Below are 115343 nucleotides of genomic sequence, written 5' to 3'. Positions count from 1 at the left end.
TGCTGTTGCCCGCGCTGCGCAAATCCGCTGGCAGCGGCCGATGCGGACCGGCTTTGCGGGCGCTGCGTTGCCCGCCCGCCTGCGTTCGATCAGGTGTATGCGCCTTTTCTGTACCAGGAAGGCATGCGCCATCTGATCACCGGCCTGAAATTCGGTTCCCGCCATGCCCATGCGCGTTTGCTCGGGCAGCTGCTGGCCGAGCATGTCGGCCGGCATGCGTTGATGCCCGATTGCATCATGCCGGTGCCTTTGCACAGGGCGCGCTACCGAAAGCGCGGATTCAATCAAGCGATCGAGATCGCCCGGCTGATCGCTTCCGAAACCGGGACTCCGCTCGATCTCTACAGTTGCCGGCGGCGGCGCGCTACCCCGCATCAGGCCGGCCTGACTTCCAAACAGCGGCAGAGAAACATCAAAAGTGCGTTTGAACTGATTGTGCCGGTTCATTACCGGCATGTGGCGATTCTCGACGACGTAATGACGACCGGTTCCACCGTGCAGGAGATGGCTTTGCTGCTCAAGCGGCAAGGGGTCGAACGCGTCGATGTCTGGGTTTGCGCCCGCGCCTGATGTGTTATGATCAAATCCACGAAAAACACGAAAAACACGAAAAACACGAAAAACACGAAAAACACGAAAAACACGAAAACACGAAAAACACGAAAAACACGAAAAACACGAAAGGCGCGAAAGGCGCGAAAGGCGCGAAAGGCGCGAAAGGCGCGAAAGGCGCGAAAGGCGCGAAAGGCGCGAAAGGCGCGAAAGGCGCGAAAGGCGCGAAAGGCGCGAAAGGCGCGAAAGGCGCGAAAGAGTGTCGTGCTTAGGGGCGGAAAATGTATGGCTGCTTTTTTGAGCCGGTCTATCAAGAGCGCAGGGAATATCCGAGAGCGCCTGGTTTGCCGATCGGCTTGAGCCGCTATCCGAAAGCGACGGTTGAATGGATCAAGCTATGAAATCTTTCGTGCCTTTCGTGTTTTTCGTGGACAATGCACGGTATCAATGATGAGGTATTTACGGCGGCTGAGGCAATGAATCGGATGATGACGCGCGATTTTTCCCGATTGAACGGGCCGATATTCGATGTATTGGTTTGCGGCGGCGGCATTTACGGCGCCTGGACCGCGTATGATGCGGCCCTGCGCGGCTTGAAAGTCGTCTTGATCGACCGGGGCGACTGGGCGAACGCGACGTCCAGCGCTTCGAGTAAGCTGGTGCACGGCGGCCTTCGCTATCTCGAAAATTTCGATTTCAAGCTGGTGCGCAAAACGCTGGCCGAACGGCAGATGCTGCTGGCCGCGGCGCCGCATCGGGTGCGGCCGTTGCGTTTCGGCGTGCCGGTTTACCGGGGCGGCCGGCTGGACCGCTTTCGGTTGGCGGTCGGCCTGACGCTGTATGACGGGTTGGCCGGCGCGATCGGCGGGGGCCAGGGTTTTCGTTATTACGGCGGACGCAGGTTTTCCGGGCGCTTTCCGTTTTTGCGCGCCGACGGTTTGAAAGCCGGATTTACCTATCTCGACGCCCAGACCGACGATGCGCGGCTGGTGCTGGAGTTGGTGGCCGGTGCGCAAAGCGCCGGCGCGGTCTGTGTCAATTACTGCGAAGCGGGCGATTTTCTGGAGCGGGACGGCAAACTTTCCGCCACGGTCGTGACCGACCGGACGACAGGCGAAAGCATGGCCGTGCAGGCGCGGCACTTCGTGAATACGGCCGGGCAATGGGCCTTCCGGCTGCAGCAAGGCCGGCAAAACTACCGCCTGAGCAAGGGCGTGCATCTGGTGCTGCCGAACCTGTTGGGCAATGAGGCCTTATTGCTGACCGCAAAGGCCGACGGCCGGGTATTCTTCATGATTCCCTGGTACGGACGGACGCTGGTCGGCACGACCGATACCGACTATGCGGGCGATGTCGACGCCGTAAAAGTCGAAGCGGAGGACATCGATTACCTGTTGAACGAAGTGAACCATTTCGCTCGCAATACGCATTGGGCGAAAGACGACATCATCGGCGCTTTCGCGGGACTGCGGGTCCTGAAGGCAAGCGATGCGTCCTCCCCGTCGGCGGTCAGCCGCGACTGGGAACTGCAGGCGGCGCCGAACGGGCTGTTGACCTCGATCGGCGGCAAATTGACGTCGGCCAGAAGCGACGCGGCAGAGATCGTCGACCGGCTTTGCGGTGACTTGGGTAAACCGGTACGCTGCGCGACTTTCGGCAAGCCGCTGCCCTGGGCGCCAGAGGGGGATTTTCCGGCTTGGTCCGCAGCGATGATCCGGCGCGCCGTTGCACTGGGCATCGACCGCGAAAGCGCCGACTGGCTGCTGTTCCGGTACGGCAGCCGCGTCCCGGAAATCTTCGACCAGTGCGGGAAACGGCCCGGCTCGGCGGCGCGGATCGTTGCGGACGCGCCTTTTATCGTTGCCGATTTGCTGGTCTGCGCACGCACCGAAATGGTCGTGCGTCTCGAAGATCTGCTCCGGCGCAGGCTGCCTCTGCTGATTCTGGCGAAACTGGCGCCGAAAGAGGTCAGGCGGATTGCGGAAACGATTGCGCCGGTTCTGGGCTGGGATCAGGAAAGGATCGAGGCGGAACTCAAAGCCATTTGCGTTTCTTGAAGAATAGCAGCAGTACGCCCGAGATGGCGATAAACACCGCCCACAATACCGGATAGCCCCATTTCCATTTCAGTTCGGGCATGTATTCGAAATTCATTCCGTACACGCCGGCGATGAAAGTCAACGGAATGAACAGCGTCGCGAACACGGTGAGCACTTTCATCGTCTCGTTCATTTTGTTGCTGATGCTGGACAGGTAGATATCGAGCATTCCGGAAATCAGGTCGCGGTAGGATTCCAGCGCCTCGATGATCCGGAGCGCATGATCGTAGACATCGGTGAAATAATGTTGGGTACGTTCGTGCAAGAGCGGCGATTCGCTGCGGTGAATCGCCGTCAGCAGTTCCCGGAGCGGGGAGATCGATCGGCGCAGATAAATCAATTCGCGTTTGATTTTTTGAATCGTCGCCAGGGTGCAGTGGGTCGGATTGGTCAGGAGCTCGTCTTCGACCGTTTCGATCAGTTCGTCGAAAGCATCCTGCAGCGCGAAGTATTCGTCGATGACCGTATCCATGATTACGTAAGCCAGATAGTCGCCTTTCTGGGTGCGTATGTGGCTTTGCGGTACGTTCAGCCGGTTGATGATCGGGTCCAGGATCGTGTCGGACTTTTCCTTGAAGGTGAAGACGATATTGTTCAACAGCAGCAGGCTGATCTGCTCGTACTCGACCGAGGCATCGCCGTTCTGCAGCGCGATCGCCTTGAGTACGATATACAAATAATGCTCGAATTCCTCGAATTTGGGCCGCTGGTGCGTATTCAGAATGTCTTCGAGCACCAGAGGATGAATATTGAAATGCCGGCCGATTGTCTCGACGACCGAGACATCCTGCAGGCCGTTCACGATGATCCAGGTGACCGTTTCGGGCGTGTCGTACTGCGGGATCTCGTCCGTTGCGGCGAGTGTGCGTATTTCAAGTAGCGAGGCGTTGTAATTGATTACCGTAATGCTCCGGATGTGATCGTGCACTTCGCCGACATGCACGAGCGAGCCGGGCGGCATGCCCGATTTTTCGGAAGCGTAGCTTAACGATTCGATCATGCGCGTCAAAGCGGGGCGGACAAAACCGGAAACAGACCTTTCAAGCCGCTCGCCATGAACTCGATCGCCAGCGCCGACAGGATCAGGCCCATCAGCCGGGTAAAGACATTGATGCCGGTTTGCCCCAGGTGCCGGGTCAGCCAGGGAATGAAACGGATGACGGCCCACAAGATCAGCACGACCGCGAGAATGTCGAGGCTGATCAGCAAATAGTGTTCGATGCCGTTACCCATTTGCGCATACAGGATCACCGCGCTGATCGCGCCGGGGCCGGCCAACAGCGGCATCGACACCGGCACGATCGCGAGCGAGCGGTGGTTTTCGAGCGCTTCGGCTTCCTGGCGGTTATGCACCGTTTCGCTGGTTCTCGCCTGCAGCATCGAGAGCGCCATCAGCATCAGCAAAATGCCGCCGCTGATTTTAAAGGAATTGATGCTGATCCCGAAAAAATGCAGCAGATCCTCGCCGACGAACAGCGCGGCCAGCAGGATCGCCGCGACCGCCAGCGCGGCGGTGCCGGCGATCGAATTCAGTTCGTTCCGGTCGCCGCGCGCCGTCAGGCCGGCAATGATCGGCATGACGCCGACCGGATCGACCACCGCCAGCAGCGCAATGAAGATTTTGATATAGTCGCTATAGTCGAGCATCGTTTATCTTCCCCCGGGCGGCTTGCGGTGCAGGATCGTAAATGGAAACGGGATGACGCTTCCCGTCTAGGCCGTTTCCGGCAGTTTGACCGCGGGATGGGGTATTCTGTGTTTGAATACCAGTTTGCTCAGCGCCGGCAGAATCACGAACGTACAGGTCATGATCCAGAAGATTCCGATCGTGATCACCAGGCCCATGCTCGCGATGCCCTGATGCGGCGAAAACGCCAGCCCCGCGAAGCTCGACGCGGTGGTCAGCGCGCCGTAGAACATCGCCCGCGCGGTGCTCGACTGGTAGATGTTCTGCTCTTCCGACAGCGAGTGATGCAGTTTTTCGACCATGTGAATGCCGTTGTCGACGCCGAGGCCCAGGAGCAGCGGCAGCGCGATGATATTGGCGAAATTGATCGGCGTGCCGGTCAGCACCGTGCTGGCCATCGTAAACAGCCCGGCCAGAATCAGCGGCGTCATCACCAACACCGTATCGATCACGTTGCGGCGGATCGCCATCAAGAGCAGGGTGATCGTGATCAGCGCGATGATGATCGCTTCCTGGAAGGCGTTGATCACTTCCTTCATCGACTCCCAGTACATGATCGGCAGATCGGTGGTTTCCGGCGCGATTGCCTGCACGTCGGTGATGAATTTCGCCATGTTGTCGAGATTGTTCAGATCGTATCTGGGAATGATCTGAATCCGGTACAGCCCGCTCTTGCTGAGCCATCTTTCCCTGATGTCCGGCGGCACGTCGGCGAGCGTGACCTCGCTCGCGTTCAGGCTCGCGTAGAGTTCGTTCATCACTTTCGGCAGCGTGCCGAGCAGCGTGATCTGCACCTGTTCGATGAACTGGTCGCGGCTGGTGATCTGTCTTGCGTCCAGCTCGATCAAAATGTCGCTCAATTCCTTTCTCAGCGTGGTCAGCGACTCGACTTCCTTGGCGTTGGTTTTTTGAGGCAGCACCGTGTCGATGGCCCGGATCAGTTTTCCGATGCCGTTTTCCGGAGCGCGATCGGGCTGCAGCTCGGGGAATCGCTGCGGCTGGGCGCCAAGTATCAGAGCGATTTCCTCGATGATCGCCAGTTTGTCTTCCTGGTTTTCCGGCACGAAATCGAACAGGCTGATCGATTTATCGACCGTATCCACTTTCGCGAGCTGCCGCTGCAGCGCCTTGGTTTTGTCCGCATCGGGCGCGAGGATGGTCAGGGTCATCGGCGAAGTGTCCTTGTCCTTCATCAGATCTTTGAACGCGATCACCGACTCGGTTTTGGGATCGCGCAGGTTCAGCGGATTGAAATCGGTTTCGACCTGAAAGACCAGCACGATCGACAACAAGGTCAGCAATCCGGTCACGATCGCAATCGGTTTGGCATAATGCAGGGTCAGATTGGCCAGCCTCTCGGCCAGTCTGGCCAGTGCCGGATGCGTATTCATGGTGTCGGCGGGAACCGAAACCGGCACGAATTTGAGCAGCAGCGGCAGAACGGTCAGCGTGATCAACAGGCAGATGAACAGGCTGGTCCCGGCCAGGAGGCCAAGTTCGGACACGCCTTTGTAATCGGTCGGTATGAAAGCGTACAGCCCGATCGCGGTGGTGCCGGCGCACAACAGCAGCGACGGGCTGGTGCTGAGCAGGGTGCTGCGGATCGCACGGACCTTGTCGATGTGGTGGCTCAGGTTGTCCCGGTAGCGCAGGCAGAAATGGATCGCATATTCGACGCCGAGGCCGATGTTCGAAACCGCGAACGCGACCGAAATCAGGTTCAACTGCTTCACCGAAAGGGCGGCGAAACCGCCGCAAAACACCATGCCGAGTGCCAGAGTGAACAGGGTCGCCAAGGTCAGGGCCAGCGAGCGGTAAGCGGTCAATAAAATAGCGAAGACCAGCACTACCGAAAAAATGCTGGCGTTGAAGGTGCCGGTACTCATGCCGAGGAGTTCGTCGTCTTCGAGGCCGACTTCGCCGGTCACCCAGACTTTGACTTTCGGCAGGTTCGGTTCCTGAATCGATTCGGCCGCTTTCCGGATCGCTTCGATCGCGTTTTCGGCGGGCCGTATCGACGTGTAATCGAATTTGGGCAGCACGTTGATGAAACCTTTGTTCGCGCTTGCCTGGGTGATTTTCTGTTCGGCGATCAGGTTTTCCCAAGACAACAGGCTGTCTTCGCCGTTGACGCGTTTATGCAGGGCGGTGTTGATTTTGTCGATCAGCGAGGTCAGATCGATCGGTACGGACTGGTCCTTGTTCGCGGAGGTCAGCGCCTCTTCGAGAATCGAGAAAAAACCGGTCAGGTTCGGCTCTTTCGAGATGCGGCCGATAAAAGGCTGGGCCTGCGACAGGCTGTCCGACAGGGTTTGCAGGTCGTCCTGCCCGAGATAGAGCAGGCCGTTGCGGTGAAAATAGTCGTTGTCGTTCGGCACGTATACCGAATCGAAATGGGTTTTGTCCGCGCTCAGCAAGCGGCCCAGGCGCTTGGTCGCCGATTTGGTCAGTTCGGGCACGTCCGATTCGACGACCAGCAACAGCGTATGCATATCCTGGGAGAAGTTTTGTTCGAACTTGCGGCGGTTTTGTTGAAACGGCGCATCGGGCGCGATCAGTTCCGCGGTATCGGTATTGATGCTCAAATTGTTGGCGGTGTATTGCACGACCAGGCCGACCAGCAGGCAGATGATCAGAAAAGTTTTGAACGGATTGCCGAGGATACGGTTGCCGACAGCGGAGATGATTTTCTGTAGGTTGCTTGTAGAAGACATTCAGCGGGTGTCCTTATTCCGAGCGCTTATGGATGGGTGACGAGATTGGACGCAGCGAACGAGTCCGATTGCGATTCAACCAACTGATCGTTTTGCAGCCGTATGAACAGGGCGGCGAGATGTTCGGCATTGGCGGTTTTGAGTCCCTGCGCCTCGCCGAGGCACAAGAGGGCCGTGGACCAGGCGTCGGCGACGGTCGGATCGGGATGGGCGACCGTCACCGAAACCAGGTCGTGCGTGACGGGCCGGCCGGTGCGCGCGTCCAGGATATGGCCGTAGCGCCGGCCGTCGGCGTCGAAATAGTGTCGGTAAGTCCCCGAGGTCATGATCGCGAGCGGCGACGCTTTCGGCATCGCCAGAATCTTGTGCAGCGTGTGCTCGCCGGGCAGGGGTTTTTCGAGGGCGATGCGCCAGGCCGTCTGATCGGGCTTCTGGCCGCGGGTTTTCAGTTCGCCGCCGATTTCGACCATGTAGTCGCCGATCCCGTGTTTTTCGAGCACGCGGCTCAGGCTTTCCACGCTGTAGCCCTGCGCGATGGAAGACAGGTCTGTCTGCAGTGTCGCCTGTTTCTTGCCCAGATGGGTATCGTCGACAACGGTCAGTTTCTCCATGCCGATCTGTTTTAACGTGTCGGCTATCGCTTTGTCATCCGGAACGGCCGGCGTTTCGCCGTTGAACCCCCACAACGTGAATAACGGTTTGATCGTCAGGTCGTAGCAGCCTTGCGAAGCTTTATGGACCGTTTCCGCGATTTTCACCAATTGCACGATTTCGGGGCCGACTTCCTGGCTATCCGTCGTGGCATGGCGATTGAACGATTCGATGACCGAATCGGGGCGGTAATTGGAAAGAAGTTTATCGAGGGAGGCGAATTCATCGGCGACCGCTTTCTTGACCGCCTGGGCATCGACCGGGGCGGGAGACCAGTAACTGATATGATAGCTGGTGCCTTGCGCGAAGCCTTTCAACTGCTGCACGGGCGGCGGTTGCGTGCAGCCTGCGGCCGCGATGAACAGAAAGGCCGTGATGATGCCGGGCCAACCCGGCGGAAAACGCCGACGGCGCGGCTTGCGTGAGGAAGCACTGAATCGAGCGGGAAATGAAGGTGCTGCAAAATCTCTCGGGGCGTAATCGCGGCATGGTGCTGGTCTGATCATTCGGCAGATATTAATACGAAATAGAGTTGGATACGAGCTTTGGACGGACGCAAAACGGGGCCGGTTTATCGCAAAAAGCGGGGGTGAGTCGGTTTCATTCGAGTCCTCGCATTTGGCCGTGGGGTTTATTATAATCCGAACGGTCTTGGGGGATTTTAAAAATTGGCGTTCGGACAGGCGCAACGCCCATCGAACGATTGTCTACAGACTTGTATGATGGCGGGAAGCCATGCCCATCCTTTCCAATCTCCGCGGCCTTCGGAAGGTCACTCCGAAAAACTCGAAAACGAGTTTTTATCTTTTATGAATATATGAATAATCTGTTTTTGATTGCGATCGCCGTTTTGCTCGTTGCCCTGAACGGTTTTTTCGTGGCGGCCGAGTTCGGGTTGGTCAGGCTGCGCCCGACGCGCATCCGCGCGATTGCGAAAACCCAGGGCTGGCGCGGACGCATGCTCGCGAAAGTTCATGCGCATCTGGATGCGTATTTGTCCGCCTGCCAGCTCGGCATTACGCTCGCCTCGCTCGGCCTCGGCTGGATCGGCGAGCCGGCATTCGCCGATCTAATTTTGCCGGTATTGAGCCTGATGGATCTGCATTCGCCGGAGATGGTACACAGCATCGCTTTCCTGATCGCCTTTTCGGTCATTTCCGTTCTGCATATCGTTGTCGGAGAGCTGGCGCCCAAATCGCTTGCGATCCGCAGCCCGGAAAAGACCGGCCTGATCAGCGCCGCGCCGCTCTATGGATTCTACGTGCTGATGTACCCGGCGATCCGGCTGTTGAACTGCAGTGCGAATCTGACTCTGCGGCTATTCGGAATCAAACAGCGTGACGGGCACGATCCCCATTACACCGCCGAAGAGCTGAAGCTGATCCTCCGAAGCAACCGCAAGGGCGGCACGTTTACCCGGGAAGAATGGAGAGTGCTCGCGAATACGCTCGATTTCGGCGAATTGCAGGTTTCCGACCTGATGCGTCCTCTGCATGAAATGGCGGCGCTCCATGCGAAGAAAAGTTTGAACGAAAATTTGCGGTCCGTCTGTCAAAAGCGTTTTAGCCGTTATCCTTATTTCGACCGGAACGGCGTGGACGTGCTGGGATTGATTCATTTGAAGGATTTATTTTTCGCGCAGCAGCAAGGCAGGCCGATCGACGATCTTCGCCCGTTCCTGCGCCCTGTTCATTATGTTTCCGCGCATACGCCGGCGCTTGAACTGTTCCGCCATTTTCGCGCCGGCGCCGCACACTTCGCCATTGTCGGCCGGAAAAACCGGATGCCGCAGGGTTTCATTACGCTGGACAATTTATTGAGCGCAATGGTCGGCGAGATTCGCGACGAATTCCGCCCCAACATTGCAGAATGGACCCGGCTCGATGACGGTACGATCGTGGCGAAAGGCAGTCTGGCGATTTTTTCGCTGGAACGGATTCTGGGTATCGATATCGAAAACGAAGAACTCGAACTCGAAAACGAGGTGTCGGTCGCCGGTTTGATTCTGGCCAAACTCGGCGACATACCGGTCGAGGGGCAGCAGATCGAATTCAGTCAGTTCGATGTCGTGATCGACAAGATGCAGAACTCGCGAATCGAGCAAATCCGTATTTTTCCGACCAACACGGAAAGTCTTGAGCTCCCTCCGGAATGAGGCCGTCGTCCGATGTTAAACGAATTGCTGCCCGACAAGCCGACCCGCTTCCTGATACCCGGCATTTTGCTGGTCGGCCTGTTGTGGTTGAGTTACCTGGTGCTGCGCGAGTTCTTGCAGACGATCGCCTGGGCTTTGATCGTCGCCTATGTGATGTGGCCGGCCTACCTCAGGCTCAGGGGCAGGTTGGGGTGTCGGAACACGTTGAGCGCCGCGGTGATGTCGTGCATTATTTCCGCAGTGATCCTGCTGGTGCTGTACGGGCTGGTCGATGTCTTGCAGGAGGAGCTCAGGACCATGTATCAGGTGGTCGCGAACAACCTGCAGAATCCGTCTTACCGGATGCCCTCGCTTCTGGCCGAGATTCCGTGGGTCGGTCCTCACCTGCAGGAGGAGCTGGATCAGTTTATCGGTGACCGCGCCGGGATGGCCGCGCAGGTTTCCAAATGGGTGCAGCAGTGGCTCGGCGACGCGGCCCGGTTCATCGGCGGGATCGGCCAGTATGTGCTGAAGCTTTCGGTGATGCTGGTCATGCTGTTTTTTTGCTTCCGCGACGGGGAAACCGCTGTCGAGCAGCTGCAGCAGGGGCTGGTCCGATTTCTGGGCAAATACCAGCACGTGTATCTCGGCGCCGCCGGTTATACGACCCGCGCGGTCGTCTATGGCTTGGTGCTGGCCGCCCTGGCGCAAGGTATCGTGGCGGGCTTCGGCTACGCCTTCGCCGGGGTCAGGGCGCCGGTCATGTTCGGCGCGGTCACCGCGTTGCTGGCGCTGGTGCCGATGGGCGCGACGCTGGTCTGGGCGCCGCTGGGATTGGGCTTGATCGCCACCGACCATCTCTGGCAGGGGCTCGGGCTGATCATGTGGGGCGTGCTGGTCGTCAGCACGGTCGATAATGTGATCCGCCCTTTGGTGATCAGCGGCGCCAGCCGCGTGCCGTTCCTGATCGTGATGTTCGGGGTTCTGGGCGGGTTGTCCGCCTTCGGCCCGATCGGGCTGTTTTTGGGGCCGGTGATTCTGGCGGTGCTGCTGGCGGTCTGGCAGGCCTGGATCCAGCAACAGCGGTTGGAAGAATAGCGCGGCGCGGTTTACGCGCGCTACGGTAAAATACGGTCCATATTCCGAATATTGCCGTATTTGCAGGAAATCCGCCGGATCGTCGGCGATTCTTAACTTCACTTAAGGCGATAAAGATGGGAATCAGCGTTACCAAATTGTTAATCGTACTGGGCATTGCGGTGGTCTTGTTCGGCACCAGGCGCCTCAGAAACGCCGGGGCCGACATCGGCGCGGCCATACGGAATTTTCGTTCGGCGATCAAGGAGGGCGAAAGCGAGACGCACGAAAGCGAACAGGATTCGTCTGTCGAAGGCGAAGCGGCCGGGCGTAAAAAAGAAGACTGAAATACGGATTAAGAGCTAAAGGTTGTTATGCTGTGAAAGCAGCCTATATAAAATCCCCCTATCCCCCCTTTTTCAAAGGGGGGAGCGGCATTCCTTTTTCAAAGGCGGAAAGCGGCATGCTCAAAGGGGCGAGGGCAGGAGTCGCTTCAACCGTGGCCAAAACGACATCTTCCTTTGAAAAAAAGGGGCCCCAGTGCTTCACTCATTTCGCAAACGGGAAGACGACATCCCCCCTTTGAAAAAGAGGGTAGGGGGGATTTGCTCTGCAAATAGTGGGTGGGGACAGTGCTTAATTCGCATTGAAGTCTTCTTCCCCAAAGGCCGCCCTGGCTGCGTTGATAGTATGGCTCCGCTGCGGTTAACCGAACGGCAAGGCTACCTTTCCTGGCAAATCGGCCGTGGCGCCGGCTTGAACGATCCGGCGCCGCGGGGACGGTTACTCTATGAAATAATGCCCGTTGATCAGGAAATGGGCGCCGATACTCGCGAAAAATCCCAAAACGATCGCCGGCGTCCACTTTAAATGGCTGGTGAACGTGTACAGGCCTTTGGTTTGCCCCATCAGCCCGACGCCGGCGGCCGAGCCGACCGCCAGCATGCTGCCGCCGACCCCGGCGGTCAAGGTGACCAGCAGCCATTGCCCCTGCGAAATATCCGGCGCCATGGTCAGCACCGCAAGCATGATCGTGCCGTTGTCGACGAACGCGGAAGCGAAGCCGACCAGAATGTTCGCGATGGTCGGGTCCATGCCGGTGTACAGATACTGCGAAGTCAGTTCCAGATAACCGATAAAGCTGAGTCCGCCGACCGCCACCATCACGCCGTAGAAAAACAGCAGGGTATCCCATTCGAGATTGGCGACCTTGGTAAATACGTCGAAAGGTTCGTTCAGTTGTTCTTCCCGGTCATGCTCCCATTTTTCCATCCGGTGCATGATCTTCATCGGGCCGAAATAATCGATATAGCCTTCCTTGACTACGGTCAGGTCTTTGACCGCCAGATCTCTTTCGGCTTGCATTTCGAGCTGGTATTCTTCAGTGTCTTTTTGAGAATGAATGAGGCCAGCAGGGATTTTTTGCAGGTAATAGCTGAAGAATTTCAGATAAGTCAGACCCATCATCATGCCGGCGGTCGGCGGTAGGTGCAGGAAGTTCTCGAAGCAGGCCGAAGTCATGATCGTCAGGATGAACAGGACGATGATCGCGATACCGCCGCGCTTCATCGGTTGCGACTCTTCGATCGGAACGGGACAGGCCTCCGGGATCCAGAAATACATCAGCGCGGCCGGCACGATGAAATTGACCAGCGCCGGGATCAGCAGCGAAAAGAAGTCCGCAAAAGGTACGACGCCTCTCTGCCAGACCAGCAGCGTCGTGATGTCCCCGAAAGGGCTGAACGAGCCGCCGGCATTCGTCGCCACGACCACATTCACGCAGGACAGCGAGACGAAACGCCGGTTGTCCTTACCCATCGCCAAAATGACCGACCCCATCAGGAGCGCCGTGGTCAGGTTATTACAGGCGGAAGAAATGAAAAATGAAAGAAAGCCGGTAATCCAGAACAATTGCCGGTAGTTGAAGCCTTTATTCAACAGCCAGACCCGCAGGCGTTCGAATACGCCGCGGTCTTCCATCGCATTCAGGTAGCTCATCGACACTAGAATGAACAAAAACAGTTCGGCGTACGCTTCCAGCGTGGTGCGGAAAGCGGCCCCGGCCTGTGCGGTCATATCGCCGTGTGCATAGATGCCGGCGATGATCACCCAGATCAGACTGGCCGCAAACACCATCGGTTTCGATTTGCGCAGATCGGTGATCTCTTCGAGCATCGCAAGGATGTAGGCGATCACAAACAGCAATACAACCAAATAGCCGCCCCAATGATGAGTCAAGTTCAATGATTGGTCGGCGCTGGTTTCGCCCGTCTGGTCGATTGCAAACGAGAGAGTGGGCAGGAGCAGTCCGAACACGGTTAGGATGGCTTTGCAAAGCGGCGGAAGACGCGTTGCGGCTTTGGTTCTGCGGTTCCGGCAGCAATGGTTGAGTAAGTAAGAATAGGAGAGAAGAGCGAAAGAAAACAAGCAGAACACAATGTAAGAATCCATAACCCGATAAGTATAATCGACAGAAATACTGGGTTTATTATATAAAATTGCGGCTTGTGCGTCATGTGATTAACCGCGCCCGCCAAGGCTTCGCGTTCCCCCGCGGGGTTAAAGCGGAGGCTGCGTGATCCGTTTCATCTTTGGTTTTTTATGGTTGGTGAAACAAACTGAATTTTCCGCGCAGTTTTACGGCGAGAATAGGGAACAGCAAAACCGAAACCATGCCGGCGCTGACCAGGATCGCCGCCCTGTCCGGCTGCATGAGCCCCGAGGAAACGCCGATTTCGCTGATGATCACGATCAGCGGGAGTCCCGTGGCCGAGTAAAACGCGAAAGGCAGCCGCTCATCGGGAGTCAGTTCCTTCTTGTAAAGTACGAGCGGAACGCCGCGCACCAGGACCAGCAAGCCGGACAGCAACGCCACTTGCAACGGCGCCAACGGCGCGGACCATAAGGCGCTGACATCGAAATTCATGCCCGCGACGATAAAGAAGATGGGGATCAGAAAGCCGTAACCGATGGCGTCCAGTTTTTGCAGCAGCAATTCCCCTTGTTTCCCTTTAATGACGAGTCCTGCCACTATGCCGGCCGCAAAAGCGCCCATCACGATATTCAGGCCGAATTCGGCGGCGAGCGCGACGAACAGAATCTGCAGCAGTATGCAAATCCGCACCGGAAGCTGGCCGCTGCTTTGCATGGTGCGCTTCATCATTTCGATCAAGCGCATCGAACGCGCATTCAGGGCGAGATTCGCCGCGATAAAAGCGATAATGATGAACGTCACCATGAACAGCCCGTGCAGGAACGTGTCGTGCGTGGGAATCAGCAGCAGCGAAATGATCATCAACGGGCCGAATTCGCCGGCTGCGGCGGCGGCCACCATATAAGTGCCGAAGGCGGAATCCAGTTCTCCCCGGTCGCGCAGGATCGGGGCCAGGACTCCCAACGCGGTGGTGGACAAGGCGACCGCGGCGAGTAACGGCGGCGCTTGAATCAACCCGATCATGCTGAAAATGAACATGCAGGCCAGGGCCACGAACAGCGAAAGAAACCAGCCGCCGATCGCCAATACCGCAGGTCTGCCGCGGATCTTGTCAAAGTCGATCTCAAGCCCCACCATGAACAAAAGAAACGCCAGACCGAGTTCCGCCATCGTCGCGATCATGCCGTCCGGACTGGCCAGGTGGAGCATGTGAGGACCTATCAGGATCCCCAGCATGACTTCGAGAACCACGACGGGCAAGCGGAAGCCGGTGGGCAGTTCGGCCAGGAGCGGCGCGAGCATCGCGGCGAAGGCAATCAGCAGAAGTTCGGAAGGATAGGCTTCCATGGCGGCACTCCGGAAGAGGTTAATGACGATCGATGGGACCGAAGTTTAAAGGAGAAAGCAATCGGTGACCAATATTTTTTCGATATTTTTCCGCGTGCGAATTCGCCGGAAATGCCCGACTTCCGCACTTTTAGACGCCATGACTAGCGTAATTCAAGCCGTTTGCAAAAGGGCACGAGTTTGGCCTGCTCTTCATTATCGTGCTACCATCCCGATTGGCACAAACCACTGTTACAACGATCACCCGCTTGAAAGTTGCCTATTTATCAATAGTTTGGCTTTGATGTTGCGGCAATTTCCGGGAGGATGTGTACCAAAGGAGATTCTTCTTGATCCATAAAATACGAATCGGTCTGATCGGTTACGGTAAAACGGGTAAAGCCGTTGCCAATGTTTTTAGCTCGGATTCGCGTTTCGAACTGTGCTGGATTGCCCGGAGCACCGTCAGTGAAGGCGTTCAAACGCATCCGGACACTGCCGTTCCCATTTTCGGCATGGAGCGCCAATCGTTCGAGCGGCTGTTCGACAGTTATCCGGTCGATGCCATTGTGGATTTCTCTTCGGCGAAAGCCGTCCATCGGTACGGAGAACTGGTCCGTAAACGAGGCATGATGCTGGTGAGCGCGATTTCTTCCTATTCCGAAAGCGATCTGGCTTATATCCGCAGTCTGGCGCAGAGCGCGCGCGTCATGTGCTCTCCCAACATCACTCTGGGAATCAATCTCCTGATGATGGCGGCGAACCTGTTGCGCAAGGCCGCGCCTTTCGCGGATGTGGAAATCATCGAGCAGCATTTCAAGGAAAAACCCGAAGTTTCGGGTACGGCATTAAAGATTGCGGAAAATCTGGGTTTGCGGAAGAATCAAGTCACTTCATTGAGGCTCGGCGGGATTGTCGGCGAGCATGAAGTGATTTTCGGCTTCCCCCACCAGACCGTACGGTTGGCCCATTCGTCGATTAGGCGCGAGGCTTTCGGTGCGGGCGCCGCTTTCGCCCTTTCCCATTTATCCGTTTGCGGTAACGGATTTTACACCTTCGAAGATTTATTGCTGCGGGCGGCATACCGGTAGCTGCCGAAGCCGGACAACTTCCCGGAGAAGTCCGACAGCCTACAGGCGCAGGCAGTTTACAGTTTATAGCCGCCGAGCGGGCGGCGCCTTACTGGCCACCGTTTTGTCAACGGGATCGACAGTAGAAAGAAATGACCAAAAACAAAAAAAGCGAACCGCTGTATCTCGTACTGATCAGCGTGCACGGCCTGATTCGCGGCCGCGACCTGGAGTTGGGGCGCGATGCGGATACCGGCGGGCAAACCAAATATGTCGTCGAGCTGGCGGAAGCCCTGGCGAAACAGCCGGAAGTCGGGCGCGTCGATTTGGTGACCCGACGCATCATCGACAGCGAGGTTGCGCACGATTATGCGGAGGCGATCGAGCCCTTGGCGGACAATGCCCGGATCGTCCGCATCGCGGCGGGTCCCGAAGGCTATATCCGGAAAGAAGAGCTTTGGGACCATCTGGACTGTTTTGCCGACAATCTGCTCGGCTGGCTCCACAAGCAGCCCCGTCTGCCGGATATTCTGCACAGCCATTATGCGGATGCCGGCTATGTGGGCGTCCGGCTGGCGCATCTGACGGGGTTGCCGCTTGTTCATACCGGTCATTCCCTGGGGCGGGACAAGCGCCGCCGCCTCCTGGCCCAGGGGGCTTCGATGGCGGAAATCGAGCAGCGTTATCATATTTCCTGCCGTATCGGCGCCGAAGAAGACGCCTTGACCAACGCCGATCTGGTCATCACCAGCACGCAAAACGAAATCGTGGAACAGTACGAGCTTTACGACTGCTATACGCCGGAAAAAATGGTGATCATACCGCCCGGTATCGACCTCGAACAGTTTCATCCGCCGGCCTCCGCCGGCGAAGCAATCGCGTTTGCCAAGGTCCTGGAAAAGTTTTTGCACGCGCCGGAGAAGCCGATGATCCTGGCGCTGTCCCGGCCGGACGAACGGAAGAACATCGTCGGACTGTTGGAGGCCTTCGGCGAGTCGCCGCGTCTGCAGGAGGCGGCCAATCTCGTGATCATTGCCGGCAACCGCGGGGACATCCGGGAAATGAACGAAGGCGCGCAAGCGGTCTTGACCGAATTGCTGCTGGTGATGGACCGTTACGATCTGTACGGGCGCGTGGCGTTGCCGAAACATCACCATGCCGGCGAGGTCGCCGAGATCTATAGGCTCGCGGCCGCTTCGAAAGGGGTTTTCATCAATCCGGCCCTGACCGAGCCTTTCGGCCTGACGCTATTGGAAGCGGCTGCGAGCGGGCTACCGCTGGTCTCCACGGAAAACGGCGGGCCGGTCGACATCATCGGTAACTGCCGCAACGGCTTGCTGGTCGATCCCCTGGATAAATCGGCGATTGCCGAAGCCTTGTTGACGATTCTCAAGCATCCGAAAATCTGGAAGGCATTTTCCTCCAACGGCCTGCAAAACATTCGCCGGCGTTATGCCTGGAACACCCATGCCCAGACCTATTTGCGGCGCATCCAGCCTTTGACGGAGGGGAGGGACAGGCTGCCGAAAACCCCACCGGTCGCGATGGCCGGCCGCTTTCGGACGCGCGCCATTTTTACCGCACTCGACCGAACCCTGTTGGGCGATACGGAAGCCTTGGAACAGTTCATCAAGTTCGTCCAGGACAAACGCAAAAAATTCCTGTTCGGCATCGCCACCTGGCGGCGGCTGGATTCGGCGCTGGCGGTATTGAAAAAATACCGGATCCCGACGCCGGATATCCTGATCACCAGTCTCGGCACCGAAATCTATTACGCGCCGCAACTGATTGCCGACATCGCCTGGACGCATCACATCGACCATTTATGGACGCCCCAGGCCCTGCGCCGGATCATCGGCGAGCTCCCCGGCATCCCCGGCCTGGTGCCGGCCAAAGCCGAGCAAAGCCGCTTCAAGCTGTCTTACCACTACGACAGTGCCGCCGCACCGCCGATGGAAGACATTTTGATGGTGCTGCGTCAGCATGAAGTGTCGGTCAATCCCACGCTTTCGTTCGGCAAGTTTTTCGACCTGGTTCCGGCGAGGGCCTCCAAGGGCAACGCGCTGCGCTATATCGCCCGGCAATGGCAGATTCCTCTCGAACGGATTCTGGTGATGGGCGGCTCCGGAGCCGACGAAGACATGCTGCGCGGTAACACCCTCGGCGTCGTGGCCGCCAATGACAATCGCGCGGAGTTAGCGGCGCTCGGCGATCAGGAGCATGTTTATTTTGCCGAACACCCCTATGCTTTGGGGCTGCTCGAAGCGATCGAACATTATGACTTTTTTGGCCATTAGCCTGGGGATACGCAAGCTCATGCTTAAACGTCTCCTGATTTGCACCGACCTGGATCGGACTTTATTGCCGAACGGCCGCCAGCCGGAATCGCCCGGCGCCCGTGAGCGTTTCGCGTGCCTGGCGGCGCGGCCCGAAGTGATGCTGGCTTATGTCAGCGGCAGGCATCGGGCGTTGGTCGAAGAGGCGATCCGGGACTATGCGCTGCCGCTGCCCGACTGGGTCATCGGCGACGTCGGCACCACGATTTACCGTGTCCGGAGAGGAATATGGCGGCACTGGCCCGAATGGGAGCAGGATATCGGCAGCGATTGGCGCGGCCTGGAAGCGAAGGATTTGCGGCCTTTGTTCGCCGATCTGCCGGACTTGTGCCTGCAGGAAGAAGCCAAGCAGAACCGTTATAAACTCAGCTATTACCTGCCGCCCTACATAGACGCGGAGGCGCTACAGCAGGAAATGGGGCGGCGCCTGTGCGCAAGCAACCTGACGGCCGGCCTGATCCACAGCGTCGACGAACAAACGGGTACCGGTCTCCTGGATGTGTTGCCCGCGCGGGCGACCAAACTGCATGCGGTCGAATTTTTAATGCGGCATCAGGCTTTCGCCGTGGCCGATACGGTTTATGCCGGCGACAGCGGCAACGACCTGCCGGTGATCGTCAGCCCGATCCGCTCCGTCCTGGTCGCCAACGCCGCCGCCGACGTGGTCGAGAAGGCCGAAAGGCTGGCGGCGAAACAGGGATCGACGAACGCATTTTATCGGGCCCGGGGCGGATTCCTGGGTATGAACGGCAATTACAGCGCGGGGATCCTGGAGGGCGTCGCCCATTATCACCCTGACGCAGTGCTTTGGATGAAAGAAGACAATGAACGATAACCCGCCTATCCATGTTTTCGGCGAAGTGCTTTTCGACCATTTTCCCGACGGCAGCCGAGCCCTCGGCGGCGCGCCGTTCAACGTGGCCTGGCATCTGCAGGCACTCGGACAATCGCCCCGCTTCATCAGCCGCATCGGCGACGATCCGCCGGGGCGCGAAATCGCCGCCTCGATGGAAGCCTGGGGCATGAGCCGCGCGGACCTGCAAATCGACCGCGATCGTCCTACCGGCAGCGTCCGGGTGTCGATCAGGGACGGCGAACCGCATTATGAGATCGTTCCCGACGCCGCCTACGACTTTATCGCCGCCGGATCGCTCGCAGATAAAACCACAGAGGGCGTTTTGTATCACGGTTCGCTGGCCGTCCGGAACCCGGTCGCGCGGGCGGCGCTGCAGGCCGTCAAGGCCAGGCACCGGGGCAAAGTTTTCGTCGACGTCAATCTGCGGCCGCCCTGGTGGGACAGGGAAATTCTGCGGGCGTTGCTCGACGGCGCGGATTGGGTCAAACTCAACGAGGCCGAGCTGGCCGAACTGTGCCCCGAAAGCAGGGGCGGGCTGGAAGCGGCCATGGTGGCGTTTTACGAGCTGTTCGACCTGGAGACGCTGGTGGTGACCCGCGGCGGGAAAGGCGCGGTCGCCTGGGACAGGCGGGAGCGTTTCGTGGCCGTACAGCCTGCGGCCGGCACCGCCGTGGTGGATACGGTAGGCGCCGGCGACGCGTTCGTGGCGCTGCTTTTGTTGGGGTTGAACCGGCAATGGCCTTTGGAACTCACCCTGGAACGGGCGCAGTCCTTTGCCGGCGCGCTGGTCGGCAGGCGCGGGGCCACGGTTGCCGAGAAAGCGTTTTACCGCGCGTTCATCGACGAATGGAACTGAGACCATGTACGAACAAGTTTCCCACTCTCTCCTGAATGCCATCCTCGACGATTTGAAGCCTGAAATCAGGCGTCAGGATCTGCGGCATTTTTACACTCGCCTGGGCGCCAATTTTTACGCGATCTATTCGCTGTTTGACACGCTCTACGGGCACCGCGACGATTTCAAGACGCAAATGCTGCGGCTGGTGGAAACGATGGCCAAGGGCTACATCGACCGTTCCCCGGAACTGGAGCGCGTCGACATCGAGCGCGAATCGGACCACAACTGGTTCCTGTCCCAGAAATGGGTCGGCCTGGGGCTGTATACCAACGGATTTGCCGAAAACCTGAACGACCTGGCCGATAAAACGCCTTATTTTCAGGAGCTGGGCATCAACATGGTGCACATCATGCCGATTCTGATGTGCCCTCCCGGAAAGAGCGACGGCGGCTATGCGGTCAGCGACTTCCGCCGGATCGACGACCGCCTCGGCAACATGGAAGATTTCCGCCGCGTGGCGGAAGAATTCAGGAAACGCGATATCCTGCTGGTGCTGGACATCGTGCTCAACCATACGTCCGACGAGCACGCATGGGCCAAAAAAGCGGTCGCCGGAGAGCGTCGGTATCAGGATTATTATTTCGTTTTCGACAACCGGGAAATTCCCGACATGTTCGAACAGACCCTGCCGGAAATTTTTCCCGAAAGCGCGCCGGGCAATTTCACCTGGAACGCGGGCATGCAAAAGTGGGTGATGACCGTGTTCCACGACTACCAGTGGGACTTGAATTACAGCAATCCTGCGGTTTTCATCGAAATGCTCGACATTATTCTGTTCTGGGCCAATCAGGGCGTCGACATTCTGCGGCTGGACGCCGTCGCCTTCCTGTGGAAAAAAATCGGCACCACCTGCCAGAACGAACGCAACGCGCACCTGATTCTGCAGTTGATGAAGGACTGCTGCCAAGTGACCGCCCCCGGCGTATTGTTCATTGCCGAAGCGATCGTCGCGCCGGTCGAGGTGATCAAATATTTCGGCGAAGACGCGATCATCGCCAAGGAATGCGAAATCGCTTACAACGCCACCTTGATGGCGCTGCTCTGGGACGCGGTCGCCACCAAGAACGCCAAGCTGCTCTACCAAGGCGTGAAAAATCTGCCCGCCAAACTGGAACGGGCGACCTGGCTCAACTATGTGCGCTGCCATGACGACATCGGTTTCGGTTTCGACGATAACGACATCAGGGCCGCCGGCTACGAACCTTATGCCCACCGCCGGTTTCTGATCGATTATTTCAGCGGCCAGTTCGATCATTCGCCGGCGCGGGGGCTGGTGTTCATGCGCAACGACGAAACGGGGGACGCGCGCATTTGCGGCTCACTGGCGTCCCTGGCCGGGCTGGAATCGGCGCTGGAGAGCGGTGATCAGGCAATGGCGGCGTCCGCGATCGACAGAATCGTGTTGTTGCATAGCCTGATTCTGTCTTTCGGCGGCATTCCGCTGCTCTACAGCGGCGACGCCCTTGGCGTCGTCAACGACTACAGTTATCGCGACGACCCCAGCAAAAGCTCGGACAATCGGTGGATCCACCGCCCTAAAATCAACTGGCAGCGCGCCGAGCTGCGGAAAAAACAGGGGACGGTCGAGTACGCCATTTTCAACGCGATCAAAAAAATGATCGCCATACGCAAGGAAACGTCCGCTTTTGCGGATTTCAACAACCGGGAACTGCTGGACGTCAACAATCGGCATTTGCTCTGCTTTATCCGTTTCAACCACCAGCGTCCGTCGGAGCGGGTGCTGGTGGTCGCCAATTTCGATGCCCATCCCCAATATCTCGACCTCGAGACGATCAGCGGCAAAGGCGTAAATCTTTATGCCCGGTTCATCGATTTATACAGCGGCAGAAGTCCGGCCCAGTACGACCGCCGGATCGTGCTGCCCCCTTACCAGTTTTATTGGCTGACCGAAATATAGAAATCCGCCGGTAATCACCCTCGCCAAAATCGGCTTTTAACAAAGCTCTTTACGCTTTTTTTACGCGCCGAAAAATACAATTTGCGCGTCTTGCGAAACGGCTAAGGAATGGAGCGGTTTCGAAGGCTTTTCTTCAATCACCATCGGAGAGAGCATGTTGCTTTTCATTGTGCGCCTTTTGGGCCTGGCCTCCTTGTTATTTCCCGGGCTTGGATTCGCCCAGCCCGCGGCGGAAGCGGCGCCATCCTTTCATATCGACTTGACCCATCATTGGGCCGGTTATTTTTCCCTCGTCGTGATGGTCACCGCTTATGTCGCAGCCATGCTCGAAGACGTCATCGAATTGCGCAAATCCAAGCCGATGCTGTTGGCGGCAGCGCTCATCTGGTTCGTCATTTCTCTCGTCTACCAGCAACACGGCAGCAGTCTGCCCGCCCTGACCGCCTTTAAGAGCAACCTGCAAGCCTATATAGAGTTGCTTTTATTCATTATGGTCTCGATGACTTATCTGAACTCGATGGAGGATATGGGCATTTTTCACGCCCTGAAAGTTTGGCTGGTCAGTAAAAATTTAAGCTATCGGCAATTATTCTGGCTGACGGGAGGACTGGTATTCCTGCTGTCCAGCGTGGTCAACGGCCTGACCGCCGGGCTATTGATGGGAACCGTCGTGGTGGCGGTCGGCAAAAACAATCCCCGCTTCGCCTCGCTCGCCTGTTTGAACATTGTCGTTGCGACCAATGCGGGAGGAACGTTCAGCCCGCTCGGGGGCATTTCGACGCTGTTCGTCTGGCAGCACGGCATGTTGGGTTTTACCCAGTTTTTCAAGTTATTCCTTCCGTGCTTGGTAAATTTTCTGCTGCCGGCCGCGCTGATGCATTTCGCTTTGCCGAAAGACAAACCCTCCGCGGAAAATGCGGAGATTCATTTGCAGCGCGGGGCCAAGCGGGTCATTTTTTTGTTCGGGGTAACGATTGTTCTGGCGGTCAGTTTCGATACGGCGCTGGGTTTGCCGGCCGCGGCCGGCATGATGGCGGGTTTGACTTTGTTGCAGTTTTTTTATTATTTCCTGCAGAAATCTTATCATGTAAAAGGCCGGTACAATGTCGAGTTCGCCCTGTTTTTCAACGCGGATGGCGCCAATTCCCGGAGCGAGGACACGCGTTTCGATATTTTCGAAAAGGTCGGCCGGTTGGAATGGGACACTTTATTGTTTTTCTATGGAGCGATGATGGGCATCGGCGGTTTGGGCTTTATCGGTTATTTGGACACGATTTCACAAGTGCTCTACGGTCAGTTCAGCCCGACTTTGGCGAATATCATGGTCGGCCTGTCTTCGGCTTTCGTTGATAACGGTACGTTGATGTTTGCGGTACTGACCATGCATCCGGATATTCCTCAAGGCCAGTGGCTGCTGTTGACCTTGACGCTGGGCGTCGGCGGCAGTCTGCTGGCGATCGGTTCGGCGCCGGCCATCGGCCTGTTGGGGCAAGCCAAAGGATTGTACACTTTCAGCAGTCACCTGAAATGGTGCCCGGTCATCTTGCTGGGTTATTTCGCCAGTATCGGGGTGCACTTTCTGCTCAATGCCGGATCGTTCTGAACCGGCGGCTAGCCATCGAGCGGGAGTCAGGGTGCCAAGCCAGCATCGTCCAAGTCTGGAAAACGCAGCCGCTTTCGGCGCACCCGGCATGCAGCAAATACGGAGTTATGCCTGGGGTGTGGCCGCTCCCTTTCTCTGTACGCTGATCGATTGGCCGCTGCGGCATTGGGTGGGGCAGGCCGGCATTTTGATGACTTATCTGCTTGGGGTCTTCCTGGTTGCCAGCCGCTGCGGCCGCGGACCGTCTCTGATCGCCTCGCTGCTCACTGCGCCCTTGTTTGCGTTTTATTTTGCCCGGCCTATTTTTTCGTTTGCGATTCACGATCTGGAGAACATGATCGGCTTGACCGTGATGATCGTGGTGGCCAATGTCACCGGCAGCCTGCTGGAAAAATCCAAACTTCAGGCGGAACTGGCCTGGCAACGGGAAATCCGCGCCAGCGCCCTCTACCGTTTGAGCGGGGACCTTTTGGCTGCGCAGGATTACGAAAGTGTCGGCCGGATCGCGGTGGAGCACATTCACGATGAATTCGGCGCGGCCTCGGTGCTGTTAAGCGTGGATGCCGACAACCGCTTGCAACGTCCGTCGAGTTTGCCTCTGCCCATGTCTTTGACCGGCATCGACCTGGCCGAAGCGCAGCGGGTATTTGAAGCGCGACAATTCAAGCAGGACAACACGATCGCCTATTACCCCCTCAAAGGTTCGCGCGCCTGGCAGGGCGTTTTAATGATGCAGGCCGCCGAGCCGCTTGCTGAGCAATCTTCGGAGCGAGCCGCCTTTCTCGATACTTTTTGCCATCTGATCGCGCAAACGCTGGAACGTTTACAACTGGCCGCACAGGCCAAAGAAGCGACGCTGCAAGCCGAAACGGAAGCGATGCGCAATGCGCTGTTGAGTTCCATTTCGCACGATTTGCGCACCCCTTTGACGCGCATCATCGGTGCCGCCAATACCTTGATCGAGAACGATGCCGAGTTCGAACCTTCGGAGCGTCAGGATTTCAATCATATCGTTCTGGAAGAGGCGCAGCGCATGTCCGAGTTGACCGGCAAATTGCTGGACATGGCCAGGCTCAGCAGAGGTGAAATCATTCTGCACCGGGACTGGAACGCCATCGAAGAGATCGTCGGCAGTGCCTTGAACCGGCTGGACAAGCATTTGCAGGACCGGCCAGTCCGTACGGTGTTGCCGGACAATTTGCCGCTGCTGTGGATCGATGCGGTGTTGATCGAGCAGGTGCTGGCCAATCTGATCGAAAACGCGCTCAAATACAGCCCGGCGGGCAGCCCGATCGATATCTGCGGCCAAGTTCAGGACGGCTATTGCCGGTTGACCGTCGCGGATTACGGTCCGGGAATTGCCAAAGGGCAGGAAATGAAAATCTTCGAGAAATTTTACCGGGGCGCCGTCGAATCCGGTCAAAGCGGAGTCGGCCTCGGTTTGGCGCTGTGCAAGGCGATTGTCGAGGCGCACGGAGGCCGCATTAACGCCGGCAACCGTGCCGGCAAAGGCGCGGAGTTCGTTATCGCGTTGCCGCTGCGCGAGCCGCCTTCCTTTGTCGAATCTGAAGTGCATGGGAACCTGTCATGACGGCTGAACAGTTGATTCTGATCATCGAGGACGATCTGCAAACCCGGCGGTTCTTGAAATCCAGCCTCAATCACCGGGGATGGCGCACGGTGGACGCCGACTGCGCCAAAACCGGCCTTGCACTGCTGAACAGCGAAAATCCCGATCTGGTGATTCTCGACCTGGGCTTGCCGGACATGGACGGCATCGCGGTTACGCGGCGCCTCAGGCAGTTATCCGATTTGCCCATCCTGATTTTGTCGGCCCGGAGCCAGGAGCAGAACAAGATCATGGCGCTGGATGCCGGCGCGGACGACTACCTGACCAAACCCTTCGGCAGCGGCGAACTTCATGCGCGCCTGCAGGCTCTGCTGCGCCGCGTCTCCCGAAGTTTCGGCTCGACGGAGGTGTTCGAAACCGGCCGCTTGAAGGTGGATTTGGCCCGGCGCCAGGTCTTTTTGTCCGATCACGAAGTGCGCATCACCCCGATCGAATACCGGCTGCTCAGCATGCTGGTACGCCATGCGGGGGCGGTGGTGACGCATCGCCAATTACTCCAGGAAGTGTGGGGGCCGAACATATTCACGATCAACATTATTTGCGCATCTACATGGGCCAGTTGCGCCATAAGCTGGAAGCCAATCCGGCGCGGCCGCGGTATTTGCTGACCGAGATCGGCGTGGGTTACCGGCTTTCGGTCAATGAAGAAGTGAAACCTCGGTAGAATGACTCAGGATTGGGTCGATCATCACGTCTCCCTCTTGTTCCGCCGCCGGGCGCTTATCGTGATATTCCAAAGGGCACAAACCGCGGTAGGGTACGCTGTGCGTACCATTGGGGGTGAAAAGGTACGCACAGCGTAGCCTACAACTTCCGTTTCGGTTTTACGGTTCCATCGAGGTATGCGGTTGAATTGACTGATCGTCGGTTGATTTAGGCAAGTTGCCCAATCTTGCTGTGATACTTGGAATAACTGAAATAAATGATCAGGCCGAGCACCAGCCAGACGAAAAACCGCAGCCAGGTCAGTGCCGGCAGGAACGCCATCAGGGCGGCGCACGAAATCATGCCCAGCACCGGAAACAGTGGGGTGAAAGGCGTGCGGAAAGGGCGTTTCATCTCCGGCTGGGTGATGCGCAGCACGATCACGCCGAAGCAGACGATCACGAACGCGGCCAATGTGCCGATGTTGACGAGTTCGGCCAGATCGCCCAGCGGCATGAATCCGGCGATGAATGCCATGATGACCCCGCAGATTACGATCACCCGTACCGGGGTTTGGGTGGCCGGATTGACGGTGCAGAAAAAAGGCGAGAGCAGTCCGTCGCGGGACATCGCGAAAATGATCCGCGTCAGTCCGTAATACAGCACCAGCATCACGGTGGTCAACCCGGCGATGACACCGGTCGAGATCAGCGCCGATGCCCAGTTCACGCCGATCAATTCGAGCGCGTGGGCGACCGGAGAAGAAACGTTCAGGTCGGTATAGGGTACGACGCCGGTCAACAGCCCCGAGACCAGGATATAGACGACCGTGCAGAACGCCAGCGACGAAACGATGCCGAACGGTAGGTCACGCTGCGGGTTCCGGGCTTCTTCGGCGGCGGTCGAGACCGCGTCGAAACCGACATAGGCAAAAAAAACGATCGACGCGCCGGCCAGTACGCCGGTGGTTTTGCCGTCCGGCAGCGTTTCGAACCAGCCGAAAGGCATGAACGGCTGCCAATGGGCGGGGTTGACGTTGAATACCGCAACCGAAATGAAGACCGCGATCGTGATCAATTTTACGAAGACCATCGCATTATTGGCCTTTGCGCTTTGCTTGACGCCGATGATCAACAGAAGCATCAAGACCAGAATGATCATGAAGGCCGGCAGATTGATCAGGCCGCCCAATTTGGGGGCCTTGGTTAGGGACTCCGGCAACGCCAGGCCGATAGCGGTCAGGGCATTGTTGAAATAACCCGCCCAGCCGTTCGCGACGGCGGCTACCGAAATGCCGTACTCCAGCAATAAATCCCAGCCGATGATCCAGGCGATCAGTTCGCCGAACGCGGCGTAGCTATAGCCGTAGGCGCTGCCGCAGCCGCCTACGGACGCAGCGAGCTCTGCATAAGACAGCGCCGCAAAGGTGCAGGCAAAACCGGCAATGACAAAGGACAGGACGACTGCGGGGCCGGATTGCGTAGCGGCCGCAATGCCGGTCAGCACGAAAATCCCCGTTCCGATGATGGCGCCGATGCCGAGAAAGGCAAGGTCCCACTTGCTCAGGCAGCGTTTCAATCCGTAATCCGATTCTTGCTCGGCCTCGATCCGTTTGGTGCGGAATATTTGCAGCGACATTGTTTTTCTCCGTTGGCAGGATATAAGGGTAGTTAAATACGGATTAAGAGTTAAAGGCTGTGAAAGCCGCCTGATAAAATCCCCCCTGCCCCCCTTTTTCAAAGGGGGGAAAGCGGCATTGTCAAAGGGGGCGAAGGTATGAGTCGCTTCAATAATAACCCAAACGACATCCCCCCTTTGAAAAAAGGGGGCAGGTAAGACACTACCCCCTTTGAAAAAGGGGGGCAGGGGGGATTTACTCTGCAAACAGTTGATGGGGTAACACTGATGTAGCTCTTAATTCGCATTTAAAGTGTAGTGCGTATTTTGCAACCCATAAAGTCTGGCCTTCGCCAAGCCATGTCGAGTATCGCCCGATTATTCGAAAAAACGCCGCAGATAATGGCCCGTGAATGAAGCGGGGTTGGCGGCGATTTCCTTCGGCGAGCCTTCGGCGACCAGCGTTCCGCCGCCGTCGCCGCCTTCGGGGCCCATGTCGACGATCCAGTCCGCGGTCTTGATTACGTCCAGGTTGTGCTCGATCACGATCACCGTGTTGCCGTGGTCGCGCAATGTGTGCAGCACCGACAAGAGTTGCTTGATGTCGTGGAAGTGCAGGCCGGTGGTCGGTTCGTCGAGAATGTACAAGGTTCTGCCGGTGTCGCGTTTGGACAGTTCCTTGGCCAGCTTGACCCGCTGCGCTTCGCCGCCGGACAGCGTGGTGGCGTTCTGGCCGAGCGTGATGTAGCTCAGGCCGACTTCGGTTAGGGTCTGCAGCTTGCGCGCGACCGACGGAATCGCGCTGAAAAATTTGGCGGCGTCTTCGACCGTCATTTCCAGTACTTCGTGGATCGTCTTGCCCTTGAAGCGGATTTCCAGTGTCTCGCGGTTGTAGCGTTTGCCGTGGCAGATTTCGCAGTTCACGAAAATGTCGGGCAGGAAGTGCATTTCGACCTTGATCACGCCGTCGCCCTTGCAGGCCTCGCAGCGGCCGCCCTTCACGTTGAAGCTGAAGCGGCCGGGCGTGTAGCCGCGCGAGCGCGCTTCCGGCGTGCCGGCGAACAGGTCCCGGATCGGGGTGAACAGGCCGGTGTAGGTGGCCGGGTTTGAGCGCGGTGTGCGCCCGATCGGGCTCTGGTCGATGTCCACGACTTTGTCGAAATGCTCCAGGCCGTCGATTCCGTCGCAAGGCGCGGGCAGGGCGCCGGCGCGATTGATCAGCCGTGCGGCGTGACAATATAAGGTATCGTTGATCAGCGTCGATTTGCCGGAGCCGGATACGCCGGTCACGCAGGTCAGCAGCCCGATCGGAAACGCGATGTCGACGTTTTTCAGATTGTTGCCGCGCGCGTTGCGGATCACGATTTGCCTGTCCTTGTCGTTCGGCGTGATTTTCTCGGGCACATGGATGCCGGTCTTGCCGGACAGGTATTGACCGGTCAGCGAGTCCTGATTTGCCAGAATGTCTTCGAGCGCGCCCTGGGCGATGATCTGACCGCCGTGGATGCCGGCGCCGGGGCCGATGTCGACGATGTGCTGGGCCGAGCGGATCGCATCTTCGTCGTGTTCGACGACGATCACGGTGTTGCCGAGGTCGCGCAGCCGGAACAGGGTGTTGAGCAGGCGCTGGTTGTCGCGCTGGTGCAGGCCGATCGACGGTTCGTCGAGCACGTACATGACCCCGACCAGGCCCGCGCCGATCTGGCTCGCAAGCCGGATCCGCTGGGCTTCGCCGCCGGACAGCGTATCGGCGCTGCGGTCGAGCGTCAGGTAGTCCAGGCCGACATTGACCAGGAATTCCAGGCGCTCCTGAATCTCCTTGATGATCTTGGCCGCGACCTCGCCGCGTTTGCCCGGCAGGTTCAGCGCTTGAAAAAATGCCAGCGCCTTGCGGATCGGAAAACGCGTCAGATGGTGGATCGGCAGGTCCTCGACGAAAACATTGCGGGCCGACAGGTTCAGCCGCGCCCCGTCGCAGACGTTGCAGGGCTTCTGCGAGAGATATTTGGCCAGTTCCTCGCGCACCATCAGCGAATCGGTTTCATGGTAGCGCCGCTCCATGATCGCGATGATCCCTTCGAAACGGTGGCGCTTCTTTTTCGAAAAGCCGAAATCGCCGGCCAATTTGAACTCGATTTCGTCGTTGCCGCTGCCGTATAGGACGACTGTCTGGATGGCTTTCGGCAACTCCGAAAACGGCATTTCCGGGTCGAAGCCGTAATGTTTGGCGAGCCCGAGAATGATCTGGTAATAGTAGGCGTTGCGCCGATCCCAGCCGCGGATCGCGCCGCCGGCCAGGCTGATGTCGGGGTTGTGCACGACCAGTTCGGGGTCGAAATATTCGCGCACGCCGAGGCCGTCGCAACTGGTGCAGGCGCCTTTCGGGTTGTTGAACGAAAAGACGCGCGGTTCGAGCTCGGTCAGGCTGTAGCCGCAATGCGGGCAGGCGTAGCGTTCCGAAAGCAGCAGCTCGGTTCCGTCGTCCAGGCAGGCCGCGATCGCCATGCCGTCGGCGATGCGCAAGGCGGTCTCGAACGATTCGGCCAGCCTTAGCGCGATGTCTTCGCGAATCTTGAAGCGGTCGACGATCACCTCGATCGTGTGTTTCTTTTTCAGGTCGAGGGGCGGCGCTTCTTCCAGTTCGTACACGGTCCCGTCGATGCGTGCGCGGATGAAGCCTTGCGCGCGGAGGTCTTCGAGCAACTGGCTGTGCTCGCCCTTGCGTTCGCTGACCACCGGCGCGAGCAGCATCCAGCGCTGCTCCGGCGGCTGCGCCAGCACCTGGTCGACCATCTGGCTGATCGTCTGCGCTTCGAGCGAAACCTGATGTTCCGGACAGCGCGGCGTGCCGGCGCGCGCGTACAAAAGGCGCAGATAATCGTAAATTTCGGTGATCGTGCCGACCGTCGAACGCGGGTTGTGCGAGGTCGATTTCTGTTCGATCGAAATCGCCGGCGACAGCCCTTCGATATGGTCCACGTCCGGCTTTTCCATGATCGCGAGAAACTGCCGGGCGTAGGCGGACAACGATTCGACATACCGGCGCTGCCCTTCCGCATAGATCGTATCGAACGCCAGCGACGACTTGCCGGAGCCGGATAGGCCGGTAATCACGATCAACCGATCGCGGGGCAGGTCGAGGTCGATATTTTTCAGATTATGGGTACGGGCGCCGCGGATGCTAATGGTGTCCATCAAGAAATTCCGTGTGACTGGTCAGCCACATACTATACGATCAAAGAGGGGCCAAGTTCAAACCGGGGAACAACACGGGATTTCAAGGACAATCGCCCCGATTAAAACCGGGAAATCCCGTGCAATTCCGATAATGCACTCACTGTAGGGGATGATGCCTATAAAGAAGCTTGACAATGTTTCCCCTTATATTTTACTGTCAGCGTTAGAGATGAAATAGAGGGGGCAGGCTGTAATGCAGCGCGGCTTGCATCGGTTGTCTTTCTAATTCGTTGAATATAATCATCTTTTTTGGTAAGAACCGATGGGGCTCTGAGTCCCGCTATGCTTTATTGGCTTTTACCGAAAGTCGATTTTTTCCTCCGAATATCTCACCACTTTATATCAGACCTCTTTTCCTTTGGGCGGCCCAGGATTCTAATCTGGCAACCCTTGCCAACTCGGCTTTCTGCCGGTTCTAAAAAGCATCCAGTTTAACACAGATCGATTTACTGCGAGGCACTTGGCAAAGTTTGTAAAGGGATTGTCGGTGATCAAGGCTGAAGGGTGTTAATAGCGCCCATTTCCTAGTGTTTTGATAAGTTGTAGCGGTTGAAAGCCGGATTGTGATTATAATGATTGCGGAAGAGTGCCTATTCCGGCAAGTCTACCGTGAAGGCGTTCTTGCGGTTCGAAGAAGCGCGGTTTCGTCGGGCCCGATAATAATCACAATAAAGAGGAAGCTTATGAAATGGTTTAACTTCTTAGGACTCGTCGCAGTTTCATTTTGGGTTTATATTCCGGCGGTTCAGGCGACCGAACACCACAGCGGTCACGGTGCCGGGATGTCCGGCGGAGGCGGGGCCGGTGCGAGCCAATGCCAGAAAGCCAGGCTGGAGCGTTTTAATCCGCCGCATTTGGCGAAAGTGGCGCCGGGGTCCGATTTTTCATTCTATGCCTTCAATATAGACAATCCCGGCCAGTTGTCCGCAACGGTCAAAAAAGAGCCGGTGGAACTGACCGCGGAATACAAGGAACCTTATTTTCTTGTCAAAGGCAGGTTGCCGGCCCACTTGACCCACACCGCCGCGCGGATCGATATCAAGGCTTCTGCAAAATCGTCCCATTGCGAAGAAGAGAAGGGCTGGCTGCTGATCATCGAATGATTACGCCGTGCCTCTGGTACCGTTTCGCGCACGCTTTGTCCTGATCCATGTTTCCGGCTTCGGTTTGCCAATGAAAAACTTTTCCGATGTCAGCTAATCCCCCTGTCAAACGGTGCGTCGCTTATTGCCTGGCGCACCGTTTCAATATCGACGTCTTGGCGAGAGCGCTCTCGGAATCGAGCCTCATCCGTTTGATCAAAGGCGCGCTGCTGGTCGAGGAAAACGATACTTATTCGGTTATTCTGGGTTACGGCGCGGTGGTGCACTGGAACGTCAGCCCGGAGCGGCAGGCGGTGATCCATCGCTTGTTGCTCGCCAACGCCGAGCAGGCCCTGGAATCGATTGAAGAGGATCATTTTACGTTTACTTATGATTGCCCGGTAACCCGGATTGTCGAGGATCATATCGAGCTCGAGTCCTCCGATCCGATCCTGATGTTTGCGTTGTCGCAGGGGATGGCGCAGTCGATCAAGCTGGCATCCTTCGAAACCCAGGCGCTCAGGACCATCGAAAATACCAGTTATATTCCGAAGTCGCTGGCCGACAAGGGCAGGATCAACATCAGCCGCCGCGAGATTGCCAAAATCCGCGGCCAGTTGTTTCTGACCAAGAGCGACATCATCGTCAATTACGATCTGCTCGATATTCCGGAGTTTTTCTGGGAGTATCCGGAATACGAAGACTATTACGCAATCGCGGCTAAATATCTCGAAATCGCGCCTCGCACCGAAGTGCTGTCGAAAAAACTCGAAACGATCCACGAATTGTTCGAGATGTTGGCCGATGAACAAAACCATCGTCATTCTTCACGGTTGGAGTGGATCATCATCTGGCTGATCGCATTCGAAATCGGTATGACGATCTACGACAAGGTGCTATAAAATCGTGCTGAGTTATCGTCATGCCTTCCATGCCGGCAATTTTGCCGATGTGCTGAAACATCTGGTGCTGGTGCATATCCTTGAGCATTTGAAAAGGAAAGATAAGCCTTTCTGTTACATCGATACGCACGCAGGCGCGGGGATGTATGCGTTGAACAGCGAGTTTGCGTTGAAAAACCGCGAGTTCGAGAGCGGTATCGCCCGTTTGTGGCGGCGCAGCGACATGCCGGCCGGCGTACAACGCTATGTCGATCGGGTCCGGCAGTGCAATCAGGGGAAGGAGCTGGCGCATTATCCGGGCTCTCCCTTTATTGCCGCCACTCTGATGCGCAAGGACGACAGGCTGTGCCTCTACGATTTGCATTCTACCGAATTCAAGTTTCTGCATAGGCTCTTCGAGAAAGATCGGCGCATCAGGACCTTCCACGCAGACGGTCTGGTCGATTCTCTCGGGTTGCTGCCGCCGAAGGAACGTCGCGGTCTGGTTTTGATCGATCCTTCCTATGAACTCTCCGACGATTACCGTTTGATGATCGAAAGTCTGAAAAAAATGCACAAGCGGTTTGCGACCGGAATTTATGCGCTGTGGTACCCGGTCGTCGAACGCCAGCGGATCCGGCGCCTGGAGCGGCAGTTGCAGGACAGCGGTATTGGAAATGTCGCGCTGTTTGAGCTGGGCATCGCTCCCGACAGCAAAGGGCGCGGAATGACCGCCAGCGGCATGGCCGTGATCAATCCGCCCTGGACATTGGCCGCCGAAATGCAGCGGGAACTGCCGTGGTTGGCCGATGCGCTGGGGACCGAAAAACAGGGCAACTGCCGGATCGTGAATCTGGTGCACGAAAGCGCCGGCTAAATCGGTAGAGGCTATCGAACCCGCTCCGCTACGGGAAGCGTGATACGAAAGCTTGTCCGAAAGGCTGCCGGCTTTGAACTTGTAAGTAAAACCGCGCGCGGCAAAACGGAGTTTAATTTCTGCGGCGCTCGTCACAACATTGGTATTGCTTATCTGTTTCGCCGATAGCCCATTTGTAAATCAGTAATAAGTGACTATTCTTGTGGTAACTGAGTTGTCCATGTGATGAGGTCTGTCTTGATTACTGCTAACGATGGCGATTTTGACGAATCTCCGGTGCTGGAATTTGTTTATGATGAATCCACTGCCGGATTCTGCGAATGGCCTGCCTTATCGGTGGAAAAGCGTCTCGAACGCCTGGCTTTTCGGGTTTCACGAATGCCCCGGTCTTTACGGGCGCATGTGGAGCGTATTCATTACTGTTTCGGTCATCATTTGAACGAACCATTGTATGCGGCGCTGATTGATTTGCTGATCGTGCTCGACCCGTCTGGACGCAGGCTGAGCCAGCGCATGATATTCGGATCCAGATCGCGGCTGACCGTCAGCCAGTTTCAGATGCTGAGAGATTTCTTGAAAAAGGAAGAAAATGCACTCGAATCGTTACCGCATGCCCGCTTTTCACTGTTCAGCAAAGGATTGCAGTCGAATGTCATGCTGGTGCGGATGGTCGAAGAACCGTGCGAAACGGCGCATGATCCTTTGCAACTGGCAAGGGATTATGTCGAGTTTAGCCAGTTGGATGAAGCGGCCCGTGTGCTCGAACAAGCCATTCTGGACCACCCGGAACGCTTTGAATTACACAGCGAACTCTTGGCGCTCTACCGCTCGACCCGCGACCGGGCAGGTTTTAAGCGAACTCATCAAGCGCTTGTTTGCCTCGGGGCCAAGCTGCCGCCTGAATGGGCGCAGTTGGGCGATTTTTTAAAGGTCTGATCAATGCCGGATAAAAAACCATTAACAGTTGCGCTGCATGGGATGGATGAACGCAGCCGTAAAATCATGATGATGTTTTTGCAGGGGCCATGCAGGGGGAAGGTGGTTGTCATTGATGATGACGACTCTGATGTCGATATTTTCGACGGGGACATGCCCGCTTCAAAAAAATTATTGTCCGAACATTTGGGAACGGCGAGGGAAAAGCCGACGATCGTGCTGTCTTTGCAGGATTTCAATCATGAGGGCGTGCTCCAGGTCAGAAAACCGGTAAAAACCGATGACATGCTGTCGGTGTTGAACGAAGCGAAAATTCAATTGGCCGACTTTGCTAGAAAAAAGGCGGAGAAACAGGCGGTTCTCGCGGTGGCCGAGACGAAACAAAATGATGAGTTCGAGCCGCAGCCTCTCAAGACCTATGTCATGGACCGGGACGAGCGCGGAAAAATCTCGAAGCACCGGACGGCGATGCGCTTCGATGAAAAAGGCTTTCAGGCGTATATCGGCTCGCTGTCCGACATCGACGTCAACGATCCGGCGCAATTTGCAAACGCATCGTACGATCCGAAGGATTATTTTCAAGGATATATCCAGTCCGCATTTATGGTGTGCCGTGCCAAAGGCCAAATCATGCAGTTGCAATCGGGATGGAAACCGATCATGATTTTTCCACATACGCATGAAGTGTGGCTCGATGCGGATGATCCGCAATTGCGGGCATTTGCCGGCATCAGGTTGAATCAGAGCTCGACTTCCAAAATGTCGATCAGTCCGGTGAATGGGCAAACCATGGGACTGGGCGGATCGCTGGACAAGTTTCAGAGCATGGATGCCTTTTTATGGAAACTGGCCTGTTGGACGTCAAAAGGCCGTTACCCCCGCATGATCGATTATACCCGGCCGGTCTATCTGAAATGCTGGCCCAATTTTACGCGTCTGTTGATTACGCCGCACGCGCTCAGAATTGCGGCGTTGTTGATGCAGGGTCCCCGGACATTGCCAAACGTTGCGCAGGTACTCGATGTCAAGCCGCAATATGTGTTTGTATTCGCCAGCGCTGCCTGTGCATTGGGTCTGATGAGTCAGGCGAAGCGGGAAGCCGATAATCTGGTTCAGCCGCCGGAGGTGAAAGCGACTAAGGGGCAAGGCTTATTGAGCCGTATCATGAATAAATTGCGCGGTTAACTCAGCACAGCGGAACGACACGATCATCACACTATGAGTCAGTACAAAATTATTTTCACAGGGCCGGTCGGAGCCGGAAAAACCACGGCAATCCACTCGATCAGCGATGTGCCACCGGTGAAAACCGACGCGTCCGCGAGCGATATGACCAAATCCAGAAAGGCGGCCACGACTGTCGCCATGGATTACGGCATCATGAACCTCTCCGACGGAGAGAAAATTCATTTATACGGAACGCCGGGGCAGGAGCGTTTCGATTTCATGTGGGATATTCTGATCAATGGAGGTATCGGATTGGTGCTGTTGCTGGATAATACCCGCGCCGACCCGTTCAAGGATATGAAGTTTTTTCTGGAAGCGTTCGGCGATTTCATTTCGAAAACCAGTGTCGCGATCGGCGTTACGCAGATGGATCTGAGCAGTAAACCGACGATTGCCGATTATCATACGCAGTTGCAAGCTTCGGGTTTGAAGCTCCCGATTTTCGCTGTGGACGCACGGGTCAGAAGCGATGTGTCGCTGTTGGTGCAATCCCTTCTCTATTCTCTGGATCCGGGGTTGGCCGAATAATATGAGCGGCTATCATTTGACAGAGGGGCTTTTTTTGTATCCGACGCCGTCGGGAGCTTATTATGCGGTGTCTTCGAACGAGATGGACAAGCCGCGCCAGTTTATCCGGCAGATGCTGTCACAGCCTGTGACCAAGGCTTTGACCCTCGAAAATCTTCAGGAGTTGACAGGCTTGGAAGACCCGGAAAAATGCATGGAAATGCTGCATCACTGTCAAAAACTGGGTTGGGTGCAGGGATTGAAACAAGCCTTGAATTATCCGTCGGAGCAACTCGACAAAATTTTACCGGATATGTTGAGCGCTATTACCGAGAACGGTAAGGTGCTGTTGGCGGATATGGAAGGATTTTATCTGGCAAGTCACGGATTTCCACATGAAGTGGCCGAAGAATTGTCGGCATTGAGTGCCGAGATTGCCACCGTTCACGCGCGCCGTTCCGGGGTGTTGATGAATAATTTAGGGCAGACAAGCCAGGCATGGGCTATTGTCGATGTGTTCGGAAATAGCCAAATGGGATTCTGGCCGCTGTTTATTGGAAAAAATCGTTTTGTGTTGATCATTTCCGGAATTCCCCATTTCAATCAGCCGGAATTTGTGAGTTTGATTTGGGCTTTGGCGATCCGTTACGCCACCAAAGCCTCTTAAATTTTAATAATTACTTTTCGTTAGAGAGGAAGCGATATGCGGGCAGACATGCTTACATCTGTATTGACAGATTTGAATGGAACTTCAGCGGATATTGAGGCATCGGGAATCATCTCGACGGACGGGCTGATGATGGCGTCAGTGTTGCCGGCCGGAATGGACGAAGATAGAGTGGGGGCGATGAGTGCCGCCATGCTGTCCCTCGGTGACAGGACCGCGCATGAGTTATCCAGAGGCACGCTCGAACAGGTGCTGATCAAAGGCGAGAAGGGCTATGTGTTGATGACCTATGCGGGTGAGGATGCCGTATTAACCGTGTTGGCCAAGCCGAATGCGAAGTTGGGCCTGATCTTTTTGGATGTGAAGCGTGCGGCGGAAAGTATTATCGGCCTGTTGTGATCCCGGTTGCCGTTAAGCGGCTGCAGCTTTAAAAAATCGATCGGAGCCGTGCATCGGCAGAAGGCTTCCGTTGCGTAGGACATCTCCGATTCATCGATCTCCCTCCCACGTTGTCCGAATATTCTTGCGGTCATAAGGATGTGGCGCAAGCGTTTCTTTCATCTCGCAGGCTGCGGCCTCAATCCCGTTTTTAGCCGTTGTCTTCCGCCATTCAAAGCGCGGCGGCAGGATTTGCTTGCAGTTTGGAAAGTTCTTTGGTTTACTACGCCGTTTCAAAAACTTCAGCCGCGTCTTCATTAATAATCAATGAGGGAGATCGGCGTGTCCCGGCGAGCTGCCGAGATTGCATGTTTGCCGGAACAAGACCGAATGGTCGGTCATACTTGATTTTCTGAGCTTGTCCCTACGATCTGCACGGGCCGGTGATTGAGTCCATCATTGTATTGAGTCCATCATTGTAAGGAACGGATGGCTGTTGTCGAATTAGCCTATAGCGAGTTTGGTCGGTCGGATTGCGCGCCGCTGATTGTTTTGCACGGATTTTTCGCTTCCTCGCGCAACTGGCGGTTTATCGCGGAGAGGCTGGCGGCTTCGCATCATGTCTTTGTGGTGGATCTGCGTAATCACGGCGCTTCGCCGCATCATCCGGTCATGGATTATCCGGCGATGATGGAAGATGTTCGATCTTTCATGGTTCGGCGCGGTCTGGCGAAAGCCAGCCTACTCGGGCACAGCATGGGCGGCAAGGTGGCGATGTGGTTGGCGCTGAACGATCCCGGCGCGGTCGATAAACTGATCATTGCCGACATTGCGCCGACGCACTATTCGCACCGTTTCGATTCGACCATTTCGGCGTTGAAAATGTTGCCGTTGGCGGCGATCGGTAACCGGAAACAGGCGGAGGAGTACCTGGCTCCCGCCATTCCTGAACTCGGTTATCGGCAATTTTTGCTGCAAAACCTGGTATTGCGCGACGGCCATTACCGGTGGCGCGTCGATCTGGATATCTTCAGCCGTTCCGCGCCGCAAATCGTGACTTTTCCCGATGCCGCAAACCGGGCGCCTTATTCCGGGGACGCCCTATTCATCACCGGTGCCGAGTCGGCTTTCGTTAAAGCCGAGACTGTGTTTCCGCTGTTTCCGAAGGCTCGAATGAAAACGCTCGCCGGTGCCGGGCATTGGCTGCATGTCCAGCAGCCTGAAAGTTTTCTGGCGGCGACGCTGGATTTCTTGCGCGCATAAAGGGGTGATGGCGTCCAGGCGTTGCTCACCCTCGATCCGTTACAACGCAGGAAAGTGTCAAAATATGCCCAGACAATAGGAAAGCCTGACGATAAATGATAAGCTATTAGCAATCAGACGCCATCACAAGCACACTGTCTAGGAAAATGTTTTGGAACCGGAACCGTTCTTAAATTAGCCATTGTGCGGATTCGTATTTACCGTTATCTTAGATATCACTCGAATAAACATAATAAGGAGAAATCGGATGTCAAAAGGCCAAAATTTGCAGGATAATTTTCTGAACACCTTGAGAAAGGAGCATACTCCTGTTTCTATTTTTCTTGTCAACGGCATTAAACTGCAAGGCAAGGTCGACTCGTTCGATCAATACGTGATCATGCTGAAAAACACAGTCAGCCAAATGGTTTACAAGCACGCCATTTCGACGATCGTGCCCGGGAAAGCCGTCAAGATGGTTCCTGAGGCCGAGGGCGAAGAAGAATAATTACCGGTTTGCTTTATATTAGAGCAACGCCACTTCCGGTAACGTACCCATTCAACCCGTTAGTGCGTATCGGTATTTGCCATCCATTGGCCTTTCCTGCGCTGGAGTTATTGATTGTTTGATCGCCCCGACTCGGGTGAACGGGCCGTTCTTGTTCATCTGATCCTGCATTCCGGGCAGGAAGATCTTCTGGAATTAAAGGAATTGGCCAGATCGGCCGGCGCGGAACCGGTGCATACGGTGACCGGCAGCCGCAAAAATCCCGATCCGAAATATTTCGTCGGCAGCGGAAAAGTCGATGAAATCAAGCAGGCCATTGCCGACCATGAGGCCGACATCGTCTTGTTCAATCATCCCCTGACGCCCAGCCAGGAGCGGAATCTCGAATCCGCCCTCGGCGTGCGCGTTGTCGACAGAAACGGTCTGATTCTCGATATTTTCGCGCAGCGCGCCCAGACTTTCGAAGGCAAATTGCAAGTCGAACTGGCGCAGCTCAAGCATCTTTCGACCCGACTGGTACGCGGCTGGACCCACCTGGAACGGCAAAAAGGCGGCATCGGCCTGCGCGGTCCCGGCGAAACCCAATTGGAAACCGACCGGCGTTTGATCGGCGACCGGATCAAGCAGATTCAGTCGCGCCTCGAAAAAGTCGAAAAACAGCGCCATCAGAGCCGCGGTAAGCGCAGAAAAGCCGAGATCCCGACCGTGTCATTGGTCGGCTATACCAATGCGGGCAAATCGACCCTGTTCAACCGGCTTACCGGCGCGAATATCTATGCGGCCGACCAGTTGTTCGCAACACTCGACCCGACCCTGCGCAATTGCCGCTTGCCGAACAACTCGGCAATTGTCCTGGCCGATACGGTCGGTTTCATCCGCCATCTGCCGCACGAGTTGGTCGCGGCTTTCAAATCGACTTTGCAGGAAGCCAGCGAGGCCGACCTGTTGCTGCATGTGATCGATGCGCATGCGGAGGACCGCGATGAAACGATCACCCAAGTGAACCAAGTGTTAAAAGAGATCGGCGCCGATAAAATCCGCCAGCTCGAAATTTACAACAAAATCGACTTGCTGGACGGCGGACGCCCCCGAATCGACCGCGATGAAACGGGCCGGCCGGTACGCGTCTGGCTGTCCGCGACGACCGGCGAAGGGGCGGATTTGTCGCTTCAGGCGCTTGCGGAAATTTTTTCCGTACACAAAATCCGGATGCGCTGCCATCTGCGGCCGGAGCAAGGCGACATCCGTGCAAAAATATACGCTTATGCGGACGTCTTCGCCGAGAAGATCGGCGATGACGGCCATTTCGAGATGGTCATTGAAATCGACCCCAAACATTCGGGTGTTTTGGAAAAGATACCTAGCGAAGTGATATCGCCCTGAACCGTGCAGAGTGAAAAACGGGATGAAGGGCGCTTTTGTCCGCCGTATTCCCTGAAATTTTCGTGTTTTTCGCTATTTACGTTAAAATGCCCCCATACTCGCAGCGGCAAGGAACCGGCTCGTTCCGCTTTGACGGTAAACGCTCGGCCCAAGGGAACCTTAGGTGTTTATCCGTGCTATTGATCAATCGTTAATTTAAACAAATATCCTGTTATGGAGCAAAAGTATGTCCTGGAATGAACCTGGAGGCGACAACAAAGACCCGTGGAGCGGTCGGGGCGACCAAAAAGGACCGCCCGATCTCGATGAAGCCATACGCAAGACCCTGGACAAATTAAGCAATTTATTCGGCGGTGGCGGCGGCGACGGGCAGGAGTCGACGGGTGGTCCGAAAAAGAATCTCGGATTGATCGTGGTAGGCGCAATCGCGGCGATATGGATCGCCAGCGGTACTTACAAGGTCGATGCGGGAAATACCGGCGTCGTTACGCGTTTCGGCAAATATGTGGGAGAAACGAGCCCCGGCTTGAATTGGCATTTGCCGGCGCCGATCGAGCGGGTCGATATCGTGAACGTCGAGCAGAACCGCACCCTATCGGTCGGTTCTTCAGGCTTCGGCGAGGCGGGCGAGCGCTCGGAACCGAAGGAAGCCTTGATGCTGACCCGTGACGAAAATTATGTCGATGTGCGTCTGGTCGTTCAGTATAAAGTCAGCAATTTGACGAACAGTGCGAAAAAATTCCTGTTCAATGTGGTCGATCCCGCAACGACGCTGAAGCAAGTCACCCAAAGCGCCGAACGCGGCGTGATCGGCAGTTCGGACATGGACTTCATCTTGACGGAAGGACGCAACGAGATCGTCATACAGATCAAAAAGGAAGTGCAGGAAGTGATGGACCGCTATGAAACCGGGATCGAGATTACCAGCGTGAGCCTGCAGGATGCGCAGGCGCCCGAGCAGGTACAGGCTGCGTTCCAGGACGTGATCAAGGCCCGCGAAGACAAGCAACGCCTGATCAACGAAGCGGAAGCTTACGCGAACGACATCGTGCCGAAAGCGCGCGGCGCGGCGGCCAGAATGCTGCAGGAAGCGCAGGGTTACAAAGACCGGGTTATCGCCCAGTCCGAAGGGGAAACGAACCGTTTCTCGAAAATGCTTACGGAATACCTGAAGCAGCCGGAGGTGACGCGCAAGCGCCTTTACATCGACACGATGGAGTCGGTGTTGGGCGAAGCGAACGTGGTCATGATCGACGTGAAAGGCGGCAACAATATACTCTATTTACCGTTGGATAAAATGGCGCAAAAGTTACCTGAAATCGAGACTCAGAGCGTCGCTCCGGCGGCAAAGGCCGAGACGGCTCCTGCCGAAACGGAAGAACAGCCGGTTGCGGCGCGGTCTTCGTTCCGCGGACGCGACGCAAGGGGGCGCCAATGACAACTTTAAATAAAATCATCATCGGTCTCGCCGCGCTGTGGCTGATCGGCGCCATGTTCGTTTTCACGGTCGGCGAGACCGAAAAGGCGATCAAATTCAAGTTCGGCAGAATCGTAGAGCATGATTTCGAACCGGGGCTGCATTTCAAGTTGCCGTACCCGTTCAACGATATCAAGAAATTTGACGCCCGCATCCAGACGATGGTGTCCAAACCGGAAGGTTTTTTGACCGCGGAAAAGAAAAACGTCTTCGTCGATTTCTTCGTCAAATGGAAGGTGGATGACGTCAGCAGTTTTTATCAGCGGGTGGGCGGCAACATCTTTCAGGCCAATTCGCGGCTGGATCCGATCATCAAGGACGCGTTTCGCGGCGAGTTCGCAAGACGTGATATCCGCCAGTTGGTTTCGACCGACCGGAAGGTGATCCGCGATATCCTGATCAACAACTCGAAGCAGGCGGCCAAAAGCCTGGGACTGAGAATTATCGACATCCAGGTCATGCGCATCGACTTGCCGCCGGAAGTCAGCAGTTCGGTATTCCGGCGCATGGAAGCCGAACGTGACCGGATTGCGCGCGAATTCCGCTCGCAGGGCTCGGAAGCAGCGGAAAGGATTCGTGCGGATGCGGACCGGCAAAGTGTGGTCACGAAGGCGAATGCGTTCAAGGAAGCCGAAAAGCTGCGCGGCGAAGGCGATGCGAAATCGGCCGAAGTCTATGCGAAAGCGTTTGGTGCGGATCCCGAGTTTTTCACTTTTTACCGCAGCCTGAATGCGTACAAGAAGACCTTCAACAAATCTTCAACGCTGGTGCTGGATGCGGATTCCGATTTCTTCCGGTATTTTTCGCAACAGAAATAGCGGGTCGGATTCTCGAATTACAGCGCCGACAATTGTGACGAACGCCTCGCCCGTGCGGGGCGTTTTGTTTGAGTGGACTTAGAAAATACATGCAACAAAAAGACTCCTGGCTATTGCCGGACGGGATCGAAGAGATTCTGCCGGCCGATGCCAAACATCTGGAAAGCCTGAGACGCAGACTGCTCGACATGTTCGCCTGTTGGGGTTACGAGCTGGTCATCCCGCCGTTTATCGACTTTCTCGACTCGTTATTGACCGGTTCCGGGCACGACCTCGACCCGCAAACCTTCAAGCTGACCGACCAGCTCAGCGGCGAAATGCTCGGCGTCCGGGCCGACATGACGCCGCAAGTGGCCCGGATCGATGCGCACCATTTGAAGCACGAATGGCCGACCCGGTTGTGTTATTACGGCACGGTATTGCATACTCGCGGCGATCCGCTGGAAAAGACTCGCAGTCCGCTGCAGATCGGCGCCGAGTTGTACGGCCACGCGGGGATCGACAGCGACATCGAAGTGATCCGGCTGATGCTGGAAATGCTCGCGTTGACAGGGGTTCTGAACGTGCATCTCGACCTGGGGCATGTCGGCATTTACCGTTCCTTGTCCCGCCAGGCCGGCTTGAGTCCGGCGCAGGAAGGCGAACTGTTCGACGTGCTGCAGCGCAAGGCCCGGCCGGAGCTGGCCGAATGGATCGCCAGCTATGCGCTCGACAGCGATCTGCAAGCGATGTTCCTGGCGTTGCCGCTGTTGAACGGCGGTGCGGAGGTCATCGGCAAGGCCCGCCAGGTGTTTGCCCAGGCGGATGCCGACCTGAAACAGGCGTTGGCCGATCTCGAGACGATTGCCGGAAGGCTTGCCCGGCTGTTTCCGTCGCTGCCGGTCAGTTTCGATTTGGCGGAATTACGCGGTTATCATTACCATACCGGCGTCGTTTTCGCTGCCTTTACGCCTTCCGTGGGCCGCGAGATTGCGCGCGGCGGCCGTTACGACAATATCGGCGGCGTCTTCGGGCGGGCCCGGCCGGCGACCGGTTTCAGCGCCGATCTGAAATTACTGGCGGGGCTCGACAGCGTAAAAGGGCATGGCGAGCCGGAAAACAAAATCTTCGCGCCCTGCCTCGACGATACTGCGCTGGCGGAAAAAATTCGCGACTTGCGCGCGGTCGGGAATACGGTAATTCAGCAATTGCCGGGGCAGGCCGGCGACGGCGCGGCAATGGGTTGTACCGCGGTGCTTGTACAAGAGAATCAAAACTGGTTCATTAAAAATTTAGCTTAGTGGAATAGAAATGGGAAAAAATGTCGTAGTCATCGGCACGCAATGGGGCGATGAAGGTAAAGGCAAGCTGGTCGATCTCTTGACCGAACAAGCGGAAGCCGTGGTGCGTTTTCAAGGCGGCCACAATGCGGGGCATACGCTGGTCATCCGGGGTGAAAAGACCGTCCTGCACCTGATTCCCTCGGGCATCCTCAGAGAGAATGTGCAATGCATGATCGGCAATGGCGTGGTGTTGTCGCTGAACGCGCTGATCGAGGAAATCGAATTGCTCGAAAAAGTCGCTATTCCGGTGCGCAGCCGCCTCCTGATCAGCGAATCCTGTGCCCTGATTCTGCCGGTGCATGTGGCGATCGACCAGGCGCGCGAGAAAGCGCGCGGCGCCAAAGCGATCGGCACGACCGGGCGCGGCATCGGTCCCGCTTACGAAGACAAGGCCGGCCGCCGGGGACTGCGCGCGGGCGACTTGTTGAGTCCGGCCGATTTTGCGGACAAGTTGAGGGAATTGCTGGATTACCATAACTTCATGCTGGCCAATTATTATCATGCCGACACGGTCGATTTCCAAAAGACCCTGGATGAAGCACTGGCGCTCGGCGAACAGATCAAGCCGATGCTGACCGACGTCAGCGAAGTGTTGTACCATTACCAGGACCAGGGCAAGAACCTGCTGTTCGAAGGCGCGCAGGGCGCGCTGCTCGACCTCGATCACGGCACCTTCCCGTATGTGACCTCGTCCAGTACGACCGCCGGGGGCGCCGCGACCGGTTCGGGCGTCGGCCCGCTCGATCTGGATTATGTGCTCGGGATTACCAAGGCCTATGCGACCCGGGTCGGCAACGGCCCGTTCCCGACCGAACTCAACGACAGCTACGGTGAGCACTTGGGCACGGTCGGCCGCGAATTCGGCGCCACCACCGGCCGCAAGCGGCGCACCGGTTGGTTCGATGCGGTCGCGATGCGGAAGTCGGTCCGGCTGAACAGCATCAGCGGCATCTGTCTGACCAAACTGGACGTGCTCGACGGGCTGGATAAGGTCGGTATTTGCACGGCCTACCGCCTGAACGGCAAGGTCACCGAGACGGCTCCGCTGGGTGCGGATCAGTACCAGCAGTGCGAAGCGGTGATCGAGGAAATGCCGGGCTGGTCCGAAACGACGGCCGGCGTGACCGACTATGCGAAACTGCCGGAAAACGTGAAGACCTATATTAAACGTCTGGAAGAACTGGTCGGCGTGAAGGTCACTATCCTTTCGACCGGTCCCGATCGCGACGAAACGATCGTTCTGGAACATCCGTTCTCTTGATAGTCCAGGGCCATACCTTTGTGAAAATCGGGATGGCCCCGATAGGAAAACTGCCAGAGCGACGATATCGTGCGTCTCGGTGATTTGTACGGGCGCAGCCGAGTGATGCCATAATCCTTTCCGTTTATTCTACCTGTAAGGAATATCATGAATCAAAAGATCACCAAAGCCGTATTTCCCGTAGCCGGATTGGGTACGCGTTTCCTGCCGGCGACCAAGTCGACCGCGAAGGAAATGCTGCCGGTCGTGGACAAGCCGCTCGTGCAGTATGCCGTGGAGGAAGCGGTTGCGGCCGGTATCGATACGATGATCTTCGTGACCGGACGCACCAAGAATTCGATCATGGATCACTTCGACAAGGCTTACGAACTCGAAAAAGAACTCGAAGCCAGAAACAAGACCGAAATCCTGAAGTCTCTGCGCGGCATGCTGCCGTCCCATGTGTCCTGTGTATTCATTCGCCAGTCCGAAGCCTTGGGGCTCGGCCATGCGGTGCATTGCGCCAAGCCGGTGATCGGCGACGAGCCGTTCGCGGTGATTCTGCCGGACGATCTGATCGAAGACGGCAGGCGCGGATGCATGACGCAGATGGTCGAACTGTTCAACCAAAAACAGACTTCGATTCTGGGCGTCGAGCGCGTGCATCCTTCGGAAACCGGCAGTTACGGGATCGTTAAGACCGGGGAGGCGTCCGGTACGTCCAGCCCGATCGAACTGATCGTCGAAAAACCGAAGCCGGAAGATGCGCCGTCCAATCTGGCCGTGGTCGGCCGCTATATCCTGACGTCGGCGATTTTCCGTAAACTCGAAACGATCGGCCGCGGCGCGGGCGGCGAAATTCAGTTGACCGACGGCATCGCGGCCCTGATGGCCGACGAGCAGGTTTTGGCTTACGAGTTTGAAGGCAAGCGTTACGATTGCGGCTCCAAGCTCGGTTTTTTGATTGCGACGGTCGAATACGGCTTGTTGCACCCGGAGTTGAAAGGCGGATTTCTGGAATATTTGAAGGATCTTTCGAGAAATTTGCAATGAATGCGCAGAGAGACGGTTCTTCGGCTTAAAGAGACGCCCGGCTACAGCGAGACCGGATCCTGAAAGAACGGTGCCATTCTGCATCTAAACTCAGCCGCTGAATGGCGCCGTTTAAGGCCGAAAGGGATTTGTCCGGAATTAAAGCTATTGCAGCAAAATATCCTTTTTGTTTTTTTCGACCGTCTTGTTGCCGATGCCGGCTACATTGGTTAACTCTTCGACCGTTTTAAAAGGTCCTTTTTCCGTCCGGTATTTCACGATCGCTTCCGCCTTTTTAAGGCCGATATGGGTCAATGACTCTGATATGGTCTTTGCGTCGGCCGTATTGATATTCACGGGCGCTGCCATCACATTGAAGGATACGGCGGCCATCAAAACGAGTATTTTTTTCATAACAATCTCCATTACAGTGAAAAAATAAGTGAGAGTGGCTAAACGACTCCAAACCCATTTTGTAAAGCCACTCATAGGAAAGTGTAGAAATGAATTCTGGAATTGCAAATGAGTTGTTTTTATAAACTAGAACTGCATCACATTTTTTATAATTTTCCAGGGTGCGGCTAAAGAAGGTCGTTGCGGAATTCGGCCAATTTTTTCTACTGGCAATGGGCATTCGGTATGGTTACGACGCTGTCGCATCACATCCGCCAATTTTGCTGGCCGCTGACGGTCACACAGGGTAGGAACAGTCGGTCAGCCGCCTGCCGGAGCCACAGGACGGCGAAGACAGGTATTTTTTAAAATCGAGATATATAAGCGGATAATATCCCGGTCAAAACTTTATTTATCGGAGGATCGGCGCCATGCCTGAACAATTCATAGCAGAAGAGAGTCGCTCGATCGGGCATGCGGGTCGCAGGGAATTGATCGCCTGGGCGTTTTACGATTTTGCCAACTCGGGTTATACGACGGTCGTGCAGACGACCCTCTTCAATACCTATTTCGTCGGCGTGGTGGCCGGCGGCGTCGGGGGCGTTTCGCCCGGTCTGGCGACGTTGCTCTGGTCGCTGTCGGTCGGTTTCGCAAACTTTGTCGTGATGTTCAGCGCGCCGGTGATCGGCGCGATTGCGGATATCAAAGCCTGCAAGAAACGCTTTTTGCTGTGGTCTTCGATAGGCTGCATCGTCTCGACCGCGCTTCTGGCACAGGTCGGCCCTGGCGATTACAAACTCGGTATGGTGCTGGTCACCGTGTCGGTCATCATGTTCGCGTACGGAGAAAACCTCATCGCGGCGTTCTTGCCAGAACTGGTACCCGAGGAGCAGATGGGCCGGTTGTCCGGTTACGGTTGGGGACTCGGGTATGTGGGCGGACTTTTGACTCTGCTGCTCTGTCTCGGCTATCTTCATTGGGCAATGCAGCAGGGTATGGGCGAAGCCGAGGCGGTGCCTGTCACGTTACTGATTACGGCTGTTACCTTTGCGTTAACCGCCGCACCCACTTTTATCTGGCTGCGGGAGCGCGCCAGGCCGCTGCCGGAGGTTTCGGGAGAGCGTATCCTCGCGGCCAGTTTCGGACGCCTGCGGCATACCTTTCGGGAAGCCCGCCGCTTCCGGGATTTGATCCGGTTTCTGATGACGTTGGCCGTCTACCAATCCGGCGTGAGTACCGTGATCGTGCTGGCGGCGGTCTATGCGCAGCAGGTGATGGGATTCGACACGCAATCGCTGATCGTGCTGATCATGGTGATCAATGTGACCGCCGCGGTCGGCGCGCTGATTTGTGGCCACTTGCAGGACCGCATCGGTTCGGTGCCGACGCTGGCGATTACGCTGGCGATCTGGATTGCCGCGCTGCTTGCGGCTTATTTCGCCGAAGAACGGAGTCAGATGTGGATCGTCGGAAATATGATCGGAATCGCGATGGGCGCGAGCCAGGCAGTCGGTCGCGCGCTGGTCAGCAAGTTTTCGCCGGCCGAGCGGGCCGGCGAGTTTCTGGGCTTGTGGGGACTGGTCAACCGTCTGTCGGTGATCGTCGGTCCGCTCAGCTACGGTCTGATCAATTACTGGAGCGGCGGCAATCACCGTTTGTCGCTGTTGTCGACGCTGGCCTTTTTCGCGCTCGGTCTGCTGCTGTTGTCCAAAGTGGATGAAGCGCGGGGCAGGGCGGCGGCTAATAATTTTTTAGCTTGCGGCGATTCCTGAATGGATTGAGCTGATTATCGGGCAGATGCCACGAGACCAGGAAGGCCGCTACAAAGACCAGGCCTCCGAGCGTCAGCATCGTTAGGATCGGGTCGGCATTTTGCGAAGCGGCGACGGTATAGCCGCCGACCGCGAGCAGCATTGCCAGATTCTGAAAAAATCCCTGCAAGGCGACCGCCGCGCCGCTGCCGATGCTGAGTTGCCCAAGCTCCTGCAGCGCCGCATTGACCGGCACGATGAACATGCCTCCCATCATTCCGACAAAAAACAGCATGCCGCGCGCCGGCCACAGGCTGCCGGTGCAACCGAGGCCGATAATGAACAATCCCATCAAGTAAGCCGGCAGGCGGGCCCGGCGCAGATGTTCGAGCGGAATCAGGCGCGGCACCAGCGCAGACCCTGCGATGATCCCGACCGCGAGAAACAGCGTCAGTTCCGCGATCTCGGTCGCGCTGTCGAGCGCCAGCACAACCGGCGCCCAGGCTACGATCAATACGCGCAGGGTGGCCGCTGTCGCCCAGAACAAAGAAGCGCCGAGCATCGAAAAACGCGACCGCGGCGTCGAGAAAAATTGCCGCATTTGCCGGCCGAATTCGAGTATTTTCGAGCCAGCTTCAGGTGGCGTTGACGTCTTGGCCGGCAGCAGCAGCGTAACCAGCGCCGAGACGATGAACAACGCGATCGTGCCCGCCAGCGCGATGTCGATCGAATGGTCGGCCACCTTCGCGCCGATCTGCATGCCCATCAATATGGCCAGAATCGTCGAGCCTTCGACCAAACTGTTCGCCTTGACCAGAAACTGGTGTCCGGCCAGTTCGGGCAGAATTCCATATTTGGCGGGACCGTAAATCGCCGCGCCGGCGCCGACGATGCAATAGGCCAACAGCGGTTCGACATGCATGAACAACAGCGCGGCGCCCAGGGCCTTGATCAGGTTCGCGGCGATCAACACCCGCGACTTGGCATGATGGTCGGCGAAGCCGCCGGCCCAGGGCGCCAGCAACACGAACGCAACCAGAAACGAGCTCTGCAGCGCCGGAACGTACCATTTCGCCGCTTGGCCGTCATGCATCACGATTGCAATCACGGTAAACAGGATCGCGTTATCGGCGAACGCGGACAAGAACTGCGCGATCAGTAGCGGATAGATTTGTTTGTTCATGGCGGAAATGCGAGTTGAAGATCTGTGGGAGGACCCGCGGAGGCGTTTTTCGCGCGGCGGTTTGCAAGGCGCCAATTCATCAGGCCTGCTCGGCCTCCTCGATCCGTTTCGCCGCAAGTGAAGTGGCCTCGATATAATTGGTCTTGCCGGTCGCCAGCACGGGGAGTGCATCCACCACAAAAATCTTTCTCGGCAGGCTGATCTGGGCGACGCCGACCGCCGACCGGGTCAAATCGTGCAGCGTGGCATCCTTATGCGTGGTGAGCAAAACCACCTGTTCGCCTTTTTTCGGGTCGGGCAGGCTGACCGCGGCATGGTGCCCTTCCGGCCAGGCTTCGATCGCGTACTGTTCGACCGCGGTCAGCGACACCATTTCGCCGCTGACCTTGGCAAAGCGCTTGCTCCGGCCCTTGATCGTAATATAGCCTTCCCCGTCGACCGAGACGATGTCGCCGGTGTCGTACCAGCCTTTGCCGTATTTCGACTCGGGCGGCACCCGTTTGCCGGGGTTCGCCGCCAGCAGATAGCCCTGCATGATGTTCGGCCCGCTGACGTGCAACTGGCCGCCGTCGTGAATGCCGGGGACCGGCTCCAGTTGATATTTCATGCCCGGCATGAAGCGGCCGACCGTGCCGGCCTTGTAGTTCATCGGGGTGTTGACCGAGGTGATCGGCGTGGTTTCGGTGGCGCCGTAGCCTTCGAGGATCCGGATACCGAATTTGTCGGCCCAGAGCGCGCGGGTATTTTCCTGCAGTTTTTCCGCACCGGCGACCACATAGCGCATCCGGAAAAAATCGTAAGGATTGGCCTTCTTGCCGTAGGCCGCCAGGAAGGTGTTCGTGCCGAACATCACCGTCGCCTTGATTTCGTAGGCGATTTCGGGGATTACCGCATAATGCAGCGGCGTCGGGTAAAAGAACGCCTGCATGCCGTTCAGTACCGGCAGCATGGAGCCGACCGTGAAGCCGAACGAGTGGAACATCGGCAGGAAGTTCAGCACCACGTCCTGCGGATTGAAATTGATCACCGATTCGAGTTGTTTCAGGTTGCCCAGGATATTCGCATACGATAGCACCACGCCCTTCGGCGTGCCTTCGGAGCCGGACGTGAACAGCACGACGGCCGGATGCTCGGGGTCGATGTGATCGGATTTGTACCAGAGGCCGGTGGTATGGCTGAGCAGCAGGGCCTTCAGTTTGGCGGCCAGGTTCACTTGGGCGGCCAGGTCTTCCAGATAGATCAGGTTGGCGTGTTCGGCAAGGTGCGCCGCTTCCTCGTCCAGTTTGGCTTTGTCAATGAATTGGCGTGAAGTGAGTACTGTTTTGACCTCGGCCGTTTTGCAGGCCGATATCATGCTGGCTGAGCCCGTCGAAAAGTTCAGCATCGCCGGAATGCGCTGATGCAATTGTAGGCCCAGCACCACGCAGAGCGTATTGACCGAGTTCGGCAGCATCACGCCGACATGTTCGCCCGCTTCGGTGACCGAAGCGAAAAGATTTCCCAGCGCAATCGTACGGGCGATCAGCGTATTGTAGGAAACCGGTTTGCGGGCCAGATCGTCGGCGATCGCAAACTTGCCGCCGTGAATCCGCCGCGCCTCCAGCAGCGCGGAAAAAATCGTGCGCCGATAATGGCTGGTTTTAAACATCATGTCAGTCATGATATCCGTCAGGATATGACCGCAGTATTGCCGGCGGGCCTTGCCCCGCAAATGCTCGGGCGCGCGCATTTGAGTCGGCGGCAAAATGCTGATTGTGATTTTGGGAAACCAGCGCAGTCGCACCACGTTTTGCAGGCGCGAGAAATGCGTATATTTGGCGCCTTCGATCCGGACCGGCAGCACCACGGCATGCGATTTGTCGGCCACCATCCCGGTGCCGTCGTAAATCTTCATCAGCGTGCCGGTCACCGTAATCCGGCCTTCCGGAAAAATCACCGTTTTGGTGTCGTGCTGCAAATGGTGGGTCAGGTCTTTCAATGATAAAGGATGGGTCGGGTCCATCCGGAATACTTTGGACAAGCCAAGAAACGGCTTCAGCCACCAGCGCTCGGAGATATGGGTATTGATCGCGAAAGTGATATCGTCCGGCAGAAAGATCCAGAGCAGCATCGGATCGAGGAATGAGGTGTGGTTGGCGACGATCAGTACCCGTTTGCCGGCGGCATCGTAATTTTCCATGCCGTGAATCTCGACCCGGAACAGCAGTTTAAGAATCAGTTTTACCGTAAAGCGCAACAGTGGTCTCAGCATATCCATCCTCCTTATTTCATCTTATCAAACTATCGAAATGGTCGTGATGAAGAATACTATAGCCTTTAGATAGTGTCGTCACAAGATAAGTCTTTGTCAGGTATAATACGGAGATTGTCGTTGCTGATGAGATTAAAGAGCCATGTCCCAACCTGCCCACCGCCGCCATGACATTTCCGATACGGTTTGGAGCTTACTGGAACCCCATCTGCCCGGCCGTGCCGGGGCCTGGGGCGGAAAAGCGCGAGACAACCGCTTGTTTATCAATGCGGTCTTCTGGATTTTGCGTACCGGTGCGCCATGGCGCGACCTGCCACCTGACTATGGCGATTGGAAGAACACCCATCGCCGGTTTTGCCGTTGGCGAGATCACGGCGTCTGGGAAGCCCTGTTGGAACAGTTGGTCACCGAACCCGACTATGAATGGTTGATGATTGATGCCAGCCACATCAAAGTCCATCCGCATGCGACCGGCGCGCAAGGCGGCAATCAGGGCATGGCGGTCACAAAAGGGGGCTCAACAGTAAGATACATCTGGCCGTGGATGCGCATGGTATGCCGGTCAGAATCCTTATTACAGCAGGTACCACAGCAGATTGTTCGCAGGCTTCAGCCTTGATCGAAGGCGTGGATGCTCAGTACTTATTGGCGGACAAAGGCTACGATAGCGATGCTATCGTAGCCCAAGCCGAAGCAAATCAGATGACGGTGGTCATTCCGCCACGCCGCAATCGAAAACAACCCCGCGACTACGATCGCGACCTGTACAAACTGCGGCATTTAGTAGAAAACGCGTTCTTGCACCTCAAGCGCTGGCGAGGTATTGCCACACGCTATGCCAAGAACACCGCATCGTTCCTGGCCGCTGTGCAGATCCGGTGCATCGCCCTGTGGACAGCTATCTTATGACGACACTATCTAATTAAACAATGTTCAATTAACTGCGTCATACCGCGTCCGAAAGCGGCGGGCCTACGTTTCGGAAAGGCAAATCAACCGCGTCTATTTCGGGCGAAATTAAGCTGCGGCATGATTTTTTTTTAGGTTAAAATAGCCCGAGGCACACGAAATGCGCAGGGATTGGCGCTTAAAGTTAATAACAAAAACACTGTAATTTTGGAGAAAACCACTATGGCACAATTCCCCATCGATCTAGGCGCCTACCGCCGCGTCTCGCTGGCTGCCGGCAACCCGACCTTGTCGCCGGACCAAAAAGCCGCGCTCAAGGCGAACATTCAGCTCTGCCGCGACGCGATCGTCTTCTTTACCGCCACCGGCGCGGCGCGCGGCGTCGGCGGCCATACCGGCGGTCCGTACGACACCGTTCCGGAAGTGATGATTCTGGACGCATTGTTTCGCGGCTCGAACGGCTTCGTACCGATCTTTTTCGACGAAGCGGGACACCGCGTGGCGACCCAATACCTGATGTCGGTATTGAACGGCGATATGCCGGCCGAAAAACTGATGCTGTACCGCGAAGCCCATTCGCATCTGCCGGGCCACCCCGAACTGGGCTTCACTCCCGGCGTCAAATTCAGTTCCGGCCGTCTCGGCCACATGTGGCCGTATGTGAACGGCGTGGCGATGGCGAATCCAGGCAAGACCGTCTTCTGTCTGGGTTCCGACGGCTCGCAGCAGGAAGGCGACGACGCCGAAGCGGCACGTTTATCCGTGGCGCAGGGACTGAATGTCAAACTGCTGATCGACGACAATGATGTCACCATCGCGGGCCATCCGTCGCATTACCTGAAAGGCTGTTCGACCGCGCAAACTTTGCGCGGTCACGGCGTGACCGTGTTCGAAGGCGACGGTGAAGACCTCGACGGGCTGTATGAGCGGATCATTCAGGCGATCAATACCGAAGGTCCGGTCGCGGTGATCAACCACCGGAAGATGTGCCCCGGCATTCCGGGTATCGAAGGCTCGAACCACGGCCACGACGTGATTTCGGTCAAACACGCGATCGAATACCTCGAAGCGCGCGGCTACACCGACGCCATCGAGTTACTGAAAAGCGCGTCGCCGGCCAAGCAGAACTATACCTTCAAGGGCTCCAGCGACAAGTGGGATGCGAATCGCAACGTGTTCGGCGACGCCTGTGTTTCGGTGCTCGGCAAAATGAGCGAAGCCGACCGCATCGCGAAAGTCCGCGTGATCGACAGCGACCTGGAAGGCTCCTGCGGCCTGAAGAAAATCCACGACGCGCATCCGGAAGTCTTCATCGCGTCCGGCATCATGGAGCGCGGCAACTTCTCCGCGGCGGCCGGTTTCGGGATGGAAAAAGGCAAGCAGGGCATTTTCGGCACGTTCAGCGCATTCCTCGAAATGAACATTTCCGAAATCACGATGGCGCGCCTGAACCACTCGAACGTGCTCAGCCATTACTCGCATTCCGGCATCGACGACATGGCCGACAACACCTGCCATTTCGGTCTGAACAACCTATTCGCGGACAACGGCCTGGACGATGCGTATCCGACCAACTTGTATTTCCCTGCCGATCCGAACCAGATGCGCGCCTGCGTCGAAAGCGTATTCCACGATGAGGGATTGCGCTTCATCTTCTCGACCCGTTCGAAAGTGCCTTTGATCCTGGACGAGAACGGCAACGAACGTTTCGGCGGCGATTACAAATTCGTTTCCGGCAAGGACGAAGTGATCCGCGAAGGCACGCAAGGCTATATCGTCGCTTTCGGCGAAGCGTTGTACCGGGCGCTGGATGCGGTCGAGCGTCTGAAGGAAGAGGGCATCGACATCGGCCTGATCAACAAGCCGACCTTGAACGCGATCGACGAAGACATGCTGGCCAAAGTCGGCAAGTCGCCGCTGGTGCTGGTCGTCGAATCGTTCAACCGCAAGACCGGCCTTGGCAGCCGCTACGGCACCTGGTTGCTGGAGCGCGGCTTCACGCCGAAATTCGCGCATCTCGGCACCCACCAGGAAGGCTGCGGCGGTCTGTGGGAACAATTCCCGCACCAGGGCCTCGATCCGGTCGGCATCATCGCGAAAGTCAAATCGATGCGGTAAAAGTCGTCGAGCGACAAAAAAAGGGCGCGGCATGCGCCCTTTTTTTGCCCGGTATTTCAATGTGGGTCGTTCAAAAAGGTATGGAGGATGGGGTGAAGGAAGAGGCTGTCGAAAAATCCAAGGTATGTTCAACAACCGAACGGATGCGCCGGGTTTATCGGCTTACGATGAATTATGCGATTTGGACGCGCGCGGAATGAGCTTGCGTCGATCGATCTAAACAGCCCGAGTTGGTGAACGAAGCGGGTCTTAGTGAGTATGTCGCCAGGTTTGAAGAAACAAAAAATATCAAGGAGCGGCATTGCAGGCGATCAATGATTGGCTGCAATGCCTGACTTTAAGTAACGAAGCGAGGGCCGTGGGTTAGTTTGGCTTTCGGTATAGGGTTAAGAGAGGTAAATTGCGTCCGGTGTATTGATCGTTGAAGAAGTAAAAAAAGAATTCTGCGATTTTTCCCTGCTGTCGAGCGGCTGAGGGTATGTTATAATAGTTGTTCATTGCGGAGAGGTGGCAGAGTGGTCGAATGCGCCGGACTCGAAATCCGGTTGACTCTTAGGAGTCACGAGGGTTCAAATCCCTCCCTCTTCGCCATAAATTAAGTTGTTGATTTAATAGATAAAATCCCTCAAGCCCAATTAGTAAGGCGAAAAAACGTCTTTTATTTTCGTCTTGTCGTCCCAGCCGAACTTTGCGAATCGGCTCAAGTTTGCGAGTTTACCCAAAGCCTTAAAACCGATGCCGGAAAGAGGCAACTCTTCACGCGTTAAAACTTGCCGCGCATTCGCGCATTACAAAGCGGCTTCGCACGATCTGAAGGCCGGCAACCCGTAAGGCGAAACCGGCTCTGCCGGGTTCCACCGAAGGATAACGGATCGCTGAATGTGATGGAGGATTGCTTCCTCCCGCATCCATGTAGAGTCGTGCCGGCTCCGCCCCACGCGCTTGGCGGCCTGGCGCTCTCCCATGTGCCGCGCACGCTCGACAGGCTACTCGACTCCGGCGATACGTTTTCGGATTTGTGGATGGGCAATGTCGTCGAACCGGCCGTCCAGCGGCGCCGGGATGCCGTTCCCAATCCCTACACGGTCGGCGCGGCAGGACAAATCGCGCACGGCTTCGCCACTATTCTGCCGGAAGTCATGGCGCTCGGACCGGTCGGCGCCGGCGTGCTGGAAGGGGTGGCGGAAACGGCCGGCCGGATCGACGAAGGCAAGCCGCTCGGCACGGCGGCCGCGCTCGGCGCGATTCACGCCGCCGGGGTCGGCCTGGGCGCCGCGATGCCCGCCGCCGCGCCGGTGCTGGAGTCCATCCCGTTATCGCCGCTGGCGCAGCGGATCGCCTCCGGCGCGGCCGGCAATCTCTGGCTGGGCGCCGCCGATCGCGCCTTGCGCGGCCAAGCCTTGGAGGCTGCCGGCTACCACGAAGAAGCCGCGCAATGGCGGGCATTCGACCCGACCTATGCGCTGACGGACCTGATTATGGGAGCAGGCTTCGGCGGGCTGGCGCACCTCCAGGCGAAACCGTCCGATGTCGATGCGGCGCTGACGCTGAACGCGCAGCGCAACCTCGACAACCAGGCGCCCGGACTGCCGAAAGACGCGCTCGCCGCGCAGGCGCACCAAAACGCGATGCGCTCCGCCTTGAATGCGCTCGATAACGGCGAAGAGGTCGCGGCGCGGGTGGAGGCGGACCGGTTCATTCCCGATCCCGTGCGCGAACAGCAGCCGGGCGATGATGCCGTGGCCCGCGAGATGTTTGGGGAATTGGACCGCATGGCCCAACAGGAACCCCGGGATGTCTCGCGGCAGGAGGAAAACGTCGCACCGGGGGAAACGGTCGATCCTTACTTGAGAGCGCGGCAAGAAGCGGCCGACGCCACCGGGGAGCTGATCTATCGCGACGTGGCGCGTCAGCTCGAAGCCGCCGGCGTTCGCGATGCGGATCAAACATCAGCCTTTGCCCGGTTGATGCAGCAAGTCATGGTGACCCAGGCAAAAAATGCCAGCATGGGTCCGCATGCGTTTTACCGGCAATTTGGCCCTCGGATCATGGCGGGCGCCCGTGAGGGAGGCGATGGCCAGTTTGCTCAAATATTGCCGGACTTTCTACCCAGCAATATGGAAATTGGCGATGGCGCCAGAGCGGCCGCCATATATCGCGGGGATGATTCCGCACAGGCCATTCTGTTCGGTCAGGCTGGGCCAAAACTCGCATCGGATGCTCCGCGTTATGCGAATTTCTCACATTCGATTGATCGGTCTGGCATTAACCATATCAAGAAGAAGCACGGCAGTTCAGCGACTGAGACCCCAAGAGGACAAATTGCAATTACCGATTCCGACATTGCCCGTATTCCCGACATTGTCTCAAGCTATGATGGGCTGAGAACCGATCTTCTCGATTCTTACGGTAGACCGACGGTAGCTTATGCGAAAGCTTTCGATGATGGCGTGCTGTTGTATATCGAGAGCGTTAGGAATAAACGCAAGGATTTGGCGGCACTCTCGATGCGGAAGTATCCCGCCACGACCGATGCTCAGCGCGTTCTTGAGCGCGCTGCCGACGGCCTCAACGTCCGAAACGATGGCGGGCATGCCGATACTATAGACAATGCGCCGGAGCGATTCAACCCATTAGAGCAAAGCGGCAGAGGTTTTTACGATCCTGATAGCCGTACCGTATCTTTATTCCAGGCAGCCGACGCCTCGACATTCCTGCACGAATCCGGGCATTACTTCCTGGATTTGTACGGCCGCATGCTCGACGCCGGCGTCGCGCCGGAAGGCGTGCGCCGGGACATGCAAGCCTTGATGGATTGGTTTGGCGTCAAATCGTTCGACGACTGGCGGCGGATGTCGATCGACGAACAGCGCCCTTATCACGAACAGTTTGCCCAAGGTTTTGAAACGTATCTGGCCGAAGGCAAAGCCCCCAGCGAACCCTTGCGCGGGATCTTCGAGCAGTTCAAGGCTTGGTTGAAGCAGGTTTACAATGACGTGCAGGGGGCGCTCGGCGCGCGGCTGAGCGATGACGTGCGCGGGGTTATGGCGCGCATCATCGACGCGCCGGAAGTGCGGCCGGACGACACCTCCGAACTCGCCGCCGCGCGGCAATTGCTGGACGCCCGCGGCGACGAGACGTTTTCCTTTTATGATGACGACGGCAACGAGGTCTCGGGCACGCTGCGCCAGTTGCTCGACGAGGTCGATCAGGACGCCGCCGATCTGAAAAACATCGATGCCGCCACCCAGGCGGCGATTACCTGCTTTTTGCGGTTTGGAGATAACCCATGAGACAAGACTGCATCAACGCCGTATCGCGGGCGCTGGGCCGGGCGCTGAAAACCGGCGAGGCCCAACGCATCGAGCAGCGTATCCGCGAGCAGAAGATCCTGCTGGCCAACCGGAACCGCGCCAAATACCTGCAAATGTCCGAACCCTGAGCGGGATGGGGTTTATAACCTCGTTACCCACGATTGAAGACCTACCGCCAACATAAAATCATTGTTTGTGTGCGCGCGATTCCAAACGTTACGGACAGGATCAATATCCCGTGCGGCCCCGGTATCTTACGGGTTGTAGGGTACGCTGTGCGTACCTTGCGACATTGAGGGTACGCACAGCGTACCCTATGGGGCTGCTCAGTCAACACTTAACGTCCAGCTTGAGGGCTTGTGCAATTCTAATCCAAATACTCTTGCTGAACAGTTTGATGTTCTGATCCAGCATATTTAAAGTGGCGTCATCGAAGGCAGCGTTGGGTAGCTTTTTCTTGGTTACCGCTTTAATCGCGCGCTCCAATACCGGATTTCCGGGCGTATCGGCGCCCAATCCCGCATCCACGAATCGCTGCCCGAAATAACGCAACGGATCGGCGTTATCCGTGCCCGGATAAACAGTATCGCCCTTTGCGCTTAATAGGTGAATACGGGCCTTTTTCATCCCGGCTGTTGACCAGCGCCATCAGCTTGGTGTTGAAGCGGCGGCTCAGCTCGGTGCCTTGTCGAGCCAAGCTGGGATCTTTCTTTACGAACTGGGCATAGGTCAAGCTTTCTATTAGATCGTTCCATCAATAAATTTACAGATTGGTCTAAAATACCCCTGATACTTATCCCCCTAATTGCCGGAGGAGAAGATGGCGGGAAAGACGAAACGTGCAGCACTGATATTGACGGAAAACCAAAAGGCAATGCTCAATGAGCTCTGCCGATCACGAACGGCGCCGATGAGGGAGGTTGAGCGGGCCAAGGTTTTGATAGGTTATGCCGATGGCATCACGATTACCGAACTCAATCGGCAGCTTGGCGTCAGTCGGCCCATGATCTACAAATGCATCGATAAAGCCTTGGCTGCGGGCGCACCGATGAGGTTAAAGGACAGGTATCCCCGTCCGCACGAACCGGAAATTAGTGATGAAGCTCGTGCTTAGGTGGCAAGCATCGCTTGCACAAAGCCTACGGAACATAACTTGGCAGCAGAATTGTGGACTCTCTCCGGTCTGGCAAAATTTGTATCCCAAAGCGCCGAAACGGTGGGATTTTCCCGTCTAGCGCACGCGGGTAAAAGTACTATATGGCGTATCCTCAACGAAAACGACATCAAGCCTCATAAGATACGATACGACTTGGAGAAAAGGGATCCGGAATTTGATCGTAACATGCAGGAAGTGCTGCTGGTTTATCAGGAGGTGTCGATTTACACCGACGGAGCCGCTCATCATGGACAACCCCATGCTATCTATACGGTTAGCATTGATGAAAAACCGGGGGTTCAGGCCATTGGCCTCACGGCGCCCGATTGACCGCCAGTTCCGGGCAAGCGGCCTACTATTGGGCGAGACTATGAATATAGTCGGCTCGGCACCGTGTCAATGCTGGCTGGAATCGATCTACACTCGGGGCATATCATGGCTAATGTAGAGGATCGGCATCGTAGTTGGGAGTTTATTGCGTTACTCAAGCGATTCGATGAGTACTATCCGCCAGAGGCTGTTATCCGGGTAGTTCTGGACAATCACTCGGCCCACATTTCAAAAGAGACCCTGGCCTATCTTGCAAGCCGACCAGGGCGCTTTGAGTATGTGCATACGCCAAAACACGGCTCTTGGCTCAACCTGACCGAGTGTGCATTCTCTAAAATGGCTAGAACGTTCTTGCGGCACATGAGAGTGAAATCGGTCGACGAACTGAAGGCGCGAATCCTAAAAGGGATCGACGAATTTAATGCTTCACCTGTCGTATTCCGCTGGAATAAATTCGACCTTGGGGTGGCTTAATTTGTAATTGTTTTACTGGAACTCACTACTAGAGCATCATTTTGAGTCGGATCCAGCTACCGAATTTAAAGTTGAACCGTAGACGCATCGTTAAGCCGACGCGTATCCCGGACTTTCAGTCCGTAACCCAAACCCACCGGCTTTTAGCCGGTGGTTGTTTAGAGTAATCATGGCAGCGGTTGTAATATTATCGGCTCATCGAAAGAACTGGCGTTTGAAGTTGAAAAGCTGCATCTGATCATTGAGCATAAAGATGCGATCATTCAGCAGTTGGAACAACAAATCGCCGATTTGAAAGAGATTAATGAATTGCTTAAGAACCTATCGCGATAAAAACTTCCGAGTTGTAGGGCGGATTCGCCGCCAGGCAATCCGCCGTTATTTTGAAGCCTTGGCGTTTTGCTGATGGCGTTGCTGATCGGGGTGCGGCGGTCGATGTTCTGGAAATGGCGTGGAGCCAGATCAATCTGGACCGGGCCGAATGGCGAATCCCGACCACCAAGAACGGCGAACCGCAGACTGTCATATCACCCTGACTCCGGAGGCCGTCGAAATCCTACGCAATCGGCAAGGCTATCATGCTATCTGGGTTTTCCCCGGCAGCGGTGCAACCGGCCACATCGTCGAACCGAAGAAGGCATGGGCGCGGGTCCTGGCTCGGGCTGGGCTTGATAGCCTACGGATCCACGACTTACGCCGTACGGCTGGGATCGTGGCAGGCCAAACTGGCGCCTCTCTGGCGATTGTTGGTAAGCGCCTGAATCCAAATCGCCATTGACGACGGCCATCTATGTCCGGCTGGACCTCGATCCGGTTCGGGAATCGGTCGAACGGGTTATCGGCGCGATGTTGGCGGCCGGCGGCTTGAAAGCGACGGGCGAAATCATCTCCATGACCCAAAGGAAACAAGCAAAATGAGCATCGACTATCACGACATTATCACCATCGAACCGGGAAAGCGCAGTGGCAAGCCTTGCATCCGTGGCTTACGGATTACCGTTGACGACATCCTCGATTGTTTTGCGGCCGGCATGACCGAAGAGGAAGTGCTGGACGATTACGACTATTTGACCTGCGACGACATTCGGGCTTGTTTCGCGTATGCGGCCGACCGCGAACGCCATACGCGGGTAATCAAGGGATGAGGCTGCTTTTTGACGAAAACCTGTCCTTCAGGATGGTGGCCGGATTAAGCGACGTTTTTCCCGGTTCCGTTCATGTGGATCGGCTTGGGTGGCGGTTCCGATGATGAAGTATGGCGCCATGCCAAAGAAAATGATTTTGTGATTATCAGCAAAGACGCCGACTTTTACGAACGAAGCATGTTGCACGGGCATCCGCCCAAGGGGATATGGATACGCCGCGGCAACTGCACCAACCGACAATAAAACTAAATAAGGGCTTGGGTTGTTGGATAACTTATTGTTATGGAGCCAATGGCGGGATTCGAACCCGCGACCTACTGATTACGAATTCTAAAGCCCGCTATTTTCTACTGATTGCTTAACCTTAATAAACCTTTACAAGCCAATATGTTCGGCCTATCATAGCCTTAACGGTGCTACACCAAATTTACCGAAATTTGACCAAGAGCGTAGCACCAGCGTAGCACCAGAAATCGACGCAAAGGCAGCCATGACAACGCATTTCGACTTCACCAAGCCAAAACTCGAAGCACTGAGAGAGCCAAAACCCGGCGAACGGATCATTTATCACGATACCCACAAGAACGCAGCCGGGTTACAGCTTCGGCATTCAGGCAATACGAAGACGTTCTTCATTCAAAAGCGCGTAGACGGTAAACCGGAGCGCGTCACTATCGGCAAGTTCCCCGATATGTCCATCGAGAACGCCAGAAAGGAAGCGGCGCGGCTGAGTGCGTTAATCGCGCAGAAGATCAACCCCAATACCGACGCCAGAGCCTTAAAGACCGAGACCACCCTGCAAGAGCTGTTTGACGAATTCCTGAAGCATCGGCGCAATAAGCGCGGCGCGTTCCTGTCCGAAGTAACCAAGCGCAGCTACCGTTACGACTTCGGCTTGTACCTGGAAAAATGGGGCAAGCGCAAACTGTCGCAATTCAAGGACACCGACTTCAGCAAACTGCACGCTGAGATCGGCAAGGAGCACCCCACGACGGCGAACCGCGTGATTGCGATGGCGTCGAGCCTGTTCGGCTATGCCGCCGAGCGCAAGTTGTTCAAAGGCGCGAATCCGGCGCACGGAATCAAGAAGTTTCCCGAAACCAAGCGCGACCGCTTCCTGCAATCGGACGAGCTGCCCGCGTTTTTCAAGGCCCTGGCCGAGGAACCGAACGACATCTTGCGCGATTACTTTTTGATGGCGCTGCTGACCGGAGCGCGGCGCTCCAATGTTCTGGAAATGGAGTGGACCCAGATCAATCTGGCGCGGGCCGAATGGCGCATCCCGACCACTAAGAACGGCGAGCCTCAGACCGTCACCCTATCCCCGGAAGCCGTGGAAATCCTGCGTAATCGGCAAGGCTGTCATGCAGTTTGGGTGTTCCCCGGCACCGGCGCAACCGGGCATATCGTCGAACCCAAGAAGGCATGGCGGCGCGTGCTGGATCGGGCGGGCATTGATAATCTACGGATCCACGACTTGCGGCGCACGCTGGGGAGTTGGCAAGCTAAAACCGGCGCATCCCTGGCGATTGTCGGCAAGAGTCTTAACCACAAGTCGCCATCGACCACGGCCATTTATGCGCGGCTGGACCTTGATCCGGTCCGGGAGTCGGTCGAACGAGCTACCGGCGCAATGCTGGCGGCTGGCGGCTTGAAAGAATCGGGCGAGATCATTCCCATTAATAAAAGGAAACAAGCATGATGACTTTAGAGTTAGACGACGAAACCGCCACACTCTTGGCGCGACTGGCCGAGCAGGAACATATCGGCGCGGTGCAATTGGTTAAGAAAGCCTTGGTAGAGCATGCAAACGTCATGCGTGACAAGGGCGAGCTGATAACTGATTTTGCCGGCGTATTGGCGAATTCCCCTTCATTTCAAGGCGACCCGCTCGAAATTCAAAAGGCGATACGCGATGAGTGGGATTAAGTATTTGCCGGATACGAATGTTGTTATCGGTCTGTTGAAAGGCAGGGAGCCGGCCGTCAATGCGCTCAAGGGAATCAACATAACCGATTGCGGGTACAGCGCCGTAACCCGAATGGAATTACTGGGCTTTCCCGGCATTACGCCCGAGGAAGAACGCGCCATTCACAATATGCTAGAGCGGATGACCTATTTGAGCCTGACGCCAATGATCGAGGATTTGACGATTCAAATTAGACGGCAACACCGCTTAAAGCTGCCCGACGCGATTATTGCCGCGACCGCTAAAGCGCATAGCCTGGCATTGCTGACGCTGGACAAGGAACTGGCGGCCAAGGCGTAACCCTTATTAACCGGATAGGCCGACGGGCCGACAAGGCGGATTCATCACCCGCTTTCCGGTTAATCCCTTCGTGATGATTGCGCTTTGATGGAGTGTGTACACAATGAAAAAACCTGTCGCGCGCGGCGGTATTCCAAGCGTCGTGGTGGCACATTACAAGCTGCTCATGGAAGGGACGCGGCGCGAGCAGAACGGCGCGACAATCCGGGAAGGTGGGCGGGAAGGCTTCACAAAGCACGTTCTTGACACCATGGATAGGCTGCTTGCCATGCAGCAAGCGAACGCTTGGATAAAGCTTGAGAATGACGTGGGCAGTGAATGGCTGCCGCATGTCTTTGACGCCCTATGGATGGCTAACCTGGATTGGGAAAAAATCCGAAGCCGCCGGTCTTTGGTCAAGGACAAGGCTGCGCAAATAGTCTCGACATCTGAAAAGTTGATCGGCCTGCTAGATGAATTCCATAGCCTGACCGCCCATGCTGGCGGCGGTCCGAGCGTTACGCAGTGGATTCACGACGAACATGGCGAGAGTCTGTGCGTGGAATACCCGGAAAGGATACAGCTTCGGCTAACGTTGCTTGAGCTGATCGAAAACGCCCGCCTTTACGACGAAACCCAGCAATCGGCGGAAAGTTACGTTAATGCCGTGCTTACGCTGCGCCAAAAAGGACGCGAGTACCTGCACGCACTGGCGGAATTGTTGGACAAAAGGGGCTTTCCGCTTAACGGTAAAGGGATGCTGTCCGACGCGCTAATCGGTTTGGCCGATGCGGCTGCCGGCGGTAATGGCGCAGTGGACTACAAAGCTTTTTATGATGTTTTCCTACTCGCAAGAAAAAAAATCTTCCGAGTAGGAATTACAGGAGCTCCAAAATATAAAAAATAGCAACATGTTTAGTGGAGCCATACGGAGGCTTATTACATGCTGCAACCCAACACAGACCTTTTGAACACGCAACAGGCCGCCGAATATCTCGGCGTCACCGTCTCGACGCTTGAAGTTTGGCGCTGCACAAAGCGCTACAACATCCCCTTCATCAAAGTTGGCCGTCTGGTCAAGTACCGAAAAGCCGCGCTTGATGCCTTCCTGGAGTCGCGTACTGTCGGCGGGGAGTTATAAGCCGATGACCCCAAACGCAAAAAAGCCACCAGAGCGGGGCGGCGCTGGCGGCTTTCGAAATAATTCCGAGCAGCGCCATTTTATCAAAACGCCGCCTTACGGCAAACAGCTTAATCTGAACGGGCAAAACTTGATTGTTTGCACCGGCTCCGGAGCCTGGGAACGGGCAAAGTCACCAACGTGGTTTCCTGGCTGCAAGGTCGCGCTGCCGTTCGGCGACGACCCGACCGCCTACGCCTGGAGCGTAGCGGCTGGGCATGATGTGCTGATTGTCGGCTTCGGAGACCTGGAGCCGGTCGCGGTCATTGCGAAGCTTGCCGGGCTGTTGCTGGCGGCTGGCGCGGGGCTGGTGCTCTATGCCCCGAAGCGCGGCCCCATGATGCGGATCGACCGGCGCAAGGGGGCGGCATGAATTACGAAGTAATCGAGCCGGGCAGGATGGCGGTTGATGTGCCGAATTTGCCAAGCGTCACGCGAAAGCGGCCGATAGAGCCGGTCAGCCTGGAAACATTGCTGGCCCATACGTTTCCAACTCGGGAATTGATTCTGGCGCCCGTGTTTACCTTGGGCAGCCTGAACATGATCTTTGCCCGCCGGGGCATCGGCAAGACGCACGCCAGCCTTGGCATTGCCTATGCCGCAGCGTCTGGCGGGTCGCTTTGGGGATGGACGGCGGCGCGGCCCTACAAGGTCTTGTTGATCGACGGCGAAATGCCCGGAGAATCGTTACAGGCACGGCTTGCCGCGATCGTGGCGGCATCCAATACCGCGCCTGATCCCGAGTTTCTGCAAATTATCACCATCGACCTGCAAGGCGGCATCATGCCGGACCTGTCAACGGTCGAAGGTCAGGACGCAATCGATAGCGCTTGCCAAGCGGCGGAACTCGTCATCGTCGATAACCTGTCCTGCTTGTGCCGCTCCGGCCGCGAAAACGAGGCTGAATCGTGGGTAACACTCTCTGAATGGGCGCTAAGGATGCGCAGCGCGGGCAAGTGCGTTATTTTCGTTCACCATGCGGGCAAGGACGGCCAGCAGCGCGGCACCTCGAAGCGGGAGGATATTCTGGATGTGGTCGTCGAACTCAAGCGGCCGGCCGATTACAACCCCGAGCAAGGCGCGCGCTTTATCGTCAATTTCACCAAGGCCCGGCACTTGGCCGGATCGGACGCGCAGCCGTTCGAGGCGTGGTTACAGGCGGACGAATCCGGGCGGCAGGCATGGACCACGAAGACCGCGACCGAATCCACGTTTGAGCAGGTCGTCGAACTGGCGAACCTGGGCTTGTCTCAGGGCGACATTGCGGTGGAACTGGGCATCAATAAATCGAGCGTTTGCCGCCATATTCAGAAAGCAAAAGGGGACGGTTTGATTGTCGAGCGGCCGAAAAAACCCGCCAATTCCACCCGAGCGCGGAGGGCCGATATTGATGATTAACCCGCCAAAAAACGAAAAAGTTGCATGTTGCACCCCTATAGCGGTGCAACGCGCAACTTTTGACGATTCCGGCGCAACAAACAGCGCAACGGCAAACGCAACGAACAGCCTAAAAGCCTTGGCTGGCGCGGTTTTGGAGCGCAACGCCCAACGCAACGCCACTGCAACGGTAGCCGAAAAACAGTGCAACTTTTGCAACGAAAAAACGGGCGAAAAGTTGCGTTCATTTTCACCCGAGTTGCGGCCAGAAATTGGCGAGTTGCACCACTGCCGCGAGCGCCGTCATTTGAGCAGTTCGGGCTATTGCATCCAGCAACGCTTCCGACCGGTTGACGACATCCCGAGGCGCTGCGAAGACTTCAGCGGCTACCCGGCATCGATGTCGGCAAGGGTTGCAGCACCCGGCGGTCAACCGATCGAGCGGAACGCCAGCACCAAGCCCCATACTGGGCTCAGTGTCGAGCGTTTGCCGCCATATTCAGAAAGCAAAAGGGGACGGTTTGATTGTCGAGCGGCCGAAAAAACCCGCCAATTCCACCCGAGCGCGGAGGGCCGATATTGATGATTAACCCGCCAAAAAACGAAAAAGTTGCATGTTGCACCCCTATAGCGGTGCAACGCGCAACTTTTGACGATTCCGGCGCAACAAACAGCGCAACGGCAAACGCAACGAACAGCCTAAAAGCCTTGGCTGGCGCGGTTTTGGAGCGCAACGCCCAACGCAACGCCACTGCAACGGTAGCCGAAAAACAGTGCAACTTTTGCAACGAAAAAACGGGCGAAAAGTTGCGTTCATTTTCACCCGAGTTGCGGCCAGAAATTGGCGAGTTGCACCACTGCCGCGAGCGCCGTCATTTGAGCAGTTCGGGCTATTGCATCCAGCAACGCTTCCGACCGGTTGACGACATCCCGAGGCGCTGCGAAGACTTCAGCGGCTACCCGGCATCGATGTCGGCAAGGGTTGCAGCACCCGGCGGTCAACCGATCGAGCGGAACGCCAGCACCAAGCCCCATACTGGGCTCAGTGTCGAGCGTAGCACAAGCGAAGCCGCCCACAACGCCCACGGCCGGTTCTTCAAATTCCTGGCGACCCGGCCGGACGGCAGACAGTGTTACCTGTGCCAGATGCCGAGACAGACCCTTGAGGAAATGCAAACCCAATACCCAGACGCAACCCATATTCAGCCCGTAGAGGGCGAGGACTACCCCCATGATTGACGCCCTGATTACCGGCAAGCTGCTTCGCGACCCCGTCTTGAAGACCGGGCCGAGCGGCAAGCCGTACTGCAGTTTCCTGTTATCGGTTCCGACCGGCGACGGCGAACCCGTGATTGTGTCCGGCATTGCCTTTGCCGACGTGGCCGAGCGGATCGGCAAGCTTGCCAAAGGCGACGCCGCGAGCGTGGCCGGCAGCCTGAAGCCGTCCGAGTGGACCGACAAGACCACCGGCGAACTGAAGCACGGCCTGAATGTCACCGTATCGGCGGCGCTGACCGCTTACGACATCAAGAAACGGCGCGGCAATGGCGAGAGCGGTTCGAACAGCTCGGCACCGCCGCATCGAGGTACGTATGACGACCGGGCACGCTCAAAGCCCTGGCGCTGATCGGCGAAGCGGCGCAATGTCTGTATGCGGCTTGCATCAATCTGGAGTTGATCGAGCCGCGACCCGACCCCGAAGACCACTGATGAACCACCCAGCCCGGCACGTCCGGGCTTTTTTGTGCCTGGCGTTTTCGTGACTGCCACCGCGCCGACGCCCGCAGCCCGCGCCCGCACTGGGCTTGCCCAGATCGAGGGCAAACGGTATCAGCTACTATTAGGAAACAACGCCTATATCAAGAATCGTGCCGATCTGTAATACACGGATGACGTGTATTTCAAAGAGTTGGCACGGAATCCTGCTAGGGGTTTCATTGTTTCCCAATAAGAAACACTACCGCATGCCGTCAAAGCCGCCAACGCCAGTTCCGGCGTGGGTTTCGGCCCGCTTGTGTGCGCCAGCAAGAAAACGCGCCTAAAAGGTGTTTCTAAAAGGCAAACGAAAAGCCGGAAAACGGCGCAAAAAACCCGGTTAATCGCGGTTAGGCTATACCCGAACTTAACTTTGAGGCATAGCCATCATGCAAACATCCGTTTCCCCCTTCGAATTCCAAGCCGCCCATCACGCAATCGCCAAAATCACCCCGGCATTCAGCGCCCTGAAGTCCATTGACAAGCAAGCACTGGGCAACGATGAGGCGGCTTGGGCGGAAACCCAAGAATTCATGGCGTTGCTCGACCAGATCCAAGCGAAACACCAGCGTGTGATCGATTGCGGCAATGCCCAATATCAGAACCGGCCGGTCGATTTGATCAACCGGGCAGCCAGACGCCAGCCCGAGATTCCCTCCTTGATCGAACGCGAACAAAAAGCCCTGCAGCACAAGCATTCGGCACGAGACTTTCAAGTTGCCGAACTGCAAAAAAAGAATTTCACGGCGGCCCAGATTGATCACATCGCCCCGCCGGTTCCGCAAAGCGAAATTGACGCCTCGCAGGCAGTCGTGGCCGGCTTGAAAGCCGAAGCGGTGGCAATCCAGAAGTTTTTGGCGGATGCCCCGCGGTACGATGTGGCGCTTCTTCTCGAAACCACCCTGTACCCGGACCATGATCCGATAGCGGAGGCCGCGGCTTAATCGAGGCAGCGATGGTCGACAAAAACGAGGTGGCAATCGTTAAACTCGTCGGCGGCCGGATGCGCGAGGCGCGCGAGCTTTGCAAGCTCACCGTCTACGAGGCTGCCGACCGGCTAGGCATTCCCAAACCGCTGCTCGAAAAGCTCGAAGTCGGCTTCGACGTGCCGAGCCTGCCGCTGAAATGGGTCCGGCAGGCTTCGCGGGTGTATGACGTGAGCCTCGATTACCTGTTCGGCTATTCCGATGATTGGGAGGTGGCCGAAGAAACCAAGCAGGGCCGTGAGATCGGTGCCTGGATTCATCAGCAGCAATCCAACTTGTTCAGCCGGTGGGCGGTCCGACAACTTCAGCTTGAACGCCAGGTGGAAGCGATGACGAAGGCAGTCGGCGTGCTGCCGGACGAGATCGAAGCCATTGTCGAGGCCTTGAATACCTTCAGGGGGATGAACCCCGATTTCGACAAGCTGCCGGCCGGGTCCATGCTGCAGCATCGAATCAAGCGGGCCAACGAAAAGGCCCAAGCGGCGCGCCGTGCGCTGATTCGTCATCCGGTGCCTGCATGCAAATGAGGTCCCGGCGTAGCGAGTATGAACAGGTGGTCAAAACCCTGGGCGAGCGGATGAAGGTCGCACGCGAGCTTTGCGGATTCTCGCAGCTAAAGGCCGCCAAATTACTCGGCTATGCCAATTCGTCCAAGCTGGCCAAGATCGAAGGGGCGACTGATACCAATTCAGTGCCGTTATGGCTGATCCCCAAGGCGGCCGATGTGTACGAAGTGTCCGTCGACTTTCTGTTTGGGGTTTCTGATGACTGGGAGCGCGATCCGGTAGCCGCTCAGCAACAGCAGGTCGGCCAATGGTTGGAAGACCGCTGGCAAGAGGTCCGAGACGCGCAAGACCAGGCGTTTAAGACGCTGCATGCCAAACAAGTCGAACTGTCAGAGTCGATTGACCGCACGCTGCGCCGCTCGAAAGAAAACTTCGAATGCCTCGAACAGGTACGCCGGAACAACAGAGCCTTCGACGACCTGCGCGGCGGTGCCAAGCTGCTCAGGCTGTTGGCCGAGACGGCCGAAGACGCGATGGGCTTGGGATTCGAATTGGAAAAACTGCGGACGCTGAACGAAGCCGAGCGGTTGATGGGCGACATCTTAGAAAGTCCGCGCCATCCGGTCAATGATTGGAAACACCCGGCGCATGAACAGGCGAAACAGGCCTTTGATGAACTGAAATCAAACATCGACGAAAGACGCGTCCGGCTTAGCGTTGAGCAGGTTATTGCGTTTGAAAAAATAGAGAAAAATATCAAATCGGCATGAAATCAAACCCCCTCAAAAAACCGGGTCAGCGCGGCGGCAAGCGGCCGGGCAGTGGACGAAAAAAGGGCACGCCGAACAAAGCCACCTTTGAGCTGAAACAGGCCGCTGCCGAACACGGACAAGAGGTTTTGGACGCCCTCATTCGGATTATCCGCGATCAAGAGACGCCTGCCAATACGATTGTTGCCGCCTGCCGGGAATTGCTTGATCGAGGCTACGGCAAACCCACTCAGCATGTAGTGGAAGAAAACGTCACCGCCGGTATGACGCCGGACATGCTGAAGCGGCTGGAAACCGACATGATTGAGCGTATGACCAAGGCCCGTGAGCAGCAGCGGTTAGTTTTGATTGAGCGCGGCTTTATTGATGAGGATGGCAACAAATTGAGAGATTGAAATGACCCAAGAACAACGCGAAGCAATTCTGAAAGATGCCGAGGTGGCCGAGGCTTTGTACAAGCTGGCGACCGAAGGCTTCAACTTCACCGAAACCAAGGAACTGAAGGACGAAAACGGCAACGTTTTTCAAGTCGAGACACTGACCAGGCATGTACCGCCCAGCGTCGAGGCCCAGATTTTTTGGCTGTGCAACCGCTGCCCGGACCAATGGAAAGTGGACGAGTCGCTGCTGGCCTTCCTGTTTGGACAGGTGCAGGAACAGGTCGATGACTTTCTGTGGCGCAAACCGCACTGATTGAATCATGCGAAAACCATCGAAACCCACGCGCGGCGGCAAACGGCCGGGCAGCGGCCGCAAGCCGGGCGCCAAGAATAAATCGACCTTGGCGTTGAAGGAGTATGCCGGGCAATACAGCGAAGAAGCCGTACAGGTGCTGGTCGAGGCGATGCGCGATAGCGAAGCCCCGCCAGCGGTCCGGATTCAAGCCGCCGATAAGTTGCTCGATCGCAGCCACGGCAAGCCGGCCGTCCACCTGGAACCGGTCGAGGTGAATATCAGCCCGATCCCGTGGGAGGAACTGCGGGAAATCAGCCGGAAATCCATCGAAGCATCGCAGAGACGGCATCAAGAATTCATCGAAGGCCGCTATGAACGGCTCGGCATTCCGCGCGACTATCACTCGGATTAACAGGTAAACAGTATGCAAACAGTAATCAAGAAAAACCCACCGCCGGCACCGGGACCCGGCCGCCAAAAGGGCTATAAAACCCCGGCCACCGTTCGCAAGCTGGCCGTTAAACTGCTGCAGGAAACGCTGCTGGATGAAGGCGCACCGCTGCGGCTGCGCGTGCAGGCCGCCTGCAAACTGGTTGATGAGGTCAAGCCATGAGCGCCGATATCCAATCGGATTGGGGCGGTCTGTCTCCGCCCCTGGCCGACGCCGCGCTTGAAACCAGTCCGACGCTCAGGCAGCTCAGTGTGTTGTCGCGGGTGAACCCGTTCGATGTCGACGATCCCGTCCAGGTGGAGCGGGCGCTGGCGGCGGCATTACTGCGCTTGATCGAAGCGCTTGACCGGAACGGCATTCAATTCGAAGACCGCGAAGACCAGCACGCCTTGTGGCAGTTGCTGTTCGTCAGTTACCAGCTTTTAACCCAACCGCGGCCAGCCTCGCCGGTTTCTTCACGGATCTGTGGGAGCCGATCAGCAAGTTCTTGGAGGATAAGTTCGGCATTGTCAAAGAGGCGGCGAACCAGGCCAATGATTTCGTCAAGGAGAAGACCGGCATCGACGTGAAGGCCGGCGTGACGACAACCGCCCAAAAAGCGGCGGAATTGGCGGAGAAAGGCATTGAAGAAGCCAAAAAACTTCCCGAAAAGGCGAAGGAAAAGCTAAACCAAGGCGTTGAATGGGCTAAAGAGAATACTACGGTTGGCAAAGGACTATCCAAATTTAAAGACTGGACATTAGGGCAAACCAGCAAGTTTTTCGAATCCGGAAAAGGTGGGGCCGGCACCGTCTCCAGTGGTAAAGGCGACTTAGGCGGCGCTTCCTATGGCACCTATCAGCTTTCCTCGAAGCAAGGCACGCTACAGAAGTTTTTGAAATCAAGCAGCTACGGCGCCCAATTTGAAGGACTAACGCCAGGCACGAAAGAGTTTAATCAGCGCTGGAAGGAAGTTGCCCAACAAGATCCGACTTTCGGTTCCGCGCAGCACGATTTCATCAAACAAACCCACTATGACCCCGCTCTGGCCGGCCTGAAAAAAGCCGGCATCGATCTGTCAGGACGGGGTGCGGCCGTGCAGGATTCGCTGTGGTCGACATCGGTGCAATTTGGTGCCGGTAATGAGAAAAAGGGCGCTGTCCGCCTCTTCCAGAAGGCGCTCGCTGGCAAAGACGTTGCCAAGATGGCCGATCAGGAGATTGTCTCGGCAGTGCAGGACTACAAAATTGCGAACAATGAACGGTTATTTTCGCGCTCTTCCGATCAAGTCAGGGCTGGCACGCTGAACCGCGCTCAACACGAAAAAGACCAATTGCTGAACCTGGCATCAACGGAAAGCCTAAGCCCAGCCCTGCAAATGCAGGCGACGCCGGTGGTGGCCATGCCTCCCGCGCCACCCAGTATTCCGCCGCTCCAGGCCGCCCCCACGGTGAGCGATGCACCGCCGCAGCAAATCACGCCTTACCCGGTCGAATCGGCCCGGAAAAACCTGAACGTCAGCATCGACCGCGGCGACGTGGGGCGGGATTTGTCGGAACGGCGACTGGCGCATATTGTGACCGGCGGGCTGAGCAGTTAAGAGATTCGAGGCTCTGGGGACGAAGTATCAATACTCAACAGTTCTTACGGATTCCACAAATGATTATTGACTTTTATTTATGGAATCCGTAAAATTTTGACATGGAAAAACGTACACCTCACTACTCGCTCGATAGCATTAAGACTCAGGTTGCCGCCCTAGGCATTCGCGCCTTTACCCGTACGGCTCAAGTCGGACTGACGCAAATGGGCTTATCCGAAGCGGAAGCGGTGGGTGTCGTGCTTGGCTTAACGCGGGGCATGCTGTACAAAAGCATGACTACCCATGCCGACCATCGGGTATGGCAGGATGTGTATCACGCGCCCTGTCCCAACGGGAAAACGGCTTACATCAAATTTACGCTGCGCGAAGGCGCGGTCGTTATCCAGTTTAAGGAGAAGTGAAATGAGCGAACCACGGTACTGTTTGCAGTGCGATGATGGCACTGTGTTGGTTTATGAGACAAAAGACATCAGCGGACTCATCGACGGTGCGTCGTATGAGGTTCCTGCCGTAGCAGGATGGCATTGTCCGGTATGCGGCGAGGTCGAGTTCGACGCGGCGACAGATTCGGCTGAGCGCCATAGCGCCGCGCTCGCCGCTGCCCGTAAGTCTGCTATCACCCGCCGCAGCGCTGAATTGCGCGCCATCCGCAAGCGCCTTGGTCTGAACCAGGCAGAAGCGGGGCGTTTGTTCGGCGGCGGCGTTTCAGCGTTTTCCGAGTATGAGTGCGGTAAAACGCAGCCGCATAAATCTACCCTGCTGCTGCTGCGCCTGCTTAATAAGCATCCAGAATTGCTGAATGAAGTGCGGCGCGAGACGTAAAAAAGTCTTACTTGCCTAATAACGCCCCGACATTGAGCATGCTTGGAATGATTCGATTGCTGTTCTTTTTTAAATTATCACGGGCCGTCTGTTTTTCTTCTTCAGATATTTTGGCTTTATCCATGTTGTCGTTTATACGCTTAAAGGCGGCATCCGATTGATAATTTGGAACAGGTAAGCGACCTTTCTTCATCGCCCATGCTCTCTCGATATACACGCCGGTAATTGTCATCGCCATGCACCGCTCCGCATCGGTGGCGTTACTAATTGATTCCCAGCATTCATTTTCCGCCTTGAGCATAGCGTAGGCGCCGTTGCCATACGCAAGGTAAGGGGCGTTCATGGCGTTCACGGCTTCATCATAGTCAACCTTAGAGTTTTCGTTCTTCTGAACGGATGTATATGTTCCGTCCATTGACCCAACGGCGGAAATTCCACAGTATCCCTCGCAAGACTTCGTGGTTACTTTAATTGCGGTTTCCGATTGGAAATCAAATAGAACAACACAAAGATCGCTTTTATCGATAGGCGTAAATGCAGCTCTGTGGTCATCCACTATTTCTGCGGTTCCCTCTATGCCGCACACATCTTGCTCGACAGATGAATTTATGGAGAATCCAATGCCTCGTGGTGCGTTTTTTATCTCTAGTGTGCCGTTGTCTTTTTCAAGACTTGCATCTGCATAAGCCGGCAAAGTTATAAGAGAAATGATTAATGCAGCATATTTTTTCATAAAACCTCTCCGTTAATAAACGCCCGGCATTGTAGCACCAATCCCACGCCGCACTATGCGTGCAAACCCGGAAAACAGCGTAAAAACGCACTTTTCACGGCTTTATAGTGACCTCTCCTAAAAAACAAGAGGTCCAGATGAGACGAATTATCAAGCGCAAAGACGCCGCCGCAATGGTCGGCGTATCCATCAAAACGATCCCATTGCTCATCAAAGAAAACGGCTTTCCCAAGCCGGTGTCGGTTGGAAAATCCGACGGGTGGATCGATACCGAAATTCAGGAATGGATTGAGAAGAAAATTGCCGAACGGGATACATCTCTGGCCGGAGGTGCACAATGAGTGATTTGATTATTTCAGAAGTTTTGGTGCGTATTGATGGGGACGGTAGATATTGCCTGAATGATCTGCATAAGGCCGCTGGCGGCGAATCCAGGCATCAGCCGGCAAAATGGCTGATAACTCAACAAGCTATTGATTTGATAGAGCTTCTCAAATCTGAGAAGCGCGATACCGGAATTCTGGTATCGAAACAAAATCAACCACTTAAAGTTTATAAGGGCGGGAGTAGTTGGCAAGGAACTTTCGTTGCAAAAGATTTAGTTTACGCATACGCCATGTGGATTAGCGCAGCATTTCATCTGAAGGTGATTCGAGCCTATGACGCCTTGGTCACTGGTTCCATTCGACCCATGACGCAATTGGAGTTTGCCAGAGCTCAAGTCAGATTGCTTGAACAGCTTGAAGAAACCCAAAATCAACTTCAGATAGCAATTGACACTAAAGCCGAAATCGGCAGTCGGCGTGAAGCGACCGCGATGAACACCGCCTCGCAGGAAAGGAAGCGGGCCAATCGACTTGAAGCCGAGCTGGATCGCTCGAAGCAGTATTGCACGGTCAAGCGCATGGAAATGTTGCAGCACGGACAAAAATTCAATTGGCGTTTGCTCAAGTCAACGGGGATTGCGATGGGCATCGAGCCGATCGACGTATTTGACGCTAATTACGGGACCGTCAAAGCCTACCGTGCCGACGTGTGGCTGGAAGCCTACGCGATCAATCTGGCGGACCTCGTGGAAGGTGCCGCATGAGTATTGACACGAATAACCGCTACGCCGCGCTGGCGCTCGCCGGTATTTGCTCATCTTGCAGTCAGCCCATGCCGCCCCTTTCGCAAGAGGAAATCCAGGAACGGCTGGAAGAATGCGAAGACGATCAGTTCGAGTGCGATCGCTGCACCATTGATACACTTATCATGGCCGGGTGGGAGGTCGAAACCTTCGAAGAGTGCCTGTCTGATTATCTGCAGAGCCCTCTGAAGGATTACCTTCTCGCCGCCTTCGAACGCCGTAGCGCCAAAACCGAAACTCAACCGGTGGAGGCGTAACCCATGTTGCCCCAAAAACCGAAATTCAGCATCTACGGCGCCAAGAAAGAGCTCAAGGCGAACCGGGAATTCGATCAGAACCGCCGCGACCATGCCAACAACATCCTCAATCCGGACCAGATTCAAGGGAAGGCCTGGCGGGTGACCAAGGCTTTAAAGACAACGCTGGGCCTTGAGTCCGGAGAAGCCGCACGGCCCATCACCAAGCAGGACCTGCTGGTATTTAACCGCAATATCCAAGCCCTGCAAGGCAAGGTCGAGAAAGGCGTGACGGCCGTGGAAGTCATCAGTATGAGCACCGAAGCCGATAAGAAGCGGTGCAAGGAGCAAATCCATATGGCGGTGCCGGGCTTTATGAAAGCGGGCGACGTGCACTTCATCACTAACGCCGGTCCAAAATCCAAGGCAGATCGGAAGCGTCACAATGTTCACATCATCCTATCTGACTACGAAAAAGGGTTAGCCAAAGGAACGCCATTACAAGCGGCCAAGGAAATCGCCCGCGGCAATATCAAGCTCGATTGCGACTGCGAGCATCATACCTTCACTTTTCGGTATATCGCCACCTTGATGGGCGCCAACGCCGGCCGGGCCGAGACCGGTTTCCCCAAGCAGCGGAATCCTTCCCTGGAAGGCATTGCCTGCAAGCACGTGTTGCGGGTGATGATTGAATTGAGCACCTCGATCTTCATCTGGAAGAAAATCGCCGCGATGATCGAGGCCGACCGCCAGAAAAACGCTTCCAAAGCGACGAGATCCCGCCAGAAATCGGTCCAGTTGACGCCATCCGAAGTCACCGAACTAGCCGGCAAGCAAGACAAGAATCGCCGCGCCATCAAGCCTATAGAGGATCGCGCGGCGGCCAAGGCACGGGCGGAAATGACCGAAAAGATAAAGAACGCGCCGCCGCCGAAGAAGATTAAACCGGCTTCCAAATCCATCGAGAAAGCAGCGCAATTGCTGGCGCGTGAGTTCAACATGACGCCAGAGCAAGTGCTTGCTGGGCTCAAAGACAGACAATAACCCAACTTTTCACCTCAGGAGTCAATCCCATGAAACAACCGTACCCCGATTTTAAACATCGCGCCATGCCAGACGGCGGCGACTACGCAGACTTTTTGCCGTTCGACCTCTTCGCCTACGTGAGCGACAAGACGGCCGTCATTACCGATGAGCTTTATACGGTGATCGACCAATTCAAGTTCCCGGACGACCCGCGCCGGTTAGACGAGAGCAATATCAATACGCTGGAGTCGGCTCGACATAACGTGCTCGACGTGCTGACGATGGTCGAGTGGTTCCTGGCGAATTTCGAGATGGTCAGGCATGAAGGCGAGCCGCACCCGGAAGAGGGCTTGCCGTTGCCGACGGATCCCTTGAACGACACAAAGCCGATCCTGGAATTGGTGAAAAGCGAATAGAGGAGATCGGCACAGATTTGAGCCAATCATTTACGGTTTAAAAGATGGTGGAAATTTCCACCATGAGAGAATTCAAGGGTTTATCTCAGCTACAAACCGGCTGAGCACGGTTAAGGCAGCGCTGGATTCCAGCGCCGCCCTGCTGCCAGCATCGATCCCGGATCACAAATCCGGGGTTGCTGGCGGTGAAAATAATGCCACGCTCGATGCGGCAGGTCAAGAAGGCGGCACGCGCATGGTCAACTAGACAAATTGCCCACAGTGCGGCTCGACCGATAAATTTCTGTGCCTTCCGGCTTGACATCCATCCGCTGACGGCGTTATTCTTTTGCCGCGGTCGACATTGACCGCCGGGATTACCACCCCGCTTTAACCACAAAGATGCCGGCGCATCTAGCGCCTTTTTTATGCCTATCAGTTTTACGGTACGGGAACCCTGTATCGTTTGCGTTATGACGGGCTGGCTTGGGCCGCCTTCGGGCGGGCCGCTTCTTTGTGGGCGGTTGTGGTAACCCGAGTCAGTCCGTCACCTATACCACAGGGCGGCGGTCTCTTCATCACACAAAGGAGACTCTCATGTCCGAAAACACCCGCGACTTAGCCAATACTCACCAGCATCACAAAGATAACCCCCGGAACGATGTCATTCGGGTTCCAAAATCGCTGAATCCCGGAATCAATTCCTACGCCGCAAAGATACACGATGATTGTTTAGCCCCATTTTTCCATGATGGAGACATTCTAGTTTTCGATCCCGATCAAGAGCCCCAAGTAGATGAGTTTGCCGCCATCTGGTGGAAAGACGGCGATCGGCCGCCGAGCGTCTTTCGTCTTGTTCTTGGGCTTTTGCCCGCTGAACTTCAGTCGCTGAAGGCATGCAATGCAGAGTTCGCAATTCTGTGCGAGCAACTGAATCCGCATAAACAATTCTCCATTCCCTGGTCGGCAGTCGAAGCCGTGCATAAGGTGCTTGGCAAAGTATCAGCATCTCCCGCGCAATGTAATGGCGATGAAAGCCTCCCAGAGGAAGAAGCTAACGAGGCAGGCGCATGAGTCCCGAAACCCCAAGACTGGCGGCGTGGCTTAAGGCGCTGGACCCTGAAAACCTGCTGAAGTGGTTTGCCCAAACCGCTGAAGAGTCGATGGGAATCGATTATGAGCTGAGCCAGCTTCGTTCGCAGGACACAACAACGGAAGATATTGAATGAACGCAAAAACCCGTAAGCCCGGCCGTCGTTGACGGGCGATCCTGAAGAAACCGGCTTGCCGCAGGGCAGCCGGTTTTTTTGTGCCTGCTGACGGGTAGCAAACCGAAACTGCGAGTTTCGGTTTAAGAAGCCCGCAGCCCGCGCCAGCGCTGACCTTGCGGAGTTCAAAAGCGCCATAGATGGCGTATTTGTCGTCCAGCAAAGTCCTTAAATCGGAATTCTCACTTCCGACTTCACCACCGCCACCGCGACGATGCCCGCACACCGCGCCCGCGCTGACCTTGCCGCATCATTAAATTGTTCATCCTGCATTGCAGGCCGCAGCCCGCGGCCGCGCTGACCTTGCCCGGATCCGAGGGCAAACGGCATCCGCTACTCTTGGGAAACAATACCTATATCAAAAATCGTGCCTATCTGTAACGCACGGTTGACGTGTATTTCCAAGAGTTGGCACGGAATCATGCTAGGGAATTTATTATGCTCAATCTGGGAAACAATCAATCGGACCACCACGCCGCCACCCGAAGCCGCGTTGCCCGTGCACGCGTGGGGTTGACGCGGCATAGTGGGGTTTTGGCTAGGGTTGAGCCGCGTTGCCCATGTTTTGCCAAGGGTTACACGCTGGCAATGGCAAGGTTTAGACAAGGGTATTCGTTCTGGCGGATTAGGATCGGGGGAGGCTGAATCCGGATCAGTCAAAAGGCTTTGCTTGACCAAGACCGTAGCACCAGCGTAGCACGAACAAGTCTTTATGAATTTTGTTTGTCTATAACTTATTGATTTTATGGAGCCAATGGCGGGATTCGAACCCGCGACCTACTGATTACGAATCAGTTGCTCTACCGACTGAGCTACATCGGCCTGGTGAAGGGGCTTTTGAAGAGCTGCATATTAAACCATAGATAGCGCTTTATTTTAAGCCCTTCCTGCAAGATTTTTATCGAGATGCAGCGCCAAAAATTCCGGGATCCTTTGTTCCAGCCAGTAGCGTGGCCGGAAAGGGTAGGCGCCGGTGACGAAGCCGACATGGCCGCCGTTTCGGGCGATTTCCAGGTGGACGCTGGGTGACAGTTCACGTTCCTCAGGCAGCACTTCGAGGGTCATGAAGGGATCGTCGGCGGCCTGGATGACTAAGGTCGGCACTACGATCGACTTGAGAAACTGGCGGGAGCTGGACCGCTGGTAGTAGTCGTGAACGTCGCGGTAGCCGTGCAGTCTTGCGACGACGATATCGTCGTATTGCCAGAACGAGTCGATTTCGGCGAGGTTGCCGAGCTGTCTGATTTTTTCGGCTTCCGCCTCGATCCCGAGCGTTTCCAGATGTTGCAGTTTCAAGCGGACGTACCGCTTTAGTTCGCCCAGCAGATTTCCACGGTAGATTTTCGAAAACCCGCGGTCGAGTTTGCTTGCGCAGACGCTCAGCACCAGCGGCACCGAAACCGCAACCGCGGCGAACAGGTCGAGACGGTTGCCTTGTTCGCCGAGCCATTTCAGCAGCACATTCCCGCCTAGCGAAAACCCAATTGCGGCCATCGGCGTTTCCGGCTCGCGCTCGCGCAGGATCCGGTAAAGAAAATGGATGTCTTCGGTTTCGCCGGAGTGATAGCAGCGCGCCAGCCGGTTCGATTCGCCGCTGCAGCCGCGGAAGTTCAGCGCGACGGTGCGCAGGCCCATTTTCGCCAGCGCGTGCTGCAAGCCTTTGATGTAGCCGGACTCCGAGCTGCCGGTCAGCCCGTGCAGCAGGATCACGATCGGCTGGCCGGTTTCGCCGCAGTGGTCGATATCGAGAAAATCGTTATCCGGCGTGGTTAAGCGTTCCCGGCGCAGCGCGCGGGGCGGTTTGGTCGTCCGGAAAAAAGCCGGGAAGATTGTCTGCAGATGGGCATTTTTCAGCCACCAGGCCGGTTTGAAGGAACTGTGAATGATCATTCGAGGGAGTTATAAAGCTGATGGGATAGTTGGACAGGCCGATGCGGAAACCGGGAGGATTTGAACGGTAGGCCTTTACACATTTTTTTGCGCCAAGCCCGCTTTAGACCTCTTTCCAAACCTGCCGCCAATTTCCGCATCCTATCGGCTTGACTTGGCGGCAGCCGTTTCGTTTCTTTGCAAAATTGTCGCACGGCCTTTGCATTGAGGATAAACTTTGCCGACAACATGCCCTCAAGCCGATAAGGAGGCGATATATGATGATGAATATGCCCAATATTTTCCAGGTTTTTATTCTGGGGCTCTTTCTTTTCCTGCCGGTTTGCCTGATCTATCGCAAGGCCGGTTTTCATCCTGCCTGGGCCGCGTTGGTGTTTTTGCCGGTTTTCGGCATGCTGCTGGTTTTTCTCCAGCTGGCGTTTTTGCCGTGGCCCAATCGCCGCAGCGAGCTGGAGCGTAAATTATGACCTTGCTATTTTATATTCTGTTGCCGGTCTATGTTGGATTTTGTCTGTGGCTGGGTTTCCGGATCATCCGGAAAGCCGGTTTCGACGGTTGGTGGACTTTGGTGTTGTTGCTTCCGGTCGTCAATATCGTAATGATCTGGGTCTTCGCCTTCATGCGCTGGCCGACTTTAAGAGAAGATGTCAAACAGGACTTGTAAAGCGGGATGAGACGCTGGCAATTCTGGATAGACCGGGGCGGCACGTTTACCGATCTGGTTGCCTTGAGTCCGGAAGGGCATATCGTGACCCGCAAACTGCTGTCGGAAAATCCCGAACGTTACCGGGATGCGGCGTTGCAGGGCATCCGGGAGATCTTGCGGTTGTCTGCAGGGGCGTCTCTGGCGGCGTTCGTCGACTGCGTCAAAATAGGCACCACGGTCGGCACCAATGCCTTGCTCGAACGCAAAGGGGCGAGGGCGGCTTTGGCGATCACGCGCGGCTTGAAGGATTGTTTGAGAATCGGCTATCAGAACCGGCCGGATCTTTTCGCGCTGAACATCCGGCTGCCGGAGCAGTTGTATGAAACGGCTATCGAGATCGATGCGCGGGTGACCGGGCGTGGCGAAGTTTTGCAGGCGCTGGATACCGAGCAGGCTGTCCGGCAGCTGCAGGCCTTGTACGGTCAGGGTTACCGTGCGCTGGCGATCGTGTTGATGCACGCCTGGCGCTATCCCGAACACGAACGGCAACTCGCCGATATCGCCCGCCGGATCGGTTTTGCGCAGGTATCGGTTTCGCATGAAGTCAGCCCGTTGATGAAGATCGTCAGCCGGGGCGATACGACGGTGGTCGACGCGTATCTGTCGCCGTTGCTCGGGCATTATGTCGCGCAGGTCGCCGAAGGCCTGGGCAATCCGAAGTCTGTGGAGAGAGATAGGGAGTCTGTTGCAAATTCGCCGGCGGAGAGAGGCGGCCAGCCGCGGCTGATGTTCATGCAGTCGAACGGCGGTCTGACCGAGGCACATGCGTTTCAAGGCAAGGACTGCATTCTCTCGGGGCCGGCCGGCGGGATCGTCGGAGCGTCGGCGGTGGCCGAACGGGCCGGTTTCGGCAAGATCATCGCCTTCGACATGGGCGGTACCTCGACCGATGTTGCGCATTATGCCGGTGAGCTGGAACGCAGTTTTGAAACCGAGGTGGCCGGGGTCCGTATGCGCGCGCCGATGATGGCGATCCATACCGTCGCGGCGGGAGGCGGTTCGATTCTGCATTTCGACGGGATACGCTATCGCGTCGGGCCGGAATCGGCGGGCGCGAACCCCGGCCCGGCCTGTTACCGGCGGGGCGGGCCGTTGACGGTAACCGACGCGAATCTGCTGCTCGGCAAGCTGCCTTTGTTCCCGAACGTGTTCGGCCCGAACGGCGATTTGCCGCCGGATGCCGAAAGGGTCCGGGAACTGTTCGGCGATCTGACCGGACGTATCAAGGCACAAACCGGCGATACGCGAAGCCCCGAGCAAGTCGCCGAAGGCTTTCTGGACATCGCGGTCGAGAATATGGCGACAGCCATCAAAAAAATCTCGGTGCAGAGAGGCTACAATGTCGCCGAATACACCCTGTGCTGCTACGGCGCGGCGGGCGGACAACATGCCTGCAAGATTGCGGATCGCCTCGGCATGCGCACCGTGCTGCTGCACCCTCTGGCCGGAGTATTGTCGGCTTACGGAATGGGGCTGGCCGATTTTCGGGTACTGAAGGAGCAGGCGCTGGAATTGCCCTGGGATGAGGCTTCGGGGGCTATTTTGCATGCCCGGCTGCAGGGGCTTGAAGAACAGGGCAGACAGGCGCTGAACGCGCAGGGCGTGGGCAGCCTGCAGGTGCGAACCGTACGGCGTCTGCTGCTGCGTTTCCAGGGCACCGATACGAGTTTGCCGGTCGATGTTGCCGATAAGGCGGTGATGCTTGAGGATTTCAAACGGCAATACCGCCAGCGTTTCGGGTTCTGTTATGAAGACCGCCCCTTGCTGGTCGAAACTGCGTTGGTCGAGTGTATCGGCAGCGAGGCATATGCGCTTGGCGCCGATGCCGTTCAGGCCGGAGGCAGTGGCCTCCCCGAGTTATTTACTTCGATGTTCAGCCACGGTCAATGGCATCGGACGCCGGTTTTTCACAGGGATAGTCTGCGGATTTCCGAATCTATCGACGGTCCTGCGATCATCGTCGAGCCGACCTCGACGATCGTAATTGAACCAGGCTGGCGAGGTGAACTGCGGCAAGACGGCAACCTTCTGCTGAGCCGCGTGCAGCCGATTACGCGAGCCTATGCGGCAGGTACGCGCGCCGACCCGGTGCTGCTCGAAATCTTCAATAAACTGTTCATGTCGATCGCCGAGCAGATGGGGTTCGTGCTGCAAAACACCGCGCATTCGGTCAATATCAAGGAACGCCTGGATTTTTCCTGCGCGCTGTTCGACGTGGAGGGGCAGTTGATCGCGAACGCGCCGCACATTCCGGTGCATCTGGGCTCGATGGGCGAAAGCGTGCGGGCGCTGCTTCGGCGGCATCGGGACGACTGGAAGCGCGGCGATGTGTATCTGCTCAACTCCCCGTACGCGGGCGGAACCCATTTGCCGGACATTACGGTGGTGACGCCGGTGTTTGCGCCGGGCGGCGAAGAATTGCTGTTCTTCACCGCCTCGCGCGGCCATCATGCCGACATCGGCGGCATCTCGCCGGGATCGATGCCCGCGCACAGCTGCCGCATCGAGGAGGAAGGCGTTTGCAGCGAAGGGCTCAAAATCGTCGAGCAGGGCCGTTTCCGGGAAGCCGAGCTGCGTGCCTGGCTGACTTCCGGCCCCTATCCGGCGCGCAATCCGGAACAGAATCTTGCCGATCTGCAGGCGCAGATTGCGGCGAACGAAAAGGGCGCGCGCGAACTGCTGCAGATGGTCGAACATTATTCGCTGCCGGTCGTGCAGGCCTATATGCGCTATGTGCAGGACAATGCCGAAGCTTGCGTGCGCGCAGTGCTGGAAAAACTGCCGGGCGGCTCGTTTGAACAGGTCATGGACGACGGCGCGAAGATCCGCGTAGAAGTCAGCATCGATCGCGAGCAACGCCGGGCGCGAATCGATTTTTCCGGCACATCCGAACAGCTCGCGAGCAATTTCAATGCGCCGGCGGCGGTGTGCAAGGCGGCCGTCCTGTACGTGTTCAGGACCCTGGTGCGGGACGATATCCCGTTGAATGCGGGCTGCCTGAAGCCGCTCGACATCGTGATACCGGAAGGATCGCTATTGAATCCGAGTTATCCGGCTGCGGTGGTCGCGGGGAATGTCGAAACTTCGCAGATGATCGTCGACACGTTGTACGGCGCGTTGGGCCTTTTGGCCGCGTCGCAGGGCACGATGAACAATTTCACGTTCGGCAACGGCCGTTACCAGTATTACGAAACGATCTGCGGCGGCGCCGGTGCGGGCCGGGGCTTCGACGGTTGTTCGGCGGTGCACACCCACATGACCAACTCGCGCATCACCGATCCGGAAGTGCTGGAATGGCGTTTCCCGGTGCTGCTGAATCAGTTTTCGATTCGCGAACACAGCGGCGGCGAGGGGCGTTGGCGGGCGGGGACGGCGCGGTGCGCCGGATCCAGTTCCTGGAGCCGATGATCGCAGGGATTCTATCCGGCCGCCGAATGGCGGCGCCTTTCGGCCTCGACGGCGGCAAGGCCGGAATGCCTGGCATCAATCGCGTGATCCGCCGCGATGGGACGATTGAAGTCGTTCCGGGCTGTGCCCAAATCGAAATGGCTTCGGGAGATCAGTTTCAAATCGAAACACCGGGCGGAGGCGGATGCGGTTAGCGAAGAGCCGGGCGGTGGAGTGGAGAAGGGAGGGCTGTATCGAAGAATCGGCTTGAGCCTTATGAAAATGGCTGTTCGGCTTCAACCCCAGAACCCTGGGACTTGTGATTGCCGAACGAATCCGTCGGCCGCGCAAGGCAGGCTTTACCCGTGAATGGGTTTGGCATATGATTACACCGATTTACTCTTTAATTATTAAAATAAAAGAAAGGTAACCTTAAACATGGCAAAAAATTTACTAGAACGGTTTCTTGATATTGCGACAAGTAAACTGACCGGGCCGATAGGCAATGACATTTATATAAAGGAAGAAACAGAAGTGAATACTGGATTAACCGGCGTAGCGAGATATCTGGCTAAACAAGAGCAGGCGGCGCAAGCTGCGGCGGCGATGACCGGCGTGGAGAAATATCTCGCTCGACAAGCCGCAGCCGCCAAACCGGCCGCAGCAGAGACGGTTTCGGCGCCCGTCGCCGAAGCGGCTGCCACTCCGGCTCCGGAACCTGCCGCGCCCATGTCGCGCGTAGCGCGTTATCTGGCCAGCCAGGAAGCGGCTGCCAAACCGGCGGAGGCGGCTGCCGAGCCCGAGGCGGTAGCCGCCGAGCCCGAAGCTCCGGTTCAAGAGGCGGCACCCGTGTCGCGGGTGGCGAAATACCTGGCCAGCCAAGCGGCTGTGGCCGAAGTGGCCGTTACCGAAGCAGCTGCCGCTCCGGCAGCACCGGCTCCGGAACCTGCCGCGCCCATGTCGCGCGTAGCGCGCTATCTGGCCAGCCAGGAAGCGGCCGCCAAGCCGGCGGAGGCGGCTGCCGAGCCCGAGGCGGTAGCCGCCGAGCCCGAAGCTCCGGTTCAAGAGGCGCCGCCCGTGTCGCGGGTGGCGAAATACCTGGCCAGCCAGACGGCCGCGGCCAAAGCGGCCGTTACCGAAGCGGAAACGGCTGTCGCTCCGGCAGCACCGGCTCCGGAACCTGCTGCGCCCATGTCGCGCGTAGCGCGTTATCTGGCCAGCCAGCAAGCGGCCGCCAAGCCCGAGGCAATAGCCGTCGAGCCTGCGGCTGCCGAGACAGCTCCTCAATCCGAGGCCCTTGCCGAGGAAAAAGCCGAGCAAGAAACCGGCGCCCCGTTGTCCCGTGTCGCCAAATACCTCGCGGCGGTCGGCAAAGAGTTCAAACCGGCTGCCGCCAAAAAACCCGAAGTCGCTCCGGAACCCGAAGCGGAACCGGCAAAGCGCACCGGCGTAAGCAAATATCTGGCTGGTCAAAACAAGTCGGTGGCGGAGTCCTCGGGCATCGCCTCGGCGGCGCAAGTGATCCAGAACCTCGGAAAAATTGAAGAACCGTCGGAAGCAATCGAAGTCGCCGGGTCGGCCGGCGATTCGGATAGCGTTATACGGCGGGATGACGACAAACAATGTCAGGCGAGCACGGCGAAGGGAACGCAGTGCAAAAACAAATCGAACCTGGGCCATATTCAGGTATCGGTGAACGATCAGGACTATCGGTTCAGCGTGTGTACCCAACATAACAACGAAAACTTCAAACCTTTCGCGGAATTGTTGGAATCCTGAAACAGCTTTGCCCGGCCTTTCGCAGTGAAACGCGAGAGGCCGTGCTTTCCTCTCCGTAAATTTACGGGTTGCTACCTGTAACTCCCCACTTAAAACCTGTCTTTCAAACGCCGGATTTCGGCAAATACCCGAACGGGCGCCGCATCTCTCAAGCGGATGGTCTCTTGGATCGAGAGGCTGTTTTCTCTGAAAAACGGATTGGTGGCGAGTTCTTCGCCGATCGTCGAGGGTACGGTCGGCAAACCTCGGGTCCGCAGTTCATCCACTTGTCGCATTTTCTCGATCAATGCCGGATTGTCCGGTTCCACCGTCAGCGCGAAGCGGCCGTTGTTTTGGGTGTATTCGTGCGTGCAATAAATCTGAGTATCGGCCGGCAGCGCTTTCAATCGCTGCAAAGACTCCCACATCTGCTCGGCGGAGCCTTCGAACAGGCGGCCGCAGCCCATCACGAACAAGGTATCGCCGCAGAATAAAAGTCGGTCTTCGGCAAAATGATAGACGACGTGGCCGAGCGTATGGCCAGGCGTGGACATCACGCGGGCGGTATGATTGCCGAGGGATATCGTGTCGCCTTCGGATACGCCCAGGTCGATGCCGGGAATTCGGTGGCGGTCGGCCGAAGGCGCAATTATGCGGCAGCCGGTCTGCTGTTGCAGTTCCAGATTGCCGCCGACGTGATCCCCGTGGTGGTGGGTGTTCAAAATGTAGGTCAACTGCCAGCCTTTGCTCGCCAACACGTCCAGCACCGGCCGCGCTTCGGCCGGATCGACCACCGCGGTATTCCGGGACACAGGATCGTGGATCAGGTAAATGTAGTTGTCGGCCAGGACCGGTATCTGGACGATTTCAAGCATAGGTTAATGTCAGCCGATAAACGCTTCGATGCGGTCGGCGATGCCCAGGGCATCGAGGCCGCAGAGGGCAAGCAGTTCTTCACGGGTGCCCTGCTCGACGAAAGCGTCGGGGAGGCCCAGGTTCAAGACCGGCATCAGGATGCGCTGGGCCTGCAGGCACTGGTTCACCGCACTGCCGGCCCCGCCCGCGAGCACGTTCTCCTCGACCGTGACCAGGATTTCATGGCTGTCGGCGAGCTCGCGGATCAAGGCGGCATCGAGCGGCTTCACGAAGCGCATGTTGGCGACCGTGGCGCCGAAGCGTTCGGCCGCCTGCAGCGCCGGGGCGACCAGACTGCCCCAGGCCAGGATCGCGATCTTGCTGCCCTGACGGCGGATCTCGCCCTGGCCGATCGGCAGAGCGGTCATCGCCTGCTCGACCGCCGCTCCCGGCCCTTTGCCGCGCGGGTAGCGGACCGCCGCCGGGCCGTCATGGCGAAAGCCGGTATAGAGCATCTGCCGGCACTCGTTCTCGTCGGCCGGGGCCATCACCACCATATTCGGCACGCAGCTCAGGTAGCTGAAATCGAAGCTGCCGGCATGGGTCGGGCCGTCGGGACCGACCAGGCCGGCCCGGTCCAGCGCGAACAGTACGTCCAGGTTCTGGATCGCGACATCATGAATCAGTTGGTCGTAGGCTCGCTGCAGAAAGGTCGAATAGATCGCCACTACCGGCTTGGCGCCCTGGCAGGCCTGGCCCGCGGCCAGGGTCACCGCATGCTGCTCGGCGATGGCGACATCGAAATAACGGTCCGGGAAGCGTTCGGAGAACTTGACTAACCCGGAGCCCTCGCGCATCGCCGGGGTGATGCCGAGCAAGCGCTCGTCCTGTTCGGCCATGTCGCAGAGCCAGCGGCCGAACACTTCGGTGTAGGTGGGGTGCGGGGAGGGGGCCGACTTCGGCAACGAGTCCTGGCGGGGATCGAAGGCGGGCACGCCGTGGTAGGCCAAAGGATCCTTCTCGGCCGGGGCATAGCCCTTGCCCTTCTTGGTGACGATGTGCAAGAGGCGGGGGCCGGGCATCGCCTTCAGGTTTTCCAGGGTCGGCACCAGCACGTCCAGGTCATGGCCGTCGATCGGGCCGATGTAGTTGAAGCCGAGTTCCTCGAACAGCGTCCCCGGCACCACCATGCCTTTGATGTGCGATTCGGTGCGGCGCGCGAGTTCCCAAACGGTCGGCATGCTGCTCAGTACTTTTTTGCTCTCTTCCCAGGCCGACACGTAAAGCCGGCTGGAGAGGATTTTGGCTAAATAATTATTCATCGCGCCGACGTTCGGCGAGATCGACATCTCGTTGTCGTTCAGAATCACCAACACATTCGCATCCAGGGCCCCGGCATGGTTCATCGCCTCGTAGGCCATCCCGCCGGTGATGCTGCCGTCGCCGATGATCGCCACCATCTGCTTGTGTTCGCCTTTCCGGGCGGCCGCGATGGCCATGCCCAGGGCGGCGCTGATCGAGGTGCTGGAATGGCCGACCCCGAAGGCGTCGTACTCGCTCTCGCTGCGGGACGGGAACGCGGCGATGCCGCCGAAGGTGCGGATCGTGGTCATGCGGCCTTTGCGGCCGGTCAGGATCTTGTGCGGGTAGGCCTGGTGGCCGACGTCCCAGACCAGTTGGTCCTCGGGGGTGTTGAACACGTAGTGCAGCGCCACGGTCAGCTCGACCGTGCCGAGCCCGGCCGCGAAGTGGCCGCCGGAGACGCTGACCGTGTGGGTCAGGTAGTCGCGCAGTTCCTTGGCGAGCGGCTTGAGTTGATCCTTGTTCAGCTTGCGCAGATCCGCAGGCAGATTGATCTGGTCGAGTAGCGGAAATTCGGTCGTGAGTTTCATATTAGTACAGGGGTTCGCGATAGAACATCAGAATAAGCCCCATCTGGAACAGAGCTGCAACGGAGACGAAGCCGGCAATATCCTTGCCAGGCTTGTCGAGCTTTAGTTCGAGCCAGCGGCCGGTGGCGAGGATCAGCGCAAACACGCCCATCGCGGTATGGCCGACCTGGATCAGAAAAGCGCTTTTGGCCTGAAAGCCGACATGCGAGTGGGTCAACAGCATCAGTCCTCCGAAGGCGGCCAGCACCGGAAACACCAGCGGCAGGCGCGGGTTTTGATTGCTCTGCATGCGCGCCCGGATTTCGATCACGCCGAGCACGAAGACCAGCAGGGTCGCGATCCGGTGCTGCAGGACTTCGCCGTTGTTGAACGTGCTTTCCCAGAAGCCGATCGGGCCGAGCGGCCAGGTTTCCGCATCGCTGCGGAAGAACAGAAAGATGCCGAGCAGCACGAAGCCGAACGGCCAGAATTTGATCGATTCGAAAAAGCGGTCGAGGAAAGGGGCCGGCGATTTCAGATAGGACAGCATCGCGAAAAAGCTCATTACGGTCAGGAAGATGCCGGCGATATTGTGGTTGTAATTCGACCATTCGGTCGCGGCAATCGAAGGCACTTGGCCGATGATCGCAACCCGGCCCGCCTCGCCCGCAATCAGCGCGGTATGGGTCGGCGACGTGGTGCGCGGGATGGCCGGCTTGAAGGTTCCCAGAACTTCCTGCCAGTTGGCGGTCAGGCTCGGGATGTCGATCGCCGGCGGCTGCGAGGCCAGACTGGCGGCGGTAAACAGCAGGGTGATCAGGATAAAGGTTTCGGCTTCGATGTAGTAGGGTACGCTGCGGTTCAGGTGGCTGGGATCACCGCTGATCCCGTAAGCGAGCACCGCATTGCGGTTCAGCCAGGCCAATCCCAATGCGAGCGACAGCAGTGCGATTTTGACCATCAGCAGATTGCCGTAACCGGTGCCGACCAGGCCGTTCCAGGTCGTGATGTATTGCAGCGCGATCGGCGCCCCTGAAATCAGCAACAGGCTGACCGAAGCCATCCCGAAAATCGAAAAGCGTTTGAGTAGGAACGGCCATAAATCGGCTTGAATCTGTCCGCGGTATCTCAGCAGCCAGACGTTGACCAATTGGAATACGCCGCCGATCCAGGCTGCGGCTGCCAACTGGTGCGCGACGGTCAGCGACATTAGCATCACTCGGTTGTCGAAGCGGCCTGCCGCATGGACCAGCCAGGCGCCGGAAATGATCACCGGCAACGTAACCAGGCTGGCGGCGATCCAGTGCGCTTTCGATTCGGCATGCGCGCGCAATATGTGCTGGCAATAAAAAGCCGCCGCCAAAGCCAAGACGGTGCGAATCGCGCCGCCGATGAATTGGGTGGTCGAAGCGAACTCGGGAAAAGGCCAGCGTTCGAGTACCGCCGTCATCAGCCAGACTTTCAGAACGATCTTGAAAAGCTGGGCTCCCGCCAGATAAAAGCCGCCTTTGTACAACAAGGTGATTGTCGTATCCAAATGCACGGCATTGTATCCGTGTTGCCGTTCCCAGGGACGCAACACGAAAAGCCCCCAGAACAAGCTGCCCACCATGAGACAAAAACAAATGAGGTCGAGTCCGCCGATCAGCGAGTCGAGAAAGTCCGCTATGCCTGCCATAAACTAAAAAATTTATTGTGCTACAGAAAAATGGATGACGTCTTCGGTCAAATGGCCGTCGGCGGCAAAGACCTTGAACTTGATCGCGTAATCGCCGGGTTCAAGCGCCGGCACTTCGACGATGAGCTGGCCCTGTTTTTCGCCGTTGCCGATCTTCAGCAGTTCGTGCGTATCGCCTTTACGGACCAGAAACACTTGCGACAGGCCCAGCTCGATCCGCGAATTGAAGGTTATCACCACCTTGTCCGGCCGATTGGCGCGGATAGGCTGCATTTTCAGCGAATAGTCGGTTACCACCGCATGCGCGGCCGCCGGATTGGCTTGGCATAGAGCCAATACCATCAAACACAATTTCAGTAACGCTTTCATCTCGCGATTCTCCTTATTTGCCGGTTTTGCCTTTCAGCGCATGGCTGGCCAGATTCTTGCCCAAGTCCCAGATTGCACCGGAGATCTGATGGGTATCGTAGATCGTTTTGTCGAACGCCGCGATGATGTGGTCGCGGTCTTTCTGGGTCAGGTTCAACGGCGGCAGCAGCTTGACCACGTTCATGCCGTGGCCGGCCACTTGCGACAGAATCCGGTGTTCCTTGAACAGCGGAATCGTGATCATCTGGCAGAACAGGCCCTTGTTCGCCGCTTCGAGCATCGCCCAGGCCGCTTTCAGGGTCAGGCTTTTCGGTGCATGGAACTCGATCGCGATCATCATGCCCTTGCCGCGCGCTTCCTTCAGGAATTCGTATTTCGACGTCATGGCATTTAGCGTTGCGATGATGTCGTCGCCGACTTTGGCGCTGTTTTCGACCAGGTTTTCTTCCTGCATGACATGCAAGGTCGCGAGGCCGGCGGACATCGCCATGTTGTTCTTCGAGAACGTCGAGCCGTGCACCACCGCGCGGTCCATCCGGTTATAGACGCTGTCCATGATCTTGGTGGTCATCGCGACGCCGCCGACCGGCACGAAGCCGCCCGACAGTGCTTTCGCCATGCAGATCATGTCCGGTTTCACGTTCCAGTGCTCGATCGCCCAGAACTTGCCGGTGCGGCCGAGGCCGGTCTGCACTTCGTCGGCGACGAACAGCGTGCCGTATTTCTTGCAGAGTTTTTCGACTTCGGACAGGTAATTGTCGTCCGGGAGATTGACGCCTTTGCCTTGTATCGGTTCGACGATGAAGGCGGCGATATCTTTGCCGCTCAAGGCTTGTTCGAGCGCGGCCGGATCGTTGAACGGGACCGCGCTGCAGCCCGGCAGCAGCGGGCCGAAGCCTTCCCGGAAGATCGGCTCGCCGTTCAGCGATAAAGAACCCATCGTCAGGCCGTGGTAGGCATGTTCGCAGAACACGATTTTCTCGCGTTTGGTCGTGTAGCGGGCGAATTTGATCGCCGCTTCGACCGCTTCGGTGCCGGAGTTGCAGAAGAACATCTTGGTCAGGTTGTCCGGCGTGGTCTTCAGGATTTCCTGCGCCAACAGCCCGCTCAGCACCGAAACGTCCAATTGCACCAGATTCGGCAACTCCAGGGTCAGGGTTTCATGCAGCGCGCTGATTACGGTCGGATGGTTGCGGCCGATCGCGAACACGCCGAAGCCGCTTAAAAGGTCCAGGTATTCGTTATCATGCTGGTCATATAGATATTGGCCGACCGCGCGTTTGTAGTGGCGGTCGTAGCCGATCGTTTTCAAAACCCGAACCATCTGGTTGTTCAGAAACTGTTCGTGCAGGTCGAATTTATCGGTGCTGTGTTGAGCGAAAAGCTCGGCGATGCTGAATGACATAATGAGCGGTCTTTTGTTAATGATTATTTGATGGGCAAAAGCTTTAAAAAAGCCGGTCAAGAGGTTTGCCGGTCGGCAGAAAGGCTGTTGAATTCGGCGATCGATTCAAGCCGGCCGGCGGCCTGTTTCAAGGTCTGTTTAGCCTTGCTGAAATAAAGGCCGAGTTTAATCAGGCTCGGCAATTGTGCAGGGTGGAGAAGCAGGTAGCCTAACAATTTGCCGATTGCGATTTCGCCGTCGGCATCGGTCGCATACACGACCGCTTCCGGCAAACCCATGCCGGCAGGATCGGCGATCGCACGAATCGCCAGGAAAGGCAAACCGCGCTGGTGCGCGACTTTTGCGATTGTGCCGCTTTCCATGTCCAGGGCCAGGGCGCCTGTGAAGGAATGCAGCTGTTTTTTGGCTTTGCCGGAAGTCACGACCGTATGGCTTTCGGCCAAAAGGCCGGTATGCAGAGCGGCCTGTTTGTGCCGGCCGATAAAGGCTTCGGCAAATACCGTTTGGGTATGGCTCAGCCAGTCCGGATTGACCGTGATCTCTTCATTTTCGGAGTCGAGCAGGCGGTCCGCAAGCGTCAGGTCGCCTGCCCGCAGAGACGGTTCGAGCGCCGCGGCGCAGCCCCAACTGATCAGCCGGGAGGCGCCTTTCGAGATTAATAGCTCGGCCGCCGCCGCCGCATTCTTCGGGCCCATGCCGGCGCAGGCGACCAGAATCTTGTCGCCGATGAACACGCAATGGCCCTTGTCGATGCGCTTGGCGGTCAGCGTGACGATCTCTTCGGGCAGGGCGACAACGATACCGGTAATCACGGCCTGGCTAACTCGTTGCGGTAACGCGCCAGAGCCCACAGCGGGAAGAACTTGTCGTAACCGTGATATTTCAGATAGAACACGCGCGGGAAGCCGGGTGCGGTAAAGCATTTGTCGTTCCAGAAGCCGTCGGCCTGCTGTTTGCGCAGCAGAAAGTCGATGCCGGCCTTGACTTCCGGGCTTTTCGTTTCGCCGGCCGCGATCAGGCCGAGCACGGCCCAGGCGGTCTGGAACGCGGTGCTGAACCGGTATTTGCCGCTGAAGCCGGTGTCGTGGTAGCTGAAATTGTCTTCGCCCCAGCCGCCGTCTTCGCGCTGGATGCTCTTCAGCCACGAGGCGGCTTTGGTATACATCGGATCGTCTTTCGGCAGGCCGGTCTGTTCGAGGCCCAACAGCACCGACCAGGTGCCGTAAACGTAGTTGGTGCCCCAGCGGCCGAACCAGGAGCCGTCGGCTTCCTGTTCGCGGCGTAGGTATTCGACCGTGCGTTCGAGCGTCGGCAGATATTCCTTCCGCTCTTCCGCGACCTTCGCCATCAGCATCGCGCAGCGCGCGCTGACGTCGGCGGTTGGCGGATCGAGCAAGGCGCCGTGATCGGCAAACGGAATCTCGTTCAGATAATAATAGGTATTATCCGCATCGAAAGCCCCGTAGCCGCCGTTTTTCGACTGCATGCCTTCGATCCAGCGAGTCGCGCGTTGAACCGGTTCTTCCATGCCGGGCAGGCCGGAATCCGCCATCGCGAAGGCGACGACCGCGGTATCGTCGACGTCGGGATAATGCGGATTGTTGAACTGGAACGCCCAACCACCGCCCGGCAGGTCCGGTTTCGCGACCTGCCAGTCGCCCGGCTCGTCCTTCAACTGCTTGGTTTTGAGCCAGTCGTAGGCTTTCGTCAGGCTGGCCTTGTTGCCGTTCCGATTCGCTTCCTGCAGCGCTAACGCGGCCAGACCGGTATCCCAGACAGGCGACAGGCAGGGCTGGCAATAGGCATCGTTTTCGTTGATTACCAGCAGTTTGTCGATCGATTGGCGCGCGATCACCACATTCGGATGATCCTCCGGCATGCCGAGCAGCAGCATCGATTCGTAGGCATTGACCATGGCCGGAAAAATACCGCCGAGTCCGTCCTCGCCGTTCAAACGCTCGGTGAACCAGTCCAGCGCCTTCTGAATGGCACGCTCGTGCATGGTTTTCGGGATCAGCGGCGCGGTTAGCCGGCCCAGTTTGTCCAGCCCCAGGAAGATCTTGTTCAGCAGCGTTCCTTCCGGGAAATAATGCTTTTCTTCGTCGGGATGGACGGTGAACAGTTCGAGTATGTCGACCTTGTGCGGGTTCTTGGCCTTCGCCTGCATGCTGCACAGGATGAACAGCGGCACCATCACGGTTCGGGACCAGTACGAGACCTTGTCCAGATGGAACGGGAACCATTTCGGGAACAACATGATTTCGACCGGAATATACGGCACGCCGCGCCACGGCAGTTGCTCGAAGGTCGCCAGAGCGATCCGGGTGAATACATTCGCTTTCGCGGCGCCGCCCTGGCTCAAAATCCATTCACGCAGACGTTTCATGTGTGGTGCGTCGATATCGTCGCCGGCCATTTTCAGTGCGTAATAGACCTTCACACTGCCGCTGATGTCGCCAGGTCCTCCGGTAAACAGCGGAAAGCTGCCGTCTTCGGATTGGCGCGAACGCAGATAGTTGGCGATTTTGTTCTGCAGGCCCACATCGATATCGTCGACGAAGTGCATCATCATGATGTACTCGGACGGAATCGTGCAGTCCGCTTCCAGTTCGAAAACCCAAAAGCCGGCCGGATCCTGCAGCTTGATCAGGCTGTCCTGGGCCTTTTTGATCGCCCGGTCGAGATCGTAAGCATGCGATTGGATCGGTGTCGATGAGCTAGGAGCAGAGCCGGTATTTATCTGTGTGTTAGCATCGGTAAACATGGGGTGTCCTTAATGGTTTAATTGAGCTAATAAATTGGGTGCGGTGTATTGCCATTCGGGGGTTTTGAGCTCCCGTCCCGCCATATCGAAAAGCAATTCGAGCAGCCGGTTGCTGCGCACGGTCAGCCGGGTCGCGAAAATCGTCGCCTTCACGCTTTTCCTTGAAATCTTGACCTGCTCGGAGCGGTTGAAGTCGAGGTGCCGTTTGATTTTCTTCAACGTCAGCACCGCCATCCCCAATGCCCACAGGCAGAAATTGCGCAGTCCCGTTTCATGCGCCGGCAACAACTGCGTATAACGCAATGCATTGCGGAGATGGCCGTGCGCTATGCCGATCAGGTGCGTCAAGCCTTTCTTGTAATTTGGATCGTTGGCATCCGGCGTCTGTTTTTTCAAATCGAAACCGGTTTCGCGAAAAATGTCCTGCGGCAGCCAGCAGACGCCGCGTTCCGCATCGTCCCAGATGTCTTTCAGGATATTGGTCATTTGCAGACCCTGGCCAAAAGAGACCGACAAGCGCAGAAGCTCGTCCTTGTGCTCGGCGATTGTCGGCGAGTAATGGCAAAACAGTTTGGCCAGCATTTCACCGACGCAGCCCGCAACGTAGTAGCAATATTTATCGAGATCGGCCAGCGTGGGCAGCCCGTGCTGCAGATTTTGCGACTGGAACGCGGACATGCCTTCCGCCATCGTAGCGACGCACTCGGCGAGCGCATCGATCTGCTCCGGATCAAGCGAGTGGGTGATCTCGATCACGCGCGGCATCACATGGATCAGCGTATGTTCGGCGGGCAGGGTTTTATCCGACAGCAAAGGCGCCAGTTCGGCCGCAAACGGTTCGGAATTGAGGCCGGTTTTAACGACATCGATGAAGTCGGAACAAAAATAACTTTTCTGTTCCGGCGTCAACGAGACTTCGTCTTCGATCGTATCGACGATCCGGCAGAGCAGATAGGCATTGGCGACCGGTCCGTACAGCGGCTGGGGCAACTGAGGAATGGTCAATGCAAAGGTTCTGGACACGCCTTTCAGCAGTTCCGTCTGAAAGGCATCGTCAGGAAGTTTGCTCAGTGATTTAGGGTCGTTCAAAAAATTTCGATCTTCATTCATAAGCGAGAGTCCTTCGGTCTATTGAAGGAGTGGTTCTTTTTCATTGACCGCAATGATAGCTTGTTTGTTGGCAATTTGCAAAGTAATGTTGTTTTGTTGCCAATATGATTGCTGCAGTATTGGAGTGTATATAGAAAACAAAGAAAAAACAAAAAGATACAAGGACTATTTAAGTTAGGGAGAGAGGAAAGGGTAAAGGCGAGTTCGTCGTGTAATTCAGATATTTTGTTGTTAAAACTGGAGTCGTGTGAAAAAAAAGAGTATTCTAGTCACCAAAATGAAACAGACGCTCGTTCAAAGCGTTTGCTTTTGAGGCCATTTTACTCGAAAACGGCCGTATTGGCAGTAAAATGGCAGGATTGTTGTTGATATGCAACAGGCGGCGACGTCCGTATCGGTTTAGGAATCGCGGGTCCGAAAACGGAGTCCGCAATTTTTTTGAATTTCTTTTGGAGGGTTTTCGCGTGGGAGTTCCAATACGTCAACAGTTAACAGTAGGCACTTATCTGCTCAAGCAAAAAATCAAAGGCGTGAAGAAATATCCCCTGGTGTTGATGCTGGAACCGCTGTTCCGCTGTAATTTGGCTTGCGCGGGGTGCGGCAAGATCGATTATTCCAACGAAATTCTCGATAAGCGCCTCTCTTATGAAGAGTGCATGCAGGCGGTCGACGAATGCAATGCGCCGATGGTGTCGATTCCGGGTGGCGAGCCTTTGATTCACAAGGAAATGCCGAGGATCGTCGAAGGCATCATCGCGCGCAAGAAATATGTGTATCTGTGTACGAACGCGCTGCTGCTGAAGAAGCGGATCGACGATTACAAGCCGTCCCCTTATTTGACTTTCTCGGTGCATTTGGATGGCCTGCGCGAGCGCCATGATGCGTCGGTATGCCAGGAAGGGGTATTCGACCGGGCGGTCGAGGCGATCAAGCTGGCGCTCGGCAAGGGGTTCCGGGTTACCGTGAACTGCACGCTGTTTCAGGGCGAGAAAGATCACGAGGTGGCCGAGTTTCTCGATTATGTGACGGAGTTAGGTGTCGAAGGCGTTACGATTGCGCCGGGTTTCAGCTACGAGCGCGCGCCGAGACAGGATGTTTTCATCAAGGGCAGGGACGTCAAGGAATTGTTCCGGGGTATTTTCCGGATCGGCAAAGAAAAGAAACGCAAATGGAAATTGAATCATTCGGCATTGTACCTGGATTATCTGGCCGGTAACCAACGCTATAACTGCACGCCTTGGGGCAATCCGACCCGCAACGTGTTCGGCTGGCAGAAGCCTTGCTACCTGTTGGCGGATGAAGGCTACACCTCCAGTTTCAAGGAGTTGATCGAAACCACGCCATGGGAGAAATACGGTACGGTAAATAACCCGAAATGCGCCAATTGCATGGCCCATTGCGGTTATGAGGCGACCGCGGTGGAAGATATGCTGCAGAATCCGTTAAAGGGAATTTTGACCGCAATCAAAGGTCCTAAAACCAGCGGGGAAATGGTGCCGGAGCCGGCTCCGGTCTATGCGGAAGTCAAACCGCAGGCGACTTTTTCCGGTATTCCGATCAGAGTGGAATAGCGGCAAGCCTGTCCGATACAGTTCGGCTGCCGAAGAGGGTAAAAGGCTTCATCGAATTAAATATAAAAGGCTTGCTCCTTCAATCGATCGTTCGACGGCCAACGGGCGGTGCAGTTTTGCCCCGCCCGTTGGCCGTTGTTACAGTTTTAATTTGTTTAAATCGGGATTTTAAAATGATGACAGCGAAACAATCAAAATGGATGGCTGTGCTCGTGCTCTTGCTGGTGGCGCCGATTGGCGCATTTGCCGGAGCGGCAGGTGGAATGAGTGCCAGAGCGGTCGTGGAAAAGTTTCAGGCCGAGTTGATCGATGTAATGAAAAACGGCAAAACGCTCGGCTATGCAGGGCGATATGATAAACTGGCCGAACCGGTATCCGAAAGCCATGATCTGGTCAAGATTGCCCGCGTCGTGGTTGGCAAGGAATGGGAAAAGCTGACCACCGAGCAGCAGGACAAGCTGGTCGATGTGTTCAGCAGATTGAGCATCGCATCTTATGCGCATAATTTCAAGGAGTATGGCGGCGAGTCGTTCGCTTTCGAATCCGAAGAGCAAACGGCGCGCGGCGGCGTTGTTGTGCATTACCTCTTCAAGGTGCCGGGCGAAAAGTCGCATAAATTCGACTACTGGCTGAAAGAAAAAGGCGATAGCTGGCGCATCATCAATATCATTGCCGATGGCGTTAGTGATCTGGCATTGAGAAGATCGGAATACACTACGATCTTGCAGCGTGAAGGTTTCGACGCTTTAATCGCGAAAATCAACGAAAAGATAGATAATTATTCAAAATTGTAATTCCATGGTCATCGATAAAGTAATTGGCGGCTTTTACTCCCGCAGACTTTTACCTGTTTTTTCCGCATTGTGTGTTTTGGGTGTCGCGCTGGCGTTGACCGGCTGCGCTTCGACCGGCGAAAAGACTCCGCCCACAGCCAGTGCTACGCCTTCCAATCCTGTCGACCCTTACGAGAATCTCAACCGCAAGGTTTTCGCCTTTAACGACAAGGTGGATAATTATGTGGCCGGACCGATTGCAAATGCTTACAAATGGGCGACTCCACAATTCATGCAGACCGGAGTGTCGAATTTTTTCACCAACCTGAAAAACATCAATGTGGTGTTGAATGACCTGATGCAGGCCAAGTTTCAACAAAGCGCGGAAGATACGGGGCGATTCCTGATCAATACGACCGCCGGCGTCGGCGGTCTGCTTGATGTTGCCCAATATGCGGGGCTCGAGCAAAACGATGAGGATTTCGAGCAAACTCTGGCTGTTTGGGGCGTGCCTCAAGGTTCCTATCTGGTGATCCCTTTTCTCGGACCGTCGACCGCGCGCGGTATTCCGGGCTCGGTATTCGATACCGCCGCGAACCCGGCTACTTATGTCGGCATGCCTGTACAACTGGTACAGATGCTGAACGCACGAGCGAATGCGGAAGGCGCATTGAAATTCATCGATGAAGCCGCGCTCGATCCTTACGTGTTCACCCGTGAGTCGTTCCTGCAATGGCGGCAGAATCTGGCGACCGACGGCAAATCCGAAATAAAGAACGATCTGGCGGATTTCGAAGACGATTTGCTTGATGATGCGGCAAAACCTGCCGATGGCGAACAGCCGCAGGCGAATGCCGCAGATGCCGAACCGGCGGTGGCTCAAGAGCCTTTTAAACCTGAGGAAAGCAGAGCCGCTGCGCCGTCAGCTGCGGCAACGGTTTCTTCACCCGTCGCGGCGGCTTCCGTCTCGGTAAATCGGGCTGCCGGCGAACAGGGTGCCGCCTATCTCGATGCGAAAAGCAAATACGAGCAGGCCCGCCTCGAGTATCAATTGGCAAAAGCCGAAGTAGCGAAGAAAAAATCGCGGAAAGCGCTTAAATCGAAGTAATCGTATACCTTTTGCTTAATCCAATGGAGGATTGAGCATCGTCCCCTACGGAACGATTCAGAAATGCAGCAGGCTATGGACCCGATAGTTTTCAAGTTTTTCCCTGCCGTTTAAAAAATCCAGCTCCACCACGAAAGCGCACGCGACGATTTCGGCGCCGAGCTTCTCGATCAGTTCGCAACTGGCTCTGGCGGTCCCGCCGGTCGCCAATAAATCGTCGATCAACAGCACCTTGTCGTCCGCTTCGAATGCGTCGATATGCGCTTCAAGCGCCGCCGATCCGTACTCCAGATCGTACGAGACGCTTTGTACGTCATAAGGCAGTTTGCCGGGTTTTCTGAGTGGAATGAAGGGCAATCCCATTTCCCAGGCCACCAGGGAGCCGAAAATAAAACCTCTTGCCTCCATGCCTGCAATCGCGGTGATCCGGCTGCCCAGAAAAGGTTCCATCAGCTGGTGGACCGCCAGTTTCAAGGTTGCCGGGTCTTTAACCAGCGGCGTGATATCCTTGAACAGGATGCCGGGTTTCGGAAAATCGGGAATATCTCGGATTTTGTTAATCAAACGGTTCATGGGTCGGGAAACTGCAGAGGTTAAAGAAAAAGTCGGGTTGCCGAGACGGCAACCTTCATCTATAGGAGTGCTTTTAGACCGCAACGTCAAGTTCTTTTCGGAACAATTCGGGGCAGAACGCTTCGATGCGGTCGGCGATGCCCTGGGCATCGAGGCCGCAGAGGGCAAGCAGTTCTTCGCGGGTACCCTGCTCGACGAAAGCATCGGGGAGGCCCAGGTTCAAGACCGGCATCAGGATGCGCTGGGCCTGCAGGCACTGGTTCACCGCACTGCCGGCCCCGCCCGCGAGCACATTCTCCTCGACCGTGACCAGGATTTCATGGCTGTCGGCGAGCTCGCGGATCAAGGCGGCATCGAGCGGCTTCACGAAGCGCATGTTGGCGACCGTGGCGCCGAAGCGTTCGGCCGCCTGCAGCGCCGGGGCGACCAGACTGCCCCAGGCCAGGATCGCGATCTTGCTGCCCTGGCGGCGGATCTCGCCCTGGCCGATCGGCAGGGCGGTCATCGTCTGCTCGACCGCCACTCCCGGCCCTTTGCCGCGCGGGTAGCGGACCGCCGCCGGGCCGTCATGGCGAAAGCCGGTATAGAGCATCTGCCGGCACTCGTTCTCGTCGGCCGGGGCCATCACCACCAGGTTCGGCACGCAGCTCAGGTAACTGAAATCGAAGCTGCCGGCATGGGTCGGGCCGTCGGGGCCGACCAGCCCGGCCCGGTCCAGCGCAAACAGCACATCCAGGTTCTGGATCGCGACATCATGAATCAGTTGGTCGTAGGCCCGCTGCAGGAAGGTCGAATAGATCGCCACCACCGGCTTGGCGCCCTGGCAGGCCTGGCCCGCGGCCAGGGTCACCGCATGCTGCTCGGCGATGGCGACATCGAAATAACGGTCCGGGAAGCGTTCGGAGAACTTGACCAGGCCCGAGCCCTCGCGCATGGCCGGGGTGATGCCCAAGAGGCGCTCGTCCTGTTCGGCCATGTCGCAGAGCCAGCGGCCGAACACTTCGGTGTAGGTGGGGTGCGGGGAGGGGGCCGACTTCGGCAACGAGTCCTGGCGGGGATCGAAGGCGGGCACGCCGTGGTAGGCCAGCGGATCCTTCTCGGCCGGGGCATAGCCCTTGCCCTTCTTGGTGACGATGTGCAAGAGGCGGGGGCCGGGCATCGCCTTCAGGTTTTCCAGGGTCGGGACCAGCACGTCCAGGTCATGGCCGTCGATCGGGCCGATGTAGTTGAAGCCGAGTTCCTCGAACAGCGTCCCCGGCACCACCATGCCTTTGAGATGTTCTTCGGTTCTCCGTGCCAACTCCCAGGCGCTGGGAATATTGCTGAGCACCTTCTTGCTTTCCTCACGAACGGAGGCATACAGGCGGCTCGACAGCATTTTGCTCAGGTAATTGCTCATCGCGCCGACGTTCGGCGAGATCGACATCTCGTTGTCGTTCAGAATCACCAACACATTCGCATCCAGGGCCCCGGCATGGTTCATCGCCTCGTAGGCCATCCCGCCGGTGATGCTGCCGTCGCCGATGATCGCCACCATCTGCTTGTGCTCGCCTTTCAGGGCGGCCGCGATCGCCATGCCCAGGGCGGCGCTGATCGAGGTGCTGGAATGGCCGACCCCGAAGGCGTCGTACTCGCTCTCGCTGCGGGACGGGAACGCGGCGATGCCGCCGAAGGTGCGGATCGTGGTCATGCGGCCTTTGCGGCCGGTCAGGATCTTGTGCGGGTAGGCCTGGTGGCCGACGTCCCAGACCAGTTGGTCCTCGGGGGTGTTGAACACGTAGTGCAGCGCCACGGTCAGCTCGACCGTGCCGAGCCCGGCCGCGAAGTGGCCGCCGGAGACGCTGACCGTGTGGGTCAGGTAGTCGCGCAGTTCCTTGGCGAGCGGCTTGAGCTGACTTTTTTTCAGTTTACGCAGATCGGCGGGAAGATCAATGGTGTCTAAAATGGGGTAGTGGCCTGAATAATTCATCTTTAACTCGATTCCTTGCGGGGTCAAAGCGCGGGCCTTATGGCAGCGCGCTGATCCGCGTGTTCCCGGAAGGAACACGAAGATGGCCTTGCGATTATCCGATTTAATTTCTTAGCGATCAAGTTGGGAATCAGTGATTCCGCTCAATGATATAAAGGGATAAATCGCGGAGTAAATCGGCTTCGCTGCCGAAAATGCTCAGATTGTCGAGCGCTTTTTCGTGCAGTTCCCGGGCTTTTTGTTTGGCGCCGGCCAGTCCCAGCAAGGCCGGATAGGTCGGTTTGCCGTTGTCCTTGTCCTTGCCCTGGGTCTTGCCGAGCGTGGCGGTATCGCTCTCTTCGTCGAGGATGTCGTCCTTGACCTGGAACGAGAGGCCGATGCATTTAGCGTACTGATCGAGCTTGGCGGCGACGGAAGGATCGATATCGGGTTTGGCCAGCGTTGCCAGATTCACGCTCGCCCGGATCAGCGCGCCGGTCTTGTGGATGTGCATGTTTTCGAGTTCGGGCAGATTCAGCCGGGTGCCGACCGAGGCGAGATCGATCGCCTGGCCGCCGACCATTCCCAGCGAGCCGCTGGCCCGAGCCAATGTGGTGATCATTTTGATCCGGTTTTCGGGGCTGGCCTGGATCGCCGGGTCGTGCGCCAGAACTTCAAACGCGAGCGCCTGCAGCGCGTCGCCGGTCAGAATCGCGGTCGCTTCGTCGAAAGCGACATGACAGGTCGGTTTGCCGCGCCGCAAGTCGTCGTCGTCCATCGCCGGCAAGTCGTCGTGGATCAGCGAATATACATGGATGAATTCGACTGCGCAAGCCGGGCCGTCGAGCACTTCAGGGGCGATTCCCAGCGTTTTGCCGGTACAATAGGCCAGCAGCGGGCGCATCCGTTTGCCGCCGTCCAATACGCAATAACGCATTGCCTGGTGCAGCTTCTGCGGCAGGATGTTTTCGCCCGGCAGGCGTGCTTCGAGCGCCCGTTCGACGCGGTTTTGGCATAAGCTAAGGTATTCTTTTAACGCATTACTCATCAGTAAAAGGCTCCAGGGTTTGCGTGCCGTTCTTTTCCAATAAAATCTGAACCTTCCGTTCGGCTTCCTGCAGAGCCTGCTGACAGGTGCGGGTTAGAAAAACGCCGCGTTCAAACGACTTCAGCGACTCTTCCAGCGAAATATCGCCCTGTTCGAGCTGGTTGACCAACGCTTCGAGCTCGGCGAGAGAATCTTCGAACAGCGTAGGACTTTTCTTTTTGGACATCGGATAAAGTGGGCAAAAATAAGTCGGTAGATAAACCTGCCATTATATACGAAAGCGGCGCCGATTCGCTTCGAACTTGCCCGTTTTTACGGTTCTGCACAAAACCTGCACAAAAAGTTGCCGAAAATGCGAATTCCTTTCACGCAATTTGCAATGCATCCCGATAAAGTTTTCGGTACGATCAACTACGGGAGCGATAGGCTATGAAAAACCATTTTTATCTGAAACTGGGCGCTATTTTCGGCTTGATTATATTGTTGCTGATTCCGCGCGCCTATATCGGCGGCATCGTCTACGAGCGGCAGGGCTGTCGGCAAAAGGCCTACGACAGCATCGGGCAAAGCTGGCCCGGCGCGCAGGCGCTGGCGGGGCCTGTGCTGGCGCTGCCTTATACGCTGATCTCTCATACCCGGGAAAAAATTCTCGACGGCAATCGGCAGGCGGGTACCGGTCTGCTGGCGATCGTGGTCATGACGTAACGCTGGCTTCCTCGGCGATCGCGCGGCCGATTCGGGAGTTGATTCTGCAGACCGAAAAAGTCAAAAGCGGAGAACAAAAAGTCATCGATCCCTTGCAGAATCCGGCCACGATCGAAATCGCCAGGCTCTCCGAGAGTTTTGCGGGCATGTCCCGCGCACTTTCGGAAAGGACCGACTATATCCGCCGCTTCGCGACCTATGTCTCGCACGAGTTCAAAACACACCTGACTTCGATTCAGGGCGCGCTGGAACTGCTGCAGGACCATGCCGACACGATGCCCGAAGAGCGCAGGCAGCGCTTTATCGCGAATCTTCTGGCCGATACGCATCGGCTCAGGCAACTGGTGAATCGCCTGCTCGAACTTGCCCATGCGGATGCGATGCGGTCGAGCCGGCAGGCGTGCGGTTTGCTGGAAGTAATCGAGCCGCTCAAGCACCGCTCTATGCCGAACGCGGCCTGCAAATCGAGCTGGATACGGCTCCGGCGCAATCCCTGGCCGTTGCGCCGGAAGTGCTCGAGGCGGTGTTCGTGAATCTGTTCGAAAACAGCCTGCAGCACGGCGCTATGCAGCTTCGGATTCGTTCGGAACGGCGGGCGGAGGCGTTGCGAATCGGCTTGCAGGACAACGACACGGGCATTTCACGGGAGAACCGCGGCAAGATTTTCACGCCTTTTTTCACGACACGCCGAAATGCCGGCGGCACCGGTTTGGGCCTGAAGATCGTGGCTTCCCTGTTGAAAACTTACGGGGCGGAGATCGAGCTTGGAGAGTGCCTGGAAGGCGCACTGTTCTGGGTGCGTCTGCCCATCAATCTACCCATTAAATAGAAAGGCAATTTTTTACCGGATGGAGGGGATTCGTCCTGTCATACGGCGGTAATGGAACGAGCTGTGCCGGTCCGACAATTTATTCCCGCAGCAGTTCGAGCAGGCGGTTTTCCAAATCGGGGAAGGCCCCGAATTCGCAGGCGCGCAGTATGCCTTGCCTGTCGACCAGTATCTGCGACGGAGTGCCTTTCAATCGAAAACGTTCGAAAGTCTCCGCGCGGTAGTGCTGCGGTTCCAGATAGCTTCGTACCTGGTCGACAACCTGCTGCCGGTAGTGATCCGGCTGGCGGTCGAAATCGGGCAGCCGGCCGTGAATGAAATCCAGAATCTCGGTTTCGGAAATTTCGCCCTGACGTTCGGTCAGCCGGTCCATCGCCAGCGGGAAGGGAATGCGGTAGGGCAAGCGGCCTTGGTCAAGCGCGCCATGCCGGCTCAATGCTTTAAACGTTTCGCCGATGACCTCGTTGCGCTCGGCTAATGCGCGCAGGTTTTCCAGCGTATTTTTATCGAAATCCTCGAACGCGGTCGCGATGCCGAGCACGGTCAAGCCGTTACCGGCGTATTTCCGGTGCAGTTCGACCGCTTCCGGCAAGGCGTACAAAAAACAGCCGGGGCAATTGACCTGGAATACTTCGACCAGCACCACGCGGTCCCGGAGTTGGTCGAAATTGACGGGCTCACCCTGTATCCACTCCGAAACGGCCAATAACGGCGCTTTTTTGCCGATCATCGCAAAATTATCGGTCATCGTGAACCTCGATGGGTTTCGGGCCGCCTTGCCGCTGGCGGCGCTGTTGTTTTGCTGTTCGCTTTGCGGCCAAGCTTTTGGCGGCGTCAGAGCCGATATGGGCTTCGCCGCGTTGCTTGGCGAGCCGGATCTGTTTTTCGCGTTCGCTGAAGCGTTTTTTCTGCTCCTCGGTCAGTTTATCGTAGCAATGCGGGCAGCTAACGCCAGCCCGATAGCGGGGATCGGCCTTGTCCGATTCAGTGATCGGCAATCGGCAGCCGTGGCATTGATCGTATTGCCCTTTCTGCAAGGCATGATCGACCGTAATCCGCTCGTCGAAAACGAAACATTCGCCCTGCCAGAGTGTGTTTTCGGCTGGCACTGCTTCCAGATATTTCAGGATGCCGCCCTGCAGATGGTAGACTTCTTCGAAGCCTTGCTCTTTCAAATAAGCGGTCGATTTTTCGCAGCGGATCCCGCCGGTGCAGAACATCGCGACTTTTTTATGCCTAGCGGGGTCGAGATGGTCCTTGACGAATTGCGGAAACTCGCGGAAGCTTTCGGTTTTCGGGTTGACCGCGTTTTTGAACGTGCCGACCCGGTATTCGTAGTCGTTGCGGGTGTCGATCAGGATCACTTCCGGATCAGAGATCAGCCGGTTCCAATCGGCGGGTTTCACGTAAGTGCCGACGACGCGCCGGGGGTCGATGCCTTCGACGCCCATCGTGACGATTTCTTTTTTCAGTTTGATTTTGGTTCGATTGAAAGGCGGGCGATCGGCATGGGACTCCTTGTACTCGATATTCGCGAGTCTGGGATCGGTGCGGAGCCAGGCCAGCACCTTGTCGATCCCTTCGCGCGATCCGGCGATCGTGCCGTTGATCCCTTCCGAAGCCAGAAGCAGGGTTCCCCTGACGCCATGCTCTTCCATGATCCGGAGCAAAGGCTGCCTGAGCTGGCGATAGTTTTCCAGCGCCACGAATTTGTACAGGGCGCAAACCACGATTTGAGACATTTTTTCCTCGCTGTAAGCCGGATCGTAAATCCGGGACAAAAACGAATCATTATAGCCCGGCAGCGACCGTTCGGGCTAGGCTGTCATTTTCGAAGCGGGGAATAAGCGGTTGATCCGCAGAAAGAAAGGGGCGGAGAGAAGGCTGGAAAATCAGATTTGAGATTGCAGATAATTCTGAATGCCGATTTTCCCGATCAGCTCAAGTTGGGTTTCGAGCCAGTCGAGATGTTCTTCCTCGCTTTCGAGAATATCTTCGAAAAGGTCGCGCGAAACATAATCCTGAGTCGATTCGCAATAGGCGATCGCTTCTCTCAGGAGCGGAATCGCAGCCTGTTCGAGCTTTAGATCGCATTCGAGCATTTCTTTCGGGTTTTCGCCGATCAGCAGTTTGTCCAGGTTCTGCAGATTGGGCAGGCCTTCCAGAAACAGAATCCGCTCGATCAGCGCATCGGCATGCTTCATCTCGTCGATCGATTCGCGGTATTCTTTTTCGTTCAGCTTATGGAAGCCCCAGTTTTTGAACATCCGGGCGTGCAAAAAGTATTGATTGATCGCAGTCAGCTCGTTCGTCAATGCTTTATTCAGCAATTCAATGACCTTTTTATCGCCCTTCATAGATGCTCCCGGCCTTCAACAGGCATTATAAACAGGTTGATTCGATACCGGGTGCATTATAAATTGATTTTGCTTGTTTGCGTCAAGCAATTCCTTGACCTGTTTACTGCATTTTCCGCACTCGCCGCCGACGCCGAGGCAGTCGAAAAGCTGCCGGCGCGTACACAGGCCGCTATCGATGGCTTTCTGGATTTGCGTATCGGTGACTGCCTTGCAGACACATACGTACATGAAACGATCTCCTGTCTGGAAACGATAATTAATGATAACAATTCTCATTTAAAAATTCCAGTCAGGCGGAAATAAATTTTTGCCGATGTGCGCTCACTCCCTGACCGGCCGCTTTTCCAGCTTGCGTTGCAACGTACGCCGATGCATGTTCAAGGCTCTGGCCGCAGCGGAGATATTGCCCTCATGCTGCATCAGAATTTTTTGCAGATGTTCCCATTCCAGGCGCTTGACCGACAAAGGGTTTTCGCTGATCGAAACGGTTGTGTCGCCTTCGTTCTTGTGCAGGGCGGCCAGAATTTCGTCGGCGTTGGCGGGTTTGGTCAGATAATGGACCGCGCCGAGTTTGATTGCTTCGACCGCGGTGGCGATGCTCGCAAAACCGGTCAGCATCACGCAGGCGGTATTGGCATCGAGCGAAATCAGTTTTTTGACCAGTTCCAGGCCGGATTCATGGCCGATCCGTAAATCGATCACCGCGTATTCGGGCAGGTTTTGTTCCGCGAGCGCCATGCCGCTCTGCACGTCGTTGGCGACCAGCACTTCATAGTTCCTTTTTTCGAGCGCGGACTTCAAAACCCGGCAGTAGGTTTCATCGTCGTCAACCAGCAATAATCTCGGTTTATCCATTGTCGGTAGCCTTCTCTTCGTTGGGTTCGGCATGCAGGAGCGGCAGCGCGATGTCGACGCAGGCGCCGTGTGGCTGCGTGTTATAAAGATGGATGGTGCCGCCGAGCCGGTGGATGGCCGAATAGGTCAGGAACAGCCCGACTCCCAATCCGTGCTTTTTACTGATCAGCGGTTGTCTGCCTGCGGTCCCGACCATTTCCGGCGGGAAGCCGGGGCCATAATCGCGAATCTTGATATGCATCAGTCCGAGGTCCCAGGCCGCATGGAATTCGATGCCTTTGCGATTGTCTCCGGAAGCTTCGGCTGCGTTGTTCAGGATGTTGATCAGGGCATGGGTGAGCGTTCGTTCCGCGATGATCTCGGCTTCGTCCACATTGTCCGGATCGATGAAAAGATTCAGTTTCGCGGTCGACTTCTGGGTACGCCAAAGATTGATCACGCTATCGAGGTAGGCGGTGACCCGCATCACGCTGCCCGATTCGGCGCGGATCTCGCCGGCCGATGCGGACATCACCGACAGTGCCTTTTTACAGCGGTCCACCTGCTGCTGCACGATATCGATCTTTTCATGCAGATCGGGAAAACGGTGCAGAGGATATTCCTGCCTAAGTTCATGCGCGACGATCGCGATCGTGCCCAATGGGGTGCCCATATCGTGCGCCGCGCTGGCCGCCAGCGTGCCGAGGGCGATCACGCGTTCGTCCCGCAGCGCGTTTTCGCGCGCGATCGCCAGACTGCGTTCTTGAGTCTTCAAGGTTTTCGCGAGCTCGACTACGAAAAACGCGACCAGTCCCGCGCTGAATACGAATCCGAACCACATCCCGAACATGTGCAGGTCGTAATAATACCTGTCGCTGGCCGCGTACGCGTTCAGCAGCATCGAATAATGCGCCATGTCGTCCGGTTGCAGCCGCGCGGGGTCCGGCATGTGCGGTTCGATCGAGGGCAGGGGAATATTGTGTGCGATCAGAATCGTGTACATCGTGGTGGTTAGCGCGACCATGTACCAGGCATAGGACTGGGGCAGCATGATCGCGGTCACGATCAACGGCAACAGGAACACCCAGATGATCGGATTCGAGGCGCCCCCGGTCAGGTACATGAATGCCGCGATCGCGAGCACGTCGATCGCCAACTGCGAGAAGATTTCGAGTTCCGACACCGGATCGTCGGTCTGCAGGCGCATCGAGGTGTATACGTTGACCGAGATGATCGACACGATTACCATCCAGAGTTGTCCCTCGGGCAGCTTGATGTTCAAGCCGTAGACCGAGATGATCAGCAGCAGCGATGCGGCGACGATCAGCATGTTTCTGAGAATGAACAGCCATTTCAGGTTTTGTCTGGCGTTGAATTCCGATTTGGGCGTAACGTGAGTAAGCATTTTTAATAATCGAAAAAAAGAACTATCCGGCTTGCGGAGTTATTGTCGCTAATTTACCGGGCATCACGCACTGCGGCAATATGTCGCACGAGGCGCTTTTTCATTCTGTTGCTATGATGATCGAACCCGATTCCGAAGCTCATTTTGAGCAAAAAGGTTCCAAATTTTTACCGAATCTTTTCAATGAAAGACCCTGTTGAATCTTTTTGCATTTTATGCAGCCTTATGGTAAGACAGAAAGGAGGCAGGGTCTGTTTTTGTCGCTTTTTTGGTAATCGTTGTGATGGTGTGACAATTTGCCACATTTTAAATTGTTTTTTCTATTGCTATGATTAACCTAACTTTTGAGGCTCTTCCGAGTTCTTGAGCTGAAAGTTGCGTTGAAATCTTCCTAATAGTCTTGAGGCGGTTGAAATACCGCCTTTTTTTTACCCCGCTGCGGGTCCTATCCGCAAAAGCGAACAGGAAATGCAACAGATTGTCTCTTTTTTGCACTCTTTGTTGCCCTGCGACAATTTGCCACATTTTTATTTGCCCAAGCTGTTGCTATCATCAATCTAACTTTTCAGGCTCCTCAGAGCCCTTGAGCTGAAAGTTGCGTTAAAATCTTCCTAAATAGTTTTGAGGCGGTTTCCAAACCGCCTTTTTTTTGCCCGCTCATCCGCTTTCGTAACACACCCCCAAGCCGCCGAGTCCGCAATAGCCGCCCGGATTTTTGGCAAGATACTGCTGGTGGTAATCCTCCGCATAGTAAAATTCACCGGCCGGCAGAATCTCGGTGGTGATTTTTCCGAATCCCGATCCGGTCAATCGTTTCTGAAAAGCCTCTCGGGATGCAACGGCTTCTTCAAATTGTGCCTGATCGTAGGTATAGATCCCCGACCGGTACTGCGTGCCGAGATCATTGCCCTGGCGCATTCCTTGTGTCGGATTGTGTGATTCCCAGAACACCTTTAATAGTTCGCGGTAAGGCGTCAATTCCGGATCGTAAACCACACGAACCACCTCACTGTGTCCGGTCATGCCGGTGCAGACCTGCTCGTAGGTCGGGTTTACCGTATAACCGCCGCTATAGCCGACTGCCGTGCTGAAAATAGGCGGAAGGGTCCAGAAACGGCGTTCGGCTCCCCAAAAACAGCCGAGACCGAATAACGCCAGCTTGAGACGATCCGGAAACGGCGGCAGAATCGGATGGCCGTTCACGAAGTGCCGATTGGTCACGCGCATCGGTTCGGGATTGCCGGGCAGCGCCTCGGAAGGGGCTGGAATAGTCAATTTTTTCGAGGAGAAAAGCATGATCGGTACCTCCGGTAACGATTGGAAAGTCGGATGCTATCGGTTGCCGGTTATAATTAGGGCGTTCACTTATCCGGAAAGACCAATGGAAGAAGACATTTTACGCCGATTCATTTTCGAAGAGTGCGGAGTGCGCGGCGAATGGGTCCGATTATCGGACAGCTGGCAAAACGCAAAACTCAATCAGCACGGCAATGCGGTCGTGCAGGAAACGCTGGGTCAGGCGCTGGCGGCGGCGGTGCTGCTGTCGGCCACGATCAAGTTCGAAGGCTCCGTGATCATGCAGGCGCAGGGCGACGGCGCGTTCAGGACCTTGGTTGCGCAAGCGACGCACGATCGCAAGATCAGAGGACTGGTCCGGCATGCCGGCGAAGTGCAAAGTGGGCACCTCGAATCGATGTTCGGGGAGGGCCGGCTGGTGTTGACGATCCGGCCGGACAACGCCGACCCTTATCAGGGCATCGTGCCGCTGAAAGGCGCCAATCTGGCTGCTGCCTTGCAGACTTATTTCGTTCAGTCCGAACAGCTCGACACCCGGCTCTGGCTGTTCGCGAACGAACAGGTCGCGGCGGGCTTGCTGCTACAGGAATTGCCCGAACACAAGGATTTCAAAACCGATTGGGAGCGTATCGTGATGCTGGCCGATACGCTGACTGCTCCGGAGATGCTGAGTCTCGACTGCGAATCTCTGCTGCGCCGCCTGTTTCATGAAGAAAAAGTCCGGCTCTTCGATGCGGAACCGGTACGGTTCGAATGCACCTGTTCGAAGCAAAAAATCGAATACGCGCTACGTACGCTCGGGCAGCAGGAACTTGCGCATCTCCTCGCAGAGAAAGGCGCGGTCGAAGTCGGCTGTGAATTCTGCAACAAACAATACCATTTCGACCGGATCGACGTGCAAAAATTGCTGGCCGACAAGTTATCGATTTATCGCGCCGATACCGGCACGCAGCATTGATCCTCTTTTACTGCACCTGGACCGTGCGGAATCCCTGCCGCCTCAACAATTCGATCAGCCCCTCGGCGCCCAGTAAATGCAGGCTGCCGACCACGACCAAAGCGCTGCCTTCCCGGTTCTCCTTCAGGAAGGCGGCAATTTGCGGCAGCCAGGCGCGGTTTCTTTCGCTGTTCAGGCGGCGGTAAAATTCGGGGATTTCATTCACCGTATCCTGGCGCAGCAACTGCAGCAGGCCGTCCGCATCCCCGTTGCGCCAGTGCCGATGCAGTTCGTGCAATTGCCGCGGGTCCCGCATATCTTTTAGCGTCTGGTTCAAGAACAATTCCTGTTCCTTGGCTTCCATACGATCGAAAACACTGAATTGCTGGCTCAGGCTTTCCAGTCCGGCCGTTTCCTTGTGGGCGATCGCGGCCATTTCCATGTAATGCCTGTCCAATCCAAGATCGGGCAGATAGCCGGCTTTCACGGTTTCCAGGCTTGCTATCGTCAAGGCGGCCAGCCAGGGCTTCATCGTCCGGAACGTGTCGAGCGGCAAACCGTTCGCTTCGCAGTAGCTTTGCAGCCGTTGCCAGGTTTCAGGATGCAGGCTCTGTTCGAGCGTTCCGTCCCCGGCGATCATGCCGGTCTTCATCAGCGATTGAACCCGTGCAACGTCGTTTAGTTCGTCCGGGGACACTTCGAAGTAGACCTTGCCGGCTTCGTCGAATGCTTTATTGACCGGATCGGCCAGCGGATAATCTTCCGCCTTCAGCATGTGGAACGAGCCGAGCAAATAAATGCTATTGTCTTCGTCGCTGACCTCCCAGAGCAGGGGCGTCGGCGGCTTTGCCGAAGCCTGGGCCCAATACAACAATAACAGCAGCAGGCTCAGCCGGCGGCCCATCTCAATGACCTTTTCCCATTTCGAAAATGATCAATTCGGCCGGTTCGCCGCCGATGTTTTCCACGGTCATCGATTGGCCGGTTTCCCAGAAGACTTCACCGGCCGAATAAATGCCTGTTTTGTCGCCTTCCACTACTTGCAGCGTGCCTTTGACCACGTATCGCGGTCCCTGTCCCTCGTGCGTGTGGCGCGGCGTTTTGAACCCTACCGGAAAATTGACCCGAATCACTCTCCCGTTCACGTTGGGGCTGGGCAATGTCACCTGTTGCTGCAATAAAACCGTTCTCTGGATATCCGCATTTTCTTTCGCCAACGCCGGCCCGCCCGCTCCGATCAGCAAAAAGGCCGGAATCAGGGACGCCGCTATTCTGGATGCGATTTCGGTTGTCATCATTTTCTCCTTTTTAGTTTAGTAACACGGTTAAATGAAAAGTTCGAGAGGGATGGGGTATTCCGACTCGAAAATCTACCTCAATGAAGGCTATGATGAATGAGCGGGCTTCGATATACAAGCACTGTAAAAATCGGCCGCTGTGCCGCCGGTAAAATCATTTTGATTGTCTTAGGGTTATTTAGCCATTCCTTAAGATACAGACAAACATGGCCGTAGCCGTTATAATGGCGGCCTCATGGAATGTATTGCCGGCTTTACCGGTCCACGACAATGCTGATTGACTGATTATAAGATTAAAAATAATTGATTATGATTAGTGTGCTCCTCGTTGATGATCATCAATTGGTAAGAACAGGCATTCAGGCACTGCTGAATTCGGATAATGAAATTCAAGTCGTGGCGGTTGCCGACTCCGGCGAGCAGGCTGTGGCCATGGTAGGCGAAATGGCTCCCGACGTGATACTGATGGACGTCAGCATGCCGGGCATCGGCGGCGTGGAAGCGAGCCGGCGCATTCTGCGGCAGAATCCGGCCATCAAAATCATCGGCCTGTCGGCATATAACGACGGCCCGATCCCGCAACAGTTATTGAAGCTGGGCGTATTGGGCTTCATTTCCAAATCTTCTTCGGCGGAAGAGATGATCTGCGCAATCCGTAAGGCGATCGAGGGCAAGCGCTATCTGTGCAGCGATGTGGCGAATAATCTGGCTTTTCAAAATCTGCTCGACAACCACCAGTCGCCGTTCGGCAAATTGTCCCAGCGAGAGGCCGAAATCGTGACGCTGATCCTGCAGGGCAAAACGATACAGGAAATGGCCGAAATGCTGTCGATCAGCAGCAAGACGGTAAATACCTACCGCTACCGGGTTTATGAAAAGCTCAAGATCAAAAACGACGTGGAGTTGACCCGTCTTGCCGTCAAATTCGGCCATCTCGACACGACATTGATGTGATTCCGGATCGGTCGATCCCTTGCTGCCGAAGACATTGCCTCTATCGGCGGCCCGCATTGACTCTTTTTTCCAGTGACTCAGTCCAAAGATTCTATTTATGCCCGTCCTATAGGGGCGATCGAAGCGTTTAAATTCGACGACAAAGTCGCCGAGGTTTTCCTCGACATGATAGGGCGCTCCGTGCCGGGCTATCAGGCGATCATCGCGGCGATCGGGCTGCTGGCCGGCCGTTTCGCCCGCCCGGACAGCGTTTGTTACGATCTGGGCTGTTCGCTGGGGGCCGCGACTTTCAGCATGCTGCAACAGATCGAAGCGCCTCATTGCCGGATCGTGGCGGTCGATAATTCGGCAGCGATGGTTTCGCGTTTTCGCGAACGCCTACAAAAAGAGGTGCCCCATGCGAATGTCGAAATCCGCTGCGCGGACATTCGCGACATCGCGATCGAAAACGCGTCGGTCGTGGTGCTGAATTTTACGCTGCAATTCATTCCGCCCGAAGACCGCCGGCCTTTCCTTCGAAAAATCCAGGAGGGACTTCTGCCGGGCGGATTGTTGATTCTTTCCGAAAAACTGTGCTTCGACGATCCACGGCAGCAGGAGCTCCAGACCGAAATGCATCATGCTTTCAAACGGGCGCAGGGTTACAGCGAACTCGAGATCAGCCAGAAACGCAGCGCGCTGGAGAACGTGCTGATTCCGGAGACGTTCAAGACGCATCAAAGCCGTCTGCTCGAAGCCGGATTCGCCAGCGCGGAAGTCTGGTTCCAATATTTCAATTTCGCTTCGATCCTCGCTTTGAAATGAACGGCCATCAGGATTTATACGCCGCGCTCAGGGAAGCCGGGGCGGGGGAGTGGGCGGACAGCCTGCCTGCGCAAATCGCTGCCGCGTTGGATCCTGCCCGGCACGGCTCACTGCCGCATTGGCTGGCGCTGCTGGACCGTTTGCCCGTGTTGCCGCCTTCGCAGCGCTGCCTGACCGAAGATACCGTGCGGATCGGCTGCGCCGAAGATATCGCCGAAACGGATAGGGAGCTACTGTTGGGAATACTGCGCGAACTGATCCCCTGGCGCAAAGGGCCTTACGAGCTTTACGGCATCCGGATCGATACCGAATGGCGGTCGGACTGGAAATGGAACCGGCTCAAGGACCATATTGCCCCCCTCGCGCACCGGCTGGTGCTGGATGTCGGCTGCGGCAGCGGCTATCACTGCTGGCGGATGCTCGGGGCAGGCGCAAAAGCGGTCGTCGGAATCGATCCTCTGCTGCTGAATGTGATCCAGTTCCGGCTGGTCAAATCGCTCTACGGGCCTGCGCCGGTGGATGTGCTGCCTTTCGGGCTCGAAGCGTTGCCGGCGGGGCTGAAAGCCTTCGATACGGTATTTTCGATGGGTGTGCTGTATCATCGGCGGTCACCGATCGATCATTTGCTCGAACTGCGGGATTGCTTGAGGCCCGGAGGCGAGCTGGTGCTCGAAACGTTGATTATCGACGGCCGGCTGGGAGAGACGCTGATGCCGGAAGACCGTTATGCGAACATGCGCAACGTCTGGTTCATCCCCAGCCTTGCGACGCTGGAGAGTTGGCTCAGGCGCTGCCGCTTCGGCAATATCCGCACGGTTGACGTGACGCCTACCGGCGTTGAAGAACAGCGCAGCACCGAATGGATGCCGTTTCACTCGCTGCC

General features: G+C 56.6%; 112 protein-coding genes, 2 tRNA genes and 4 pseudogenes (2 of these 118 cut by a window edge). 82 read left to right on the top strand and 36 right to left on the bottom strand.

The window, feature by feature from the left end:
- From CC94_RS0101585 to CC94_RS0101575, 3 genes are all read left to right on the top strand, one after another.
- A protein-coding gene (locus CC94_RS0101585; RefSeq protein ID WP_031429579.1) for a ComF family protein crosses the window boundary here: on the top strand, window positions 1-570 show its 3' portion. 126 nt of this gene lie to the left of the window's left edge; 570 of the gene's 696 nt are visible here — the last part of the coding sequence; the start codon falls outside the window, past its left edge; it ends in the stop codon at window positions 568-570.
- Entirely contained in the window at window positions 570-824 is a 255-nt protein-coding gene (locus CC94_RS0101580; RefSeq protein WP_084675410.1) for a hypothetical protein, read from the top strand. Before CC94_RS0101585 ends, CC94_RS0101580 begins: the two co-directional genes overlap by 1 nt.
- Window positions 825-1037: 213 nt before the next feature.
- Window positions 1038-2609 (top strand): glycerol-3-phosphate dehydrogenase/oxidase, encoded by a 1572-nt coding sequence (locus CC94_RS0101575; protein ID WP_245619689.1) that lies wholly within the window; start codon window positions 1038-1040, stop codon window positions 2607-2609.
- On the opposite strand, the gene corA is transcribed toward CC94_RS0101575, so the two are convergent.
- The 4 genes from corA to CC94_RS0101555 all read right to left on the bottom strand — a co-directional run bounded on the left by corA (window position 2587) and on the right by CC94_RS0101555 (window position 8209).
- Window positions 2587-3651 (bottom strand): magnesium/cobalt transporter CorA, encoded by a 1065-nt coding sequence (gene corA, locus CC94_RS0101570; RefSeq protein WP_031429575.1) that lies wholly within the window; start codon window positions 3649-3651, stop codon window positions 2587-2589. The genes CC94_RS0101575 and corA overlap by 23 nt on opposite strands.
- A 5-nt stretch (window positions 3652-3656) precedes the next feature.
- Window positions 3657-4298: a YchE family NAAT transporter gene (locus CC94_RS0101565; protein ID WP_005373348.1), complete on the bottom strand. Its 642-nt coding sequence runs from the start codon at window positions 4296-4298 to the stop codon at window positions 3657-3659.
- Window positions 4299-4364: 66 nt separating this feature from the next.
- Window positions 4365-7052: an efflux RND transporter permease subunit gene (locus CC94_RS0101560; RefSeq protein ID WP_031429573.1), complete on the bottom strand. Its 2688-nt coding sequence runs from the start codon at window positions 7050-7052 to the stop codon at window positions 4365-4367.
- 26 nt (window positions 7053-7078) lie between these two features.
- A complete protein-coding gene (locus CC94_RS0101555; protein ID WP_005373346.1) occupies window positions 7079-8209 on the bottom strand; it encodes an FAD:protein FMN transferase in 1131 nt (376 codons plus the stop codon).
- Window positions 8210-8520: 311 nt separating this feature from the next.
- On the opposite strand from CC94_RS0101555, the gene CC94_RS0101550 reads away from it, so the two are divergent.
- From CC94_RS0101550 to tatA, 3 genes are all read left to right on the top strand, one after another.
- Window positions 8521-9858 (top strand): hemolysin family protein, encoded by a 1338-nt coding sequence (locus CC94_RS0101550; RefSeq protein WP_005373344.1) that lies wholly within the window; start codon window positions 8521-8523, stop codon window positions 9856-9858.
- Between the two features lie 12 nt (window positions 9859-9870).
- Complete coding sequence (locus CC94_RS0101545; RefSeq protein ID WP_005373342.1) at window positions 9871-10935, top strand: AI-2E family transporter; 1065 nt, start codon at window positions 9871-9873, stop codon at window positions 10933-10935.
- Window positions 10936-11051: 116 nt separating this feature from the next.
- Window positions 11052-11261, top strand: a complete 210-nt coding sequence (gene tatA / locus CC94_RS0101540; protein ID WP_005373340.1) for a twin-arginine translocase TatA/TatE family subunit — start codon at window positions 11052-11054, stop codon at window positions 11259-11261.
- A gap of 436 nt (window positions 11262-11697) precedes the next feature.
- Here the strand turns inward: tatA and nhaD (CC94_RS0101535) are convergent, their stop codons facing one another.
- Entirely contained in the window at window positions 11698-13365 is a 1668-nt protein-coding gene (gene nhaD, locus CC94_RS0101535; RefSeq protein WP_005373338.1) for a sodium:proton antiporter NhaD, read from the bottom strand.
- A gap of 148 nt (window positions 13366-13513) precedes the next feature.
- Window positions 13514-14695, bottom strand: a complete 1182-nt coding sequence (locus CC94_RS0101530) for a cation:proton antiporter (RefSeq protein WP_005373336.1) — start codon at window positions 14693-14695, stop codon at window positions 13514-13516.
- A 329-nt stretch (window positions 14696-15024) separates the two neighbouring features.
- Between CC94_RS0101530 and CC94_RS0101525 the strand changes: the two genes are divergently transcribed.
- The 8 genes and pseudogenes from CC94_RS0101525 to CC94_RS21090 all read left to right on the top strand — a co-directional run bounded on the left by CC94_RS0101525 (window position 15025) and on the right by CC94_RS21090 (window position 25649).
- Window positions 15025-15765, top strand: coding sequence for a dihydrodipicolinate reductase C-terminal domain-containing protein (locus CC94_RS0101525; protein WP_005373335.1), 741 nt, complete (start codon window positions 15025-15027; stop codon window positions 15763-15765).
- Between the two features lie 131 nt (window positions 15766-15896).
- A complete protein-coding gene (locus CC94_RS0101520) occupies window positions 15897-18041 on the top strand; it encodes an HAD family hydrolase (protein WP_005373332.1) in 2145 nt (714 codons plus the stop codon).
- A gap of 19 nt (window positions 18042-18060) precedes the next feature.
- The gene (locus CC94_RS0101515) at window positions 18061-18915 is read left to right on the top strand and encodes an HAD-IIB family hydrolase (RefSeq protein ID WP_031429566.1); all 855 of its coding nucleotides are present in this window, start codon (window positions 18061-18063) and stop codon (window positions 18913-18915) included.
- Window positions 18905-19792: a carbohydrate kinase family protein gene (locus CC94_RS0101510; RefSeq protein ID WP_005373329.1), complete on the top strand. Its 888-nt coding sequence runs from the start codon at window positions 18905-18907 to the stop codon at window positions 19790-19792. The genes CC94_RS0101515 and CC94_RS0101510 overlap by 11 nt, the downstream gene beginning before the upstream one ends.
- 4 nt (window positions 19793-19796) lie before the next feature.
- Window positions 19797-21752 carry an alpha-amylase family glycosyl hydrolase gene (locus CC94_RS0101505; RefSeq protein ID WP_005373327.1) on the top strand — a complete coding sequence of 652 codons (1956 nt, stop codon included), beginning with the start codon at window positions 19797-19799 and terminating at the stop codon, window positions 21750-21752.
- 154 nt (window positions 21753-21906) lie between these two features.
- A complete protein-coding gene (gene nhaD / locus CC94_RS0101495; protein WP_005373325.1) occupies window positions 21907-23355 on the top strand; it encodes a sodium:proton antiporter NhaD in 1449 nt (482 codons plus the stop codon).
- 31 nt (window positions 23356-23386) lie between these two features.
- Entirely contained in the window at window positions 23387-24946 is a 1560-nt protein-coding gene (locus tag CC94_RS0101490; RefSeq protein WP_245549384.1) for a DUF4118 domain-containing protein, read from the top strand.
- Window positions 24943-25649: pseudogene (locus CC94_RS21090) on the top strand (response regulator). The gene CC94_RS0101490 and the pseudogene CC94_RS21090 overlap by 4 nt, the downstream one beginning before the upstream one ends.
- A 209-nt stretch (window positions 25650-25858) precedes the next feature.
- Here the strand turns inward: CC94_RS21090 and CC94_RS0101475 are convergent.
- Complete coding sequence (locus tag CC94_RS0101475) at window positions 25859-27268, bottom strand: amino acid permease (RefSeq protein WP_005373319.1); 1410 nt, start codon at window positions 27266-27268, stop codon at window positions 25859-25861.
- Between the two features lie 357 nt (window positions 27269-27625).
- Complete coding sequence (uvrA, locus tag CC94_RS0101470) at window positions 27626-30442, bottom strand: excinuclease ABC subunit UvrA (protein WP_005373318.1); 2817 nt, start codon at window positions 30440-30442, stop codon at window positions 27626-27628.
- A 725-nt stretch (window positions 30443-31167) separates the two neighbouring features.
- Between uvrA and CC94_RS0101465 the strand changes: the two genes are divergently transcribed.
- The 16 genes from CC94_RS0101465 (at window position 31168) to galU (ending at window position 46082) form a co-directional block, all read left to right on the top strand.
- Window positions 31168-31587: a hypothetical protein gene (locus tag CC94_RS0101465; RefSeq protein WP_031429565.1), complete on the top strand. Its 420-nt coding sequence runs from the start codon at window positions 31168-31170 to the stop codon at window positions 31585-31587.
- An 86-nt stretch (window positions 31588-31673) separates the two neighbouring features.
- The gene (locus tag CC94_RS0101460; protein WP_031429563.1) at window positions 31674-32468 is read left to right on the top strand and encodes an RMD1 family protein; all 795 of its coding nucleotides are present in this window, start codon (window positions 31674-31676) and stop codon (window positions 32466-32468) included.
- A gap of 4 nt (window positions 32469-32472) precedes the next feature.
- On the top strand, window positions 32473-33324 hold the full coding sequence (locus CC94_RS0101455; protein ID WP_005373313.1) for a 23S rRNA (adenine(2030)-N(6))-methyltransferase RlmJ: 852 nt from the start codon (window positions 32473-32475) through the stop codon (window positions 33322-33324).
- 237 nt (window positions 33325-33561) lie between these two features.
- The gene (locus CC94_RS0101450) at window positions 33562-34260 is read left to right on the top strand and encodes a type IV pilus assembly protein FimV (RefSeq protein ID WP_157203350.1); all 699 of its coding nucleotides are present in this window, start codon (window positions 33562-33564) and stop codon (window positions 34258-34260) included.
- 3 nt (window positions 34261-34263) lie between these two features.
- On the top strand, window positions 34264-35445 hold the full coding sequence (locus tag CC94_RS0101445; protein WP_005373310.1) for a hypothetical protein: 1182 nt from the start codon (window positions 34264-34266) through the stop codon (window positions 35443-35445).
- A gap of 33 nt (window positions 35446-35478) precedes the next feature.
- Complete coding sequence (locus CC94_RS0101440) at window positions 35479-36015, top strand: GTP-binding protein (RefSeq protein WP_005373309.1); 537 nt, start codon at window positions 35479-35481, stop codon at window positions 36013-36015.
- Between the two features lies 1 nt (window position 36016).
- A complete protein-coding gene (locus CC94_RS0101435; protein WP_031429560.1) occupies window positions 36017-36661 on the top strand; it encodes a hypothetical protein in 645 nt (214 codons plus the stop codon).
- Window positions 36662-36697: 36 nt separating this feature from the next.
- Window positions 36698-37060, top strand: a complete 363-nt coding sequence (locus CC94_RS0101430; RefSeq protein ID WP_005373305.1) for a roadblock/LC7 domain-containing protein — start codon at window positions 36698-36700, stop codon at window positions 37058-37060.
- Window positions 37061-37528: 468 nt separating this feature from the next.
- Window positions 37529-38302: an alpha/beta fold hydrolase gene (locus CC94_RS0101425; RefSeq protein ID WP_031429559.1), complete on the top strand. Its 774-nt coding sequence runs from the start codon at window positions 37529-37531 to the stop codon at window positions 38300-38302.
- 247 nt (window positions 38303-38549) lie between these two features.
- Window positions 38550-38789: an RNA chaperone Hfq gene (gene hfq, locus CC94_RS0101420; RefSeq protein ID WP_005373302.1), complete on the top strand. Its 240-nt coding sequence runs from the start codon at window positions 38550-38552 to the stop codon at window positions 38787-38789.
- A 114-nt stretch (window positions 38790-38903) separates the two neighbouring features.
- Window positions 38904-40172 carry a ribosome rescue GTPase HflX gene (hflX, locus tag CC94_RS0101415; protein WP_031429558.1) on the top strand — a complete coding sequence of 423 codons (1269 nt, stop codon included), beginning with the start codon at window positions 38904-38906 and terminating at the stop codon, window positions 40170-40172.
- Between the two features lie 226 nt (window positions 40173-40398).
- Window positions 40399-41610: an FtsH protease activity modulator HflK gene (hflK, locus tag CC94_RS0101410; protein ID WP_005373293.1), complete on the top strand. Its 1212-nt coding sequence runs from the start codon at window positions 40399-40401 to the stop codon at window positions 41608-41610.
- Window positions 41607-42467 carry a protease modulator HflC gene (gene hflC / locus CC94_RS0101405; RefSeq protein WP_005373292.1) on the top strand — a complete coding sequence of 287 codons (861 nt, stop codon included), beginning with the start codon at window positions 41607-41609 and terminating at the stop codon, window positions 42465-42467. The genes hflK and hflC overlap by 4 nt, the downstream gene beginning before the upstream one ends.
- 89 nt (window positions 42468-42556) lie before the next feature.
- Window positions 42557-43747 (top strand): ATP phosphoribosyltransferase regulatory subunit, encoded by a 1191-nt coding sequence (locus CC94_RS0101400; RefSeq protein ID WP_005373291.1) that lies wholly within the window; start codon window positions 42557-42559, stop codon window positions 43745-43747.
- 10 nt (window positions 43748-43757) lie between these two features.
- On the top strand, window positions 43758-45050 hold the full coding sequence (locus tag CC94_RS0101395; protein ID WP_005373290.1) for an adenylosuccinate synthase: 1293 nt from the start codon (window positions 43758-43760) through the stop codon (window positions 45048-45050).
- 147 nt (window positions 45051-45197) lie between these two features.
- The gene (gene galU, locus CC94_RS0101390) at window positions 45198-46082 is read left to right on the top strand and encodes a UTP--glucose-1-phosphate uridylyltransferase GalU (RefSeq protein ID WP_005373289.1); all 885 of its coding nucleotides are present in this window, start codon (window positions 45198-45200) and stop codon (window positions 46080-46082) included.
- Window positions 46083-46226: 144 nt separating this feature from the next.
- Here galU and CC94_RS0101385 read toward each other — a convergent pair whose 3' ends face one another.
- Window positions 46227-46475, bottom strand: a complete 249-nt coding sequence (locus CC94_RS0101385; RefSeq protein WP_005373287.1) for a ComEA family DNA-binding protein — start codon at window positions 46473-46475, stop codon at window positions 46227-46229.
- 410 nt (window positions 46476-46885) lie between these two features.
- Between CC94_RS0101385 and CC94_RS0101380 the strand changes: the two genes are divergently transcribed.
- Window positions 46886-48226 carry an MFS transporter gene (locus tag CC94_RS0101380; RefSeq protein WP_005373286.1) on the top strand — a complete coding sequence of 447 codons (1341 nt, stop codon included), beginning with the start codon at window positions 46886-46888 and terminating at the stop codon, window positions 48224-48226.
- Here CC94_RS0101380 and lplT read toward each other — a convergent pair.
- A complete protein-coding gene (gene lplT / locus CC94_RS0101375) occupies window positions 48195-49388 on the bottom strand; it encodes a lysophospholipid transporter LplT (RefSeq protein ID WP_031429555.1) in 1194 nt (397 codons plus the stop codon). The two genes, CC94_RS0101380 and lplT, sit on opposite strands and share 32 nt — an antisense overlap.
- Before the next feature lie 79 nt (window positions 49389-49467).
- On the bottom strand, window positions 49468-51639 hold the full coding sequence (locus CC94_RS0101370; protein WP_031429554.1) for an AMP-binding protein: 2172 nt from the start codon (window positions 51637-51639) through the stop codon (window positions 49468-49470).
- A 142-nt stretch (window positions 51640-51781) separates the two neighbouring features.
- On the opposite strand from CC94_RS0101370, the gene CC94_RS25390 reads away from it, so the two are divergent.
- From CC94_RS25390 to CC94_RS23520, 6 genes are all read left to right on the top strand, one after another.
- Window positions 51782-52548, top strand: a protein-coding gene (locus tag CC94_RS25390; RefSeq protein ID WP_157203341.1) for an IS5 family transposase whose coding sequence is annotated in 2 segments (ribosomal slippage) — window positions 51782-52157 and window positions 52157-52548 — 768 coding nt in all. Because the reading frame shifts where the segments join, the coding sequence is not laid out codon by codon here.
- A 222-nt stretch (window positions 52549-52770) separates the two neighbouring features.
- A complete protein-coding gene (locus CC94_RS0101355; protein WP_031429552.1) occupies window positions 52771-54666 on the top strand; it encodes a transketolase C-terminal domain-containing protein in 1896 nt (631 codons plus the stop codon).
- A 501-nt stretch (window positions 54667-55167) separates the two neighbouring features.
- Window positions 55168-55257, top strand: a tRNA-Ser gene (locus tag CC94_RS0101345).
- Window positions 55258-55277: 20 nt separating this feature from the next.
- Entirely contained in the window at window positions 55278-55433 is a 156-nt protein-coding gene (locus CC94_RS25385; RefSeq protein WP_425357672.1) for a DUF6538 domain-containing protein, read from the top strand.
- Window positions 55434-55586: 153 nt separating this feature from the next.
- Window positions 55587-57959, top strand: a complete 2373-nt coding sequence (locus CC94_RS22115) for a PBECR3 domain-containing polyvalent protein (RefSeq protein ID WP_157203349.1) — start codon at window positions 55587-55589, stop codon at window positions 57957-57959.
- Entirely contained in the window at window positions 57956-58108 is a 153-nt protein-coding gene (locus CC94_RS23520) for a hypothetical protein (RefSeq protein ID WP_005373276.1), read from the top strand. The genes CC94_RS22115 and CC94_RS23520 overlap by 4 nt, the downstream gene beginning before the upstream one ends.
- 202 nt (window positions 58109-58310) lie before the next feature.
- Here the strand turns inward: CC94_RS23520 and CC94_RS0101325 are convergent, their stop codons facing one another.
- Window positions 58311-58607 carry a hypothetical protein gene (locus tag CC94_RS0101325; RefSeq protein WP_005373274.1) on the bottom strand — a complete coding sequence of 99 codons (297 nt, stop codon included), beginning with the start codon at window positions 58605-58607 and terminating at the stop codon, window positions 58311-58313.
- A 193-nt stretch (window positions 58608-58800) separates the two neighbouring features.
- Here CC94_RS0101325 and CC94_RS21085 point away from each other — a divergent pair.
- The 24 genes and pseudogenes from CC94_RS21085 (at window position 58801) to CC94_RS0101205 (ending at window position 73437) form a co-directional block, all read left to right on the top strand.
- Window positions 58801-59940, top strand: a pseudogene (locus CC94_RS21085) (IS630 family transposase).
- Between the two features lie 774 nt (window positions 59941-60714).
- The gene (locus tag CC94_RS24475; protein ID WP_245549382.1) at window positions 60715-60858 is read left to right on the top strand and encodes a hypothetical protein; all 144 of its coding nucleotides are present in this window, start codon (window positions 60715-60717) and stop codon (window positions 60856-60858) included.
- On the top strand, window positions 60855-61085 hold the full coding sequence (locus tag CC94_RS0101305; protein WP_005373269.1) for a DUF433 domain-containing protein: 231 nt from the start codon (window positions 60855-60857) through the stop codon (window positions 61083-61085). The genes CC94_RS24475 and CC94_RS0101305 overlap by 4 nt, the downstream gene beginning before the upstream one ends.
- Window positions 61082-61328, top strand: a pseudogene (locus CC94_RS21075) (DUF5615 family PIN-like protein). Before CC94_RS0101305 ends, CC94_RS21075 begins: the two are co-directional and overlap by 4 nt.
- Window positions 61329-61575: 247 nt before the next feature.
- Window positions 61576-62787, top strand: coding sequence for a tyrosine-type recombinase/integrase (locus CC94_RS0101295; RefSeq protein ID WP_005373268.1), 1212 nt, complete (start codon window positions 61576-61578; stop codon window positions 62785-62787).
- A complete protein-coding gene (locus tag CC94_RS0101290) occupies window positions 62787-63014 on the top strand; it encodes a hypothetical protein (protein ID WP_245549380.1) in 228 nt (75 codons plus the stop codon). Before CC94_RS0101295 ends, CC94_RS0101290 begins: the two co-directional genes overlap by 1 nt.
- Window positions 63001-63354, top strand: coding sequence for a type II toxin-antitoxin system VapC family toxin (locus CC94_RS0101285; RefSeq protein WP_005373263.1), 354 nt, complete (start codon window positions 63001-63003; stop codon window positions 63352-63354). The genes CC94_RS0101290 and CC94_RS0101285 overlap by 14 nt, the downstream gene beginning before the upstream one ends.
- Window positions 63355-63457: 103 nt before the next feature.
- The gene (locus tag CC94_RS0101280; RefSeq protein ID WP_031429547.1) at window positions 63458-64240 is read left to right on the top strand and encodes a hypothetical protein; all 783 of its coding nucleotides are present in this window, start codon (window positions 63458-63460) and stop codon (window positions 64238-64240) included.
- A gap of 36 nt (window positions 64241-64276) precedes the next feature.
- The gene (locus CC94_RS0101275; protein WP_005373260.1) at window positions 64277-64474 is read left to right on the top strand and encodes a helix-turn-helix domain-containing protein; all 198 of its coding nucleotides are present in this window, start codon (window positions 64277-64279) and stop codon (window positions 64472-64474) included.
- Window positions 64475-64478: 4 nt separating this feature from the next.
- The gene (locus CC94_RS0101270; protein ID WP_005373257.1) at window positions 64479-64886 is read left to right on the top strand and encodes a hypothetical protein; all 408 of its coding nucleotides are present in this window, start codon (window positions 64479-64481) and stop codon (window positions 64884-64886) included.
- On the top strand, window positions 64883-65911 hold the full coding sequence (locus CC94_RS0101265) for an AAA family ATPase (RefSeq protein WP_005373255.1): 1029 nt from the start codon (window positions 64883-64885) through the stop codon (window positions 65909-65911). The genes CC94_RS0101270 and CC94_RS0101265 overlap by 4 nt, the downstream gene beginning before the upstream one ends.
- The gene (locus CC94_RS23515) at window positions 65901-66473 is read left to right on the top strand and encodes a hypothetical protein (protein WP_157203348.1); all 573 of its coding nucleotides are present in this window, start codon (window positions 65901-65903) and stop codon (window positions 66471-66473) included. The genes CC94_RS0101265 and CC94_RS23515 overlap by 11 nt, the downstream gene beginning before the upstream one ends.
- Entirely contained in the window at window positions 66470-67129 is a 660-nt protein-coding gene (locus CC94_RS0101260; protein ID WP_157203347.1) for a hypothetical protein, read from the top strand. Before CC94_RS23515 ends, CC94_RS0101260 begins: the two co-directional genes overlap by 4 nt.
- Window positions 67122-67517, top strand: a complete 396-nt coding sequence (locus CC94_RS0101255; protein ID WP_005373252.1) for a single-stranded DNA-binding protein — start codon at window positions 67122-67124, stop codon at window positions 67515-67517. Before CC94_RS0101260 ends, CC94_RS0101255 begins: the two co-directional genes overlap by 8 nt.
- A gap of 517 nt (window positions 67518-68034) precedes the next feature.
- Window positions 68035-68589 carry a hypothetical protein gene (locus CC94_RS0101250; protein ID WP_005373250.1) on the top strand — a complete coding sequence of 185 codons (555 nt, stop codon included), beginning with the start codon at window positions 68035-68037 and terminating at the stop codon, window positions 68587-68589.
- Window positions 68590-68600: 11 nt separating this feature from the next.
- Window positions 68601-69158 (top strand): helix-turn-helix domain-containing protein, encoded by a 558-nt coding sequence (locus CC94_RS0101245; protein WP_005373248.1) that lies wholly within the window; start codon window positions 68601-68603, stop codon window positions 69156-69158.
- On the top strand, window positions 69149-69907 hold the full coding sequence (locus CC94_RS0101240; protein ID WP_031429543.1) for a helix-turn-helix domain-containing protein: 759 nt from the start codon (window positions 69149-69151) through the stop codon (window positions 69905-69907). The genes CC94_RS0101245 and CC94_RS0101240 overlap by 10 nt, the downstream gene beginning before the upstream one ends.
- On the top strand, window positions 69904-70302 hold the full coding sequence (locus tag CC94_RS22110; RefSeq protein WP_005373244.1) for a hypothetical protein: 399 nt from the start codon (window positions 69904-69906) through the stop codon (window positions 70300-70302). The genes CC94_RS0101240 and CC94_RS22110 overlap by 4 nt, the downstream gene beginning before the upstream one ends.
- A 1-nt stretch (window position 70303) precedes the next feature.
- Window positions 70304-70600 (top strand): hypothetical protein, encoded by a 297-nt coding sequence (locus CC94_RS22105; protein ID WP_005373243.1) that lies wholly within the window; start codon window positions 70304-70306, stop codon window positions 70598-70600.
- A 7-nt stretch (window positions 70601-70607) separates the two neighbouring features.
- Window positions 70608-70994 (top strand): hypothetical protein, encoded by a 387-nt coding sequence (locus CC94_RS0101225; RefSeq protein ID WP_005373241.1) that lies wholly within the window; start codon window positions 70608-70610, stop codon window positions 70992-70994.
- Between the two features lie 12 nt (window positions 70995-71006).
- Complete coding sequence (locus CC94_RS0101220; RefSeq protein WP_005373240.1) at window positions 71007-71195, top strand: hypothetical protein; 189 nt, start codon at window positions 71007-71009, stop codon at window positions 71193-71195.
- Between the two features lie 229 nt (window positions 71196-71424).
- On the top strand, window positions 71425-72612 hold the full coding sequence (locus CC94_RS22100) for a VgrG-related protein (RefSeq protein ID WP_005373239.1): 1188 nt from the start codon (window positions 71425-71427) through the stop codon (window positions 72610-72612).
- Between the two features lie 101 nt (window positions 72613-72713).
- Window positions 72714-73016 carry a type II toxin-antitoxin system MqsR family toxin gene (locus tag CC94_RS0101210; RefSeq protein ID WP_005373238.1) on the top strand — a complete coding sequence of 101 codons (303 nt, stop codon included), beginning with the start codon at window positions 72714-72716 and terminating at the stop codon, window positions 73014-73016.
- A gap of 1 nt (window position 73017) precedes the next feature.
- Window positions 73018-73437: a type II toxin-antitoxin system MqsA family antitoxin gene (locus CC94_RS0101205; RefSeq protein ID WP_005373237.1), complete on the top strand. Its 420-nt coding sequence runs from the start codon at window positions 73018-73020 to the stop codon at window positions 73435-73437.
- Between the two features lie 7 nt (window positions 73438-73444).
- On the opposite strand, the gene CC94_RS22095 is transcribed toward CC94_RS0101205, so the two are convergent.
- Complete coding sequence (locus tag CC94_RS22095; RefSeq protein ID WP_005373236.1) at window positions 73445-74170, bottom strand: hypothetical protein; 726 nt, start codon at window positions 74168-74170, stop codon at window positions 73445-73447.
- A 137-nt stretch (window positions 74171-74307) separates the two neighbouring features.
- Here CC94_RS22095 and CC94_RS22740 point away from each other — a divergent pair, with 137 nt between their 5' ends.
- From CC94_RS22740 to CC94_RS23500, 7 genes are all read left to right on the top strand, one after another.
- The gene (locus tag CC94_RS22740; RefSeq protein WP_005373235.1) at window positions 74308-74511 is read left to right on the top strand and encodes a helix-turn-helix transcriptional regulator; all 204 of its coding nucleotides are present in this window, start codon (window positions 74308-74310) and stop codon (window positions 74509-74511) included.
- Window positions 74508-75260, top strand: a complete 753-nt coding sequence (locus CC94_RS24205; protein ID WP_005373234.1) for a KilA-N domain-containing protein — start codon at window positions 74508-74510, stop codon at window positions 75258-75260. Before CC94_RS22740 ends, CC94_RS24205 begins: the two co-directional genes overlap by 4 nt.
- On the top strand, window positions 75257-75556 hold the full coding sequence (locus CC94_RS0101185) for a hypothetical protein (protein WP_005373233.1): 300 nt from the start codon (window positions 75257-75259) through the stop codon (window positions 75554-75556). The genes CC94_RS24205 and CC94_RS0101185 overlap by 4 nt, the downstream gene beginning before the upstream one ends.
- 141 nt (window positions 75557-75697) lie before the next feature.
- Complete coding sequence (locus CC94_RS21070; RefSeq protein ID WP_157203345.1) at window positions 75698-76579, top strand: hypothetical protein; 882 nt, start codon at window positions 75698-75700, stop codon at window positions 76577-76579.
- 29 nt (window positions 76580-76608) lie between these two features.
- Entirely contained in the window at window positions 76609-76977 is a 369-nt protein-coding gene (locus CC94_RS0101175) for a hypothetical protein (RefSeq protein WP_005373230.1), read from the top strand.
- A 576-nt stretch (window positions 76978-77553) separates the two neighbouring features.
- The gene (locus CC94_RS0101170; RefSeq protein WP_005373228.1) at window positions 77554-78030 is read left to right on the top strand and encodes a LexA family transcriptional regulator; all 477 of its coding nucleotides are present in this window, start codon (window positions 77554-77556) and stop codon (window positions 78028-78030) included.
- Complete coding sequence (locus CC94_RS23500; RefSeq protein WP_005373227.1) at window positions 78027-78185, top strand: hypothetical protein; 159 nt, start codon at window positions 78027-78029, stop codon at window positions 78183-78185. Before CC94_RS0101170 ends, CC94_RS23500 begins: the two co-directional genes overlap by 4 nt.
- Window positions 78186-78970: 785 nt before the next feature.
- Here the strand turns inward: CC94_RS23500 and CC94_RS0101155 are convergent.
- Window positions 78971-79046, bottom strand: a tRNA-Thr gene (locus CC94_RS0101155).
- 54 nt (window positions 79047-79100) lie between these two features.
- Window positions 79101-80114, bottom strand: coding sequence for a hydrolase (locus CC94_RS0101150; protein WP_005373225.1), 1014 nt, complete (start codon window positions 80112-80114; stop codon window positions 79101-79103).
- Between the two features lie 149 nt (window positions 80115-80263).
- On the opposite strand from CC94_RS0101150, the gene CC94_RS0101145 reads away from it, so the two are divergent.
- The 4 genes and pseudogenes from CC94_RS0101145 to CC94_RS22085 all read left to right on the top strand — a co-directional run bounded on the left by CC94_RS0101145 (window position 80264) and on the right by CC94_RS22085 (window position 85986).
- A complete protein-coding gene (locus tag CC94_RS0101145) occupies window positions 80264-80581 on the top strand; it encodes a hypothetical protein (RefSeq protein WP_245549379.1) in 318 nt (105 codons plus the stop codon).
- The gene (locus CC94_RS0101140; RefSeq protein ID WP_005373221.1) at window positions 80578-80778 is read left to right on the top strand and encodes a hypothetical protein; all 201 of its coding nucleotides are present in this window, start codon (window positions 80578-80580) and stop codon (window positions 80776-80778) included. The genes CC94_RS0101145 and CC94_RS0101140 overlap by 4 nt, the downstream gene beginning before the upstream one ends.
- Before the next feature lie 6 nt (window positions 80779-80784).
- Window positions 80785-84422, top strand: a pseudogene (locus CC94_RS24200) (hydantoinase B/oxoprolinase family protein).
- A 319-nt stretch (window positions 84423-84741) separates the two neighbouring features.
- Window positions 84742-85986 (top strand): hypothetical protein, encoded by a 1245-nt coding sequence (locus tag CC94_RS22085; RefSeq protein WP_157203344.1) that lies wholly within the window; start codon window positions 84742-84744, stop codon window positions 85984-85986.
- Between the two features lie 89 nt (window positions 85987-86075).
- On the opposite strand, the gene gloB is transcribed toward CC94_RS22085, so the two are convergent.
- Genes gloB through CC94_RS0101090 form a run of 8 tightly spaced genes read right to left on the bottom strand, consistent with a single transcriptional unit; the run spans window position 86076 to window position 96017 of the window.
- Complete coding sequence (gloB, locus tag CC94_RS0101125) at window positions 86076-86840, bottom strand: hydroxyacylglutathione hydrolase (protein WP_005373216.1); 765 nt, start codon at window positions 86838-86840, stop codon at window positions 86076-86078.
- Between the two features lie 9 nt (window positions 86841-86849).
- The gene (dxs, locus tag CC94_RS0101120; protein ID WP_031429529.1) at window positions 86850-88712 is read right to left on the bottom strand and encodes a 1-deoxy-D-xylulose-5-phosphate synthase; all 1863 of its coding nucleotides are present in this window, start codon (window positions 88710-88712) and stop codon (window positions 86850-86852) included.
- Window position 88713: 1 nt separating this feature from the next.
- Window positions 88714-90369, bottom strand: coding sequence for a copper resistance D family protein (locus CC94_RS0101115; protein ID WP_005373212.1), 1656 nt, complete (start codon window positions 90367-90369; stop codon window positions 88714-88716).
- Between the two features lie 12 nt (window positions 90370-90381).
- Window positions 90382-90738 carry a copper resistance CopC family protein gene (locus tag CC94_RS0101110; RefSeq protein ID WP_005373210.1) on the bottom strand — a complete coding sequence of 119 codons (357 nt, stop codon included), beginning with the start codon at window positions 90736-90738 and terminating at the stop codon, window positions 90382-90384.
- A 13-nt stretch (window positions 90739-90751) separates the two neighbouring features.
- Window positions 90752-92143, bottom strand: a complete 1392-nt coding sequence (locus tag CC94_RS0101105) for an aspartate aminotransferase family protein (RefSeq protein WP_005373208.1) — start codon at window positions 92141-92143, stop codon at window positions 90752-90754.
- Window positions 92144-92199: 56 nt separating this feature from the next.
- Window positions 92200-92955, bottom strand: a complete 756-nt coding sequence (locus CC94_RS0101100) for a phosphorylase family protein (RefSeq protein WP_005373206.1) — start codon at window positions 92953-92955, stop codon at window positions 92200-92202.
- Entirely contained in the window at window positions 92952-94907 is a 1956-nt protein-coding gene (gene shc, locus CC94_RS0101095; RefSeq protein ID WP_005373204.1) for a squalene--hopene cyclase, read from the bottom strand. Before shc ends, CC94_RS0101100 begins: the two co-directional genes overlap by 4 nt.
- Before the next feature lie 9 nt (window positions 94908-94916).
- Window positions 94917-96017 (bottom strand): phytoene/squalene synthase family protein, encoded by a 1101-nt coding sequence (locus CC94_RS0101090; protein WP_005373203.1) that lies wholly within the window; start codon window positions 96015-96017, stop codon window positions 94917-94919.
- Window positions 96018-96481: 464 nt separating this feature from the next.
- Between CC94_RS0101090 and hpnH the strand changes: the two genes are divergently transcribed.
- The 3 genes from hpnH to CC94_RS0101075 all read left to right on the top strand — a co-directional run bounded on the left by hpnH (window position 96482) and on the right by CC94_RS0101075 (window position 99469).
- Complete coding sequence (gene hpnH, locus CC94_RS0101085) at window positions 96482-97588, top strand: adenosyl-hopene transferase HpnH (RefSeq protein ID WP_005373201.1); 1107 nt, start codon at window positions 96482-96484, stop codon at window positions 97586-97588.
- A 176-nt stretch (window positions 97589-97764) separates the two neighbouring features.
- A complete protein-coding gene (locus tag CC94_RS0101080) occupies window positions 97765-98382 on the top strand; it encodes an ABC transporter substrate-binding protein (RefSeq protein WP_005373199.1) in 618 nt (205 codons plus the stop codon).
- Between the two features lie 4 nt (window positions 98383-98386).
- A complete protein-coding gene (locus CC94_RS0101075) occupies window positions 98387-99469 on the top strand; it encodes an MlaA family lipoprotein (RefSeq protein ID WP_005373197.1) in 1083 nt (360 codons plus the stop codon).
- A 57-nt stretch (window positions 99470-99526) separates the two neighbouring features.
- On the opposite strand, the gene CC94_RS0101070 is transcribed toward CC94_RS0101075, so the two are convergent.
- The 4 genes from CC94_RS0101070 to CC94_RS0101055 form a co-directional block, all read right to left on the bottom strand.
- Window positions 99527-100042, bottom strand: a complete 516-nt coding sequence (locus tag CC94_RS0101070) for an adenine phosphoribosyltransferase (protein ID WP_005373195.1) — start codon at window positions 100040-100042, stop codon at window positions 99527-99529.
- Between the two features lie 73 nt (window positions 100043-100115).
- Window positions 100116-102011, bottom strand: coding sequence for a 1-deoxy-D-xylulose-5-phosphate synthase (dxs, locus tag CC94_RS0101065; protein ID WP_005373194.1), 1896 nt, complete (start codon window positions 102009-102011; stop codon window positions 100116-100118).
- Between the two features lie 130 nt (window positions 102012-102141).
- Window positions 102142-103038 carry a (2E,6E)-farnesyl diphosphate synthase gene (gene ispA, locus CC94_RS0101060; RefSeq protein ID WP_005373193.1) on the bottom strand — a complete coding sequence of 299 codons (897 nt, stop codon included), beginning with the start codon at window positions 103036-103038 and terminating at the stop codon, window positions 102142-102144.
- Window positions 103031-103264, bottom strand: a complete 234-nt coding sequence (locus CC94_RS0101055) for an exodeoxyribonuclease VII small subunit (protein ID WP_005373192.1) — start codon at window positions 103262-103264, stop codon at window positions 103031-103033. The genes ispA and CC94_RS0101055 overlap by 8 nt, the downstream gene beginning before the upstream one ends.
- Window positions 103265-103467: 203 nt before the next feature.
- Between CC94_RS0101055 and CC94_RS22080 the strand changes: the two genes are divergently transcribed.
- From CC94_RS22080 to CC94_RS22070, 3 genes are read left to right on the top strand one after another with little or no spacing between them, the layout of a single operon-like run.
- Entirely contained in the window at window positions 103468-103743 is a 276-nt protein-coding gene (locus tag CC94_RS22080; protein WP_051040397.1) for an inner membrane CreD family protein, read from the top strand.
- A gap of 38 nt (window positions 103744-103781) precedes the next feature.
- A complete protein-coding gene (locus tag CC94_RS22075) occupies window positions 103782-104276 on the top strand; it encodes a histidine kinase dimerization/phospho-acceptor domain-containing protein (protein WP_051040395.1) in 495 nt (164 codons plus the stop codon).
- Window positions 104273-104572, top strand: a complete 300-nt coding sequence (locus CC94_RS22070) for an ATP-binding protein (protein ID WP_169740938.1) — start codon at window positions 104273-104275, stop codon at window positions 104570-104572. The genes CC94_RS22075 and CC94_RS22070 overlap by 4 nt, the downstream gene beginning before the upstream one ends.
- Window positions 104573-104651: 79 nt before the next feature.
- Here the strand turns inward: CC94_RS22070 and CC94_RS0101045 are convergent, their stop codons facing one another.
- From CC94_RS0101045 to msrA, 7 genes are all read right to left on the bottom strand, one after another.
- Window positions 104652-105320: a peroxiredoxin family protein gene (locus CC94_RS0101045; protein WP_005373191.1), complete on the bottom strand. Its 669-nt coding sequence runs from the start codon at window positions 105318-105320 to the stop codon at window positions 104652-104654.
- A complete protein-coding gene (gene trhO, locus CC94_RS0101040; RefSeq protein ID WP_005373190.1) occupies window positions 105310-106314 on the bottom strand; it encodes an oxygen-dependent tRNA uridine(34) hydroxylase TrhO in 1005 nt (334 codons plus the stop codon). The genes CC94_RS0101045 and trhO overlap by 11 nt, the downstream gene beginning before the upstream one ends.
- Window positions 106315-106464: 150 nt before the next feature.
- Entirely contained in the window at window positions 106465-106929 is a 465-nt protein-coding gene (bfr, locus tag CC94_RS0101035) for a bacterioferritin (protein ID WP_005373189.1), read from the bottom strand.
- Window positions 106930-106944: 15 nt separating this feature from the next.
- Window positions 106945-107208 (bottom strand): (2Fe-2S)-binding protein, encoded by a 264-nt coding sequence (locus CC94_RS0101030; protein WP_245549377.1) that lies wholly within the window; start codon window positions 107206-107208, stop codon window positions 106945-106947.
- A 45-nt stretch (window positions 107209-107253) separates the two neighbouring features.
- The gene (locus tag CC94_RS0101025; protein WP_005373187.1) at window positions 107254-107787 is read right to left on the bottom strand and encodes a response regulator transcription factor; all 534 of its coding nucleotides are present in this window, start codon (window positions 107785-107787) and stop codon (window positions 107254-107256) included.
- Complete coding sequence (locus CC94_RS0101020) at window positions 107780-109171, bottom strand: ATP-binding protein (protein ID WP_005373186.1); 1392 nt, start codon at window positions 109169-109171, stop codon at window positions 107780-107782. Before CC94_RS0101020 ends, CC94_RS0101025 begins: the two co-directional genes overlap by 8 nt.
- A gap of 657 nt (window positions 109172-109828) precedes the next feature.
- Window positions 109829-110467 (bottom strand): peptide-methionine (S)-S-oxide reductase MsrA, encoded by a 639-nt coding sequence (msrA, locus tag CC94_RS0101015; RefSeq protein ID WP_005373185.1) that lies wholly within the window; start codon window positions 110465-110467, stop codon window positions 109829-109831.
- An 85-nt stretch (window positions 110468-110552) separates the two neighbouring features.
- Here msrA and hslO point away from each other — a divergent pair, with 85 nt between their 5' ends.
- Complete coding sequence (gene hslO / locus CC94_RS0101010; protein WP_005373184.1) at window positions 110553-111425, top strand: Hsp33 family molecular chaperone HslO; 873 nt, start codon at window positions 110553-110555, stop codon at window positions 111423-111425.
- A 7-nt stretch (window positions 111426-111432) separates the two neighbouring features.
- On the opposite strand, the gene CC94_RS0101005 is transcribed toward hslO, so the two are convergent.
- Window positions 111433-112308: a TraB/GumN family protein gene (locus CC94_RS0101005; RefSeq protein ID WP_005373183.1), complete on the bottom strand. Its 876-nt coding sequence runs from the start codon at window positions 112306-112308 to the stop codon at window positions 111433-111435.
- Between the two features lies 1 nt (window position 112309).
- Complete coding sequence (locus CC94_RS0101000; RefSeq protein WP_005373181.1) at window positions 112310-112699, bottom strand: cupin domain-containing protein; 390 nt, start codon at window positions 112697-112699, stop codon at window positions 112310-112312.
- A gap of 312 nt (window positions 112700-113011) precedes the next feature.
- Here CC94_RS0101000 and CC94_RS0100995 point away from each other — a divergent pair, with 312 nt between their 5' ends.
- The 3 genes from CC94_RS0100995 to cmoB all read left to right on the top strand — a co-directional run.
- A complete protein-coding gene (locus CC94_RS0100995) occupies window positions 113012-113656 on the top strand; it encodes a response regulator (protein WP_005373179.1) in 645 nt (214 codons plus the stop codon).
- A 72-nt stretch (window positions 113657-113728) separates the two neighbouring features.
- The gene (gene cmoA / locus CC94_RS0100990) at window positions 113729-114460 is read left to right on the top strand and encodes a carboxy-S-adenosyl-L-methionine synthase CmoA (protein WP_005373177.1); all 732 of its coding nucleotides are present in this window, start codon (window positions 113729-113731) and stop codon (window positions 114458-114460) included.
- On the top strand, window positions 114457-115343 hold the 5' portion of the coding sequence (gene cmoB / locus CC94_RS0100985) for a tRNA 5-methoxyuridine(34)/uridine 5-oxyacetic acid(34) synthase CmoB (RefSeq protein WP_005373175.1). 88 nt of this gene lie beyond the right edge of the window; the window shows 887 of its 975 coding nt (coding positions 1-887); it begins with the start codon at window positions 114457-114459; its stop codon lies off the right edge, out of view. Before cmoA ends, cmoB begins: the two co-directional genes overlap by 4 nt.

Source organism: Methylomicrobium agile, assembly GCF_000733855.1.
Taxonomy (GTDB): domain Bacteria; phylum Pseudomonadota; class Gammaproteobacteria; order Methylococcales; family Methylomonadaceae; genus Methylomicrobium; species Methylomicrobium agile.
This window is presented reverse-complemented; position numbering and strand designations above follow the sequence as displayed.

Bases quoted from the DNA above. Each gene is read 5' to 3' on its own strand.
- CC94_RS0101580 (WP_084675410.1), top strand. From the start codon at position 570: ATGTGTTATGATCAAATCCACGAAAAACACGAAAAACACGAAAAACAC.
- CC94_RS0101575 (WP_245619689.1), top strand. From the start codon at position 1,038: ATGATGACGCGCGATTTTTCCCGATTGAACGGGCCGATATTCGATGTA.
- corA (WP_031429575.1), bottom strand. From the start codon at position 3,651: ATGATCGAATCGTTAAGCTACGCTTCCGAAAAATCGGGCATGCCGCCC.
- CC94_RS0101565 (WP_005373348.1), bottom strand. From the start codon at position 4,298: ATGCTCGACTATAGCGACTATATCAAAATCTTCATTGCGCTGCTGGCG.
- CC94_RS0101560 (WP_031429573.1), bottom strand. From the start codon at position 7,052: ATGTCTTCTACAAGCAACCTACAGAAAATCATCTCCGCTGTCGGCAAC.
- CC94_RS0101555 (WP_005373346.1), bottom strand. From the start codon at position 8,209: ATGATCAGACCAGCACCATGCCGCGATTACGCCCCGAGAGATTTTGCA.
- CC94_RS0101550 (WP_005373344.1), top strand. From the start codon at position 8,521: ATGAATAATCTGTTTTTGATTGCGATCGCCGTTTTGCTCGTTGCCCTG.
- CC94_RS0101545 (WP_005373342.1), top strand. From the start codon at position 9,871: ATGTTAAACGAATTGCTGCCCGACAAGCCGACCCGCTTCCTGATACCC.
- tatA (WP_005373340.1), top strand. From the start codon at position 11,052: ATGGGAATCAGCGTTACCAAATTGTTAATCGTACTGGGCATTGCGGTG.
- nhaD (WP_005373338.1), bottom strand. From the start codon at position 13,365: ATGGATTCTTACATTGTGTTCTGCTTGTTTTCTTTCGCTCTTCTCTCC.
- CC94_RS0101530 (WP_005373336.1), bottom strand. From the start codon at position 14,695: ATGGAAGCCTATCCTTCCGAACTTCTGCTGATTGCCTTCGCCGCGATG.
- CC94_RS0101520 (WP_005373332.1), top strand. From the start codon at position 15,897: ATGACCAAAAACAAAAAAAGCGAACCGCTGTATCTCGTACTGATCAGC.
- CC94_RS0101515 (WP_031429566.1), top strand. From the start codon at position 18,061: ATGCTTAAACGTCTCCTGATTTGCACCGACCTGGATCGGACTTTATTG.
- CC94_RS0101510 (WP_005373329.1), top strand. From the start codon at position 18,905: ATGAACGATAACCCGCCTATCCATGTTTTCGGCGAAGTGCTTTTCGAC.
- CC94_RS0101505 (WP_005373327.1), top strand. From the start codon at position 19,797: ATGTACGAACAAGTTTCCCACTCTCTCCTGAATGCCATCCTCGACGAT.
- nhaD (WP_005373325.1), top strand. From the start codon at position 21,907: ATGTTGCTTTTCATTGTGCGCCTTTTGGGCCTGGCCTCCTTGTTATTT.
- CC94_RS0101475 (WP_005373319.1), bottom strand. From the start codon at position 27,268: ATGTCGCTGCAAATATTCCGCACCAAACGGATCGAGGCCGAGCAAGAA.
- uvrA (WP_005373318.1), bottom strand. From the start codon at position 30,442: ATGGACACCATTAGCATCCGCGGCGCCCGTACCCATAATCTGAAAAAT.
- CC94_RS0101465 (WP_031429565.1), top strand. From the start codon at position 31,168: ATGAAATGGTTTAACTTCTTAGGACTCGTCGCAGTTTCATTTTGGGTT.
- CC94_RS0101460 (WP_031429563.1), top strand. From the start codon at position 31,674: ATGTCAGCTAATCCCCCTGTCAAACGGTGCGTCGCTTATTGCCTGGCG.
- CC94_RS0101445 (WP_005373310.1), top strand. From the start codon at position 34,264: ATGCCGGATAAAAAACCATTAACAGTTGCGCTGCATGGGATGGATGAA.
- CC94_RS0101440 (WP_005373309.1), top strand. From the start codon at position 35,479: ATGAGTCAGTACAAAATTATTTTCACAGGGCCGGTCGGAGCCGGAAAA.
- CC94_RS0101435 (WP_031429560.1), top strand. From the start codon at position 36,017: ATGAGCGGCTATCATTTGACAGAGGGGCTTTTTTTGTATCCGACGCCG.
- CC94_RS0101430 (WP_005373305.1), top strand. From the start codon at position 36,698: ATGCGGGCAGACATGCTTACATCTGTATTGACAGATTTGAATGGAACT.
- CC94_RS0101425 (WP_031429559.1), top strand. From the start codon at position 37,529: ATGGCTGTTGTCGAATTAGCCTATAGCGAGTTTGGTCGGTCGGATTGC.
- hfq (WP_005373302.1), top strand. From the start codon at position 38,550: ATGTCAAAAGGCCAAAATTTGCAGGATAATTTTCTGAACACCTTGAGA.
- hflK (WP_005373293.1), top strand. From the start codon at position 40,399: ATGTCCTGGAATGAACCTGGAGGCGACAACAAAGACCCGTGGAGCGGT.
- hflC (WP_005373292.1), top strand. From the start codon at position 41,607: ATGACAACTTTAAATAAAATCATCATCGGTCTCGCCGCGCTGTGGCTG.
- CC94_RS0101400 (WP_005373291.1), top strand. From the start codon at position 42,557: ATGCAACAAAAAGACTCCTGGCTATTGCCGGACGGGATCGAAGAGATT.
- CC94_RS0101395 (WP_005373290.1), top strand. From the start codon at position 43,758: ATGGGAAAAAATGTCGTAGTCATCGGCACGCAATGGGGCGATGAAGGT.
- galU (WP_005373289.1), top strand. From the start codon at position 45,198: ATGAATCAAAAGATCACCAAAGCCGTATTTCCCGTAGCCGGATTGGGT.
- CC94_RS0101385 (WP_005373287.1), bottom strand. From the start codon at position 46,475: ATGAAAAAAATACTCGTTTTGATGGCCGCCGTATCCTTCAATGTGATG.
- CC94_RS0101380 (WP_005373286.1), top strand. From the start codon at position 46,886: ATGCCTGAACAATTCATAGCAGAAGAGAGTCGCTCGATCGGGCATGCG.
- lplT (WP_031429555.1), bottom strand. From the start codon at position 49,388: ATGAACAAACAAATCTATCCGCTACTGATCGCGCAGTTCTTGTCCGCG.
- CC94_RS0101370 (WP_031429554.1), bottom strand. From the start codon at position 51,639: ATGCTGAGACCACTGTTGCGCTTTACGGTAAAACTGATTCTTAAACTG.
- CC94_RS0101355 (WP_031429552.1), top strand. From the start codon at position 52,771: ATGGCACAATTCCCCATCGATCTAGGCGCCTACCGCCGCGTCTCGCTG.
- CC94_RS23520 (WP_005373276.1), top strand. From the start codon at position 57,956: ATGAGACAAGACTGCATCAACGCCGTATCGCGGGCGCTGGGCCGGGCG.
- CC94_RS0101325 (WP_005373274.1), bottom strand. From the start codon at position 58,607: ATGAAAAAGGCCCGTATTCACCTATTAAGCGCAAAGGGCGATACTGTT.
- CC94_RS0101305 (WP_005373269.1), top strand. From the start codon at position 60,855: ATGAGCATCGACTATCACGACATTATCACCATCGAACCGGGAAAGCGC.
- CC94_RS0101295 (WP_005373268.1), top strand. From the start codon at position 61,576: ATGACAACGCATTTCGACTTCACCAAGCCAAAACTCGAAGCACTGAGA.
- CC94_RS0101290 (WP_245549380.1), top strand. From the start codon at position 62,787: ATGACTTTAGAGTTAGACGACGAAACCGCCACACTCTTGGCGCGACTG.
- CC94_RS0101285 (WP_005373263.1), top strand. From the start codon at position 63,001: ATGAGTGGGATTAAGTATTTGCCGGATACGAATGTTGTTATCGGTCTG.
- CC94_RS0101280 (WP_031429547.1), top strand. From the start codon at position 63,458: ATGAAAAAACCTGTCGCGCGCGGCGGTATTCCAAGCGTCGTGGTGGCA.
- CC94_RS0101275 (WP_005373260.1), top strand. From the start codon at position 64,277: ATGCTGCAACCCAACACAGACCTTTTGAACACGCAACAGGCCGCCGAA.
- CC94_RS0101270 (WP_005373257.1), top strand. From the start codon at position 64,479: ATGACCCCAAACGCAAAAAAGCCACCAGAGCGGGGCGGCGCTGGCGGC.
- CC94_RS0101265 (WP_005373255.1), top strand. From the start codon at position 64,883: ATGAATTACGAAGTAATCGAGCCGGGCAGGATGGCGGTTGATGTGCCG.
- CC94_RS0101255 (WP_005373252.1), top strand. From the start codon at position 67,122: ATGATTGACGCCCTGATTACCGGCAAGCTGCTTCGCGACCCCGTCTTG.
- CC94_RS0101250 (WP_005373250.1), top strand. From the start codon at position 68,035: ATGCAAACATCCGTTTCCCCCTTCGAATTCCAAGCCGCCCATCACGCA.
- CC94_RS0101245 (WP_005373248.1), top strand. From the start codon at position 68,601: ATGGTCGACAAAAACGAGGTGGCAATCGTTAAACTCGTCGGCGGCCGG.
- CC94_RS0101240 (WP_031429543.1), top strand. From the start codon at position 69,149: ATGCAAATGAGGTCCCGGCGTAGCGAGTATGAACAGGTGGTCAAAACC.
- CC94_RS22110 (WP_005373244.1), top strand. From the start codon at position 69,904: ATGAAATCAAACCCCCTCAAAAAACCGGGTCAGCGCGGCGGCAAGCGG.
- CC94_RS22105 (WP_005373243.1), top strand. From the start codon at position 70,304: ATGACCCAAGAACAACGCGAAGCAATTCTGAAAGATGCCGAGGTGGCC.
- CC94_RS0101225 (WP_005373241.1), top strand. From the start codon at position 70,608: ATGCGAAAACCATCGAAACCCACGCGCGGCGGCAAACGGCCGGGCAGC.
- CC94_RS0101220 (WP_005373240.1), top strand. From the start codon at position 71,007: ATGCAAACAGTAATCAAGAAAAACCCACCGCCGGCACCGGGACCCGGC.
- CC94_RS0101210 (WP_005373238.1), top strand. From the start codon at position 72,714: ATGGAAAAACGTACACCTCACTACTCGCTCGATAGCATTAAGACTCAG.
- CC94_RS0101205 (WP_005373237.1), top strand. From the start codon at position 73,018: ATGAGCGAACCACGGTACTGTTTGCAGTGCGATGATGGCACTGTGTTG.
- CC94_RS22095 (WP_005373236.1), bottom strand. From the start codon at position 74,170: ATGAAAAAATATGCTGCATTAATCATTTCTCTTATAACTTTGCCGGCT.
- CC94_RS22740 (WP_005373235.1), top strand. From the start codon at position 74,308: ATGAGACGAATTATCAAGCGCAAAGACGCCGCCGCAATGGTCGGCGTA.
- CC94_RS24205 (WP_005373234.1), top strand. From the start codon at position 74,508: ATGAGTGATTTGATTATTTCAGAAGTTTTGGTGCGTATTGATGGGGAC.
- CC94_RS0101185 (WP_005373233.1), top strand. From the start codon at position 75,257: ATGAGTATTGACACGAATAACCGCTACGCCGCGCTGGCGCTCGCCGGT.
- CC94_RS0101175 (WP_005373230.1), top strand. From the start codon at position 76,609: ATGAAACAACCGTACCCCGATTTTAAACATCGCGCCATGCCAGACGGC.
- CC94_RS0101170 (WP_005373228.1), top strand. From the start codon at position 77,554: ATGTCCGAAAACACCCGCGACTTAGCCAATACTCACCAGCATCACAAA.
- CC94_RS23500 (WP_005373227.1), top strand. From the start codon at position 78,027: ATGAGTCCCGAAACCCCAAGACTGGCGGCGTGGCTTAAGGCGCTGGAC.
- CC94_RS0101150 (WP_005373225.1), bottom strand. From the start codon at position 80,114: ATGATCATTCACAGTTCCTTCAAACCGGCCTGGTGGCTGAAAAATGCC.
- CC94_RS0101140 (WP_005373221.1), top strand. From the start codon at position 80,578: ATGACCTTGCTATTTTATATTCTGTTGCCGGTCTATGTTGGATTTTGT.
- gloB (WP_005373216.1), bottom strand. From the start codon at position 86,840: ATGCTTGAAATCGTCCAGATACCGGTCCTGGCCGACAACTACATTTAC.
- dxs (WP_031429529.1), bottom strand. From the start codon at position 88,712: ATGAAACTCACGACCGAATTTCCGCTACTCGACCAGATCAATCTGCCT.
- CC94_RS0101115 (WP_005373212.1), bottom strand. From the start codon at position 90,369: ATGGCAGGCATAGCGGACTTTCTCGACTCGCTGATCGGCGGACTCGAC.
- CC94_RS0101110 (WP_005373210.1), bottom strand. From the start codon at position 90,738: ATGAAAGCGTTACTGAAATTGTGTTTGATGGTATTGGCTCTATGCCAA.
- CC94_RS0101105 (WP_005373208.1), bottom strand. From the start codon at position 92,143: ATGTCATTCAGCATCGCCGAGCTTTTCGCTCAACACAGCACCGATAAA.
- shc (WP_005373204.1), bottom strand. From the start codon at position 94,907: ATGTTTACCGATGCTAACACACAGATAAATACCGGCTCTGCTCCTAGC.
- CC94_RS0101090 (WP_005373203.1), bottom strand. From the start codon at position 96,017: ATGAATGAAGATCGAAATTTTTTGAACGACCCTAAATCACTGAGCAAA.
- CC94_RS0101080 (WP_005373199.1), top strand. From the start codon at position 97,765: ATGACAGCGAAACAATCAAAATGGATGGCTGTGCTCGTGCTCTTGCTG.
- CC94_RS0101075 (WP_005373197.1), top strand. From the start codon at position 98,387: ATGGTCATCGATAAAGTAATTGGCGGCTTTTACTCCCGCAGACTTTTA.
- CC94_RS0101070 (WP_005373195.1), bottom strand. From the start codon at position 100,042: ATGAACCGTTTGATTAACAAAATCCGAGATATTCCCGATTTTCCGAAA.
- dxs (WP_005373194.1), bottom strand. From the start codon at position 102,011: ATGAATTATTCAGGCCACTACCCCATTTTAGACACCATTGATCTTCCC.
- ispA (WP_005373193.1), bottom strand. From the start codon at position 103,038: ATGAGTAATGCGTTAAAAGAATACCTTAGCTTATGCCAAAACCGCGTC.
- CC94_RS0101055 (WP_005373192.1), bottom strand. From the start codon at position 103,264: ATGTCCAAAAAGAAAAGTCCTACGCTGTTCGAAGATTCTCTCGCCGAG.
- CC94_RS22080 (WP_051040397.1), top strand. From the start codon at position 103,468: ATGAAAAACCATTTTTATCTGAAACTGGGCGCTATTTTCGGCTTGATT.
- CC94_RS0101045 (WP_005373191.1), bottom strand. From the start codon at position 105,320: ATGACCGATAATTTTGCGATGATCGGCAAAAAAGCGCCGTTATTGGCC.
- trhO (WP_005373190.1), bottom strand. From the start codon at position 106,314: ATGTCTCAAATCGTGGTTTGCGCCCTGTACAAATTCGTGGCGCTGGAA.
- bfr (WP_005373189.1), bottom strand. From the start codon at position 106,929: ATGAAGGGCGATAAAAAGGTCATTGAATTGCTGAATAAAGCATTGACG.
- CC94_RS0101030 (WP_245549377.1), bottom strand. From the start codon at position 107,208: ATGAGAATTGTTATCATTAATTATCGTTTCCAGACAGGAGATCGTTTC.
- CC94_RS0101025 (WP_005373187.1), bottom strand. From the start codon at position 107,787: ATGGATAAACCGAGATTATTGCTGGTTGACGACGATGAAACCTACTGC.
- CC94_RS0101020 (WP_005373186.1), bottom strand. From the start codon at position 109,171: ATGCTTACTCACGTTACGCCCAAATCGGAATTCAACGCCAGACAAAAC.
- msrA (WP_005373185.1), bottom strand. From the start codon at position 110,467: ATGCTTTTCTCCTCGAAAAAATTGACTATTCCAGCCCCTTCCGAGGCG.
- hslO (WP_005373184.1), top strand. From the start codon at position 110,553: ATGGAAGAAGACATTTTACGCCGATTCATTTTCGAAGAGTGCGGAGTG.
- CC94_RS0101005 (WP_005373183.1), bottom strand. From the start codon at position 112,308: ATGGGCCGCCGGCTGAGCCTGCTGCTGTTATTGTTGTATTGGGCCCAG.
- CC94_RS0101000 (WP_005373181.1), bottom strand. From the start codon at position 112,699: ATGACAACCGAAATCGCATCCAGAATAGCGGCGTCCCTGATTCCGGCC.
- CC94_RS0100995 (WP_005373179.1), top strand. From the start codon at position 113,012: ATGATTAGTGTGCTCCTCGTTGATGATCATCAATTGGTAAGAACAGGC.